A 108,309-nucleotide genomic window follows, 5' to 3' on the forward strand; every position below is an offset into this window, starting at 1 on the left:
ATGATCTGCAGCCGGTCGCGAGTCCACGAGAAGGTGGCGTAGTCCATGATCGAGACGAAGAAGGCGAGCAGCGGCACGGCAAGCGCCAGCCGCGCCAGGCGGCCCTTGCGGCTGAGGATGGGCACCCGCCGGCGCCAGGTCCGCCAGCCGTAGACGAGCAGCGTCAGACCGCCGACGATGCCGACCGCCAGCATGACGGCCGTCCACGGGCGCTCGCGCACCAGGAGCGGCATCAGCGCCACGATCTGGCGGGCGAACAGGAAATCCGTGGGATAGAGCGGGTCGCCGAGATAGCGCGATTTCTGGTGGCCGACAAAGGCCAGCGCCAGCGTCAGCGGCGCCACGATCATCAGGCTCTGGTGGCTGCGGCCGAGTATGGCGTCCAGTCCGAGCAGCACCAGGGCGAAGACGATGATGGTGGTCCAGCCGGGCTTGAAGGGCTGCATGAAGAAATCGACTGTGCCGAAGAAATCGCCGCGTACGATCAGCTCGATCGCGAAGACGAGCAGGGCCGAGGCAAGAAGCGTCGACAGGCCGTAGCGTACGGTCGGCCAGGCTCGTCCCGGCAGATAGCCGGTGGACGGATCGTCTTCCAAAAATTGCGGCGCGGGTTTGGCCGCGCCTTTCCTGATCCTTGCCACTTTGCTTCCCCGGCCCTTGTCGCGCGTCTTCCACTCGCGTCACGCCACTGTCATCGAAATGTCACGCAAAGCTAGCGCCTGTGGCGGAAATAAGAAGAGCCAGCAAACTAAACGTGAGCGGTTTTCATCAGGTGTGATCGCCAAAAAGGTCTTTTGGAACAGGCAGTCAGCCGGTTCTTGCGGCTGAAATGCGGGCCGAAGAGACGCCTGCGGGCTTGACTTGGCTGTCCGCCTTGCGCCAGAGGCAGACAAAACCAGCCTCTGGAGAGACCTCAAATGGCCGTCGCATTCACCTTTCCGGGACAGGGCAGCCAGGCCGTCGGCATGGGCAAGGACCTTGCCGATGCATTCCCCGAAGCGCGCCGCGTCTTCGAGGAAGTGGACGCAGCGCTCGGCGAAAAACTGTCGAAACTCATCTGGGAAGGACCGGAAGAGACGCTGACGCTGACCGCCAACGCCCAGCCGGCGCTGATGGCGGTGTCGCTGGCGGCGATGCGCGCGCTCGAAGCGCGCGGCTTCTCTTTGAAGGACAAGGTGGCTTATGTCGCCGGCCATTCGCTTGGTGAATATTCCGCGCTTGCCGCGGCCGGCTTTGTTTCGGTCGGCGACGCGGCGCGGCTGCTTCGGACCCGCGGCAACGCCATGCAGGCGGCGGTGCCGACCGGCGAGGGCGCCATGGCCGCGATCATCGGGCTGGAACAGGCCGACGTCGAGGCCGCTTGCGCCGAGGCAGCTCGCGAGGTCGGCAACGGTTCCGTATGCCAGGTCGCCAACGACAATGGCGGTGGCCAGCTGGTGATCTCCGGCGCCAGGCCGGCGGTCGAGCTGGCGGCGAAGCTGTGCACCGAAAAAGGCGCCAAGCGGGCGCTGATGCTGCAGGTTTCCGCCCCCTTTCATTCGGCGCTGATGACGCCGGCCGCCGACATCATGCGCGAGGCGCTGGCCGGTGTCGCGAAATCCGCGCTGGTGGTTCCGATCGTCTCGAACGTCACCGTAACCCCGACCAGTGACCCCGATGAGATCGCCCGCCGCCTGGTCGAGCAGGTGGTCGCCCGCGTGCGCTGGCGAGAGACAGTGGAATGGTTTGGCGCCCACGGCGTCGCGAGCCTCTATGAAGTCGGCGCAGGCAAAGTGCTGTCGGGCCTGGCGCGCCGCATCAACCGCGACATCGCCACCGGCGCCGTCGGCACAGCGGCGGAGGTCGAGGCGACGCTGGCGGCATTGGGGTGAGGCCCCTTTTTCGTCATTCTAGGGCGGAGCAAGGAGCGAAGCGACGCAGCGCAGACCCTAGAATCCATGCCGTGACTTGGAAGTGCCGCCGCGATGCAGAATTCTGCTCCGTTGCATCCTTCGGCCAATGTCACGGCATGGATCCTCGGGTCTACGCGTCCGCTTCGCTCCCGCTCCGCCCGTGGATGACGAAGGGAACAACGCCCGAGTTAATCTCCGAAGTTTATGGTTGTCATTGAATGCAGGCATCCAACATATGAAATCCAACACTTCTAGCGTGACTTGGACGATTTAACGTATACGGAACGCGCATCGCCTGTGGCGCATTCGCAAAAATGAGGTTGGAAAATGTTCGAACTGACCGGCCGCAAGGCGCTCGTCACCGGCGCAACTGGGGGCATCGGCGAGGCGATCGCCAGGGTGCTGCACAGCCAGGGCGCGATCGTCGGCCTGCACGGCACCCGTGTGGAGAAGCTGGAAGCCTTGGCGGGCGAATTGGGCGACCGCGTAAAACTGTTTCCGGCGGACCTGACGAACCGCGACGCGGTCAAGGCGCTCGGCCAGAAAGCGGAGGCCGATCTCGAGGGCGTCGACATCCTGGTCAACAATGCCGGCATCACCAAGGACGGCCTGTTCGTGCGCATGTCGGACGCCGACTGGGATTCGGTGATCGAGGTCAACCTCACCGCCGTGTTCCGGCTGACCCGCGAACTGACCCATCCGATGATGCGCCGCCGCCATGGCCGCATCATCAACATCACCTCGGTGGTCGGCGTCACCGGCAATCCCGGCCAGACCAATTACTGCGCCTCCAAAGCAGGCATGATCGGCTTTTCCAAGTCGCTGGCGCAGGAGATCGCCACCCGCAACATCACCGTCAACTGCGTCGCGCCGGGCTTCATCGAATCGGCCATGACCGACAAGCTCAACGACAAGCAGAAAGAGACGATCATGGCCGCGATCCCGACCCGGCGCATGGGCACCAGCGTTGAAGTGGCATCCGCCGTCGCTTATCTCGCCTCAAACGAGGCGGCCTATGTCACCGGCCAGACCATTCACGTCAACGGCGGCATGGCAATGATCTGAGGCTGGGCGGGCGCCTGTGAAAACAGCCATTTCGGCTTGGACGCCCGTCATTTTTCGTGTAATGCGGCCCGCAACCCGGCGGTTCGGGCAAAAACCGGTCCTGTGGCGTTGCGTTGCCCGCAAGACCATATTTCAGCTTGATTAGCGGCATTCCGCCCGCTAACGAAGATAGACAACCTAAGACGAGGATTGCCCCAAATGAGTGACACCGCAGAGCGCGTCAAGAAGATCGTCATCGAGCATCTCGGCGTCGACGCCGACAAGGTGACGGAGCAGGCGAGCTTCATCGACGATCTGGGCGCGGACAGCCTCGACACGGTTGAGCTCGTCATGGCGTTCGAAGAAGAGTTCGGCGTCGAGATTCCGGACGATGCGGCCGAGACCATCCTCACCGTCGGCGACGCCGTCAAGTATATCGACAAGGCCTCGGCCTGAGTTCTTTCGCGGGCATCACCGGGGAGGACCTGCGATGAGGCGTGTCGTCGTCACGGGCCTTGGCCTGCTTTCGCCGTTCGGCATGGGCGTCGAGCATAGCTGGCGGGAATTGCTCTCCGGCCGCAGCGCCTGCCGGCGCGTCACCGAATTCGAGGTGGACGATCTTGCCTGCAAGATCGCCCACATCATTCCGCGCGGCGACGGCTCGAACGGCACCTTCAATCCGGAGGCAGTGCTCGAGCCGAAGGAACTGCGCAAGATCGGCGAGTTCATCCTCTACGGCATCGCGGCAGCCGACGAGGCGCTGGCCGATTCCGGCTGGAAGCCGCAGACACATGAGGACCAGTGCGCCACCGGCGTTCTGATCGGCTCCGGCATCGGCGGCATCGACGGCATTGCCGAGAACGCGATGATCCTGAAGGAAAGCGGCCCGCGCCGCATCAGCCCCTTCTTCATCCCCGGACAGATCATCAATCTGGTCTCGGGCCAGGTTTCCATCCGCCACGGCCTGAAAGGCCCGAACCATGCGGTGGTCACTGCCTGCTCGACCGGTGCGCACGCCATTGGCGACGCCGCCCGGCTGATCATGTGGGGCGATGCCGATGTGATGCTGGCCGGAGGCGCCGAGGCGCCGGTCACGCGGCTGTCGATTGCCGGCTTCGCCGCCTGCCGCGCGCTCTCCACCGAGCGCAACGACAGCCCCGAAACAGCTTCGCGTCCCTATGATCGCGACCGCGACGGCTTCGTCATGGGCGAGGGCGCGGGCGTCGTCGTCCTGGAAGAGCTGGAGCACGCCAAGGCGCGCGGTGCCAAGATTTATGCCGAGGTCACCGGCTATGGCCTGACCGGCGATGCCCACCATATCACCGCGCCGGCCGAAGATGGCGATGGCGCCTTCCGCTGCATGACGGCGGCGCTGAACCGGGCGAAACTCTCGCCGGCCGACGTCGACTACATCAACGCGCACGGCACCTCGACCATGGCCGACACGATCGAGCTCGGCGCGGTCGAGCGGCTGGTCGGCAATGCCGCCTCGAAGATCTCGATGTCGTCGACCAAGTCGTCGATCGGCCATCTGCTGGGCGCCGCGGGTGCCGCGGAAGCGATCTTCTCGATCCTCGCCATCCGCGACAACGTCGCGCCGGCAACCATCAATCTCGACAATCCGGAACGCGAGACCGCGATCGATCTCGTGCCGAACAAGCCGCGCCAGCGCCAGATCGATGTCGCGCTATCGAATTCCTTCGGCTTCGGCGGCACCAACGCCTCGCTCGTATTCCAGCGCTACAATGGCTGAAAGGCCAACCCGGGCAATCCCGGGAAAGGTGCTCAGCGCCTTTCCGCCCGGGATTGCTCGGAAACCCACAACCAGCCGGCAGGCCCGCCACCTGCCGTCATTTTTGCCAAATTCTCCCCTAGTTTGTAGTTAGGGGATTCGTTGCAAGATCAGACGGTAGGGCGCGCCATGAGCACAAATCCTGGGAGCACAAATCCGGGCGGCGACGGGGATTTCGCACGGCAGGGCACAAAGGTGCCGATCATGCCGAAGACCGCGGCCGAGGCGTTGCGCCCGGAAGCTGGCACGCCGCCGCCGTCGAAGCGCTCGCGCGCCTCGCGCAGCCAGTTCGTCGTGTTCCTGAATTTCTTCCTCTCCATGGTTATCCTTGCGGTGCTCGCCTCGGGTGCCGCGCTCTATTTCGGCATGCAGGCTTTCGTCGAGCCCGGCCCGTCCGCCAATGGCGACACCTTCATGATCAAGCCGAACACCGGCGTGCAGGAAATTGCCGACCAGCTGGAACGCCGCAGCCTGATCAGCGATGCCCGCATCTTCCGGCTCGGCGTGCGCGCCACGGGCAATGAATCGGCGCTCAAGGCTGGCGAATATGCCATCAAGCCGCGCGCCTCGATGCGCGACATCATGGAGCTCTTCAAGAGCGGCAAGTCGGTGATGTACTCGCTTACCATTCCCGAAGGGCTGACGGTCGAGCAGGCGCTGCAGCGCGTCGCCGATCAGGAGGCGCTCACCGGCGACATGCCGCCGACCTTGCCGCCGGAAGGCACCATCGCCACCGACACACTGCGCTTCACCCGCGGCGCCACCAGGCAGCAAATGGTCGACAAGCTGGTCGCCGACCAGAAGAAGCTGGTCGAGGATGTCTGGTCGCATCGCGCGGCCGACCTGCCGATCGCCAACGTCGACGACTTCGTCACGCTCGCCTCGATCGTCGAGAAGGAAACGGGCAGGAGCGACGAGCGCTCGCGCGTCGCCGCGGTGTTCCTCAACCGCCTGGCCAAGGGCATGCGGCTGCAGTCCGACCCGACCATCATCTACGGCCTGTTCGGCGGCAAGGGAAAGCCGGCGGACCGGCCGATCTACCAGTCCGACCTCGACAAGCAGACGCCCTACAACACCTACATGATCAAGGGCCTGCCGCCGACGCCGATCGCCAATCCGGGCCGCGCGGCGCTTGAAGCGGTCGCCAATCCGTCCAAGACCGACGACCTCTATTTCGTCGCCGACGGCAATGGCGGCCATGTCTTTGCAGCGACGCTGGAAGAGCACAACCAGAACGTCGCCCGTTACCGAGCGCTGCAGAAGAAGCAGGCTGATGCCGCCGCCAAGGCCTCCGGCCAGACGACGGCGCCGGCAGCCCCCGACGGCAACGCCGACAGCAGCGACGCCGGGGCCAATGGCGAGAATGGCGACGCCGGCGGCGACGCGCAATAGGCGCCATGCATGTCGCCCAAAAGTGCGCAGCGGTTTTGGGAAAACGACATGCAACGAAACTCAATGCATGTCGCCCAAAAGTGCGCAGCGGTTCTGGGGAAACGACATGTACCACACGGAAGCACGCGTCCTTTGACGCGAGGCCATATTCATGTTTTGAGGGGGCGCCGGCCGATCGTCCGGCGATTTTGGGCGCGCAGCGCTGGGCAACGCAGCCTTGGCTGCGACAGGGGGACGACAGGGCAATGAGCCTGCAAAGCATGACCGGTTTTGCGCGGTGCGCCGCTGAAAGCGAGGGCACCTCGATCGCCTGGGAGGTGAAATCGGTGAACGGCAAGAGCGCCGAGGTGAGGCTGAGATTGCCGCAGGGTTTCGACCGGCTGGAGACCGCCGTCCGGCAGACCGTTCAGAAGCGTTTCGCGCGCGGCAATTTCCAGGCGACGTTGACCGTCGGCCGCGCCGCCGCACGGCAAATCCAGCCGGTGGTCAACGAGGCGTTCCTCAGGGACCTGGCAGGGCTGGCCAAGCGTTTGCAGGAGCAGTTCGGCACCGAGCCCGCCACCGCCGACGGCCTGCTTTCCCTGCGCGGTGTGCTGGACATTCCCGAAGCCGTGGAGACGGAGGAGGAGCGGGCCGCTCTCGACGCCACGATCCTGTCTGCGCTGGAGATGGCGCTCGCCGGGCTGGAGCAGGCGCGCCGCAGCGAGGGCGCGGCGCTGGGCGCGCTTCTTGCCGGCCATGTCGATGTCATCGAGGCGCTGACGCTGAAGGCCGAAGCCGATCCCTCGCGCGAGCCCGCGGCAATCCGCGAGCGTATCGCCGAGCAGGTGCGCCTGTTGACGGATGCTTCGGCCAATCTCGACGCCGTCCGGTTGCACCAGGAAGCGGCCTTCCTCGCCACCAAGGCCGACATCCGCGAGGAGATCGACCGGCTGAAGACGCACGTCGCTTCGGCGCGCGTGCTGCTCAAAAGCGGCGCCGCCGTTGGCCGCAAGCTCGATTTTCTGGCGCAGGAATTCAATCGCGAATCAAATACCTTATGCTCCAAGTCGAATGCCGCCGCGGTTACCGCGATCGGGCTGGAGCTCAAGGCGGTGGTCGACCAGTTTCGCGAGCAGGTCCAGAATCTGGAGTGACGGGATGGTTGCCAAGGAGCCGACGGCCGCCAGGGATCTGGGGTCCCGCATCCGCCGCCGCGGATTGATGCTGGTGCTGTCGTCGCCGTCGGGCGCCGGCAAGTCGACGATCGCGCGCAATCTTCTCGAAAGCGATGGAAGTCTCGAGCTTTCGGTCTCCGTCACGACAAGGCCGCGCCGCGGCTCGGAGATCGAAGGTGTCCACTATCACTTCCGCACCGTGCGCGAGTTCGAGCGGCTGCGCGATTCCGATGCGCTGCTCGAATGGGCCGAAGTGCACGGCAATTGCTATGCGACGCCGCGCGAACCGGCGGAAATCGCGCTGGCCGAAGGCCGCGACATGCTGTTCGATATCGACTGGCAGGGCGCCCAGCAGCTCAAGGAGAAGATGCGGGCAGACATCGTCTCGATCTTCATCCTGCCGCCGTCGATGAAGGAATTGAAGGCGCGCCTGAAGCGCCGCGCCGAGGACCAGGAATCGGTCATCGAGACCAGGTTGAAGAACGCCCGCCTCGAGATCGAGCATTGGAAGGAATACGACTTCGTCATCGTCAACGACGATCTCGACCGCGCCTTCGCCGAGGTCCGCGCCATCGTCACGGCCGAGCGGCTTCGCCGCGACCGACGGCCGGGCCTGTTCGACTTCATTTCGGGGCTGTTGGACGAGAAGACGGGGTAGGTCTGCCCTTATTTAGGCATAGCGATATCTAAGATGAGGCTCGCCAGCGGCGCTTCGTCCCCGGCAAAGCTCTCGATCATTGCGTCCAGAACACGTTCACGCTCGAGCACATCGGCATTGAACCAGAATCCCGCGTTCTCCATCAACATCGCCAGGAAAGTGAGCTGCGTGCGGCCGTTGCCTTCTCGGAAAGGGTGCACTGCGTTGATTTCGGCCAAAACATGCGCCGCCCGAACCGCGAACTCTTCGATCGGTGAACCGCGAAGATAATCGGCGTCGGCCAGTTCCCCGAAGATTCTCTGCATTTCCGGGTCGATATATTCAGGATAGCAGAACCAATTGCCGCCTTTGCCAATGCGAATGGTTCGAATTCTGCCTGCCCATTCATAGACATCCTGAAACAGGTGACGATGAATGGCTTTGTAATGTGCGTAATCCAGATGGCCGGCAGGTATCTGCTCGTCTGCCCTGGTCAGGAAAAGCGCCAACTCGAACTCGTCGAGTTCAGCTTGATCAATAATGCTCAGCTTGTTGCGAAGAACGGTGGTGCCTGGATAGCACAGCGGATCGTCTCCAGCGGCGTAAACCACCTGCTGATCCTATTTTTTGCTGGACGCCTGTTTCCTGATCAACGCTCTACGTTCATCCCCCGTGAGGCCGCGCGCACGGCTTTCCGATAGAATCGTCGCCATGCGTCGCGACAATCTGAGACCCTCGACGGCGCTGATCTTTTCGCCCCTGTCACTGGTCAGGACGAACTGATCATTTCGGTCGGAACGAACGATGGGATGGTCCTTCTTCATAACGGTGACACTACCATGTCCCGTGATTTCTCGGCAATCGCGAAGCGGCGTTCCGGCAGGGAGGCGCCAGCGGGGCTACAGCATATTCGTCAGCCTGACAAACTCTTCCACACTGAGCGTCTCCGCCCGCCGCGTCGGGTCGATGCCGGCCCGTAGCAGCAGCGCCTCGCCGCCAAGGCTCTTCACGCTTTGCCTTAGCATCTTGCGGCGCTGGCCGAAGGCGGCCTCGGTGACCCGGCCCAATTTTCTGGCATCCACCGGCAGCGGAGATAAGCGCGGCACCAGATGCACCACCGATGAAGTGACCTTCGGCGGCGGCGTGAATGCCTGCGGCGGCACGTCGAAGGCGATCTTCGCCTCGGTGCGCCAGCCGGCCAGGACGCCGAGCCGGCCATAGCCGTCGCTGTCCGGGACCGCCGTGATGCGCTCCGCCACCTCGCGCTGGAACATCAGCGTCATCGATTGGTAGAAGGGCGGCCAATCGGCCACCGTCAACCAGCGGATCAGAAGCTCGGTGCCGATATTGTAGGGCAGGTTGGCAACGATCTTCACCGGCCCGCCATTCGCCGCGCCGGCAAGCGCGGCAAAATCCGTCTTCAACGCATCGCCGGGAATGACCTCCAGGCGACCGGGATAATGGCTGGAGACCTCGGCCAGCGCTTCGAGGCAGCGCTCGTCGCGCTCGATGGCGATCACGCGCCGCGCGCCGTTGAAGAGAAGCGCCCGCGTCAGTCCGCCCGGACCCGGGCCGACCTCGATCACCGTCGCCTCGCCGAGATCGCCGGCGGCGCGCGCGATCTTGCCTGTCAGGTTGAGGTCGAGCAGAAAATTCTGCCCGAGCGCCTTCTTGGCCTGCAGGCCATGCCGCTCGATCACCTCGCGCAACGGCGGCAACCCGTCGATTGTGGTGCGCCCGCTCAATGGATCCTCACGCGGCGGTGGCCTGCCGTCCGCTGTCGGCCAGCCGGCGCGCCAGCCTTAGCGCGGCGATCAGGCTGTCGGCGCGCGCAATACCCTTGCCGGCAATGTTGAAAGCGGTGCCGTGATCGGGCGAGGTTCGGATGAACGGCAGGCCCAGCGTCACGTTCACCGCCTCGTCGAAGGCTAAGGTCTTGGCCGGGATCAGCGCCTGGTCGTGATACATGCAGAGCGCCGCGTCATAGGAAGCGCGCGCGCGCGGATGAAACATCGTGTCGGCCGGCAGCGGTCCGATTGCGTCGATCCCCTCCGCTTTGAGCATCTCGACGGCCGGGGTCACGATCGCAGCATCCTCCAGGCCCATGGCGCCGCCTTCGCCGGCATGCGGGTTGAGCCCGGCGATCGCAAGCTTCGGCCGCGCAATGCCGAAGCGGGTCTCGAGATCGGCGGCGGTGATGCGCGCGGTCGCGACGATCAGCTCCGTCGTGAGCAGCTTCGGCACTTCGGCCAAAGCGATGTGGATCGTCACCGGAACGGTGCGCAGATCCGGTCCTGCCAGCAACATCACCGGCGTCACATCCCTGCCGGTGTGGCGCGAAGCCAGATGCGCCAGATATTCGGTGTGGCCGGGAAAGCCAAATCCGGCATCATAAAGCGGCTTCTTGGCGATCGGGCAGGTGACGATCGCCGCTGCGTGGCCGGCGAGACAGTCGGCGACGGCGCGGTCGATGGCTTCGATGGTGCCGGCGGCGTTGGCCGGGTTCGGCTCTCCCGGGCTGTCGAAATGACGCGCATCGAGCGGAACGACAGGCAGAGCCCGGGCAAAGTGGTGCGCCGCCTGTCCGGGCAAGGTCTCGACGACCGTCACATTCGCGCCGACCAGGCGGGCGCGGGCTTCGATCAAAGCGGGGTCGGCAAGCAGGTAGAAGGGCGGCACACCGGCGCTGTCGCCAGCTTGCCAGGCGGCGATGGCGATCTCGGGCCCGATGCCCGAGGGATCGCCGACACTGAGCGCCAGCGGCGCGTGGGTCTTCTGCGTGCTCATGCGGTCGGCTGGCTGCTGCGGTATCGCACGCTTGTCGCTCAGAGCATGATGCCGAAAAGTGTGGAGCGGTTTTCGGGCGACATCATGCTTCGTTTCTTCGGTTTAGAGACGGATTCGGATTTCGGATCGGACCGACGTGAAATCATCCGGCTCTAGAGCATGATGCCGAAAAGTGTGGAGCGGTTTTCGGACGACATCATGCTCTATCTCTTGGATTTAGAGCCGGATTCAGATTTCGGGTCGGACTCGACCTGAAATCATCCGGCTCTAGCGCTCGACGATCTTGGCCTTCTGGCGCAGCTCGGCGACATATTTCTTGCTGAGCTCGTCGGCGTCCTTGTCGTTGCTGCCTTCGGCCTGGAACACCATCTGCGCGGCCTTATCGTCGGAAACCTCGCGCGAGGAGCAGATGCCGATGAACTCGACGCCGCGCTCGGTCTCGCGGGTTGGCGTCGCGGCGCCGACCTTGGTCGCCTTGATCTGCTCGGCCCAGTCGGACGGCAATTGCGGCGCCAGCACGCGGCCGAGGTCGCGCACGGTGACGTCGATCAGGCCCTTGGCGAATTCCCGCGTGGTGCTGCAGCCGCTGAAGCGGGCGCGCATGGCGTCGGCCTCGCGCTTGCGCTTGGCGAGCGTGCCGGCGCGCTCCGATGCCGGCACCACGAAGATCACCTGCTGCAGCATGTATTCCGTCGCGGTCGGCTTGGCGCCGCCCTTGTCGAGCATGCGCCGCACGGCGTCCTGCTCGGTCACCGAGCCGCCTTCGCCGGAGCGGTAGCGCGCGCTGAGCGCTTGGTTCCAGGCCATCTGGGCACGGATGAATTCCTTGAAGTGTTCCTTGGTGACGCCCGACTGCGTCATGATCGCGTCGAGTTTCGCCAGCGGCATCTTGTTGCCCGAGGCGAAGCGCTGGTAGGCGGCTTCGACCTGCTGATCGCTGATGCGGATGCCCAGCCGCTTGGCCTCGGCCAGGCGCAGCGTCTGGTCGATCATCTCCTGCGCGGCATCGCCCTTCTTGTGCTGCAACTTGAAGAAGGCGGCGCGGTGCGCGATGTCGCCGGTGGTGATCGCGATGTTGTTGACGACATACTTGATCTCAGCGGCGAAAGCAGGCCGCACGACAGCCGTGACCGAAATCGAGGCCGCCACCAGAAGCGCGAATCCCGCTGAAAACAGGTATTTCCTCATCTTACCTTCCTAATTTTCCCCATCCCGATTTTCCGCCATCGCGGCGCCGCGCGTCCTCCGAACGCCTGCGCGATGCAGTCGACCCCATGCCCATCTTATGCGGCGAAACGATGTCGCCGGCGCATGGCCCCGGGAAACGCGGCCCATTCTCGAAGGAACACGCTCCAAATCAAGACCAAAGCCCATCAGCGCCCCAGCCGGCGCACGGCTCGGAGACCGCGCGCCCGCCGCTTGATCACTGGATGGTATCGACCGCGCTTGTTGACGAACCGAAATCGCCGAGCGTGCGGAACGACAGGTTGAAACCGATGTTCTGCGACACTTCCTTGGTGACGGTGTCACGCGTCTGCGAATACGTCATGATGTAAGTGAAGCAGGTATCGTTGTAGGCGAAGCCGACGCCGTCCTTGACCAGCACATTTGTCTCGATGTCGTAAGTGCCGGTGCCGAACAGCCGCCAGTTCTGCGCCAGATGGGTCGAAGCGCCGAGCGTGAGCTCGTGCCGGTCGGTGGTGAACCCATAGAGCGGCTGCGCCTCGATGAAGGCATATTTGGCGCTGAGCGATATCGGCAGGCTGGAATAGGCAGCCTTCACTTCGGCGCGCCTGACCTCGAATGTCTGCTCGTCGAAACGCCCGCTCAGCGAGCCGGAGAAACCGCTCGGGCTGTTGAGGCCGACAAGACCGACATAATCCGAGGTCTGCTTGTCCAGGCCGGACTCGGCCCCGACATTGACGAGGTCGGGCGCGGCAAAGGAGTTTTCGCCCGCGAGCTGGTACGACTGGCCGAAAATTGCATTCGTGGCCCAGCCATTGTCATAGGCGCCTGAATACCGGAAGCCGATATTGGCGCGCGTGCCGCCCTCTATGCGGTCATAGCCCGAGAATTTGTCGCGTTCGAACAGCGTGGTGGCGTCGAAGACGAAGCTCTGCGCGTCTTCGTTCGGGACGGCCAGCCCGCCGACATATTGCTCGTTCGGGCGCACGAAGACCTGCGCCGTCGGCTCCAGGACATGGCTGGAGTTGGGCATTGAGAACAACAGCGGCCAACGCGCCTCGAGGCCGAGGGTCGCCATGTAGCGGGCAAGCGAGGAACGCATGTCGACGTCCTCGCTGAGATTCGTCCCCATCTGGTTGACGGCGGCGAGCGAAGCCGAATTGGCGTTGACGTAACCGGCATCGCCGCGGAAGGCGAGCAGCGGTGTCAGTTGCAGGCCGCCATCTGTGGTGAAGGTGCGCTTCCATTCGGCTTCCGCCGTCAACCGGCTCGACTCGCCTTCGATGCCACGCACATTGTTGATGGAAGTGTTGTCGATCGGATTGGCCAGCACGGCATCCAGCCGGTTGCGGCTGATCACGCGTGTATTGACGTTGAACGACAATTGGCCGCCGGCCACCGACGTGTCGGGGATATAGGCGTAGTCGAGAGACGGCAGCACCCAGGGCTGCTTGGCGGAACGCGCCGTCGGATCGCTGGAGAGCGTGTCTTCCTGCACCTCGAAGCGCATGGCGCGAACGTCGAAATAATTGCGGTCGCTCAAGCCCGTCAGATAGATCGACGACTGGTGGACGAGGTCGTTGTAGCCTTCGATGTTGTAGGTGCGCGAGAAATTCTTGTCGGTCTGGAGCAGCACGTCCCAGCCGAAGTCCCAGCGCTCGTTGATGGCGAACTGGCCCTTGGTGCCCATCATGCCGCGGAACTTGTTCGGATCGTTGACAGGCCCCGAATTCACATTATGGCCGGCGGCATCGACAAATGCGCCGGGATCCTGCTGATTGATGCCGGCGATCTTCAGCGTGTACTGGCCGTTGTTGAAGCGCTGGCGCCACTCGGCCTCGCCGAGGAAACCCTGCTTGGTATAGCCGCTGCCGGTGACGGTCAGGTCATAGGTCGGAGACAGGGCGAAGTAATACGGGACTTTGACGCCGACGCCGAGATGGTTGTTGTAGACGATGCCGGGGATCAGGAAGCCGCTCTTGTGCTTCACCGTCGGGTCGGCGATCTCGAAGGCCGGCAGATAGGCGAGCGGGTAGCCGAAGAATTCGAAATTCGAGTTCTCGAAGCGGACCGTCTTCTTCTCGCCGTTCCAGATGATCTTTCGCGCCTTGATGCGCCAGGTCGGCGCTTTGTCCGGCTTGTCCTCGCAAGGTTCGCAGGCGGTGTAGACGCCGTTGTGGAAGGTGGTGAGCACGCCGCCCATGCGCTCCGCGCTCTCGGCGGCGAAATAGGCTTTGTCTATCGTCTCGACGCGCAGCGCGTTGAGAAAGCCGTCGGCGAAGTCGTCGGTGATGTCGATATGGTCAGAATTGACCTTGGTGCCGTCGCTGTTGATCAACTCGACGGCGCCGCTGGCGACGAGGCGCTTGGTGTCGCGGTTGTACACCACGCGCTGGGCGACCAGCTTGTTGCCGCCATAGTCGATCTGCACGCCGCCGACGGCCGTGACCGTGTGCTTGTCGTTGTCATAGACAAGCGTATCGGCGGCCAGCAGCATCTGCGTGCCGGAAGGGACGGACTTGGCAGTGATCTGCTGCGCCAGCGCAGATGCCGTCGGCACCGCGCAAGCGAACAGACACGCCAAGGCAGTCGCCCCATAGAGGCGTGCCAAACCGGCCTGCCTATGGCTGCGCAAAACCGCCTCCCTCACTAGCCGTCTTCCTTGTATAGCAGAAACGTCACCCCAAAGAACATAGCCACGACAACCGGAACCCATGCAGCCACCACAGTAGGCACGAATCCGGCTACACCGAATGCCTTGACCAGTACCGAAACGACATAAAGCAGAAAGCCGGCCACGACGCCACCCAGAATCATCGTTGCCGACTGTCCCATTCGTGCAAATCGCATTGAAACCGTTGCAGCAATTAGCGTCATGGCGACGAGGAGGAACGGCAAGGCCACCAGCGAATCAAACTGCATGGCGAAGGCGTTTGCCTTGAGCCCGAAGGAACGGGCAACCTCGATCTTGCGCGGCAGCTCGTAGAAGGGGATGGTTTCCGGGCGCGCCAGGCGCTCCTGCACGAATTCCGGCTTGAGATTGGTCGGCACCCTGTCGGACGCCAGCGCCTGGATATTGCCGCCCTTGAAGACCTTTACGTCCTGCAATTCCCAATAGCCGTCGCGCAGGAAGGCTTTGGCTGCATCCTTGCGTTCGGCGATGTTGCCTTGCGGGTCGAGGATGAAAAACACCGCGTCCGCCATCTCCAGCCCCTGATTGAGGATGGCGCGGGCGCCGATGATGGTGTCGCCCGATTCGGTCTTCTGCCTGAGCCAGGGCGTGACGTTGGTCGTGACGGCATTCGACTTGCCGGCCCTGAGGTCGTTCTCCATCTGCTCGGACCAGGAAAAGCCGTGCGCGGCGATCGGATTGATCACGGCAACCGACAGCACGCCGAACATCAGCGCGCCGACGCAGCACGGAAACAGGAACTGCCAGGCCGAGACGCCGGCCGAGCGGGCGATCACCAGCTCGTAACGGCGGTTGAGCGACACCAGCGTTGCCATTGCCGAGAACAGTCCGACGAACGGCACCGTCTGCAGCATGATCATCGGCATCCTGAGCGCCGAAATGGCGAAGGCTGTGCCGTAAGTGAAGCCGGGCAGCCCGGTCGTGCGGCCGGAAAGCTCGGTAAAGTCGATCAGGAACACCAGCGCCAGCAGGCCGAGGAAGAACCAGAAGGTGATCGAGACGTAACGGAAAAAGAAATAACGGCCCAGCGTCCAGCCCATGGTCAGGCTCCCTGGCCGGAAGTGCGCCGGACGAGCCAGAGCTTGAATGTTGTCCAGTTGTCGCCGGCACGCTTGGCAATGCCTGTCAGCCAGTCTGCCCAGGCGACCGGCAACTCCATGGTGCGCGACGATACGATGAACCAGATCGAAACCGCGGAGGCGATGAGCGGTATGGCGTAAAGCAGGTAGACATAGTACCAGACCCTGTCGGCCTTGCCTGCGGCGAAGAAGCCCAGCCATCGCACGAAAAGCGCTATCGCGATTGCCGTGATCAGCGGATTGATGCGCGCCTCCCGGTGCGAGCGCGCGTCGCCCGCAACGGCAAGAGCGATCAGCGCGAACACCAGCGAATAGGACCATTCGGCGAGGCGCTGGTTGAGCTCTGCCCGGTAGCTGCCCGGGTCGCGCTGGAACATCTTGTCGTTGGGGTCCGGGTTGAGCAGATATTGCGTCGTGCGGTCCTTGGGCAAAAGCGTGATGTCGTTCGCCGCCGACATGAAAGCCGACATGTCGAAGGCGTAGGAGGTGAAGCGGATGACGGAGAGGTCGCCGGTCACCGATTTGCGGTTGATGACGCCGTCATTCATCATCAGCACCTTCTCGTCGCCCTTTTCGACGATGCTGCCGGTCTTGGCATAGTAGGTCAGGCTGGCGCCTTCCTCGCGTGAATCGGCCACGAAGATGCCGCCGAGCCGGTTGCCGGGAAGCCGCTCGCCAACCTGCAGGAACAGGCCTTCGTCAATCTTGCGGAACGTGCCTTCCTGGATGATCAGCGACAGAAGGTCGGCGCGCGATGCTGCCACCAGCTGGCGGTTCTTCTGCCTGGCATAGGGATCGATGGCGTTGTCGACGATGAAGGAAAACGCGCAAGCCGCTATCGCGAGCAGCAGGATCGGCCGCGCGATCGTCCAGCGTGAGGCGCCGGCGGCGCCGAGCACGGCGAGCTCCGAATCGGTGTTCATGGCGCTCAGCGTCTGCGCCACCGCCACCACCAAGGCGAACGGCACCACGATCGGGATGATCGAGGGGATGATGAGTGCTGCGACTTCGAAGAAAGTCAGCGCCGACTGGCCATTGTCGGTGACGAGGTCGATCTTGGCCAGAACCTGCGTGGTCCACACGATCGCCAGCGTCCAGACCAGCGCCGCGAGGAACATCGTCAGCGCGCGGCGCATGATGTAGCGTTCAACGACCTTCATGAAGGCTTTTCTCGATTTTGCCGAACGGCATCATGCCCGCCGACAAGGTAGTGATCCGGCGGCGCCCGCACAACTGCGTCATGGGCGGCTCGCTCCGGTTTGTCGCCCCACGCCACGTGCCCCGGCGTGGCGGAGTCTCCGCGCCAATGAATAAGAAATGCAAAACATCGATGGTTAACAGCAGGTTGCGGCAGCAAGCTAAGGTCGTGCCGGGGCGAATCCTTTGTCTATGGTGGCGCCGATATAGACCGCGATTTCGGCCAAAGTCTTGCCAAATGGCGGAAAACGACCAAATGTCGCGCACGCTTGCCAAACCTCTCGCCCGTTGAAAATTACCTTTGCCGGCACCTTACGGCCATCCCCGAAAGCAGGACCTGATGACGTCGAGACCATCCATTTCCTTCGCCAAATTCGCCGCGCCTAAAAAGGGCAGCGTCTTCGTCTTCGCGGCCGATGACGGCGGGCTCGGCGAGGCGGCGAAAGCCTGCGATCCGGCTGGTGCATTGGCTCGCGCCTTTCCGGTCGCCGACTTCTCCGGCAAATTCGCAAGCTCGGCCGAGGTGCTGGCGCCGGAAGGAACGCCGGTCGACCGGCTGGTGGCGGTCGGCGCCGGCAAGGTCTCGAGCCTCGACGACAATGCCTGGCTGAAGCTCGGCGGCGCCGTTGCCGCTTCGCTGCGCAAGGCGACCGAGGTGGCCGTCATCCTCGACCTGCCGGAGCTGCAGCCCGACGGTCGCCAGGCGGCGAGCCTTGCCGCGGGCATCCTGCTGCGCAGCTATTCCTTCGACAAATACAAGACCAGGAAAGACAAGGAAGAAGGCCAATCCGACACGAAGGCGGGCAAGCCCGCCAGGGTAACCATTCACTGCGCCGATCCCGCTGCCGCGAAGAAAGCTTTCGCCGGCGAGGAAGCGGTGGTCGACGGCGTGCTGCTTGCGCGGGATCTGGTCAACGAGCCGGCCAATGCGCTTGGGCCCGTCGATTTCGCCGAGCGCGTCAAGGCGCTGGAGCAGCTCGGCGTCGAGGTCGAGATCCTCGCCGAAAAGGAGATGAAGAAGCTCGGCATGGGCTCGCTGCTGGGCGTCGCGCAAGGCTCGCCGCGCGGCGCGCGCCTGGCTGTGATGCGCTGGAACGGCGGCAAGGCCAAGGGCGCGCCGCTCGCCTTCATCGGCAAGGGCGTCACCTTCGACACCGGCGGCAATTCGATGAAGCCGGCCTCCGGCATGGAGGACATGAAGGGCGACATGGGTGGTGCCGCCGCCGTCACCGGGCTGATGCACGCGCTCGCGGCGCGCAAGGCGAAGGCCAATGTGGTCGGCGTTATCGGCCTGGTCGAGAACGCCGTCGACGGCCATGCCCAGCGTCCCGGCGACATCGTCACCTCGATGTCGGGCCAGACCATCGAGGTGCTCAACACCGATGCGGAAGGCCGCCTCGTTCTGGCCGACGCGCTCTGGTACGCCAACGACCGTTTCAAGCCGAAATTCATGATCAACCTGGCGACCTTGACCGGCGCCGTCATGGTGGCGCTCGGCCAGCATTACGCCGGCCTTTTCTCCAACAATGACGAGCTTGCCGGCCGGCTTTTCGGCGCCGGCCAGGCATCGCAGGAGCGGCTATGGCGCATGCCGCTCGGGCCCGAATACGACAAGCTGATCGATTCCAAGAACGCCGACATGAAGAACATCGGCGGCCGCTATGGCGGCGCCATCATCGCCGCGCAGTTCCTGCAGCGCTTCGTCAAGGACACGCCCTGGGCGCATCTCGACATCGCCGGCACCGCGATGGGCGCGCCGTCGAGTGAGATCAACCAGTCCTGGGGCTCGGGTTTCGGCGTGAGGCTGCTCGATAGGCTGGTCCGCGACCACTATGAGGGTTAGGTTTCCGGGATGACCGACATCCTATTCTACCATTTGACCGAATCGACGCTCGAGGAGGCGCTGCCCGGCCTGCTCGAGCGCAGCATCGAGCGCGGCTGGCGCGCGGTAGTGCAGACCGGCACGGAAGATCGCCGTGACGCGCTCGACCAGCATCTGTGGATTTTTCGCGACGATTCCTTCCTGGCGCATGCCACCGACCGCGAAGCCTATCCGACCGAGCAGCCGATCCTGCTCACCACCGGCGAGGGCAACCAGAACGCCGCGCAGATCCGTTTCCTGGTCGACGGCGCGACGCCTCCCGACTTGTCTGGCTACGAGCGCGCCGTCTTCCTGTTCGACGGCCATGACGCGGCACAAGTCGAAGCCGCACGCGGCCATTGGAAGACGATGAAGGAGGCCGGCCACGCCGTCACCTACTGGCAGCAGACCCAGGACCGACGCTGGGAACGCAAGGCTTAGATCGTGAACTCGTAAATTAGCGTCCGATTCTGACCTAGTGCGGACGTTGGCAGCACCTCACGGAGGCATGTCCTGACTTCATGACAGAGTTGAAGTTCAGTTTAGACACACTTGAGACAGGAAGTGATGAGTTCCTGACGGAAACTCACACGGCTCAGCTTGCGGCCAATCCTCACTACGATGAGGTCTACATTCGATGGAACAAGCTGTTCGCGAAAGCTGACGCTCGTAAACTGAAGGTGATCCGGTCTGTATACAGCGTCCAGATATGGTGCGACATCACACGCGCGGCGGTCAATTCTATCGTGCAACTTCCTAACCTTAGGGCACTTCATTTGCTGGGTATTTCTCGGGCCGGTCGCTTGGACGGTTTTAGAACGGCCGAAGCTCTTGAGGAGTTTAGCTGTCTGTGGGGTGTAAGCAGCAGTGATCTGTTGCAACTTGCACAGCTTCCAGCTGTCAGAAAACTCACCGCGCAAAGGGCGCGCATTACGGAAGAATCCCTTGCAGCGCTCCTGGACAATCCGTCGCTGGCCGAACTGGACTTTGAGGACTCAAGGTTCTCCGACGATTTTGCGCGGATGGTCTCGCATTCGAAGGCAATCACAGCTTTGGAACTTGGCGCCACAGACATCACGGCAGTTGGCCTCCAGGCGATCTGCAAGATGTCGCAGCTGCGTTGGCTCGACATATGGTCAACGGGTATCGTTGAACACGATCTCAAAATGCTGTCACAGCTCCCGAACCTTGAATATTTGTCCATTGGCGGCCACGAAGGCCAAACAACCTTGACCGCTGCAGGAACTCTGGCAACGCTATACGAAATCCCGTCTTTGAAAACAGTTTGGTTGGACGGATTGCATGTCACTAAGCAGGATTGGGTAAAACTCACCGAGCGGTTCGAAAAGGTTTGGGTGTCATCGGTTATCGACGGCTAGGCCGAGGTCCCAAAGAGCCAGGTCCGCTCTCCACCCCCTTACGAACGCTGGCCCTAAAGAGTCTGTGTTCTCTGCGCTTTACGAGCGACATCGCGTCCGCCACGCATCCGATCTCGGATTAGCCGGAGGACGCCATGCTGCTCGCCGACAAGGGCTACGATGCGAACATACTTCGCACTGCCATCACCGACCGGAAGGCATGGGCGAATATTCCACCCAAGGCCAGTCGCAAAGACCCGATCTGCGTCGCAATCCGCATCTGGCTACGCGATAATGTGTCTACATGCTAGCTCGCAAGTCCGGCACTATCCTGAAGATGCCGCCACAGCGCCTCGGCCACAGGTCCGTGCGGCATGTCGCGTCGCCGCACCGCGGCCACAGTTTCGGCGCGGCCGGGAATATGCCGGCCGGCAATCGAGATCAGCCGTCCGTCGCGCAAGTCGTCCTCGATCAACCAGTCGGGCAAATGACCCCAGGCGAGCCCGTGCAGGCGACGATCCTCGGCGCGGAACTCCTGCTTTTGCCGGGCGTCCACCTGCTCAATGTCGAGCGTCCGGCGGAGTTCATGGAAGCGGTGACGGGTTTCCTTCGGAAGCGATGATCTGGCAGTGCGGCATGAGCTTGGAAACGTCGCTATCGATCGCTTTTTGCGCTAGAAAGGGCCAAGCTGATGCGGCGGGGGGAGAATGCGGATCAGGATCGTCGGAACCGGCAGGGCGGTGCCGGCTGAGCGCGTCACGACGCGGACGCTGGAGGAGCGGCTCGGCCTTGGCCATGGGGCGCTGGAAACCGCGACCGGCGTCGTCGAGCGCTATGTCTGCGAGGGCGAATCGCAAATCGATCTAGCTTGCGCCGCCGCGACGCTGGCGCTTGAGGATGCCGGGCTCGATCCCGGCACGGTCGACCTGATCATCGGCGGCTGCGGCGTGCCTTACCAGCCGCTGCCGGCGACCGCGCCCTTGGTCATGCAGCGCCTTGGGCTGGCCGACGGCTCGGCCGCCGCCTTCGACGTCAACAGCACTTGCCTGGGCTTCCTCACCGCCTTCGAGACCGCCGGCCGCATGATCGAGGCCGGGCAATGCGAGACGGCGCTGGTGTTTTCGTCCGAGGTCGCCTCGCGCGCCTTGCCGTGGCAGGATGCGCCAGAGATCGCCGCGCTCTTCGGCGACGGCGCCGCGGCCGCCGTGCTGCGCAAAGGCGGTCAAGGCGAGGGCACGGTGGCGGCCAGCCTGATGCGCACTTATCCATCTGCGTGGGAAGCCTGCGGCATCGGTTCGGGCGGCACGCGCTTCGATTTCCGCAAGGAGCAGGAAGCGTTCGCGGCGCACAGCCTGTTCCACATGGACGGCAAGGAACTGTTCCGGCTCACTTCACGCCATTTCAACGGCTTCGTCGCCGCTCTGCTCGAGTGCGCCGGCTGGCGGCATGGCGATGTCGATCTCGTCGTGCCGCACCAGGCGAGCCCCTTCGCGCTTGCCCATATGGCGCGCCAGACCGGCTTTGCGCCTGAAAAGCTCGTCGACATCTCCGGCCGCTTCGGCAACCAGATCGCGGCGTCCATTCCCTTCGCGCTGGACGTCGCGCGCCGCGAGGGCCGCGTCGCGCCAGGCATGAAGCTGCTCTTCCTCGGCACGTCGGCCGGCGTCTCCTTCGGCGGCATGGCGCTGGAGGTCTGAGGATGGCCGTGCTCGTCACCGGCGCCAGCGGTTTCTTGGGCTCGCATGTGCTCGAGCGGCTGGCTGCGTCCGGCACGCTGGCGCTCGGGCTCGGCCGCGATGAAGCGTGCTGCGCCGCGCTGGAGGCCGCCGGCCATCGTATCGTCCGCCACGATCTCGCGCAGCCGCTCGACCCCGCGTTCGATCCGAGGCTTGGCAGGGTCGAACGGATCATCCATTGCGCGGCGCTCTCCTCGCCTTTCGGACGCCTCGCTGATTTCGAGGCGGCCAATGTCACGGCCACGCGCAACCTTGTCGATTTCGCACAGCGGCAGGGTGTCAGCCGCTTCGTCCACATCTCCAGCCCGTCAGTCTGCTTCGCCTTCCGCGACCAGCTTGGCCTCAGCGAGGACGCGGCCTTGCCGGAGCCCGTCAATCACTATGCCCGCACCAAGCGCGAGGCCGAAAAGATCGTGCTCGGCCAGCCCGCCATCCATCCGGTGGCGCTGCGGCCGCGCGGCATCTACGGCAAAGGCGACCACACGCTGCTGCCGCGCCTGCTCAAGGCGGCAAAGAGCCGGCCGCTGCCGCTGTTTCGCGATGGCCGGGCCGCCATCGACCTCACTCATGTCGACGACGTCGTTGACGCGGTGATGGCGGCGCTTGCCTCGCCCGGGGAGGCGGAGTGCCAAATCTTCAACATCTCCGGCGGCGAGGTGCTGCCGGTCCGCCGCATCGCCGACGAGGCCTGCGCCCGCGCCGGTCTCCAGGCGCGCTGGCGGCCGACGCCGCTCATGCCGGCGATGCTGGCGGCGGGCCTGATGGAAGCGGTGGCGCTCCGGTTGCCTGGTCGGCCTGAGCCGCCGGTCACCCGCTATGGGCTCGGTCTCTTCGCCTATGCGCAAAGCCTCGATCTTTCCAAGGCCAAGCGAGTTCTCGGCTGGACGCCGAAAATCTCGTTCGAACAGGGGCTCGACCGCACGTTTTCCGGTGGGGCGCAGGCATGAAGCTCGTCTTCGCCAGCAGCGCCTGGGTGAGCGCCGCCGAACGGCTGATCCTGCGCGGCGGCAGCTGGCAGAGCGTCAGGCTGCGCGTCCGCTACGGACTGATCTTTCACCCGGCTGCCGGGCCTGTGCTCATCGACACCGGCTACACCCAAGAAGCTTTGAGCGGGGCGCGGCGCAGCCGCATGCTTCGGCTCTACGGTGCGCTGCTGAAACCCGAGCTCAACGCTGCCGAACAGGTCCTGCCGGTGCTTCGGCGTTTCGGCCTGTCGCCCGACGACATCCGCACGATCATCGTCACCCATTTCCACGCCGACCACATTTCGGGCCTGTCGCTGTTCCGCAACGCTCGCTTCATCGCCAGCGATGCCGCCTGGGCACGGGTCAAGGCGCGCAGCCCAAGGCAGAATCTGCGGCACGGCATCTTCACCGAACTCTTCCCGCCGGATTTCGAGACAAGGCTGGAGGCGTTGTCCGCGAAGCGGCGGGTCGAGGCGCGCGAAGGCGTGCCAGGCGGCGCCGATCTCTTCGGCGACGGCAGCGTCATCGCGGTCGACCTTCCAGGACATGCCGACGGCCAGTTCGGCCTGCTGTTTACCGGACCGGCCCGGCCGCTGCTCTACGCCGTCGATGCGCAATGGCTGCTCGCTGCATTGACCGAGAGCCGCACGCCGGGTTTCCCGGCCACCCTGGTCGCCGAGGATGCCGAGGCGATCGAGCCGACCAGCGCCATGTTGCGCCGCTTCCTCGCTTCCGGCGGCGAGGTGATGCTCTGCCATGATCCCACGCCGACGTCTTACGACCTTGCGCCGGAGGCTGCATGAACGGGCTGGCGGAAGCGGCAGGCTCCTTCGCCTTAACGCGCTGGGTCTCGCGGAAGAGCCGCGCGGATTTCGAGCGCTGGCAGGCGGCCGCTTTGCGGCGCTTCCTTGAGCGCGACCTGCCGCGCGCGCCCTTTTACGGCAAGGCGCCGGCGCGCCTCATCGATCTGCCGGTCACCGACAAGGCGCTGCTGATGGCGCGCTTCGACGAATTCAACATCCACCGTCTCACCGCCGCGCAAGCCTGGGCGGCCCTGGCGGGCGATGGCCGCGCCGGGCCACTCACTATCGGCGCCAGCACCGGAACATCGGGCAATCGCGGCCTGTTCGTGATTTCCGAGGCCGAAAAATACCGCTGGCTGGGCGCGATCCTGGCCAAGGCGGCGCCCGATCTTCTGTGGCGCGGCATGCGCGTCGCCGTCTTCCTGCCGCAGAATACCGGGCTTTACGACGGCGCCCGCAAATCGCGCCTGATAAAGCTCGCCTTCTTCGATCTGACGCTGGGGCCGGAAAGCTGGCGCGGCGCGCTCGAAGCCTTCGACCCGACGGTGATTATCGCGCCGCCGAAAATCCTGCGGCATTTCGCGAGCGAGGGTTTCCGTCTGCGTCCGAAGCGTGTCTTCTCGGCGGCTGAAACGCTGGATCCGGTTGACCGTCCGGTTATAGAGGATTTCTTCCGGCTGCCGCTCGATCAGATCTACATGGCGACCGAAGGCCTGTTCGCGGTCACCTGCCGCCACGGCGGACTGCATCTTGCCGAAGACTCCGTCTTCTTCGAATTCGAGCCTGCGGGCGAGGGGCTGGTGACCCCGCTGGTGACGGCCTTTCGCCGCCGAACACAGATCATGGCGCGCTACCGGATGAATGACCTGTTGCGCTTGTCCGAGGACCCTTGCCGCTGCGGTTCGCCGCTGCGCTGCGTCGACGAGATCGTCGGCCGCATGGACGATGTGTTCCGGCTCATGTCGCCGGATGGACCGGTCCTCGTCACGCCGGATGTGCTGCGCAACGCCGTGCTCAAGGCCGATCGCCGCATCGACGATTTTCGTCTTGTCCAGACCGGGCCGGACAGGATCGAGCTCAGCCTTCCGCCGACGCTTCCGGATGATGCGGCGGCGGCCGCGCATCAAGCGGTGCAAGCGTTGCTGGATGCGCGAAAGGCGGTCGCCACCGTCACGCTCGTCCGCGCGCCGCTCCCGCTGGAAACAGGCCGCAAGCTGCGTCGCGTCGAAGCCCGCCTGGAGCGCGCGCGATGAGCGGCGCGGCGATGGCGCAAAGGCCTGTGCAGCAGCAGGCCGACCGGGTCGAGAACAAGCCGGCAAAGGTCGAGACTTTTGTAAGGCTTTTCAATGAGATGCCGGTGCGCCACCTCATCGCCAATCTGGACACGAAAGTCGAGACGTTCGAAATCGCCGGAGGCATTTTTCCGCTGACGTTGAACGACGAGGGCAAGGCGCACAACTGCTATATCTGCTGCCCGACCAGCGCCTATATCGACTACGCGATGGATGAGACGCGCAATTTCGCCGCCCATCCGCTGCTGCGGCGCGCTCTGAGTACCCTGATCGGGGCCTGCGCGCCGCTGGTCAGGGCAAGCGGCCTCGACCGTCAGGCGCAGGTCAACAACTGGCTCTATTCGACCAACCCGGTGCCGCTGCTCGATCGGCCGGCGATCGCGTCGCTGCGCGCGGCCTTGACCGCGCGTTTCCCCGATCGCGCCATCGTCATCCGCTCGTTGAACGATATCGCCGACCCGGCGACCATTGCTGCCTTAAAGGCCGAGGGGTTTCGCATGCTGGCGGCCCGCCAGATCTACATCTTCGCCGATCGCAGCGCCGCGCCCGCAATGACGCGCGACATGAAGCGCGACCGCGCCCGCTTGCGCGCAACACCGTTCGAGCGGGTCGGCAATGGCGATTTCACCGAGGCCGATTATGGGCGCGCCGAGCAGCTCTACACCATGCTCTATCTCGACAAATACACGCCGCTTAATCCGCACTACACCGCCCGCTACATCGCCGAAATGCACCGGCGCGGCATCATCAGCCTGGCGGGATTGCGCCGGCCGCGCGGCGAGCTGGTCGCCGTCACCGGCCTGTTCGAAAACGGCGGCACGCTGACCCAGCCCATCATCGGCTATGACACCAGCCTGCCGGTCGCCGGCGGGCTTTATCGCATGATGATGGCGGTGGCGCAGGACCATGCCACGGCGCGCGGCCTTTTCTTCAACATGAGCGCGGGTGCCGCAGATTTCAAACGCCGGCGCGGCGCTGTCGCCGCGATCGAATACAACGCCGTCTATGCCGGGCATCTTGCGCTTCGCCGACGCATGGCGATCCGCGTCATGGAGACGGTGCTGGCATGGGTCGGCATCCCTCTGCTCAGAAGGTTCGAATTGTGAGCGAGCGCGGCGGGGAAGCCCATTGGCAGGCGGTGGCGTTGTCGACCGACATCGACAGGCGGCCGAAGCGCATCCTGTTCGACGGCGCGCCTGTGGTGCTGTTCCGCTCGGCGCAAGGCATTGCGGCACTTTTTGATCGTTGCCCGCACCGGCTGGTCGAGCTGTCGACCGGCAGGATCATCGGCGGCGAGATCGAATGCCCCTATCATGGCTGGCGGTATGACGGCGAGGGACGCTGCACCGCGATCCCCGGCCATGTCGGCGCCATGCCGCATTACCGGGTCCGTCGCTTTGCCGCGATCGAGCGCGACGGCGTCGTCTTCATTTCTTCCGGCTCGACGACGAGCGAGCCTTACCTGCACTGCATGCAGGGCAAGGATGTCATCGTTCGGCGGGTGCGCTCATCGACACAGTCGACAGTTATCGATGCGGCAGAAAACATCCTCGATGCCACTCATACCCATTTCACCCATAAAGGCCTGCTGCGCGGCCTGACCTCGAAGCGCCATCTGGTGCGGGTCGAGGTGACCGGCGGCGAGGGCTGGGTCGAGGCCTGCTACACCGGCGAGGACCGTCAGCAGGGCCTGATCAGCCGGCTCTTGGAAGGCGAGCGTGCGAAGACCATTGGCCGCTTCCGCCATCCCGGCATCGCCGAGCTCGAATATTGGGGCAGGGACGGGCTGGTCTTAGCCACCACCTTCCATCTGCGCCAGGCGGATAAGCACACCGTCGAAGGTATCGGCTGGCTGATCGGCCGGCGCCAAGGCCTGCTCGGCGAGCTGAAGGCGCTGGCCTTCAAGCCGCTTTTCAACATCGCGCTGCACCAAGATCGCCGGGTGCTGAAATCGGCCAGCGACAACGCCCGGCTACCGCCGCAAGCCCTACCGGTGATCGGCCCGCTCGATTTCCTGCGCCGCGACATCGCCGCGATCATGGATGGGAAGATGCCAGCGGCTGCGAGCGAGGCAAGGGTGCAAGAGATTGAACTGTGAATTATAGTTCACATATCTTGATTTGCTTGTATCTGTGAATTATAGTTCACATATGATCGATGTTCGGCAGACCGAGGAATTCAGGAAGTGGCTGCGGGACCTCAAGGATATCCGGGCTGCCAGGAAGATCGCTCAGAGGCTTATCCGTGTTGGGGCCGGTCTGTTGGGGGACGCCAAATTCTTCGAAGGCATAGGCGAGCTTCGGATCGACTACGGGCCGGGTTACCGCGTCTATTTCGTCCGGCGCGGCAGCACCATCATCATCCTGCTTTGCGGAGGTGACAAATCCTCCCAAGACAGAGACACCCAGAAAAGCCAAGCAGATGGCAGACGAGGTTTAATATGGCTCTCAAAACCACACCGTTCGATGCTGCTGAATATTTCGACGACGCGGAGTCCCAGGCCGAACTCCTTGCCGACGCCTTCGAAACCGGCGACGCAACCTATATCGCGCACGCGCTTGGGGTTGTCGCCCGTGCGCGCGGTATGACAGCTGTAGCCAAGGATGCTGGCGTTACGCGCGAAGCGCTTTACAAAGCGCTGAGTGAAAAAGGCGATCCACGCCTCAGCACGCTGCTCGGTGTAACCAAGGCGCTGGGCTTGCAGCTCGAAGTCAGGCCGATCGGCCCTGGCTCGCTCGGAGCTTGAATCGCGTCAACAAGGCCCATTCCACTCGATGTCGCGCGTCGACGCCGCCTGCAGGCTGATGCGTTCGCGTAATGCCACTCGCGCGATCTCCGCCAGCGCTGGCCATTGAGCCCGGACAGGCGCGGGGTCGCCCGGCCAATCGAGCAATTCCTGGCCCCCGCGCATCGCCTTTCGGAATTCGCCAAACCCGCCCGAACGCAGCGCCACCGGCAATCCGTAAATCCACATCGCGAGCCGCACCGTTTGCGGGGCGATGACGTCGGGCGTGACTTCCTGACCGTCGCCGAGCACGGCATCCACAAAGCGCCCCGGATCGCGAAAGAAATGCAGGCCGCTCACCGCGCGCGGATTGCATTCGAGCGGCAGCACACGGCCGCCCGGCTCGCGCATCAGGTCGAAGGAAATCTGCCCGGTCCACGTGGTGCCGGCCACGATCCGCTCGACCAGCTCGCGTGCGGCGTCGTCCTCGACCCGCTCGAAGAAGATGCCTGCGCCCTTTCCGGCACGATAGAGCGAGCGGTAGAGTGCGAGCGCCTTGAGCCTGCCCTGGCGCGCTACCGCATAGGCGCTGATCTCCTCGCCCTCGACAAAACGCTGCGCCACCCAGGGCATGGGGGCCGAGGGCGCGATCGCATCGAGCGCTTCAGGCGGCGGACGCAGCAGCACATGGCTGGCAAAGCGCGACCAGACCGGCTTGAACGCCAGCTCGCGAGAGCGGCCGCGCACGACCTCCATATCGCTACGCGAGCTGAGCAGCGTCGTTTCCGGCACCTCCAGCCCGAGTCGTTCGGCGAGCCGGATGAAGCCGTGCTTGTTGTGGACCTCCGCCAGCAGCTCGATATCGGGCGCGAACATTTTTGCCGGCATGCTCCTGCCGCGCCAGGCAAGCGCAAGGTGAAAGACCTCCTCGCAGGTCGGGACGACGAGGCCGATGCCCTCGGCCCGGATCAGCTCCTCAACCGCATCGGCATAAGTCCGCGGCTCGAAGCGCGGCGGCGGCAATCGATGATAACGTGCGCAGGCTTTGCTCGCCGCCGCGATCGGCCGCGCCGGCGTGTCGGCCAGGATCACCCTGTGGCCCGCGCTATGGAAAAGGCGCGCCAGATGCAGCGCAACCGGCGCCCGCGCCCCGGTAATCAGGATGGATCCGTCAGCCCCCGGCATCGCTCATTCGCGTCGTTCCCGTCACGAAAAATCGTTGCGCGAAATCGGCGTGGTTGGCAACGCGGGCAGCGATCGGTGCCGGAGCGGCAAGATCATTTCTTACGCGGCTTCGCCTTCTCGGCCGCCGGCTTGCTTCGGCCAATGCCAGCCTTCGCCCTCGCCATGCGTGGCCTGCGGCCGCGCCACATAGGCGAGCGCGCCATTGGCCTCGAGATAGACGCGCGACAGCATCTCGGCGAGCACGCCCGATGTCACCGCCTGCAGCGCGGCGATCACCAGGAAGAAGCCGGTGATGAGCATCGGTCGCGTGCCGATGTCCTGCCCCCAGAAAACCTTGATCGCTAACAGATAGGCAAGGATCAGCGAGCCGAGCACGCCGAGCACGATGCCGATGCCGCCGAAGAAATGGCCGGGCCGCGTGCGGTAGCGCAGGAAGAAGAACATGAAGACGAGGTCCAGCACCACGCGGAAGGTGCGCGAGATGCCGTATTTCGACTGGCCGTGGATGCGGGCGTGATGCGTCACCACCTCCTCGGCGATGCGGCGCGGCGTCGTCACCGTCGCGAGCCAGGCCGGGATGAAGCGGTGCATCTCGCCATAGAGCCGCACGCTGCGGATGACGCTGCCGCGGAACACTTTCAGGCTGCAGCCATAGTCCTTGAGCTGCACCCCGGTGACGCGCGCGATCAGCCTGTTGGCGATGCGCGAGGGCAGGCGGCGCATCCAGAAACCTTCCTTGCGGTCCTTGCGCCAGCCGGCGACGAGGTCGAGATCCTCGGTCAGCAGGCGGTACACCATGCGCGGAATGTCGAACGGGTCGTTCTGCAGATCGCCGTCGAGCGTCGCGATGACATCGCCGCGCGCGGCGTCGAGGCCGGCCTGCATGGCTGCGGTCTGCTTGTAGTTGCGCACCAGTTCCACGCCATGCACATGCGGCCCGTATTGGGCCGCCAGCCGGCGGATCTCGGCGGGCGTGGCGTCGGTGCTGCCGTCGTCGACCAGCACCACTTCCCAGGGCTGGCTGTAATTTTCCATCGCCTGATGGATGCGGACCAGCAGCGGCTCGACATTGTCGGCTTCGTTGTACATCGGGACGACGATGGAGAGCTTGTGCTCGGGCATGACGGCGCCCTCGGGCAATCCGGAGGCCGGAACGGGAAGCACGTTCATGGCGGTCATTTCCTTGCCGGCCCCGCCGCCGGGGTTTCCGGCAGCGTCGATTTCGAGGGGAACAGCCAGGCGATCGCACCGGTTGCGACCGCCGAGCACAGGATGAAGAGATGCAGCGCGAGCGCGGCCTGCAGGCCGTCCTTCATGGCAATGCCGGAATAAAGCAGTGCGGCGGCCGCGCCCGCTTCATAGGTGCCGAAACCGGCGACACCCTGTACCGGCAGGATGGCGGCCGCCTCTGCCCCGACCGCGCCGGGAAAGGCGGTCTGGAACGAGGTGTCAAGCAGCATGGCGAGCAGCCAGCCCTGCACGCCGAGCTTCAGCGCCCAGTTGGCCATCGTCCACCACCAGCCGTAGCGCGAGCGTCCCGTCGCTTCGGTGAAGATGTCGCGCAATTTGCCGAGCGTCGAGACGATCCTGCCGCCCGCCGTCCAGTTGTGCGGCGCGCGCGCCCAGCGCGGCAGGTACCATGCGGCGGCGATCAGCGCCGCGATGCCGGCGGCCCGCAGCGCCGGATGCATGCCCGGCCAAACCAGGCAGGCCAGCACCCCGACGACGAAAGCGTCCTGCAGCCTGAACCACAACAGCGAAGCGCTGGCGCGCACGATCGGCACGCCGAACACCTGGCGCAAAAGGATCGGAAAGGCCGTCTCGCCGCCGCGGAACGGCACGATGTTGATCATCGCATTGTGGACCAGGATGACGCGAAGCACGGCGCCGAAGCGGCCGTTCACGTCGTCGCGGAACTCGTCGCAGACACGCAGCGCCCTGAGCACATAGGTGACGAACAGCGCCGCCGCGACTGCCGCGAAGGCGCCTGGCGTAATGGAGGCGAAGGCATCGCCGACCATCTTCCAGCGCTGGTCGCTGGCAAGCCATGCCAGCAGAGCCAGAGTGACGATTATCGATATCGCTCGCTTCAAACAGGTCTCCAACGGGGCCGCCCGGTCGGGGCGGAAGCGCCATTCGAGGGCCTGCAAAGGGGGCGCTCTCGAATGTCGGCCCGGTCGACGCCGGTCCGATATCGGATCCGTGCCGGCTTTTTCAAGGCGCTGTTCCTATAGAGCAATTCCAGGAAAAGTGTGAGCGGTTTTCCGTCCGGAATTGCGTCGAAACAAAGAGATAGAGCGGTTCGCCGTTTCCGTGAAACGGTGAAACGCTCTGGCGCAGCGGCGGCGGCGAATCCACAAGCCTGGTTGGAGCCTCGATCGGGATGGCGAAAAAGCGGGCGGGTTTCGCGCCCGCCCGCTTTGCCGTGATAAGCTCTACTCTCCGCCCATCTCTTTCTTGAACTGATCGAAATCGACCTGCATGCCATTGAAGATGGTGCTCCAATGGCGCGTCAGTGCCGCCATGGTGACGGCCTCCTGGATCTCCTCGTCGGTGGCACCGGCGTGCTTGGCGTTCTGGGTGTCCGACCAGATGCAGTAGCTGCAAGGGATCTGCGCCGCGACCGCCAGCGAGATCAGGGACTTCTCCTTCGGCGTCAGCGCCGTCTTGTCGCTGAGCTCGATGGCCTTGACCTCGGCCCAGGCGCCGGGCAGACCGGCCTTGGGGAACTGTTTGATGAAGCTCGGCACACCGCCCATCGTCGACTGGATGTCCTTAAGCGCGGCGTCATAATCATCGGCGCGGGCAGGCGCGGAGGCGAGCACTGCGGCAGACACGCCCGCCGCGGCGATCAGCGAGGCGAAGCGAAGGCAGGAATGCGCGGTTGAGACGATGCGAATGACTGACATGATATTCTCCTCTGGTTTTTGTTAGCCTTACGATGTAAGGTGTGCGGAGGATGAACCTTACAGTGTAAGTTGTCAAGCGCCATGGATGCACCGAGCAAAAAAAAGCGACCTCGCGGGAAACTCTCCCGCGAGATGATCGAGGACGCCGCCTTCGAGGTGATCGAGCGGGAAGGGCTTTCCGGCTTTTCGATGCGCAAGCTCGCCGCCAGGCTCGGCTGCGAAGCGATGAGCATCTATCACCACTTCCCCTCGCAGGCGCATCTCTACGAGGCGCTGGTTGACCACCAGATGAGTGGGCTTGTGATCCCCGACGGCAGCCTGCCCTGGCGCGAGCGGGCCCGCATCGGCATGCAGGAATTCCGGCGTGTCGCCACCGAGCATCCGGCCTTTGCGCCGTTCATCGTCGTCTATCGAATGAACTCGCCGCCCTGCCTCGCCAAGCTCAACGCCATCATCGGCCTGTTCGAGGATGGCGGCTTCGGCCCCGAGCTCAGCGCCCGCCTGTTCCGCGCTGCAAGCTACTATCTGATGGGCGCGATCCTCGACGAGACGGCCGGCTACGCCAAGGGGCCTTCGGCGGTCACCACCGTCAGTAACGAGGAACTGGCGCGCGACTATCCGAGCGTCATGAAAGCCGGCGCCTATTTCGGCGCCGCCAGCTTCGACAAGACTTTCGAGCTTGGCCTGGAAATGTTTCTGGACGAGATGGAGCGGGTCCGCGAAGCTGCGCGAAACGAACCTGTCAAAAAATAGCAGCGATCTCGCTCAGAAGACCATGGCTTGAATGCGTTTCCTCTGTGCCCTTCTCCTCATCGCCGGTGCCGCCATCGGCATCCTCTATCCCTGGGCGATGAGCAATTTTTCCGGCCACGCGATCGGCACGTATCGCGTCTATGAGGGCGGCCGCTTCCGGCCTGTCACCGTGCAACTTGCCGCAAGCGACGCTCCGGTAAGGGTGCTGGTCGACCTGACCGCGCGGGCCGAACGGGTCGCAGGCCAGCAGCGCACGGTGCTGACGCTGACCGCGGCGCATGGCGGCCGCACGGTGCTGGCCTCTGCGCTCTCCTTCAACCACACGGACAATCCGCGCCAGGCCAGCCCGCAACTGCCCGACAAGATCTTTCGCGACGAGGCCGGCGTCATCGATAGGGTCACGCCCGGTCCTTACCTCTTCACCGTCGGACCCGGCGATGCCGACGGCATCGACATGCGCGCGGTCGATCTCATCTTGCGCGCCGGCACCGGCTCGATCGACGAACGCGCGCGGCCGGCCGGCTATACGCTGATGGGCGTCGGCCTTGCCGGACTGGCGCTGTCGCTGGTCTTCGGGCGCCGCGGCGGTGGCCCGAAAAATCCCAATTCGCAGCCGCCACCGCCGCGCTGGGGCCGCAACGGTTCGCCACGAGTATGATGCCGAAAAGGATGAAGCGGTTCGCTCGACATCATGCTCTCTAAAGGTAAGCACGCATGAATTATCGCCACGCCTACCACGCCGGCAATTTCGCCGATGTCGTCAAGCATGCCGTGCTCGCGCGCCTCGTCGAATATCTCAAGCAGAAGGACAAGGCTTTTCGCGTCATCGACACCCATGCCGGCGTCGGCCGCTACAATCTTGCCTCGGTCGAGGCCGGCAAGACCGGCGAATGGCAGACCGGCATCGGCCGGCTGGTCGAGTCTGCGCTCGAGCCGCAAGCGGCGGCGCTGCTTCAGCCCTATCTGGAAGCGGTACGCGCGCGAAATCCCGACGGCGGACTCAAGCACTATCCCGGCTCGCCGCTGATCGTGCGCCATCTCCTGCGCAGCCAGGATCGGCTGACGGCGATCGAACTGCACCCCCAGGATGCCGCGCGGCTGAAATCCGTCTTCGCCGGAGATTTCCAGACAAGGGTGATCGAACTCGACGGCTGGCTGGCGCTTGGCGCGCAACTGCCGCCGAAGGAAAAGCGCGGCCTCGTCCTCATCGATCCGCCCTTCGAGGAGGAGGGCGAGTTTTCCAGGCTCGTCGAAGGCCTGCAGAAGGCGCATCGGCGCTGGCCGGGCGGCATCTACGCGCTCTGGTACCCGATCAAGGACCGCAAGGCGGTCACCGTTTTCCGCACGGCGTTGAAGGAGACCGGCATTCCGAAGCTGCTCGACATCGCCTTCGAGATCCGGCCCGCCTCGAACGAGCCCAGCCTCGACGGCAGCGGGCTGGTGGTGGTCAATCCGCCCTACACGCTGGAAGGCGAATTGAAGGTGCTGTTGGCGGCCCTCCACAAGGTTCTCGCCCTCCGGCAGCCGTCGCGCTGGACCATTGATTGGCTGGCGGGCGAGTAGGGGCGCCGCCTTACGCCAGCGCCGAGGGCGTCAAGCCGGTCAGCCGCCGGCTTTCGCGGATCAGATGCGCCTGGTCGGCATAGCCGGCCTCGATGGCGAGCAGCGCGGTCGAGGCGTCGCCTTGCTGTCGTTGCAAGCGCCGGTACCGATGGAAGCGCAGGATACGGTCGAGCGTCTTCGGGCCATAACCGAAGGCGTCCTCGAAGCGACGGCGCAGCGTCCGTTCGCTCATATGCAGCTGGCGCTGCAGGAAGGAAACCAGCGGCGTTTCCGGCGGCAAACCTTTGTGGATGACGTCGAAGGCCCGGCCCATCTGCGGGTCGAGCGCATCGCGGCCTTCGGTGTGCACGCCGACCGCCCCTTCCAACTGCCGCAGCATGGCCGTTAGATCGGTCACAGGCTTGATGCGATCCGACAGTTCGCGGGCACGCGTACCCCATAGCTCCTGGAGATCGAGCCGTCCGCCGACGATTTCGCTGGCCGGCACGCCGAGCCAACCGGCGGCTGCGCCGGGCCGGAAGCGGAAGCCGACGATCACCGCCCCGGCCGGCGGCGTCTCGATCTGCGGCTCCTTGTCGGGTCCGGCCACCCGGAAGCGGCCGTCGATCCATTGCAGGTCGATCGTTGCGTCCGGCGTGATGACGATGGGCGGAACGGCGCGGTCGTCCATGCGGTGGACCCAGACCGCGCAGAAGGCATCTGCCAGGCCGCCCGCGACGGGCCGCTCGCGAAAGACGCCGGTGGTCTGCGCCAGGACCGGTTCCATTCTCTCTCCGATCTGCTCCAGCAGGATTGCCGGATCGGTGTGACGGTCATTTTGGCCGAAATCTTCAAGGCCCGCCACGTCATCCATGGCAAAACGGACGCAACTTCACCGCGCTTCACGCGCTCGCATCAGACCGCATCCGTTTGCGGCTGCGGTCACGAATATAGAAAGGAGTGAGAGAAATGAAAGCTCGCATCACCGTATTGACGCTCGGCGTCGACGACCTGGAAGCGTCGCTCAAATTCTATCGCGACGGCCTCGGGCTGCCGACGGAAGGCATCATCGGCCGGGAATTCGAGCATGGCGCCGTCGCCTTCTTCGAACTCGCCGGCGGCTTGAAGTTCGCCATCTTCGAACGGTCCAGCATCGCCCATGACGCGACGGTGCCGCAGAGCGGCCGCAGCCCGACCGAGCTCACCATCGGCCACAATGTCGGCAGCGAGGCCGAGGTCGATGCCGTGATGGCTGAGGCCGTCAAGGCCGGCGCGCGCGTGGTCAAGCCGGCGCAAAAGACTTTCTGGGGCGGCTATGCCGGCTATTTCCAGGATCCCGACGATCATCTGTGGGAGGTCGTCTACAACCCGGCCTTCATTCCGCTGGATTGAGCAAAGCAAAGCTCGTCGTCGAGAGAGGGGGCCGCCATGCCCGTTCAATCCATTCAAGCGCTTGGCGCTCTCTTCATCGGCGGCGTGTTCGTCTTCGCCGGCATCGAACATTTCCTGAAATTCGGAGCGATGCGCGACTATCTGGCCGCGCAGAAATTTCCGGCACCGGCCTTGATGCTGGCCGTCGGTTCGATGGTCGAGGCCGTCGCGGGTTTCTGCTTGCCATTGGCATGGCCCGGCCCTTCGCCGCCGGCGCGTTGGTCGTCTTCACGCTGGCGACGAACGTCATGCTGCTACGTTTCTGGGCCGTGGAGGAGCCGGAGAGGCAGGTCCTGCGCAACGCATTCCTGATCAACATTGCCGTCATCGGCGGGCTGCTGCTTGCCGGCACGTTTTAGGTTGCATGGGGATTCAGGCCAGGCCGGATGACCTGAATCCCCATGCAACCCAATTAGCCGGTGAAGTCTGAAACGAAGTTTTGCGGAAACCATTGCTTTCACAACCGCTTGACCGCCGCCAAGTGCTCCCGCACAGTGCGCGGAACCGACCTTGAGAGGCTGTCATGACTCGCTTCGCCCATTCCGCCCTTACCGCGCTGGTTGCCCTGTCCACCCCCTTCGCCGCTCCGCTGGGCTTTACCCAGGCGGCGCAGGCCGCCGATCTTTCCGTCTACAGCGGCGACGACGGCAGCGTCTGCGGCGAGGCCTGGGTGCTGAGCAAGATCACCGACCGCTTCTCCTATCAGGTGCATCACGTGCCGCATCTGCCCGACGTCGCGATCACCGATTTCCGCAACATCCGCCAGCATCGCTATGAGCCGGCGAGCGACGAATGGCCGATCGGCCGCCACTATTGCCGCGCCACCGTCAACCTGACGGACGGCCGCGACCGTTCGATCTTCTACCTGATCGAGGAAGGTCAGGGCTTTGCCTCGATCGGCGACAATGTCGAATTCTGCGTCTTGGGCTTCGACCGCTGGCTGGTCTATAACGGCCGCTGCCGGGTGCTGCGATAAAGTTTCGTCGGCCGATAATTGGTGAGGTAGGCGCTCTACGGCGCCCCGGCTTCGGCGTTCAGCTGCATTCTGTAGAGTTGGTGATTGGCGAAAGCCGGCGCGCCAACTGATCTCCCCCCTTAGGGGGGAGATGTCCGGCAGGACAGAGGGGGGCGCTGTCCCGCCGACCTGTCGGAAGTTGGCTTCTGGCTTTCAGAGGTCCGCCGCCGGCAGTCCTGCAAGCAGCTCCCGCTCATAGCTGTTCCGCTGCCGCTCGCTCAGGCTGCCTTGCGGCCCGATACGTAAGCCTCGATCAGCTCGACCAGCTGCTTCTGCAATTCCGGCGCGTCGAGCATGTTGCGCCGTGCCGCATTGTGGATCACGCCCTCGATCGCCGAGGAGAGCACGCGCGCCATCGTCTCGGTATCCTTGCGGCGCTTGCGATACTGCGCGACGGCCGCCGCATAGTGTTCGAGATAGCGCGCCTGGAACGAGGCATGCGCGGCGCGCGAGCCGCGGTCGCCGGGCGCTTCGTCGAGCAGCACCTGGTGCAGCGTCGGATGGATCGAGTGCGCGCCGATCATGCCGCGCACCAGCTCGCGCGCGAACTGCCTGAGCGGCTTCTCGTCGGCCGCCGCTTCGCGAATCACCGACAGCACATGATCGAAGTGGCGGCGCCGGATCGCTTCGACCAGGGCGAGCTTGTCGGGGAAATATTGATAGAGCGAGCCGATGCTGACGCCTGCGGCCTCTGCCACCTTGTTGGTGGAAAAGCCTGCCCAGCCGAGCTCGCTCAAAACGTGAGCACCGGCTTCGATGATCGCCTCGACGGTGGCGATCGAACGCGCCTGGCGCGGCTGCTTGCGCATGCGTGCGGCCGGCTTTGCAACGCGAGTAGACATGCTGGGCCCGTCTCCCGAGAATATAGACAGGATACTCACATTCATTTCACCAACGCAAATGGGGCGGCAAAGATGAGCGCCAAGACCTTGCTGAAGGGCATGCTCTCCTACCAGGCCCGGGCGAACGATGAATTGGTTGAGAAGCTCGCCGAGATCGACCCTTCTCGCGACGCGGGGGAGTGCCACGCCGCGATCCGTCTGATGAACCATATCCATGTCGTGGCGCGGATTTTTGCCGCTCATCTGAAGGGCGTCGCCCATGGCTATGCGAGCGATAATACGCCGGACACGCCCGAGCCGCGCGCATTGCGCGCCGCCTTGGCCGAGATCGACGGCTGGTATCTCGACTATCTCGAAACCGTTTCGGAGCAAGAGCTTGGTGGTCCTGTCGCTTTCACCTTCACTGACGGCAACAGGGGCTGCATGACGAGGCAGGAGATGCTGATCCATATCGTCTTGCACGGCAGCTACCATCGCGGCGAAATCGGCCGCATGCTAGCCGCCATGGCGCTCTCGCCGCCCTGGGACACCTACGCCGTCCATCTGCACCAGGCCGAGCCGGCGCGCCGCCTGCGGCGCGGACGCCACCCGGCGGGCGTTTGAATGCGGCGCCTGAATATGAGCTTTACGCTCACTTTAAGGCACTCAAGCTTTGGTCGTCGCATCCAGGCGGTTCGTCTGTAGATGTTTCTGCTGGACAAGATGAACTCGACGTTCGGCGGCCTGTTGTCTATTATGAGCACTCTGCTCACATTGCGATGCAAGGTTATGCCGCCGGCCGATGGAGGATCGGGCGATAGAAGCCGCGCGAAAATCTGTGCGCCGGGCCATCACTTCGAAAGTGACAGATTCGCTCACAATTTTTCAATGAGATGCATCTTAAAGCGTTTCGTGTAACCAAAATTCAATAACTGAAAATCATTGTGTTGCTTCGCTGGCTAGACAGTCGCGAGTCAGATATGCATAGACACGCCGGGTCACTCACGACCATTGGCAAAACGCAAGGGGCATCGCATGGCAAAGACGACAACCAAGGCGCCGGCGGCGAAAGCGCCGGCAAAGAAGCCGGCAGCTAAAGCTGCCGCGAAACCTGCAGCAGTGAAGAAAGCAGCCGCACCGAAGGCCGCCGCCAAGGCCCCGGCCAAGGCAGCAGCGAAGCCGGCAGCGAAGGCTGCGGCCAAGCCCGCCGCCAAGAAGCCGGTAGCGAAGGCCGCGGCCAAGCCCGCCGTCAAGGCAGCGGCAAAGCCGGCGGCCAAGCCCGCCGCCAAGAAGCCGGCAGCGAAGGCCGCGGCCAAGCCCGCCGCCAAGGCTCCGATGAAGGCCGCCGCCGCCAAGGCACCGGCAGCCGTGAAGAAGGCAGCTCCGGCCAAGAAGCCGGCCGCCAAGAAGTAATCGCGTAGCTTCGCTCGCGAACCGCAACAGGTGAGGGCGGGTGCCACTCAGACACTTCGCCAATTCGGTGTCACGGCGAGCGGAGCCGGAGCACACACTCCTCCTAAAGCTCTCGGAAATTTTGCCGCCAGGCAAAACTTCCGGGAGCTTTTTTTGTAGCCGCGCCCGCGCTGCCAAAATGCATTGGCCAAGCTGGATTGGCCTTGCTGGGCCGTTGCCCCGGAGATCCATTCGGTCGACAGTGCCGCAGACAAACTGGAAAGCCGATCATGCCGAAGCTGCTTTACGCGCCCACGTCTCCTTACAGTTCGAAGGTCCGCATGGCGGCGGTCCATGCCGGCATCGCCATCGATCTCGCACCGGTCAAGACGGAGGACAAGCCGGCCGAGCTGATCTCGGCCAATCCGCTCGGCAAGATCCCGGTGCTGGTGCTGGAGGACGGCCGTTCGATCCATGACAGCCGCGCCATCATCCAGCATCTCAACCGGCTGTCGAAGAACGCGCTGTTCCCCCGCAATCCCGACAAGCGGCTCGAAGCGGAAGTTCTCGAGGCGCTGGCCGACGGCATCTGCGACTGCGCGCTGTCGATGGTCTATGAACGACGCACGCGTCCGGAAGCAATGGTCCACCAGCCCTGGCTCGATCGCCAGTGGGCGAAGATCACCGCCGCGCTGGATCTTATCAACGCCAACCCGCCGAAGCTGCCGAAGAAGATCACCGCCGGCCACATGGCGCTGCGCGCCTGCCTCGGCTATCTGGCGCTGCGCTTTTCCGGCCAATGGGAGAAGGGCCGCAGCCGCCTCGTCCGCTGGGCCGCGAGGTTTGATGAGAAGTTTCCGGAGCTGAAGGGCTGCGTGCCGGGGTGACGGCGGCGCCCCCTTCTCCCCTTGTGGGCCCCCTTGTGGGAGAAGGTGGATCGGCGCGATAGCGCCGAGACGGATGAGGGGTGCTCCAGCGGAATGGGACTCTGGCGAACCCGGTGCCGTCCATCGCTGACGAATGCGTCAGGCTGGAGCACCCCTCATCCGTCCGAGCTTCGCTCGGCCACCTTCTCCCACAAGGGGAGAAGGGGAAGACCACCTTGAACCCCGCCCGTTTCCATGCTTGCCTGATACCGCCCAAGTCGGAGTGGTGACATGGCAAAGCCCTCAACGAGCCTCGCGCCCGACCCTATGGTCGAGCGTCTGCGCGCGGCGCTCGGCCGGCGCGCCTTCACCGAACAGAAGATGTTCGGCGGCACCTGCTTCATGATCGACGGCAACATGCTGATCGGCACGTCGAAGCGCGGTTTGCTGGTGCGTGTCGGCAAGGCCGCGCATGCGGCCGCAGCCGCACGGCCCCATGCAAGCCCGATGGAGATGGGCGGACGCTCGATGGAAGGTTATGTCCATGTCGCGCCGGAAGGCACAGCCACCGAGGCGGATCTCCGTGGCTGGCTCGGCCTTGCGCTGGCATTCGTCGAAACTTTGCCGCCGAAGATCAAACCCGCCAAGGTCGCAAAGAAACGCGCGTAAGCCGCTCGTCGCACCGGCATTGCGGGCCGCGACGTGTCAGTTTTGTTGAGTTGGCTTCGAGGAACGCTCGGCCACGGGAGGAAGCAATGGCACTCAATGGACATTGCATGTGCGGTGCTGTGGCCTGGGCCTATTCAGGCGAGATCACGCGCAACCTGGTCTGTCACTGTACCGATTGTCAGCGGGCGACATCCGCCCCCTTCACGGCATTTCTGGGAATGAGGCCGGACAAGCTGAGCTGGAGCGGCGACATCAGGCACTATGAAAGCAGCCCGAATACTTTTCGCGGTTTCTGCCCATCCTGCGGCGCGAGGCTCTACTTCCGCTCCGACCGATGGCCTGCCGAGATCCATGTCCACGCCGCCACGCTGGACGACCCGGACGAGTACCGCGCGGACGCGCAAGTCATGATGCGCTCAAGAGCAAAATGGCTCGACCGGCTGCAATCGATTCCAGTCCATGAGGATTTCCAGCAGGCGCCGTCGACGGCGACTCCCTGAAGTCTGGCCGATACGGCTCGCGTGAAGTTTGTTGCCTGCTCGCCCAAACTTCTCGAAACCGGCAAGCTCTCGATAAGGGCGGAGGACAGGCTTGCAAACACAAAAAAAGCCGGGCGCAAGGCCCGGCTTTTCCGTGTCGTGGCTTCTACGACTTAGAACTTCATACCGACGCCGAAGGTGACGCGGTTGTCCGAAGACTTGACCTTGCCAGTGGCACCGAAGTTCTTGCTGCCGTAGTCGGTGTAGCGGTATTCGACGCGGCCGAACACGTTGTCCGTGATCTTGATGTCGGTGCCGGCGCCGGCGGTCCAGCCGAGCATGGCCTTGCTGTCGTTTACGCCGGTGACACTGTCATCGATCTTCTGGTTCTTGGCAGCGAGACCGCCCGTGCCGTAGAGCAGGATTTCCGGGGTCACGGCATAGCCGAGGCGAGCGCGCAGCGAACCCTCGATGCCGGACTTAGCGGAAAGGCCGTTATCCGAGCCCTTGGTGCCGTTATAGCCGAGGTCGGCTTCAGCACCGTACACGAAGTTCTCCTGCTGCCAGTTGTAGCCGCCGAAAACGCCACCGATGAAACCCTTGGTCTTGGCGTCAACGCCCGGGGCCTTCACATGGCCGCCGAAGCCGTAGCCGAGATTGATACCGGCATAGGGGCCGGCCCAGGAAGCGACCGGAAGCTCGGCAACCGGAGCGGGAGCCGGCGGCTCTTCGGAAACGACGTCGGCCGCAAAGGCAGTGCCACCAAAGGCGAACAGCCCGAGCGCAGCGGCAAGCGGCGCGAATTTGAAATTGGTCTTCATTGTTATACTCTCCTTAAGCCACAAGACACGTAGGCTTTTTTGTTCATGAAACGCCCCGGCCCGTCCGGGGGGATAAACGGGCTTGGCGCTCAACGGTTCCAAATGTCGTGCTGAAATGCGGCTGAAGCGAACCTGAACTTGGGTCATTCCCCGGCGCGAATAAGGCCGAAAGTTGACGTTGCATCTTCGCAACAGCGAATGTCAGCAGGCTAATCATGTTGCGCTGCACACCGCTTGGTTCAAGGGGTCCGCCGACATATATTGCCGGGAACGGCGCCCCGAATCCGATGAGGCGGAAGTGCGTCCGGGCCGCTTCGCCACATTCCTGCCCCAGGTGGAAATGGCATTTAACGCTTGGCCCGTCACATTGTGCCGGCTTCCCGGAATCGTGAAGCCGATTGAGGATTGACACCATGAGACAAGCCACGACCGTCGCGCTGGTGACGGGTGGAGCAAGGCGGATCGGCAAGGCGATCGTCGAGGATCTGGCCGCCAACGGCTTCGCCGTCGCCATCCACGCCAATCGCTCCGGCAACGAGGCCGAGGCGCTGGCGAAGAAGATCGTGGCCGAGGGCGGCCGCGCCGCCGTGGTCGCCGCCGACCTCACCGACATGGATGCCGTGGGTGACCTTGTCGGTCGCGCGCAGGCGGCGCTCGGACCCGTCATGCTGCTGGTCAACAACGCTTCGTTGTTTGTCGACGATCGCGTCGAGGATTTCGACTGGCAGGCCTGGGACCGCCACTTCGCCATCCATGTGAAGGCGCCGGCGCTTTTGGCGCAGAACTTTGCCCGCTCGCTGCCGCAAGACGGGGAGGGGCTGATCGTCAACATCGTCGACCAGCGCGTCTGGCGGCCGACGCCGCGCTATTTCTCCTATGCGCTGTCGAAATCGGCTCTGTGGACGCAAACGCAAATGCTTGCACAGGCGCTCGGACCGCGCATCCGCGTCAACGCCATAGGTCCTGGCCCGACACTGAAGAACAAGCGCCAGGATGACGATGATTTCGAAAGCCAGATCGAGGGCCTGATCCTGAAGCGCGGCCCGCAATTGCCCGAATTCGGCGCCACGATCCGCTATCTGTGGCAGGCACGCTCGGTGACCGGCCAGATGATCGCGCTCGATGGCGGCCAGCATCTTGCGTGGCAGACGCCCGATGTGACAGGCATGGTGGAATGAGTCCCGCAGCCCAAAGAGACAAACGAAACGGCGCCGCCGACGATCTGCCGCCCGATATCGATCCCGAAATCGACGTTGAGGACGAGGCGGCGGAGGAGATCGTCGAGGCCGAGCCTTTGCCGTCCGGCCCCGAGGTCGCCTTCACGGCCATCGACTGGACGCCGCACGCCGGCGACGCCGACGGCATGGTCGGCGCAGAGGTGATCCAGACCCTGGTCAAGCGGCTGCCCAACCAGCCCGGCGTCTATCGCATGATGAACGCCGCCGGCGACGTGCTCTATGTCGGCAAGGCGCGCAGCCTGAAGAAGCGCGTCACCAATTACGCGCAGGGGCGCTTCCACACCGCCCGCATCGGACGCATGGTGCGCGAGACGGCGACGATGGAATTCGTCGTCACCCGTACCGAGATCGAGGCCCTGCTGCTCGAGGCCAACCTCATCAAGCGGCTGCGGCCCCGTTTCAACGTGCTGATGCGGGACGACAAGTCCTTCCCCTATATCCTCTTGACCGGTGATCATGTCTCGCCAGGCATCTACAAGCATCGCGGCGCGCGCTCGCGAAAGGGCGACTATTTCGGCCCCTTCGCTTCCGCCGGCGCCGTCGGGCGCACCATCAATTCGCTGCAGCGCGCCTTCCTGCTTCGAAGCTGCACCAATTCCTTCTACGAGAACCGCACAAGGCCGTGCCTGCTCTACCAGATCAAGCGCTGCGCCGGGCCCTGCACCGGCGAGATCTCGCATCAGGGCTATGCCGAACTGGTCGCCGAGGCCAAGGACTTCCTCTCCGGCCGCAGCCAGAAGGTGAAGACCGAAATCTCGGCCGCCATGCAGCAGGCCTCCGAAGAGCTCGATTTCGAGCGCGCCGCCATCTACCGCGACCGGCTTGCGGCGCTCTCGCATGTCCAGGCACATCAGGGCATCAACCCGCAGACGGTCGAGGAGGCCGACGTCTTCGCCATCCACCAGGAGGGCGGCCAGACCTGCATCCAGGTGTTCTTCTTCCGCACCGGTCAGAACTGGGGCAACCGCGCCTATTTCCCCAAGGCCGATCCGGCGCTGGAGCCGGCGGAGGTGCTGGGCTCGTTCCTGGCGCAATTCTATGACGACAAATTGCCGGCGCGCATGCTGCTTCTGTCGCAGGCCGCGCAGGAACAGGAACTGCTCGCGGAGGCGCTCGCGACCCATGCCGGCCGCAAGATATCCATCTCTGTGCCGCAGCGCGGCGAGAAGAAGGAGCTGACTGACCACGCGCTGCAGAACGCGCGGGAGGCGCTTGGCCGCAGGTTGGCCGAGACCTCGACGCAGGCGCGGCTGCTCGCCGGCTTCGCCGAGACCTTCGGCCTGGCAAAGCCGCCGGTGCGCATCGAGGTCTACGACAACTCGCACATCATGGGTACCAACGCGGTCGGCGCCATGGTCGTCGCCGGACCGGAAGGTTTCGTGAAGAACCAGTACCGGAAATTCAACATCCGCTCCACCGAGATCACGCCGGGCGACGATTTCGGCATGATGCGCGAGGTGATGCAGCGGCGCTTTTCGCGGCTGCTCAAGGAGCATGGCGACGTCCAGCCCGGCTCGGCCGTCGAGGACGAAGCCGGCGAGGAGGATCTGGTCGCCGGCAATGGGGGATTCCCGGCCTGGCCCGACGTCATCCTGATCGACGGCGGCCAGGGCCAGATGACGGCCGTGCGCCAGATTCTTGCCGATCTCGGCGTCGAGGACAGGGTGGTGGCCATCGGTATCGCCAAGGGCCCGGACCGCGACGCCGGCCGCGAGCGCTTCTTCGTCAAGGGCAGGGACTCTTTCATGCTGCCGGTGCGCGATCCGGTGCTCTATTTCGTCCAACGCCTGCGCGACGAGGTGCACCGTTTCGCCATCGGCTCGCACCGCGCCCGCCGCAAGAAGGAGATGGTCAAAAGCCCGCTCGACGAGATCGCCGGCATCGGTCCCGGCCGCAAGCGCGCGCTGCTCCACGCCTTCGGCACTGCCAAGGCGGTCAGCCGCGCCGCAGTCGAGGACCTTGTCAAGGTCGACGGCATTTCAGAGCACGTGGCGAAGCTGGTCTACAATCACTTCCACGAGAGCTGAGGGCTGGTCGCGAGCACGGAAGGTTGACCAAGGCGTCCGTGTGGTGAGGGATGTTGCACCTTGGCGATTAGCTCAAACGCCCACCACGTCGTCATTCCAGGGCGGAGCAAGGAGCGCAGCGACGCGGCGCAGACCCTGGAATCCATTCCGTTACCTCTACGCGTTGCAGCGGTTCAGAAAACCTCCGTTCTGCTCCGTTGCGCCCTTCGCGCGAGGTCACGGAATGGATCCTCGGGTCTGCGCGTCCGCTTCGCTGCCGCTCGGCCCGTGGATGACGAAGTTGCCTGGGCTTCGCCAGTCCCCAACGTTGCAAGAAAAGCTTACATCCGTGCAAGAAGAGTATACATCGAAGTTGCCAATCTCTGCGTCTGACGTGGGATGCCCAGGCCAGAGCGAGGTGCTTCACGCCGACCTTCACGCCATTTTTCCCTGGTCAATCGAATCTCGGCTGTTGACCCCCTACATTGGCTTCTGATTTGAGTACGTCTGGCGGTGGAGATTTCCCGAGACGACATGGCACAGCGCGCGTTCAACCTGCCGAACATCCTTACCTATGCCCGCATCGTCGCGGTGCCGCTGGTCGTGCTGTGCTTTTTCCTTGAAGGCCACCTGAAGTCGTCCGACTTCGCCCGCTGGTCGGCGCTGGTCATTTTCCTGCTTGCCTCGATCACCGATTACTTTGACGGCTATTTCGCGCGCGCCTGGCAGCAGACTTCCAACATCGGCAAGATGCTCGACCCGATAGCCGACAAATTGCTGGTCGCCACCTGCCTGCTGCTGCTTGCCGCCGACACCGACCGCCATGGCGGCATCGCCGGCTGGTCGCTATGGGCGGCAATCATCATCCTGTGCCGCGAGATCCTGGTCTCGGGCCTGCGCGAATATCTGGCCGCCTTGAAGGTGTCGGTGCCGGTGACCCAGCTCGCCAAGTGGAAGACCACCATACAGATGGTCGCCATCGCCTTCCTGCTGGTCGGCCCCGCCGGCGACAAGATCTTTCCGCTGACCACGCAGATCGGCCTCGTGCTGCTGTGGGTCGCGGCACTTGTCACGCTCTACACCGGCTACGACTATTTCCGCGCCGGCCTCAAGCACATCATGGACGAGTAGGAAGCGCGGATGTCGACGAAACTCATCTATTTCGCCTGGGTGCGCGAGCGGATCGGCAAGCCGGAAGAGGACGTCGACTTGCCTGCCGGTATCGAGACGGTAGCCGATCTGCTGCGCTGGCTGAAGTCGCGCGGCGAGGAGTATGAAAACGCGCTGCAATACCCAGACGTCATCCGCGTCGCCATCAACCAGGAACATGTCGGCCATCGCGAGAAGATCGAAGGCGCGCGCGAGATCGCCCTGTTTCCGCCGATGACCGGGGGCTGACATGGCCGGCGCGATCGTGCCCGCCATCCGCATCCAGCGCGAGGATTTCGACGTCGCCGCCGAGATCGCCGGCCTGACCGGGGGACGCACGGATATCGGCGCCGTGGTCACTTTTTCCGGCCTTTGCCGTGACGAGCAGGGCGCGCTCTCGGCGCTCGAGCTCGAGCACTATCCCGGCATGGCGGAGGCCGAGATCGGCCGCATCGCCACCGAGGCCGCCGGGCGCTGGCCGCTGCAGGGGCTCACCGTCATCCACCGCCACGGCAAGATAGCGCCGGGCGAGAATATCGTGCTGGTGGTCGCGGCCTCGTCGCACCGCCAGGCCGCCTTCGAGGCGGCGAATTTCCTGATGGATTACCTGAAGTCGCGTGCGCCCTTCTGGAAGAAGGAACACCGCGCCGACGGCTCCGAGGGCGGCTGGGTCGAGGCCAAGGAGGCTGACGATCACGCGGCGGAGCGCTGGAAGAGACAGGGCGAATGATGCATGTCGCCCAGAAGTGTGCAGCGGTTCTGGGGCAACGACATGCACCAGAAAAAACTCCCGTTCGGCCACCGAACGACCGCAATCCTTCCCAAGCCTGTCGATTGGTTTGATTTGCTTGGCGGAGCAATCTCATGCTGGACCGGATCGCGGAATTCTTCATCTTCGGGCTGGTGCCATTGGTCGTCGGCGCGCTCGCCGTGCCGGAAGCGACCCATGCCGGCGAAAGGACGATCGCGGGCGAGGTGACCTATCGTGAGCGCATCGCGCTGCCGCCCGACGCCGTGCTCGTGGTCGAGCTCGCCGATGTTTCGCTGGCCGATGCGCCGGCAATCGTGATCGCCAAGCGCAGGATAGCGCCCACCGGCCAGGTGCCGATCAGGTTCGACATCGGTTTCGATCCCAAGGCGATCCAGAAGGGCCGGACCTATACGCTGCAGGCGCGTATCACCGTTGGCGAACGGCTGATGTTCGTTACCGGTACAAGTCATCCGGTCGATCCGCTGGCGGGCAAGCCTCAGACGGTTCTGCTAAAAATGGCGCGCTGACGTCGTGCGCCGAGCCCGACCGCGCAACTTTTGTGCCTGGACACCGTTTTCTCCGGAATAAACCGGCAACGCCGGGCGTTGACTTATGCAGATGGCGGGCAGGCAAAGGGACAATGTCCCTTCACTTAAGCCGCCAGACCGAATGCGCGGGCTCGATCTGGCCACTCAAAGGAGACCAGACATGAAAAAGCGCATGCTCATCCTCGCAGCCGCGAGTGTATCGCTGATTGCCTTTGCCGGCATTGCCCGGGCGGACGACCATCTGTTCAATGCCGAGCAGCATGGCCTCAGCCCAGACAGCCAGCCGTTCCAGACCAACAAGGCCGGCCACAGCGGCGACCTTGCGCCTGGACAGGGCAGTCCGTTCACCGGTGAGGAGACGAAGACGCCGTCTACCGATACAGAGGCAGCGAACGCCCATGCGAATGTGAAAGACCGTCAAGCCAAATGACGTCTGCCCGCCGGGGGCCGGCGGGTTTTATGAGCATTCCGGGAAAAACGGGGCGCGGTTTTCCGTCCGGAATTGCGTCGAAAACAACAGAGCATGATGTCGTCCGAAAACCGCTCCATGCTTTCGGCATCATGCTCTGGCTGGCCTGACCGTCTCAACGGTTCTGTCCGTCATTCAAGCACGTCGCAATTGACCGCGCTGTTGCAACCGCCTAGGTTCCCTCGAAAATGGGGATGGGGTTCCCCCGAAACCGCCCTTATGGGCTGATGACTCCTGCCAGGCGTGCTCTTGCGCGGCAGGATTTGTTTTTCCGCTCCGCTTCGTGCCTGTTCTTGTGAGGTGATTCCGGTTTGGGATCGCGTTTGGAAAGGCATTGAAGCTATGACCCTTGCGGCTTGCGCCCTGGTCCTGATCGGCGGTTTCTTCGGCGGCATTTCCCGCTTTTTCCTCTCCGGCGTGGTCGGCCGTTCCATCGGCGAGACCTTTCCCTGGGGCACGTTGTTGGTCAATGTTTCCGGCGCCCTGGCCATCGGCGCCTTCGCCGGCGCGGCACGCTCGGTCGGCGGCGTCTTCGCCAGCGATCTCGTGCGCGACCTGATCGTCGTCGGCCTGTTCGGCGGCTACACCACGGTGTCGTCCTTCTGCCTGCAGACGGTCAACCTCGCGGTCGACGGCGAGGGGCGGCTCGCCGCCTTCAACGTCGTCGCGTCGTCGGTGCTGTGCGTGCTGTTCGTCGCGCTCGGCTTTTGGGCGGTGGTCTGGGTGGCTGAGTCAACCACCGGGGTGGTTGGTTCAACCACCTGGGTGGTTGGTTCAACCACCGCAGCTATGGGCTGAGCGATGGTGGACAGACAGATGGCAATGCGGCTTTATCTGGCGGTCGGCTGCGGCGCGGCGATCGGCTCGCTGGCCCGCTTCCTGTCGGGCTATGTCATCGTCTCGCTGCTCGGCCTGAACGCGCTGTGGTCGACCGCTCTCGTCAATGTCGTCGGCTCGTGGATCATCGTGGTTTTCGCCACGCTCACCGGGCCGGACGGCCGCATGATGGTCGGTCCCGCCAGTCGCAATTTCGTCATGGCGGGCTTCTGCGGCGGCCTCACCACGTTTTCAGCGATGAGCCTCGACACCTTCACTCTGCTGTTCGAGCGCGACTTGCCGCTGGCCGCGACCTATCTCATCAGTGTGGTCGGCCTGTCGCTCGCCGCCGCGTGGCTGGGCTATCTCATGGCGTCCAGGCTCAACCGCTTGCCAATCGACAGGTGATCGAGCCAACACAGGTGATCAGGGAGAAGAGAACATGGAACTTCCCGCGCAATGCGCGCTGCTCAGGATATTCTTCGGCGAGGATGACAGGGCGGCCGACGGCAAGCCGCTGCATGAAGCGATCGTCATCAAGGCGCGCGAGACCGGCATGGCCGGCGCCACGGTTTTGAGAGGCCCGCTCGGCTTCGGCCGCTCCAGCGTGCTCCACACCGCCAAGATCCTGCGCCTGTCGCAGGATTTGCCCATCGTCGTCGAGATCGTCGACGCGCCGGAGAAGATCGATGTGCTGATCCCCGAGATCAAGGCGCTGACCAAGACCAAGAGCTGCCTGATCACCCGGGAGAAGGTGGAAGTCATCCGCTACGGCGACGGCGACTGAACTCCCCGGTCTCCCCGTCACCGCCTCGGAGACGGCGGCCGATCGTCACTTCATCGAAGACACCGGCGGAAAACAGTCTCATTGCCTCTATCGCCAGTTCCGACGCCTCGGAACTGCCTAAGACGATGCCGCGCTCCTCGCAGACCTCGTCATAGATGCGCTTCAACAGGGCGAGGTCGTCCGGATAGGCAAGGCCACTTTCAGAAACATGAGGCTTGATCATGCCTCCCTCCCACGGTTCGGCGGAAGCGCGGCTCACAGCCGCCGAGCGCTACTTTGTTGCCAATTTCGCTGAACCTAGGGCAGGCGGCGAATGTGACCACCCGTTTCAAAAACAAAAAACGGCCCGCTGGAGCGGGCCGTTCCGTGAAACTCGAGCTTGCGCCTCAGCCGACGATCTCGGTGTCCGAGAACCAGTACTTGATCTCCTGCGCGGCGGTTTCGGGCGCGTCCGAGCCATGCACCGAATTCTCGCCGATCGACAGCGCGTGCACCTTGCGGATGGTGCCCTCGGCGGCGTTGGCCGGATTGGTGGCGCCCATCACTTCGCGGTTCTTGGCGATGGCGTTCTCGCCCTCCAGCACCTGCACGATGGTCGGCGCCGACGACATGAATTCCACCAGCTCGCCGAAGAACGGGCGATCCTTGTGGACGGCGTAGAACCCTTCCGCCTCGCGGCGGCTCATCCACACGCGGCGCGATGCGATGACGCGCAGGCCGGCGTCTTCCAGCATTTTGGTGATGGCGCCCGTCAGGTTGCGCCTGGTCGCGTCCGGCTTGATCATGGAGAAGGTGCGTTCGATCGCCATAGGGTCGTCCTTGTTGTGGGAATGGAAATTGGAGTGGCGGGCTCTATACAAGCCGCCCGGCGGCTTGCCAAGGGGAGGCGGCTTCTGGTCAAGGCGAGCGCATTGCGGGATAATTGGACGGCTGCGAACGCGCTGGACGCAGCTTGGAGCTGAGGCGAATGAACTGGCCCTACCTCAGGCGCGGCGACATGGCGGGCATTGTCTTCATGGCCGTGGTTCTTGCCGTGGCTGCCTTCGCGCTGCTGTTCTTCCCGCAGCGCGCAGAGCAGAATTTCGGCTTCGGCCCGGAATGGCAATGCGTGCGCATGGAACAGGGCGATCCGATCTGCGTGAGGCTGGCCGACGGCAATGCGCCGAACGGAGACGCGCGCGACAAGGACAGGTCAAAGTAGACTGGCACTGCACAGGGATTTTGACCGGTCGGCTTCAGTCGGCTCTGATCTAAAGCTCGACCTCAATGGTCAGCGTCGGCGAATCCCCTGCCTTGAGACCTTCGCGCTGGCGCACCGAGGCCTTGACCGGCAACAGAAGGCTGCCGGACGCCTTGTCGGGAAAGAGCGATGTTTGCCACCTGGTCTTGCCGATCGCCGCCGTGATGCCGAGCGAGCCCCAAGGGCGCGCCAGCCCCGCCATCGCCGCCTTGATCCGTGCTGCGAACTCCACCGGTAGTGTCACGAAATGCCAGCCGCCCTTGCCGGGGTAGACCCAAATCTCGGCTCGCATCTCATAGCGCAACATGCCAGCCCCCAACACTTCACGCCGCCGCCGCGACCTGCCGGCCGATCCCGCCATGCAGGTCGAGACAGCGCTCGAACCAGCGGACGATGCTGTCGCCGTCGTCGAGCAGCCGGAAAGGCGAGGCGATGCGGCCCCATTGCAGCGCCCCGAACACGATGTAATCGGCAAACAGCGGCGCCTCGCCACCGATGAAAGGCTGGTAGGCGAGCGTCGAGCGCAGCGGCTCCAGCGCGGCGAGGAAGGCCGGGAGCCCGGCATCGCGGTTGGCCACGACATCTTCCAGGCGCTTGCCATAGCGCTGCTCGCGATTGTCGCGGAAATAGGCCGCATTCGGTTCGTCCTGCATCGCATGCAGATCGGTCAGCGCCACCGTCGCGATGTAGGGGTGTATGGTGAGCTGCGACCAGCGCTCGATGAAGCGCGCCATCGCCTTGCCGCCTTCGCCGGAAAACAGCGTCGGCCGTTCCGGATAGGCTTCGTCGAGATAGAGCGCGATGGCGAAGGAATCGGCGACAACCCGCTCGCCGTCGCGGATCACCGGCACCGTCTTCGACACGCCGCCTTCGACTTTCGGCACCTCCAGGAAGCGCGTCGGCACGTTGGTGGCGGCAAGTCCCTTATGCGCCAGTGCCATCTTGGTCTTCCAGCAATGCGGGCTGAACGGGCGGGCGACGTCATGGCCGACGAGGTCATAGAGTAGAATGGTCATTGGCGGGTCCGTTGCTGCGGGTTACGAAGGGCCCGGATTCGCGTAACCCGGGTGGGAAGAATGAAGCAGCATTTCATGATGTTTGCGGCCTACAATCAATGGGCCAATGGCCGTCTCTATGATGCCGCCGCCGATCTTGGCGAAGACGAGCTCGGTCGCGACGTCGGCGCCGTCTTCGGCTCGATGCTCGGCACGCTCAACCATCTGCTCGCCGTCGACCGCGTCTGGATGAAGCGCTTCACCGGCGAGGGCGACGCGCCTTCGAACACCGCCGCCATGCTCTACCACGCCTTGCCGGCCTTGAGGTTGGCGCGCGAGGCCGAGGACAGGAGGATCGTCGATTGGGTAGGCGGGATGGGCGACAAGACGCTCGCCGGCCGTTTCTCCTACATGACCGTCGACATGCGCACCGTCTCGCAGCGCCTTTCGCCGGCGCTCGGCCATTTCTTCAACCACCAGACCCACCACCGCGGCCAGGCGCATATGGTGCTCACGGTGCTCGGCCGGCCCTCGGTGTCGCTCGACCTGGCGCTGTTCCAGCGCTCCGAGGAAGGTCGCGCCTACGCCTGAGCGCTGCACCGTCCAGCTTTCCGCGGGCCGATTGTCGATCAAACCCAACCATCAAGGAAGACGCGCATATCAGCGAATTTTTCCTTGAAAAAATGGAACCCTGATCGAGCCCGTTCGTATTCCCTTCATTCCCTCTCGCACAGGCATGCGCACGGACCCGGCAGTCCGGAGATGCAGTGCGAAAAAAAGTGGCAACGAAGGAGAATGCCATGAATGGTATCGTAGAAAAAATCGCCGGCACATTGGTCGGCGGCATCGCCATTCTCGCCGTGCCGGCGCATGCCGCCGGTCTCGACATCGGCTTTGGTATTGGCAACACTGGCGTCGCGGCGGGTAGCCCGGGCGGCGCGAGCACCGGCACGGGCTCCTCGATGGGCGGCTCAACCGGTTTCGGCACGGGCTTTGGCAGCAGCATCGGCGGCGTCGGCGTGGGCGGCACCGGCGGCTTCGACGCCGGCACTACTGGCTCGATCGGGGGCGTCGCGGGCACGACCACCGGCATCGGCACCTCGTTCGGTGCGACCGGCGTTGCCGGCGGCACCGGCACGGTGGGCGGCGGCTTGAACGCCGGCACTAGCGGCTCGATTGGCGGTGCCACGGGTACAACTACCGGCACCTCGCTCGGTGCGACCGGTGGCGTCGTCGGTACCGGCTCCGTTGGTGGCGGCGTTGGCGGCTTGAATGCCGGCACCAGCGGCTCGATTGGTGGTGCCACAGGCACAATCATCACCAATACTGGTACTTCGTTTGGTGCGACGGGCGGCGCCGGCGGCACTGGCACGGTGGGCGGCTCCGGCGGCTTCAACGCCGGCATCGGTGGCTCGGCCGCCGGCTCCACCATGGGTACCGGCAATACGTCGGCCGGTGGCACCGGTGGCACCGTGGGTGGTTTGGGCAGCTCGACCGCCCGTTAAAGGAAATGACAGAGCCCGCCGTGAGGCGGGCCTGCCGGTTGCTTCGCGTCGTCGGTGCGGGTGCCGGGCTTGCATTGAAAGCCGATATCGTTCTCCCGCTCGACAACCGACCGGTTGCAGCCGGGCAATACTATGCGGCCATCGCTTTGCCCCACGAGGAGCGCCACGCCCATTTTTGCTGACGAGAACTTCCGGCCAGTCGGGAAGCCCGCCGCATCCGTGGTGGGCTTTATGATGCCTGGAGATCGAGCCGGACCGCATGCCGTTCCACGTTCGACGCTGAGCGAGAAAATTAACCAAACTTCGGGGACGAGGCTTATATTAGCGGTTCGTTTGCCTTCCTCGCGGCATGATGGCCTGACATAACGGGAGCAGAGGCATGCGCATCGATTTGTCCCCGACAAGCTGGGGCAGGGTCGTGCTGGTCACCGCCGCCGGCACCGCCTTTTTCATTGCCGCCGCGTTCTTCGTCGATTCCTTCAATTTCCCCTCGCTGTCGCCACAGGCGCTGCTTTGGGCGCAACTCACGGACCTTTTCCTGCCGCTGATCCTTGGCGGCTCGTTCCTTTTCTTTCTGATGTGGAAGATGCGCCAGCTGGCCATCACGCAGAAGGAACTCGGCGTCATTGCCGCGACCGACAGCCTGACGGCGGTCTTCAATCGCGGTGCCTTCTCGATGCTGGTCGAGGCCTATCTCGAGCGGGCGCGCGGCCAAACGGTCGCCGACGCCGGCGCCTTTCTGATTGTCGATGCCGATCACTTCAAGTCGATCAACGACCGCCTCGGTCACGATTGCGGCGACCAGGCGCTGAGGTTGATCGCCGCGACGATCAAGGGGCAACTGCACGGCGCCGACATTGTCGGACGCATCGGCGGCGAGGAATTCGCGGTCTTCCTGCCCGGCGCCGACGCCGCACGCTCCTTTCTGGTCGCCGAATCCATCAGGCGCCGCATCCGCGAGGCCGAGTTTGCGCCCGGCGGGCGGCCCTGGCCGCTTTCCGTGAGCATCGGCGGTACCGCCTTCAGCGGTCCGACCACCTATCATGACATGTTCCAGGTCGCCGACCGCCATCTCTACAAGGCCAAGTCCAATGGCCGCGACCAGGTGAGCTTCGAGATTCCGCGCGGCGGGCCGGCGGGCGATGCCGCCGGCACCGTCCACTAGAGCATTTCACCGTTTCACGGAAACGGCGAAATGCCCTATCTCCTTGTGTCGACGCAATTCCGGGCGGAAAACCGCTCACACTTTTCCTGGAATTGCTCTAAATCAATTCCAACGGAAGCCGAGGTCAACGGTGGCTGCGGTTGAGCAACGGCCTGTGCTGGCGGATCAACTGGCGCTCGACATCGAGATAGGGCCTGATCAGGCCCGCCGCGGTCGGGGTCGGCTCCGGCTGATGCACCACCGCCATCAGCATGCCGTGTTCGGCGAGCAGGTTCAGCCACTTCAGCGCTTCCCATTTGGGCGTCGCGCCGCCGCGGCCCGTGAGGCTGCGATTGATGTAGCCGGGATAGGAAAGCAGGCGCTTGCCCGCCGAGGCGCCGCAGGTGCCGATCCTGACCGCCCGGCCGTCGGCGGTGACCCAGGCATAGACGGCTTCGCCGAGTTCGCAGGCCTTCGGATCGGTTATCATCACTCGGATCGACGACTTGTCCCGGCCGAGCCGCATTTCGGCCGCCGGCTTGAAACGCTCGCGATCGAGAAACATCCGCCCTCCCGATGCATGTCGCCCGGAAGTGTGCAACGGTTCCGGGACAACGACATGCATCAAAACAAAGACCTAAAGCGCGTCCGCAACTGGCATGGTGAACGGCAACCGTCCGTGTGGTGTTTCACGCAGCCGCCGAAAAGTTTTCACGCGATTTCGCAGCGCCGCGCATGCCAGCAACGGTCCGTTCATTCTTTGGCGGCTAGTGTCGGAGACTGGCCTCAGCCGATCCGCGAGCGACCGTGTTCGATCTCATCGACTACAAGGCGGTGCTGGTCATCGCCCTTATCTTCATTCCGCTCGAGCAGCTCCTGCCGCTGCATGCCGAGCAATCGGCCGCGCGCCGGCATTGGCTGAACGACGTCTTCTATCTGCTCTTCAACGGCATCGTCATCAAGTTCGGCCTGTTGCTGGTGATCGGCGCTGCGATGCTGGTGGTCCCGCGCGTCGTTCCAGAGGCGCTTTCGGCCGCCGTCCAGTCGCAGCCTTTATGGCTGCAGACGATCGAGGCCCTGCTCATCGCCGATATAGGCTTCTACCTTGCCCATCGCGCCTTTCACGCGGTGCCGTTCCTGTGGCGTTTTCACGCCATCCATCACTCGATCGAGGAGATGGACTGGCTGGCCGGCCACCGCGTGCACCCGGTGGACCAGATCCTGACCAAGTCGGCTTCGTTCCTGCCGCTCTTCGCCCTGGGTTTTTCCGGCGAAGCGGTTCTCATCTACGTGCTGATCTATCATTGGCAGTCGGTATTCATCCACTCCAACACCCGCATCAAGTTCGGGCCGCTGAGATGGCTGATTGCCTCGCCGCAGTTTCATCACTGGCATCATGCCAACGAACGCCAGGCCTATGACAAGAACTTCGCCGGACAGTTGCCCGTCCTCGATCTGATCGGCGGCACCTTGTTCATGCCGCAGCATATGCCGGAAAAATACGGCACCGACGAGCCGGTGCCGCAGCTCTATCACCAGCAGCTCGTCTATCCCTTCGTCGCGGCGGCCGAGCCGGTCGCGCCGATCGCAGAAGCCTCGCCGGCGGCCGCCAAGCCGGAATGACGGCACGGAAAAACCCGCCACCGAGGGCGGGCTTTCCGGGAGGGCGGTCTTCTGTCGTAAAATTCAGGCGGCGAAGCCGCCATAGCCGCGCGCCACCGGCTTGACCGAGACGACCGGCTGCTCCGAAGGCCACAAGATGCCTGCCGTCACCGCGAAGGTGATCAGCGCATCGCGCGCGGCCTCGACCGGGATTTCTCCACTCCGCGCGGCCTCGCAGGCCTTCACCGCGGCGCCATAGCTGAGGCGGCGGCGCGACGGCGGGAACTCGGTCAGGAAGTCATGCATCTCGAACAGCGAGGCGATCATGCGCTTGTGGCCGGCGCCGACGCTGAGGGCGACCGGAGTGAAGAACGTCCTGTCGTGCATTTGGACCTCGTCAGTTGGCTGCGGAGGCGGCGAGCCTCCTGTCTGGGGAGGGACGCCACACAACGCGGCTCGCGGCGGGAGGTTCCACGCATGCCGCTGTTTTCTCAAGGATGGCGTGCCCCCCGCTGACGCGGAGACAAATCCGATTCTTCGTCTTGCAGTCGCTGGAACGGCCAGGCAGCCTATTTCCACATGCCGCGCATGCGGGCGCCGAGATCGACCTTGACGCCCGGCCGCTGGCGCGGGTCGTCCTTGAGCGCGGCGCTCGCCCAGGACGACTGCTCGAAGGCCGAAAGCATCGAGGCCGGGATGAAGCGCGTGCGCGAGGCATAGACGTGGCGGTCGCCGCGCGCCGCCTGGTTGTGCGGATAAAAGCGCTGCGGCACCACGAGATGCAGGCTGTCCTTGGCCCGGGTCATCGCCACATAGAGCAGGCGTCGCTCCTCCTCGATGTCCTCCTTGGTACCGACGCCGAGATCGGCCGGGATGCAGCCGTCAACGCTGTTGAGCACGAAGACGTTCTTCCATTCCTGGCCCTTGGCCGAATGGATGGTCGACAGGATGAGATAATCCTCGTCGCGATGCGGCGGCCCGGCCTGGTCGCTTGTGGCGTCGGGCGGATCGAGGGTTAGCTCGGTCAGGAAGCGCTCGCGCGACGGATACGTCGATGCGATCTGCTCAAGCTGGAGGAGATCGGCCCGGCGCGTGATCGCGTCCTCATGGATGCGCTCCAGATGCGGCTCGTACCACAGCCTGATCCGCTCGAGATCGGCCGGCCATTTGGCGCCGGCGCGTAAGCCGCCATAGATGTCGAGGAAGACCGGCCAGTCCTGCGCGGCGCGCTGCGGCGGCCGGAACCGGGCGAGGCCCAGCGTCTCGTCCAGCGACGACGCCATGGCGTCGACGATCTGCGAGGCGGCGGAAGGGCCGATGCCCGGCATAAGCTGCAGCACGCGAAAACCGGCGACGCGGTCGCGCGGGTTCTCGGCAAAGCGCAGCATCGCCAGCATGTCCTTGACATGCGCGGCATCGAGGAATTTCAGCCCGCCGAACTTGACGAAGGGGATGTTGCGGCGCGTCAGCTCCACCTCCAGCGGTCCGCTATGGCTCGAAGTGCGGAACAGCACCGCCTGCGCCTTCAGCGCCGTGCCGGCCTCGCGCTCGGCCAGGATCGTCTGGCACACATAGTTGGCCTGCTCGGCCTCGTCGCGCACGCTGACCAGTTGCGGCTTGTGCGACGACCGGCGCTCGGTCCACAGGTTCTTGGTGAAGCGCTCGCTGGCCTCGCCGATCACCGTGTTGGCGGCGGCCAGGATCGTCTCGGTCGAGCGGTAGTTGCGCTCCAGCATGATGACCGCAGCTGCTTGCGCGAACTGCTTTGGGAAATCGAGGATGTTGCGCACTTCGGCCGCGCGGAAGGAATAGATCGACTGCGCGTCGTCGCCCACCACGGTCAGCCCCGCGCCGTCCGGCTTCAGCGCCAGAAGGATCGAGGCCTGCAGCCGGTTGGTGTCCTGGTATTCGTCGACCAGCACATGATCGAAGCGGCCGCCGAGATGCGCCGCGATCTCCGGCTCGGCCGCCATCTGCGCCCAGTAGAGCAGCAGGTCGTCGTAATCGAGAACGTTCTGCGCCTGCTTGGCCTCCACGTAGGCCGCGAACAGCTCTTTCAGCTGTTCGGCCCATGCCGCGCACCATGAGAAGGCGGAGCCCAGCACCTCGCCGAGCGGCACCTGCGCATTCACCGCCCGCGAATAGATCTGCAGGCAGGTGCCTTTGGTGGGAAAGCGGCTTTCGGTCTTCGAGAATCCCAGCTCGTGCCGGGCAAGGTTCATCAGGTCGGCCGAATCCTCGCGGTCATGGATGGTGAAGGCCGGGTCGAGGCCGATCTGCTCGGCATAGTCGCGCAGCAGTCGCGCGCCGATGCCATGAAACGTGCCGGCCCAGGCCAGCGCGTCGGCGATGATTGCCGCGTCGCGGCCCAGCACCTCGCCGGCAATGCGCTCGACGCGCTTGGCCATCTCGGCCGCCGCGCGGCGCGAGAAGGTCATCAACAGAATGCGGCGTGGATCGGCGCCCTTGACGATGAGATGGGCGACGCGGTGCGCCAGGGTGTTGGTCTTGCCGGAACCGGCGCCGGCGATCACCAGCAGCGGCGCCGCCACCTTGCCGTCGCCATGCATCACCGCCAGCCGCTGCTTGTCGTTCAGCCGGCCAAGATAGGCGGGCGCCTCGAAGGACGAATCACGAGCGGCGATGTTCATCGCCCATCAAGCATCGTTTCTGCTTTGTTCGCAATAATTTCCTCGGCCCGCGCGAGGGGGGAAGAGGTGGCCGCGAAGCGGCCGGACAGGGCTGCGAGGCATCCACGCTTCACCGGAAGGGCTATTCCCATCCGAAAGAGCCGCTACCGCTTCGGCTCGACCCCCATCGCCGCCGACTGGCGCCGCAAATTGCGCCTCTCGTCGCCCGGCATATCCAGCGGCGCGACATCTCCAGGCACCTCGTCGATGATCCTCACGGCAACGCGATAGGCGGTGTAGGCAAAAAGCCCGGCAAGCAGAAGGCGGACCATAATCAGTTTCCTCGTTGCGTTCGATTGGCTCGGGATTCCAACCGGACTCGGATCGGTTGGTTCCCGCCGGTCAACGCAACCAAACCGCCACCGCCCCGTTTGCCCCTCAAAGGAGCGAACGAGAGGAGGTCGTCATGACGAAGCTTCCTGTGCTGCTGGCTCTTGCGGCAGGGCTCGTGCTCGCCGCCTGCGACAACAGCGTGCCGCCCACCAAGGCGCCGGGCGATGAAGTCAACCAGAACCCGCAGGTCGACAAGAACCCTGTGCCGAAATCGACCACCGGCGGCGATCAGCCGGGCACCCCGCCGAAGCAATAGCGCCAGGGCCGGCCGTCGGGCCGAAACGAAGAAGGCCGGCGCTGCTTGGGAGGAAGCTGGGTAGCGCCGGCCAAGCGGGAAAATCAGGCCCGCCGCACAATCCAACATAGCTGAGTCTCGACGTGGCGTCATGGTGCGATCACGCTAGCCGGCTATGCAGCGCCGAAGAAATCACCGGAAAATCCTGAAATTCTGCCGAGGTCCACCTTCGCGGGCATTTGGACGTCTCCTTCTCGCCGCCCTTGTCGTCGGAGCGCTGATCCTATGGACGGTCGTCTACAATTTTCAGAATCGCCTCAGCGATCGCGAACTCATCTCGATCGCGGCCGCCAACGCGGTAAAATTGAACCTTGGGACGATCGTCTACGCCTCCGCCGACGAATTGATAGGAAGCAATCCTGGCTGCTGCATCGTCAGGCATTCCGGCCATGAATGGCTGCGGTTTCCCGTACGGCTGTATGAGGACGGCGTGTCGGTGGTGCAGATCAGCTACCTCATCGAGAAAGCGCCAAAGCCGAAACACTATCTTCGCGAAGTGGCGATCGACGCCGGCGGCCGAATATTGGCGACCAGAGGAATCGAAACGGATTCGCGGGAATCCTGGTAGCTGAAAAGCCAGCCCCCTCATATACGCGCCACTCGCCGCACCGGCGATCTCGTTGTCAAGCCGGCGCTGCGCCATCATTGTCTTGGCCATGACCCACCTTCAACTATTTCGGCTCCGAGCACCTTTGCTGGCAGTCAACACGGTTGGCAAAATAAATCTAAAAATGTAAAAGCCATCGATCGAAATATTTCACCGGCCGCCGCATATGACTATTGCTATGCAAAGTAGAAAAGAGACCGTGATATAATTGTAGTCCATTCCGTAAGAAGCGTCTAATGTCAAAAAAGAAGGCGCTTGGAATTCTTACGGCTGATTTCGTATGTAAAGGTGTTGGGGCGAGTCATCCATGAAAAGATCCGCTATCTTGCTAACCATGCTTGGGTTTGTGGCGCTGCTTGGTCTTGGCGGCTGGGTGATAAGCGGGTTCATGAGATTGTCACATTCGATCCTGCCTGGTTATGCGGCATCTCCTTCGAGGAGCATGCAGCCATACGAGGTGGTCCTCAAATACGACAGACGGAATGATGATATTCCGTTGGCGCCCATGAGCGAGTGGCATCTGAAAATTCCCAGAGCCTTTATTTGGTCTGAACTCGGCGGAAACGGAAACATAGGCGGCGCAGGTCACCAGCAGTATTTTGTCGATATGGCTGCAACAATTGGAATCAATGGGGATTTCTCTCCGTCTGTTTTATCAAATCAGCGAGAAAACACCACGAATGGTTTCTATATCTCATTGAGAAATAGTATAGTCGGCTACACATTTTCGAAGACATACCAATGTATACGTGAGGACGAAATAGGCGAATTCTCTGGCATGAAGAAGTCAAAAATACAAGCATGTGACAAAAACGATGGGTTTGAAAAACGGTGCGTGGTTTATATGCACTATAAGGGGTGGAATGTTAGAATTAATATGCCAAAATCAAACTATTTTGGCGACTACGTCAAAAGTTGCGAAGCCGTGGCTGGATTTCTATCCAAATACACTGTTGACGTTGATGACGTCAGGGGATTGGGTGACTGAACACGAAGGTCTTGGCATGCATTCCGGTCGATGAGGCCGCGCGACGCTTGCTCTTCACGCCATCGCCACGCGCCGCACTGGCACGCTCTCGATCTCGACGTCCAGCTGGCGCTGCGTCAGCGCTGCTTCGGCCATGATCCACTGCTTGAAAAGCTGCACCTTGCGCGCGCCCAGCGCCTTGATCGGGCTGACGAGATACCAGCCCGCCGTGTTGGGATGGTGGACCGCGAAGGGGGCCACCAGCCGTTCGGCGTGGATGTCGCTTGCCATATAGGCGCGATTGGCGACGGCAAAGCCCATCCCGGCATTGGCCGCCTCGTAGGACATCATGCAGCTGTCGAAATAAACGCTCCTGGTCTCGCCAAGCACGAAGCTCGCGCCGGCAAAGCCCAGCCACGACTGCCAGTTTTGCGTGCAGGTTTCGGAGTGCAGCAGCGTGAAGTAGCGCAGGTCTTCCGGCGTCACCTTCGACAACGGCTTGTCGCCCAGCACCTCGTGGAAGAGCTTGCGGCTGCAGACCGGCGTCAGGTCTTCCTTGAACAGCAGCTCCGAGGCGAGGCCGGGGAAGTTGCCGTCGCCATATCGGATCTCGAGATCGTATTCCGAGGTCGAGAATTCATGCGTGGCGTAGGAGGTCGCCACCCGCATCTCGATGTCGGGATATTGGCGCTGGAAGGCCGTCAGCCTGGGAAACAGCCAGCGCGCGGCAAAGGTCGGCAGCACGCAGATCCGCAGCACATGCGCCTGCGACTGGCCGGTAGCCTCCATGCTGGCCGCCACGATCCGCTCCAGCGCCTCGCGCACGCGCGCCACATAGGTCTCGCCCTCTGGCGTCAGCGATACGGCATTGCCGCCGCGCTCGAAAATCTTGAAGCGAAGCTGATCCTCCAGGCTCTTGACGCGCTGGCTGACGGCGGAAGCGGTGATGAACTGCTCTTCGCCGGCGCGCGTGAAATTCCTGTGCCTCGCGGCGCTCTCCACGATTTTCAGCGAATTGAGATTGACCTGACTGAGCAGTCGCACGGGGTTTCGACCTTAAGCTGCGCTTACGCTACCATCAGCATTCCTAAATTTACAGGGGTAAACGTTTAAATGACTGCTAACCAAGTGTTGCCCCCTTCTTGGAGAAAGTAGAATGAACGCCCATACAATTCCCGAACTGCGCTGCGCAATGAGCCGCGAGGCGATCATTGGTCATGAGACCTCCTGGAAAGTGTCGGGCTTCGGCGTCGCCCAATATCGCCACGGGTACGACCCCGCTCTGCTTGCCGCCATCGAGGAAGCCGCCCTGAAGCTGAAGGCCAGCCATGCCGTGCACAAGCACCTCGACCTCACCTTCATCACTGGTGCTGACCGCTATATTCCGGAAATCAAGCAGCTTTTGCATGACAAGCTGCGCCTGGAAAGACTGTCCGACATGATGGGAACCAGGCTCGAGCCCTATCCGCTGTCGATCGTCGGCTCGACCGTCACCTTCATGAATCCAAGGGATGGCGCGGTGGAATGGCATTGCGACGGCGTTCCGGTGACGGAGCTCATTCCGCTGTCGATCAGCGATCCTCTCATCGGCGGTCATCTGGAAATCTACTGCGACGATTCCGAGACCGGCCGCTCGATTCTCGAATCCGGCCGCGAGCTGCCGCGCAACAAGATCATGCGCATCGACCACAAGATGAACTACGCCACGCTCGGCCAGTTCCTCGGCGTGCTCCACCGCACCGCGCCGATCCAGCTCGGCGAGCGCGTCACGCTGGTGCTCAACCAGCGCTCGGCCGCCAAACCCTATGTCGACGACAACCGCATGTTCTACCTCGCCGCCGACAACGACCATGACCGTGCCTGGGTGAACGAGCTGGCCGAGGATGTCTGGACCAACCAACTGCCCGCCTACCGCCGCCATGCCGAGGAACATCCCGTGCCGCAGCCCGAGGCGGTTTCCGGCGGGGCGAGGGAGTCTTGGTAATGACCGACGATCCGGTCGAGTGTCAGCCGCCTTCAGTGTCGCTGAGCCTCGGGCCGGTCGGGCCGGAAAGCCAAAGCCGTTCCGGCGCCCTCGGCGCGGCGCTTGCCTTCGCCCTCGGCGCCGTGGCGCTGTGGGCGACCAACGCCCTGGTCGGCAAGACTTTGCTTGCCGTCTATCCGGTGTCGCAGGTGCAGTTCCTGCAATTTTGCGGCGCGGCGATGGTTTTCGCGCTGATCCGGCTGACGAGCCCTTCTCCTTCCCCCCTTGTGGGGGAAGGTGGCCGAGCGAAGCTCGGTCGGATGAGGGGTGCTGGACGGATCGCCGACGCCGGAGTTCCTTCCAACACCCCTCATCCGTCTCGGCGCTTCGCGCCGATCCACCTTCTCCCACAAGGGGAGAAAGGGACGTCCGCGCTCGCCTATCTCGTTGGCTTCGTCGGCCTGGTCGGCACGATGGTCCTGCAATATATCGGCTTCGCCTCGGCGCCGGTCATCGAGGCGAACCTTGTCGCCTATACTTGGCCGCTGATGACCGCCGCGGCGGTCATCCTGCTTGGCAGGCCGCGGCGTCCGCTGCTGCTCGGGCTGGCGGCGGCGCTTGGTTTCGTCGGCGTGGCGCTGGTGATCTCCGGCGGCCGCGCGCATTTTTGGTCCAACAGGGCATGGTTCGAAGGCGGCAGCCTCGTCGGCTATCTCGCCGCTTTCGGCTCCGCGCTCTGCATGGCCTTCTACTCGCTCGCTGTCGGCCGCCTCGCCGTGTCGCCCGAGCGGCTGCTCCTGCCTTCGGCGCTGATCGGTGTCGCGCTCACCTTTGCCTGGTGCCTGCATGATGGCGTCGTCCGTCCGAGCGGCGCACATCTTCTGCTCGGCCTCTATCTCGGCGCCGGCCCGATGGGGCTCGGCTATTATTTCTGGTCGCGCGCGGCAAAGCTCGACCATGGCGGCAGGATAGCGGTCGTCGCCTATCTGACGCCGATCGCTTCCACGTTTCTGCTGACGCTCTCGGGCGAAAGCCTGTCGATGACGGCGGTTGCCGGCGCCGTCCTCGTCATTGGCAGCTGCCTTGCTGTCGGCATCGAAGGTACGGAGAGCAGGCACAATGTCCAAAATGGCCGTTGACGAGGACGAACGCCGCGCCAGGCAGGAGGCGCACTGGCTGGTCAGGGAGTTTGGCGCGGAGGCGCCGCTCTATGCGGCCATGAAGGCCGAAAAGGCCATCGAGCAGAAGGACTTTGGCCGCTGCGCGCGCTGGAAGCGCGTGCTGGAGATCCTCGCGGAGAGGCCGCCTGCCGAGCTCAGGCGTGGTGTCGCCGCCGGATGAGCGATTTGCCATGGAGTGGCCGAATCGCGCATCGTCGAGCATCCGGCGGGCGGATTGCCGTTGCCGTACTGGAACTTGGCCTGAACTTCGATTTTTCAGCAACTCCTACCGTAGGTTGAAGTGCTATAGCCCTTTTTACGCATCCAGGCGGGCAGCCGGTGCTATAAAGCGTTCGCTATAGCTATTAGAATTCCTAACTTGCGCGTTTCCAGTCCGTGTAGAAACATCGCCGGGTATTGAGTCTCGTAGCTTTACTGACTCTGGACGGTCCGTTGGGGGACAGGTCCAATTCGATACACCGACGAAAGTCTTAAAAAAAGAGCTGGCGATTTGAGGGCCAGCAGAAGGTGAAAAAATTGTCCAACATCGACGACAAGACTGCAATCGAACTGACCGCCGACATTGTCTCGGCCTATGTCGGCAACAATCCGCTCCCTGCCTCCGGCCTGCCCGATCTGATCGCGAGCGTAAGCGCGTCGGTGCGTAGGCTCGCCACCGGCAGCGTTGTCAAGGAGGCGGTGGCGCAGACGCCCGCGGTCAACCCGAAGCGCTCGGTTTTCCCCGACCACATCGTGTGCCTGGAGGACGGAAAGAAGTTCAAGTCGTTGAAGCGTCACCTCGCGACCGATCATAACCTGACGCCGGACGAATACCGTGCGAAATGGGGCCTGCCCGCCGACTATCCGATGGTGGCGCCGAGCTACTCGGCCACCCGCTCGGCGTTGGCCAAATCCTCCGGCCTCGGCCGCAAGCCGGCCGGCGGCGACGCGGCCAGGAGCAAGGGCAAGCGTAAGGCCAAGGCCTGAGGCATGTTGCCCGCAACGGATGATGTCGCGCCATGGCTATGGCGCGACCGTCTGGCCGAACTTGACGCGTTGCGCCGCGAGATCGCCGCGCAGTGCTCAGTGGATGCGGCTGATGGCGTCAAGGCGCGGCGCATCCTGTTTTCGCTGGGCAGGCCGTCCGGCGACCTGCTTGCGGCGCTGGACGCGCTCGACCGGTTCGAGCGCGCCATCGTCGAATGCGACGCTCCGCCGGCAATCGAGGCGCACAGGCTGGAATGTCTCGCCGTCCTTGAGCAATTCCAGGAAAAGTGTGAGCAGTTAGGCTCGGCGACTTCGCCGTAGCCTTTCCGCCCGGAATTGCGTCAAAACAAGGAGATAGAGCGTTTTACCGTTTCCTTGAAACGGTAAAACGCTCTGGACCGCCTTACGGCAGGCGCTCAGCCGCGGACCTGAGGCGGATCCGCCGGCCGGACCCGCTTGGGCTCCTGCTCGTTGGCCAGGCTTTCCGCCTCGACCGCCGTCATCTCAAGAAGATAGACGAGCATGTTGTAGCGCGTGCGCGAGAGCATTTTCGCCAGCTTGCGCGTGATTTCCGCAATATATCGCAACGTGCGTGGATCGTTGATCGCCGCGCCCATCGTGAGCTCCTAAATGCCAGAGCCAAGTTTTCTTGGACCAAGTTATCGTTGGCGCCAACTCACGACTCACGGCGCATCGGCAAGATCGCAGGTTTGCGATAAAAACTGAAATCAATTTTTGATAAGCATCATGCTTGGGCCAGAAGATTTCGCTGCCTTTTTTGGTGGTATCGTCTCTTGCTGCATCAATACTGAGCATGAGGCAAACTTGCGGTTGTCTTCTTGCCACGGGTTGATCTTTCTCCGGGAATGTTGATCGCCATGGCAGGCAGGAGCGACGTCGGGTGCGGCTTAGTTCTTGTAGGCGGAACAGAAGGCGGGCGGGTTGTCGTTGCCGATCATGGCGCAGCCGCGCTTGATCTCGTCGATCATCATGCCGCACGCGTTCTGTCCGTCGCAGGGCGGATTGGTCGCCGGCGACACCTGGACGCATTGCGAGACATACTCGTCCGACTTCGCCTTTCCGGCGGATTGCACGCATGGCCGTGTGTCATTCCGGCTTGCCTGTGCAGGGGCGGGTTTCGCAGACGCCGTGTCAGCCGTCGCAGGCGCGGCGCCGCTTTGCGGCACGCAGGAGAGGTCGCCTTCGGGACATTGCAACTGGTGCTGCAACTGCGCCAGCCGCGCCTTGGTCAAGTCCTGCTTGCAGGTCTCGACGAGGGTCGCATAAACCGAGCCACCGGCATAGGGCTGGGTGCGGAAGGCGCATTCCTTGTCGCGGAATGCGATCCAGGCGCGCTGCGCCTCGCGCAGGCGCTTCAGGTCGGCGGGAGCCAGACGTCCCGCCAGCCCCTTATAGACTGCATTGAGCCCCGCGTCCGCCGAAGCGGCATTCGCGGCCGTGCAGGTCGCAAGGTCGGCCTGCGTCTTCGCTGCCGCGCAGTCGATGGTTGCCGCACCGGCCGCGGGGGTGGTGGGAAGCATGGTCAGCCCGGCGACGATTGCGAAAATCGCGAGCGCCAGCGAGGCCGAAAGGAGCGAGGTCTTGGCTGACATCTGATCTGTCCTCTGCTTGAACCGAACCCCGCCGCTCGCGCCAGCATAGGTTGAGACAACAGCGGCGATCAACGCCAAACCTGTGACGTGGCAAGCAAAGTGTGACCGGTGATTGGCGAAAGCGGAGGAACGAACAATCTTTCCTTGAGGGGGAGACAGCCCGGCAGGGTAGAGGCGGCGTGTCCGCCAGCCTCTTCGTCAATCATAGGCGAAGCCTAGGATGCTTGTCCGGAATCGATTTGGATCAACAGGTGTTCCGGCTCCCGCGCCTCCAGCCGGTTCGCAATCTTGGCCGCTTGGGGAGAGGTTGGTTGGCCCTGCGGCCCGCTCGCGGGCTCAGCGGCGAGAGCAATGTGAGCGGTCTCGTCTTCGAACAGAACCACCTGCGTCGCCAGCGCGGTCGTCGTGGCGACCTGGAAGAAGATGAAGGCCAGGGCGAGATAGCGGATCACGGGCGTCCAAACGCTTCGGCCGGCAACTGGTTCCAGTCCTTCGAGTTTTTTGCTGAACGGCCAAAGACAGCGAGCGGCGGATCTCATCCGGGCCCTGGCTCTTGCGAAGCGCCGATCTCCCGTGCAAAAGCCGGCCATGCTTATCATCAACGACCTTACGCTGCGCATGGCGGGGCGGCTGCTTCTCGATCATGCTTCATTGACCTTGCCGGCCGGCACCAAGGCCGGCCTTGTCGGCCGCAACGGCACCGGCAAGACGACGCTGTTCAAGGCGATCACCGGCGATTTCCCTTCGGAGACCGGTTCGATCAGCCTGCCGAAAAGCACCCGCATCGGCCAGGTGGCGCAGGAGGCGCCCGGCACCGAGGAGCCGCTGATCGACATCGTGCTCAAGGCCGATATCGAGCGCACTGCGCTGCTCGAAGAGGAAAAGACGGCGACCGACGCGCACCGCATTGCCGACATCCACATGCGGCTGGCAGACATCGACGCCCACTCGGCTGAGTCCCGTGCCGCCACCATCCTTGCCGGCCTCGGCTTCGACGACGCGGCGCAGCGCCGCCCGGCTTCCTCCTTCTCGGGCGGCTGGCGCATGCGCGTGGCGCTGGCCGCGGTGCTCTTCTCCGAGCCTGACCTTCTGCTGCTCGACGAGCCGACTAACTATCTCGACCTCGAAGGCACGCTTTGGCTGGAGAATTACGTCTCGAAATATCCGCACACGGTTCTGCTGATCTCACACGACCGTGACCTGCTCAATCGCGCCGTCAACTCCATCGTCCACCTCGACCAGAAGAAGCTGACCTTCTGGCGCGGCGGCTACGACCAGTTCGAGCGCCAGTACACCGAGCAAAAGGAACAGCAGGAAAAGGGCCGCATCAAGCAGGAAGCCGCCCGCAAGCATATGGAATCCTTCGTCGAGCGCTTTCGCGCCAAGGCCTCCAAGGCTAGGCAGGCGCAGTCGCGCATCAAGGCGCTGGAAAAGATGAAGCCGATCGCGGCGATCGTGAACGACACGGTGCGGCCATTCTCGTTTCCGGAGCCGGTCAAGACGGTGGCATCGCCGATCGTTGCGCTCAACAACGTCAGTGTCGGTTATACGCCCGGTGAGCCGATCCTGAAGAAGATGACCTTACGCATCGATGCCGATGACCGCATCGCGCTGCTCGGCGCCAACGGCAACGGCAAGTCGACCTTCGCCAAGCTTCTGTCCGGCCGGCTGAAGCAGGAGGCCGGCACGATGACGGTGGCGCCTGGGCTGAAGGTGGCGATCTTTGCCCAGCATCAACTCGACGATCTCAGGCCTGAGGAAAATGCCTACGAACACGTTCGCAGGCTGATGCCGGAGGCGCCGGAATCGAAGGTGCGCGGCCGTGTCGCCCAGTTTGGGCTTACCACCGAGAAGATGAACACCGCCGCCAAGGATCTGTCCGGCGGCGAGAAGGCGCGGCTGTTGATGGGGTTGTCGGCCTTCGAGGGGCCGAACCTGTTCATCCTCGACGAGCCCACCAATCACCTCGACATCGACAGCCGTGAATCGCTGATCCATGCGCTGAACGATTTTCCGGGCGCGGTGATCCTGATCTCGCACGATCGGCATCTTCTCGAGGCGACGGCCGACCGGCTGTGGCTGGTCAAGGACGGCGCGGTCAATCCCTATGACGGCGACCTCGAGGATTATAAGACGCTGGTCACCGGCGTTTCCGCCAACCGCCGTGAGCAGAAGGAGGCGGACAAGGCGTCCAAGGCCGATCGCCGCCGCGAGGCGGCCCAGCGCCGCGCGGCACTGGAACCTTTAGCCAAGGAAATCCGCGCCACCGAGGCGCTGATGGACCGCATTCGCAAGCGCATCGACCTGATCGAGGACGAGCTTGCCAATCCGGCGGTCTACGAAAAAGACCCCTCGACCGCGACGCAGCTGGCCAAGGAGCGCTCGCAACTGGCGCAGACGCTGGCGCAAAACGAGGACAAGTGGCTGACGATGTCGGCGGAGTATGAGGAAGGGATCGCGGAGTAGCGCGATTTCCCTTCTCCCCTTGTGGGAGAAGGTGGCCGCGAAGCGGCCGGATGAGGGGTGCTCCAGGGAAAGCCGACGCCTCACTCCGCTGGAACACCCCTTCCGTCTCGGCGCTACGCGCCGATCCACCTTCTCCCGCAAGGGGAGAAGGGGGAGCCCATCTGGCCCTACACCTCGTCCCTAAAACCCGCTACACACCCCGCATGAACCAGCACGCCAAGCTCCGGATCGGCCATTCGGCCTGCCCGCATGATTGCCCCTCCACCTGCGCCCTCGAAGTCGAGCTGCTCGATGACAACCGCATCGGCCGCGTCCACGGCGCCAAGGCGAACAGCTACACGGCGGGTGTCGTCTGCGCCAAGGTCGCTCGCTATGCCGACCGCGTCCACCATCCCGACCGGCTGCTGAAGCCGCTGGTGCGCGCCGGCGCCAAGGGCGAGGGCGCCTGGAAGGAAGCGAGCTGGGAGGCCACGCTCGATCTCGTCGCGGAAAAATTCATCGCGGCCGAAGAGAAATACGGCTCGGAAACCGTCTGGCCTTATTTCTACGCCGGCACGATGGGGCTGGTGCAGCGCGACGGCATCCAGCGGCTGCGCCACGCCAAGAAATACTCCGGCTTTTTCGGCTCGATCTGCACCAATCTCGCCTGGACCGGCTGGATGATGGGAGCGGGCGCGCTGCGCGGGCCCGATCCGCGCGAGATGGCGAAATCCGACTGCGTGGTGATCTGGGGCACCAACGCCGTGGTCACCCAGGTCAACGTGATGACCCATGCGACCAGGGCGCGCAAGGAGCGTGGGGCCAAGATCGTCGTCATCGACATCTACGACAATGCCACCATGAAGCAGGCCGATCTCGGCCTGGTGCTGAAGCCCGGCACAGACGGCGCGCTCGCCTGCGCGGTCATGCATGTGCTGTTCCGCGACGGGCTGGCCGACCGCGCCTATCTCGAAAAATACACCGACGACCCGCGCGGGCTGGAAGAGCATCTGCGCGCCCGCACGCCCGAATGGGCGGCCGCCATTACCGGGCTATCCGTCGCCGAGATCGAGGCATTCGCCCGGCTCGTCGGCACGACCAAGAAGACCTATTTCCGCCTTGGCTACGGCTTCGCACGCCAGCGCAACGGCGCCGTCAACATGCATGCCGCCTCCTGCGTCGCCGCCGTCACCGGCGCCTGGCAGTATGAGGGCGGCGGCGCCTTCCACTCCAACTCCGGCATCTTCCAGCTGAACCAGGACGTTCTGGAAGGCACCGCGATGCGCGACCCGAAGGTGCGCTATCTCGACCATTCGCGCATCGGCCCGGTGCTGACGGGGGCGCCGGATGCGCTCTATGGCGGCCCGCCGGTGACGGCGATGCTGGTCCAGAACACCAATCCGGCCAATGTCGCGCCGGACCAGCGGCTGGTGAGAAAGGGTTTTCTGCGCGAGGACCTGTTCACCTGCGTGCATGAGCAGTTCATGACCGACACGGCCAAGCTCGCCGACGTCGTGCTGCCAGCGACGATGTTCCTGGAGCATGACGACATCTACAAAGGTGGCGGCAACCAGCACATCACCCTCGGCCCTAAGCTGATCGAGCCGCCGGAAGGGCCGCGAACCAACCACTATGTCAATGAGGAACTCGCCAAGCGGCTCGGCGTCGGCGACCGTCCGGGCTTCGGCCTGACCGAGCGCGAGCATATCGACATCATCCTCGGCAAGCGCGGGCTCGGCAGCTTCGACAGCCTGAAGGCTGAGAAATGGGTCGACCTGCAGCCCGGCTTCGACGACGCGCATTTCATCAACGGCTTCGGCCATGCCGACAAGAAATTCCATTTCCGGCCCAACTGGACGGGGCAGTCGGCGCCCAACCGGCCGCCGAAAAGCATGGGCCTGTTCGGCCCGGTCGGACGGCTGCCGGAATTCCCCGATCATGTCGAGCTGATCGAGGTCGCGGACGAGGAGCATCCGTTCCGGCTGGCGACCTCGCCGGCGCGCAATTTTTTGAACTCGACTTTTGCCGAGACGCCGGTGTCGAAGGCCAGGGAAGGCCGGCCCGAATTATTGCTCCATCCCGAAGATGCCGCTGCGCTCGGCATCGAGAATGGCGGCCGCGTCGAGGTCGGCAACCGGCGCGGCGACGTGGTGCTGCACGCAAAATTCTTCGACGGCGTGAAGCGCGGCGTGGTGATCGCCGAAGGCATCTGGCCGAACAGCGCGCATGAGCGCGGCGAAGGCATCAACGTGCTGACCGGTGCCGATGCTCCGGCGCCCTATGGCGGCGCCGCCGTCCACGACAACAAGGTGTGGCTGCGGAAAGCTGATGAGTTCGGCGATAGATCAGGATGGCGTTTCGTTGAATCGCCATCCTGATCTAACTCCTTGTGGAGCATGATCTTCTCCGAAAACCGGTTCCCACTTTTCGGATCATGCTCTAGCTTCCCATCTGGCCCAAGCGCCTCTCGTCGCGCCTGCCAGCTCCGGCGTCTATAGAGGCCCCTTGTCTCGGCAACGAGGGAGGATGTCATGGCCAAGGTCTCGCTTCTGGGCATTCCGCACGACGAGAATTCGTCTTATCTGCGCGGGCCGGCCGAGGCGCCGTCGCTGATCCGGCGCGAGCTTCACAGCGATGCCTACACGTCATGGTCGGAAACAGGCTTCGAGCTGACGGACCGCTTCGTCGATCACGGCGATATCGATTTCAGGCAAGGCGGCGATGCGTGGGAGCGGATCGAGAACGAGGTCGACCGCGCGCTCGACGCCGGTCACCCGCTGATCTCGCTCGGCGGCGATCACGCGATCTCCTGGCCCATACTGCGTGGCGTTCGCCGCCGCCATCAGAGCCTGACGATCGTTCATATCGACGCGCATCCGGACATCTATCATGCCTATGACGACAATCCGCGCTCGCACACCTCGCCCTTTGCCCGCATCATGGAGGAGAAGCTGGCCGACCGGCTGATCCAGATCGGCCTGCGCACCGTCAACGATCACCATCGCGACCAGTTCAAGCGCTTCGGCGTCGAGGTGGTGGAGATGCGGCATTTCAAGGAAGGTTTGCAGCTCGACCTCAAGACGCCTGTCTACATCTCAATGGACATCGACGCTCTCGATCCGGCCTTCGCTCCCGGCATTTCCCACCGTGAGCCGGGCGGCTTCACCACCCGTCAGGTGATCGGCCTGATCCAGGCAATAGACCAAAGAATAGTCGCCGCCGACGTCGTCGAATACAATCCGCGCCAGGATGTTTCCAATGTGACGGCACTGGTCGCCGCCAAACTGGTCAAGGAGATCGCCGGCATGATGCTGAAGACCAACGCTGCGGTTTGAATCAATTTGCCAAGGCGGCGTGCTAGAGGATTGTTCCGACTCTGCTTTCGACAGGGATAGACATGCCGCAACCGCTCAAGGTAGCCATCGCCGGCGCGCTCGGCCGCATGGGCCGGCAGATGGCCGAGGCAGTCGCTGCCGATCCGCGGCTGCAGCTCGTCGCCCGCTTCCATCGACCGGGCAGCATGGGCGAGGGGCTGGTCGAGCGCGACGAAGCGCTGGCGGTTGCCGATGTGGTCGTCGACTTCACCACGCCCACAGCTTCCGCCGAACTGGCCAAGGCCTGCGCGGCGCGAGGCGGTCCGGCGCTGGTCATTGGCTCGACCGGTTTCAGCGCCTCGGAACTGGCGGCGATTGCCGACGCCGCGAAGAAGGTCGCTATCGTCCGCTCAGGCAGCTATTCGCTCGGGCTCAACATGCTGACCGGCCTCGTCGAGCAGGCGGCGCGGGCGCTTGCCGCCGACGACTGCGACATCGAAATTCTTGAAGCGCATCATCGCATGAAGGTCGATGCGCCGTCCGGTACGGCGCTGATGCTGGGCGAGGCGGCCGCGCGAGGACGTGGCGTCGTGCTGGACGATGTGGCGAAGCGCGCCCGCGATAGCCTCGTTGCTTCGCGCCCAATAAGCGAGATCGGCTTTGCCGTGCTGCGCGGCGGCAGCATCGTCGGCGAGCATAGCGTGAGCTTCCTCACTGATGGCGAGACGCTCACGCTTTCGCATGCCGCCGGCGACCGCTCGATGTTCGCCCGCGGCGCCATCGCGGCTGCGCTCTGGGTCGCCGGACGGCCGCCCGGCGAATACGACATGCGCAATGTGCTGGGCTTCACTGCCTCGTGACCGGAAACCCCGCCGGACCCCATTCCGCGGCCTCTAAAACGGCTGAAAGCCAGCTGAAAGCTTGGCCATGCCATGACAGTTTTGTGGCGGTCGCCACATGAACGGCCTGGGAGCGGCCGACAGGAGGAATGCGGCGCGGCGCGCCGCCCAGTGGAGGAAAACTAGTGACCCGTTTCATCTCTAAACGCGCCCTGCGTTCAGTGGCGCTGACGCTCGCCATGGTTGGCGCTGGCGCATCGACGGCATCGGCAGCCGATAAGATCACCATCATCGTCGGCGGCATGGAAAAGCAGATCTATCTGCCGGCCGTGCTCACCCAGCAGCTCGGCTACTTCAAGGATGAGGGGCTGGACGTGGAGTTGGTGAACTCCCGCGCCGGCGTCGAAGCCGAGAACGAATTGCTGGCCGGCGCCGTGCAAGGCGTCGTCGGCTTCTACGATCACACCGTCGACCTACAGTCGAAGGGCAAATACATCCAGTCGATCGTGCAGTTCAGCCAGGCGCCGGGCGAGGTCGAGCTGGTCTCGGCCAAGCACCCGGAAATCAAGTCGCCGGCCGATTTCAAGGGCGCGACGCTCGGCGTCACCGGCCTCGGCTCCTCGACCGACTTCCTGACGCAGTATCTCGCGGTTCGCAGCGGCCTGAAGCCGGGCGACTACACGCTGCTTCCCGTCGGCGCCGGCAATACTTTCATCGCCGCCGTCAAGCAGGACCAGATCCAGGCCGGCATGACCACCGAGCCGACCATCGCTAAGCTGCTCCAGACCGGCGAGGCGAAGGTCCTGGTCGACATGCGCACGCCCGAAAAGACCAAGGAAGCGCTGGGCGGCGACTATCCCGCGGCCTCCTTCTACGTCCAGTCTAGCTGGCTCGACGGCCACAAGGACGAGGCGCAGAAGCTCGCCAACGCTTTCGTCAAAACGATGAAGTTCATCGCCGGCCATTCGGCCGAGGAGATCGCAGACAAGATGCCGAAGGACTATTACGCCGGCAGCAAGGACCTTTACGTGCAGGGCCTTGCCGGCGGCAAGGCGATGTTCACGCCGGATGGTCGCATGCCGGCCGATGGACCGCAGACCGTGCTGAAGGTTCTGTCGACCTTCTCGAAGAGCCTGCAGGGCAAGCAGATCGACCTGTCGAAGACCTATACCACCGAGTTCGTCGACGCGGCGAAGTAAGCGCCGGCAGGCAAGGGCGGACGGACCCCGTCCGCCCTTGAAAAGCAAGAGCTTGCGTCGGCCGCCTGAATCAATTCGGCGGCCGTGTTTCCGGATGCCGGCGAGCAGGCCCGCGGGCCCGGATCGCGCCATCCCCGCACCACCACAACAGGAGTGTGCCATGCAATCGCAGACCATCGCGGCGGAGAAACTGTCTCCCGCCGCGCCGCCGGCCGACGCCGCGATAGCCATCGACGATGTGACGCTGCGCTTCGTCACGCCTGACGGCCACATGATGACGGCGATCCGCGATTTCACCATGACGGTGGCGCGCGGCGAGTTCGCCTGTGTCGTCGGCCCGACCGGCTGCGGCAAGTCGACGACGCTCAACCTCGTCACCGGCCTGTTGCGTCCGACCACCGGCAATGTCCGTGTCATGGGCAATCCGGTCACCGACATCAGCCGCGACATCGGCTTCGTCTTCCAGGCCGACGCGCTGTTTCCGTGGCGCAGCGTCATCGACAATGTCGCCGCCGGTCCGCTCTTCCGCGGCACGCCGAAGAAAGAAGCCTATGAGAAGGCGCGCGACTGGATCGGCCGGGTCGGCCTTTCGCGGTTCGAGAAGCACTATCCGCACCAGCTTTCGGGCGGCATGCGCAAGCGTGCGGCGCTTGCCCAGACCTTCATCAACCAGCCCAAGATCCTGCTGATGGACGAGCCCTTCAGCGCGCTCGACATGCAGACCCGCACGGCAATGCAGGACGAATTGCTGGACCTCTGGTCTGGGCTGAAATCATCCGTCGTCTTCGTCACGCACGATCTGGAGGAAGCGGTTGCGCTGGCCGACAAGGTCTATGTGCTCACCGCCGGTCCGGGCACGGTGAAGAGCGTCTACCGCATCGACCTGCCGCGCCCGCGCGTCATGTCCGACATTCGCTACGACCCGAAATTCATCGAGATTGCCAAGGTGATCTGGAACGATCTGCGTGAGGAAGTGCAGCTCGGCCAAAGCCGTGGCTTGCAAGCGAGCCATTGAAAGGAGACTTGCCATGACCGCCATCTCTCCAACCGATCACGCCGCAGCCCGCGCCACCTCGATCGTCGCCGCGGAAGCGCAGGCGAGGGCACGGCTGCGCAAGCGCCATGCTCTGGTCATCGGCCTGCGCCTCGCGATCCTCGTCGTCTTCCTCGGCCTTTGGGAACTCTGCGCCGACTACAACATCATCGACCCGTTCTTCTTCTCCAGCCCGTCGGGCATCTGGGAACAGATCTGGTCCTGGATCACCGAGGGCACCTCGCAGGGACCGCTCTGGCTCCAGATCTATGTGACGCTGGAGGAAACCTTCCTCGGCTTCGCCATCGGCGCGGTCGGCGGCATCGTGGCGGGCATCATCCTTGGCCGCAACAAGCTGCTGGCCGATGTGTTCTCGATCTACATCAAGATCGCGAACTCCGTGCCGCGCGTGGTGCTCGGCTCGGTGTTCATCATCGCGCTCGGGTTGGGCATGGCTTCCAAAGTGGCGCTGGCCGTTGTCATGGTGTTCTTCGTCGTCTTCGCCAACGCATTCCAGGGCGTGCGCGAGGCCGACAGGGCGATGATTGCCAACGCCCAGATCCTCGGCGCCTCGCCGTTCCAGATCACCCGCTCGGTCATCATCCCTTCGGCGATGAGCTGGATCCTCGCCAGCCTGCATGTCTCGTTCGGTTTCGCGCTGGTCGGCGCGGTCGTCGGCGAGTTTCTCGGCGCCAAGCAGGGCATGGGCCTTTTGATCTCCACCGCGCAGGGCGCCTTCAACGCCAATGGCGTCTTCGCCGCCATGATCATCCTGGCGGTGATGGCGCTGGTGGTGGAGTTCATCATCACCCGCTTCGAAAACTATGTGGTAAAGTGGCGCCCGGCGCCGTTCAACGAACAGGGGGCGTGAGCGATCACCGCACATCATGTGTCGACGCTTGGTGTGCGGCTTTCCCCCAAGGTGTGTGACAAAGTCATGCGCTGGTGCTATATTAAGGGCCATTGAGGAGACGGTCATGCGAAACTCCCAACCCCTGACGATCACTCTGCCGCTCGAGATGGCGCAGATGGTGAAAGACAAGGTTGCCTCGGGCGAATACGCCACCGAGAGCGAGGTCATCCGTGATGGCCTGCGTACGTTGGCTGCCCGTGACGCGGCGATTGAACGCTGGCTGCGCGAGGAAGTCGTGCCGACGATGCAGGATGCACGCGCCCACCCTGAGAGGCTGTTGACGGCCGAACAGCTGCGCCGCAATCTCTCCGAGCACATCAACGCGATCGTCGCCAAGCCGCGCTCCGGTGCATGAAATATCAGGTCAGGTTCCATGCTGCCGCCGAGCGAGACATTGCCGAGTTGCTGAGCGAGCTCGCGCCAAAGGCTGGCGTGGCAACCGCTTTGCGTTTTGTAGGGCGCATTGTCGACTATTGCCTCGACTTTGAGACTTTTCCGGAGCGGGACGCGCGCCATGACGAAATCGCACCTGGTTCACGCACCGTAGGATGGCGCCGACGCGCGACGATCGCGTTCGAAATCGTGGATGACAAAGTGGTCATCCTCCGGATTTTTTATGCGGGTCGTACGCTCGAATTGCCGGACGAAGAGTCCGAACTTTGACGTAAGCCTTTAAGCCAGGGGCAGCCGGACCTCGACTTTGAGCCCGCCCGCGGCGGCGTCGCCCAGCGTGACGCTGCCGCCGGCATTCTCGACCACCTCGCGCACGATCGCCAGGCCGAGCCCGCTGCCTTCCTCTGCCGAGCCGGTGAGGCGGTAGAAGCGTTCGAAGACGTGCTCCCGCTCCTCGGCCGGAATGCCGGGGCCGGTATCGGCCACCGTCAGCACGCCCTCGCGATCGACCATCGCCAGCCTGACAGTCACCGCGCCGCCAGCCGGCGTGTAGCGCAGCGCGTTGTCGACCAGGTTGACGATCATCTCGCGCAGCATCGTGCCGTCGCCGATCACCGCCACCGGTCCGTTCTCCTCGAGGCCGAGGTCGATGTCGCGCTTGATCGCAGCCGGCGCCTGCGCTTCCAGCACATGGCGGGCGGCTTCGGTGAGGTCGATGCGGTCGGCACGCGGCCGCCGGCTGCCGGGTTCGGCGCGCGAGAGTGTGAGCAATTGTTCAGCGAGCCGCGCCAGCCTGCCGGAACTCGCTTGCAACGCGACCAGCGCCTCCTGGCGCCGGTCGGACGCGGTTTCGCGCAAGGCATAGCTTGCCTGCGTCGACAACAGCGCCAGCGGCGTGCGCAACTGGTGCGCGGCATTGGCGATGAAGCGTCGCTGCGCCGCCATTTGCGCCCGCACGCGCTCCATATAGGCGTTGAGCGCCTCGATCAGCGGCCGGATCTCGCTCTGCGCGCCCGGGACCTCGACCGGATCGAGATCGCTGCGGCTTCGCGAGCGCACGGCGTCGCGCAGCCGGATCAGCGGCGCCAGGCCGCGGCGCAGGCCAAGCAGCACGAACACGCCGGCAATGGCCACCAAGGCAAGCTGCTGGGCGAAGGCGCTGAGCCACAGGCGCTTGACCATGGCGTCATGTCCGGCGAGCGTGACGCCGACCGTGACCTTGATCGGCGAATCGGTGCCGGCGCCGATCACGGCATGGCTGAGCGTTGCCAGGCGCAGCCGGTGATCGCGGTAGGCGGCCTCGACGCTGCCGCGCTCCGGCGCCTCGGGCAGGTCCGGATAGCCGCTCAGCAGCCGCCCGCCGGCGGTCTCGACGCGATAATAGACGCTGTCGCGGTCGCCGGTGTCGAACATCTCGATCGCCGCCGGCGGCACGGTGGCGTCGAGCGCGCCGTCGGCCATCGCCACCTGCTCGGCGATGGCGCGTGCCGAGCCGACCAGCATGCGATCGGTGACGAGGTCCGCCGTCGCCAGCGCGTTGCGCTGGCTGGTCCACAGATTGATGGCGGCGAGCCCAGCCAGCGGCAGCACCACCCAGGCCAGCAACTGCAGGCGAAGGCTGCCGAACCGGAGCCTGTCGATTTTCATGGCGCCGGATCGTCGTGGCGCAACAGGTAGCCCAGGCCGCGCAAGGTGGCGATCTGGACGCGCGATCCCTCAAGCTTCTTGCGCAGCCTGTGCACATAGATCTCGATGGCGCTGGGGTCGGCGTCGGTGTCGAAGTCGTAGATCGCAGTCGAGAGGGCCGCCTTGCTCACCGTGCGACCGGCCTTGACGACGAGCTGCTCCAACACCGCGTGCTCACGCGGCGTCAGCGACAGCGTCGCGCCGGCAAGCGAGAACAGCCTGGTGTTGGTGTCAAAGGTGAGATCGCCGCAGGCAACGACCGGCGCGGTGCGGTCGTTGGCGCGGCGCAGCTGCACGCGGATGCGCGCTTCCAGCTCCTCGATCTGAAATGGTTTCGCCAGATAGTCGTCGGCGCCTTCGTTGAGGCCCTTGACCCGGCCGTCAAGGCTGGCATTGGCGGTAAGCACGATAACCGGAACCGGGTTGCCGCGTGCCCGCAGTCTTTTCAGCACCTCCATGCCGCCCATGCGCGGCAGGGCAAGGTCGAGGATGATCAAAGCGTGATCCCCGGCGGCTAAAGCATGCTCGACATCCTCGCCGTCATGCACGACGTCGACGACATAGCTCGCCTGGCGCAGCGTCTTGCTCAGCCAATCGGCCAGTTCGCGATTGTCCTCGACAAGCAGCAGCCGCATCGTTGTCGCTGTTCCTCCCAACGGCGTCGACCTTCGCCAAGGGGCGGCAGGCGGCGTCCAAATTGGTTCCCGAGGCAACCGATAGTATCGATCCGCGCGCAAGGCAAATGTGGTTTCTCGGCGGCCGCCACCCCGGTCATGGTGCCTGCCCAGCCACCTGTTCGGTCGTGCAAGTGATAAAACCGAACCGTTCGGTTCAATTAATGTTGACGGTTCGTATTGGCAGGGTGAACACCGGCACCTGCTATCCAGGTGCCGCATCGCGCGACGATCCCCGTAACCAATTGATATCAAATGACAAGAATGTGGCCGCCGCGTCGTTCAGTCGATTTCAAGATCGAACCGAACGGTTCGGTTCACAACTTTTCGTGATTGGAAATGGCAACAGGGCCGACCCATTTCGGGGTGGTCCGAGCGACGCGAATTTCCATTACGGCACGCCACTAGACGGACACGACTTTTGAAATCTGGAGTATCTGAAATGAACAAGATTGCTTTTGCCGCCGCTGCTTTCCTCATTGCCACGGGCAGCGCTTTCGCCGGCAGCGACCATTACGGTTCCGACAATGTCAACCAGCCGGCCGTAACGGCCCCCGCGGGCAACGTCGACAACACTGTCACCGGCTCGATCCGCAAGCTCGACAAGTTCGAGCAGCGCGAGTTCCACATCACACCTGATCAGAACCAGCCGCAGTCGGGCCAGGGCATCTGGGGCCGCTAACCGACCCCTCCTAACCCGCTTCAACCAACAAACTTCAAATCTGGAGTAACTCAAATGACCAAGATCGCTCTTACCGCCGCCGCCCTGCTTGTCGCCACTGGCGCCGCTTTCGCTGGGTCCGACCACTACAACCCCAACGAAGCCAACCAGTCGGCCGCTTCGGTCGACACCTCGATCACCGCTTCCACGAACAACTCGGACGCGGACGCACAGAAGCCGGTCGTCACGGGCGCTGACCACAATTTGTTCGGCAACCGCTAATCGGTTCGCCTGGCGAACCTTCGAACCAACAACCTTGAATGTGGAGTAACCCAAATGACCAAGATCGCTCTTACCGCCGCTGCCCTGCTTGTCGCCACTGGCGCCGCTTTCGCTGGGTCCGACCATTACAACCCCAATGAAGCCAACCGGCCGTCCGCCTCGGTCGACACCTCGCTCACCGCTTCGATCAAGAAGTCGGACGCGAACGTTCAGAAGCCCGCGGCTCAGGCTCCGGCCCAGGATCTGTTCGGCAATCGCTGAACGGCCTGGTCTTCCCAGACTTCAAAGCGGCGGGCTTGTCCCGCCGCTCTGTTTTTCTGCAGCCGGCTACCGCCGGTTTGAATCGCATCACAAGTATTTGTCATCACAACCATTTGTAATCGTTTGTCTTTTTCTGAGCGAAGTCCGATCCGATACTGCCATGGCCGCTGAAAAGCGAACGCGCCGGGAATAAACCCAGGCCGCCGCGGGTCTTTTCGGCAGCGGGGCCATCCTCCCAAGGCCATCGCCCGACGAAACCAAACGGACAAGGAAAACCGAAATGACCAGGATCGCTCTCACCACTGTCGCAATGCTTCTCGCGATGGGCTCCGCATTCGCCGGCAGCGACCACTACGGCGCCGATGGCGTCAACCAGGCAGCCGCCGTTGGCTCCGACACCAGCGTCACGGCTTCGATCCCGAAGCACAACACAGTCAAGCCGGCCCCGAAGGTCGACACCGAGATGAAGACTGGCGCGACCGGCGCTGCGGATTGGCCGGGTCCGCCATCGGACAACTGGGGCAATTGAGCTCGTCTTTGAAAATATTGAAGGCGGCGGGCTTGCCCGCCGCCTTGCTTATGGGCCGCCATGCTTCGGGCTACGTCAAATCCTTCGGCCGAACAAAATGCGTCAGTCGGGCGCCACGGAAGTCGAGATCGGCCCAATCCTCGTCCAGCGTGAACCGGGCAAGAGCTGCCGTCGGAAACTTCGCTTCGATCTTCTTGAAAACGCTCTCATCCGTTCCGGGGCCGGCCAGCCGCAACACAAAATGCTGCAGCCCGGGATTGTGGCCGATCACTATCAGGCTCGCTGCCTTGGCCTGCCGCACGCGCGCCAGGATCGCACCGGCAGCCGCCTCGTAGAGTTCGTCGGCGAATTGCGCCGGCACGTTCTTCGGCAGTTCGGCCGCGACCAGCCGCCAGGTGTCGCGCGTGCGCAGCGCCGGCGAGACCAGCGCCAGATCCGGCAACCAACCGCGTCGCGCAAGCTCTCGCCCCATCAACGGAGCCGTCTTCAAGCCGCGCGGGCCTAGCGGCCGGTCGAAATCCTCAAGCTTGGGATCGTCCCGGCTCGACTTGGCGTGGCGGAGGATAAGAAGTTGTCTCAGGGGCATCGATCAGGACCAGGGAATCTCGACGTTGAAATCCTGCCCATGCCTACCACCGTATCTCGCTCCCGTCTCGGTATCGAAAGCAGCCGTCAGCACGCCACAAAGACGAAGAGGCCCACGTGCCGCTCATCCTTGTCCCATTTGACGGCAATGTCGGCCTCGGTGATCCAGACTCCGGATCGAACGTGGATCGCGCTGATAATTGAGCCATCAGGTTCATACAGGTAGAAATAGGCCGTGTCGCTTTGCGGTCCGTCCTTTCTTCGTACTCGAAGACGCCTGCAAGATCGCCTTTGGTGCGGACCGCGCTGTCGAAAACGTCCAAAGCCCAGTTCCTAGAGCAGCGTTGAGATATCCCGCGCGCCATGCACGACACGCACGACATCGATCCGTTCCGCTGCGAGCCTGTTGAGAATGAGATAGTTGCCGATGGTTAGCGCACGCGTGTCGGCCCCGATATCGGATCTTCGCGGTCCGGATTCGGGGAAGGCAGCGAGCTGTAGAATGCGTTCTGCGATTGCATCGAGAAAATGATCGGCGGCGCGCGGGCTATCCTTGGCAATGGAAAGCCAGATATCGGTCAAGTCATTTTCAACCGCCGGGCTGCGGACGATCGGCAGACCTGCCATGGATTACTTCTTGGCGGCATCGATAAGACGATCCCGAGCCTTCCGCTTGATATCGTCTATATCGAAAGGAACGAATGGACCGCTTTCCAGCCCCTCGGTCCAGGCTTTGCGCAGTCGCTCCACCTCGGCTTCCCGGAGAGGTTGCCGCAAGCGCCACTCACGCAGCGCCTCGCGGATCACCTCGCTCGCCGAGCCGTACCGCCCGCTCTCGACGGCATCTTTGACCATCTCAAGCAATTCTGGTGAAAGCGCCACGCTGACTTTTTCGACCGCTGCCATGGAAACTATCTCCTCATAGGATGGTAGTAATTATTGCTACCATCCACAAGGTTATGGCGTGATCCGCGCCAGCTGCTCGAGGTCGGTCTCCTCGCGCAGCGGATCGGGCGCCATCACCACCGAGGTAGCGTTGTCGGCGTCGTCGGCGAAATGGGCAAGCACGGTGTGGCCCTTTTCCATGCGCGCCTTGCCTTCGGCAACCAGACCCAGCGCCAGCGGGTAGAGCCGGTGCTCCACCTTGAGCACCCGCGCGGCAAGCGTGTCCTCATTGTCGCCGACCATCACCGGCACGGCGGCCTGCGCGATGATCGGGCCGTCATCCATCTCGGGCGTGACGAAATGCACCGAGCAGCCATGGATGCGAACACCGGCGCGGATGGCCCGCGCATGCGTGTCCAGACCCTTGAAGGCCGGCAACAGGGCAGGGTGGATGTTGACCATGCGCCCCTGCCATTTCTCGACCAGACCGCGGCCGAGGATCCGCATATAGCCGGCCAAGGCTACGATGTCGGCGCCGAAGCCGACAAGCGCGGCGTCGAGCGCGGCGTCATAGGCATCCTTGCTCGGATGGTCGGCGCGCTGGATGACCTTGGTGGCGATGCCGCGCGACTGGGCGATGCCGAGGCCGGCCGCGTTCGCGCGGTCGGAAATGACGCCGACGATTTCCGCCGGATAGGTTGGATCGCTGGCCGCCGCGATCAGCGCCGTCATGTTGGACCCGCGTCCCGAGATCAGGACGACCGTGCGTTTCCTGCTCATAGGCCGATCGACCCCCGATAGATGACGCCGGCGTCGCGGCGCGGGACGATGCGGCCAATCGGCGTCACCGTCTCGCCGGCTTCCTGCAGCACCGCCGCGACCTGCGCCGCCTGGCCTGAAGCGACGGCGAGGATCATGCCGATGCCGCAATTGAAGGTGCGCATCATTTCTTCCGGCGCGACGCCGCCGGTCCTGGCCAGCCACGAGAATACCGGCGGCACGTCAATCGCCTCGAGGTCGAGCTCGGCGGAAAAATCCTTGGGCAAAACGCGCGGAATGTTTTCGGGAAAACCGCCGCCGGTGATGTGGGCCAGCGCCTTGATGCCATGCGTGTTGCGGATCGCTTTCAGGATCGACTTCACATAGATGCGCGTCGGCTCGAGCAGCGCCTCGGCGAGGCTGAGCTCCTCGTTGAATGGCGCCGGATCGCTCCAGCCGAGGCCGCTCGCGGCGACGATCCGGCGTACCAGCGAAAAGCCGTTGGAGTGCAGGCCGGACGAGGCAAGGCCGAGCAGCACGTCGCCTTCGACGATGTCGTCGGTCGGCAGCAGCTGGCCGCGCTCGGCAGCGCCCACGGCGAAGCCCGCAAGGTCGTAGTCCTTGTCGTGATACATGCCGGGCATCTCGGCCGTCTCGCCGCCGATCAGCGCGCAGCCGGCCTGCCGGCACCCTTGCGCGATGCCGCCGACGATTGAAGCGCCCTGGTCTGGGTCGAGCTTGCCGGTCGCGAAATAGTCGAGGAAGAACAGCGGCTCCGCGCCCTGCACGACGATATCGTTGACGCACATGGCGACGAGATCGATGCCGATCGTGTCGTGCTTGCCGGCATCGATGGCGATCTTGAGCTTGGTGCCGACGCCGTCATTGGCGGCGACCAGCACCGGATCGGTGAAGCCGGCGGCCTTCAGGTCGAACAGTCCGCCGAAGCCGCCGATCTCGCCATCGGCGCCCGGCCGGCGCGTGGCGCGCACCAGCGGCTTGATCTTCTCGACCATCAAATTGCCGGCATCGATGTCGACGCCAGCCTCGGCGTAGGTGAGCCCGTTTTTGCGCTTGGCCTTGTCGCCCTTGCTCATCGTCGGCTCGTCCTTGTTTCCATTGCCGGCTCTTCGCATGAATGGTTTCGGGGAGCAAGGCGCGAGCGCCAATCTCCCCCCTTGAGGGGGAGATGTCCGGCAGGACAGAGGGGGGCGCTGTCCCGCTGGCATATCAGGGAAATCTCTATTCAACTTTCAGATTGCCTGCTGACTGCTGTCCTCGCCAAAACCCAATGTCGGCATTCCTTTGCCCCCTCTGGCCTGCCGGTCATCTTCCCACACGGCGAGATCAGCAGGTCCTCCCTTGCGCCCACCCGCTATCTCACTCATCTTTTTCTCTACAAGAACACGACAGGACATCACGTGACCCTTCCCAACATGATCACGATCATGCGGCTGCTGCTCGTGCCTGCGGTGGTGCTCGCCATGCTGCAGGCGCGTTGGGACTGGGCCTTCGCCGGATTCCTCGTTGCCGGCATCTCCGACGGCGTCGATGGCTTCATCGCGCGTCGCTGGAACCAGTCGTCCAGCCTCGGCGCCTATCTCGATCCGATCGCCGACAAGCTTCTGCTTGTCTCGGTCTTCGTCGTCATGGGTTTTGCCGGCGAACTGCCGCTGTGGCTGGTGGTGACCATGGTCTCGCGCGACGGGCTCATCGTCTGCGCCGTGCTCTTGTCCAGCGTGATGAGCCATCCGGTCGAGGTGAAGCCGCTCTTCGTGTCGAAGGCCAACACCGCCGCGCAGATCGTGCTGGCGGCGCTTGTGCTGGGCGAACTTGCCTTTTCCGTGCACCTGGACCCGTTGCGGACCGCGCTCATATTGCTGACCGGGGTCTTGACCGTGGCTTCGGCCGCGGCCTATCTCGTGGCCTGGCTAAGGCATATGAGCGGCTATGGCGAAGGCTCCCGGACGAGCAACTCCCAGACCGGCGACATCAAGCCGGGCATCGGCAAGCCGGGCGGCTCCAACACGGGCGCCTGACGGTGAAGCCGCGGCGATCGCGGCCGACGACAGCTCGGGCGGGCTTCGCCGCCAGGTCTTCTTCTGGCTGGCAACGGCGGTCCTGCTGGCGCTGTTCCTCTACATCTTCTCGGGCATCCTCCTGCCTTTCGTCGCCGGCATGGTGCTCGCCTATTTCCTCGACCCGGTCGCCGACCGGCTGCAGCGGCTCGGCCTCTCGCGCCTGATGGCGACCGTGGTGATCCTGATTGCGTTCATCGTCGTGGTGGTGCTGGCCTTGGTCATCCTGGTGCCGGTGCTGGCCACCCAGATGGCCGATTTCGCCCGCAAGCTGCCGGAATATCTCACCCGCCTGCAATCGCTGATCACCAGCTTCGACCCGAAATGGCTGGAGCAGCGTTTCGGCGTCAACGCCGCCGGTCTGCGCGACGGGCTGAATTCGCTGCTCACCTCCGGCTTCAGCCTGCTCACCACCGTCTTCACCTCTATCTGGAGCTCCGGCGTAGCGCTGGTCTCGGTGGTGAGCCTGTTCGTCGTCACCCCGGTCGTCGCCTTCTACATGCTGCTCGACTGGGACCGCATGGTGGCCGAGGTCGACGGCTGGGTGCCGCGCGATCATGTCGAGACGGTGCGCGCGCTTGCCCGCGACATCAACACCGCCACCGCCGGCTTCGTGCGCGGGCAGGGCACGCTCTGCCTGGTGCTGGGCGCCATGTATGCCACGGGCCTGACGCTGACCGGCTTGAACTTCGCCATCCTCATCGGCTTCTTCGCCGGGCTGATCTCCTTCATTCCCTATGTCGGCTCTTTGACCGGGCTGGTGCTCGCCGTCGGCGTCGCCTTCGTCCAGTTCTGGCCGGACTGGACCATGGTGGTCGCCGTGGCCTGCGTGTTCTTCGTCGGCCAGTTCATCGAGGGCAACATCCTGCAGCCGCGGCTGGTCGGAAAGAGCGTCGGCCTGCATCCGGTGTGGCTGATGTTCGCGCTGTTTGCCTTCGGCGCGCTGTTCGGCTTCGTCGGCCTTTTGATTGCCGTGCCGGCCTCGGCGGCGATTGCCGTGCTGGTACGCTTCGCCATCGCCCGTTATCTCGAATCGCCGCTTTACAAAGGCAACGGCACTCAGCCCGCGCTGCCCTTGCCGGCCGACCGCGGCGGCGGCCATCGCTCGACGCGGGGCTGAAATGGCTGCTCAGCCAGCCGACCCGCCGCGCCAGCTGCCGCTCGATCTCGGCCACGGCACCGGCTATTCGCGCGACGAGCTCGTCGTCTCGGGCACCAACGCGCAAGCGGCATCGCTGATCGACCGCTGGCCGGACTGGCCGTCGCCGGTCGTGGTGCTGGCCGGGCCGCCCGGCTCGGGCAAGACGCACCTCGCCCGCATCTGGCACGATAGGGCGCACGCCGTCGCCATCGATCCCGGCCGGATCGGCGAGCACATTGCCGGGCTCGGCAGCAGGCCGGCGCTCATCGACGACATCGACAAGGCGGCGGTCGACGAGCCGGGCCTGTTCCACCTGATCAACGCCGTGCGCGGCGCGGGCTCGACGCTGCTTTTGACGGCGCGGCGTTTCCCCTCCGCCTGGCGCGTCGCGCTGCCCGATCTCATCTCGCGGCTGAAGGCGGCGGCGACGGTCGAGATCCACGAGCCGGACGACCTTTTGCTTGCCGGCGTCATCACCAAGCTCTTCGCCGACCGCCAGGTCGAGGTCGAGCCGCATGTGGTGCAATATCTGGTGCGCCGCATCGAGCGCTCCCTCGCCACCGCCATGCGCATCGTCGAACGCCTCGACCGCGCAGCCCTCGAACGCAAGACGCCGATCACCCGCGCCTTGGCCGCCGAGACCGTGAGCGCCATGGACGAAGGGCAGGGCGAGTTCGATATTTAGCCATCGACAGCGCCCGGCGGTTACGCCCATAGCCCGGCCAGATGCTGGGCCAGAAGATACACGCCTGTGTGCGCCGCGATGTAACAGGTGGCGACAAGGACGAAAAACATCAGGCTGGCGGACCGCGACCGCGCGACGTCACCCGGTCTCTTGCTCGGCCGGTTGTTCCAAACCCAGAGCGCAGCGCACAGAATTGCCCAGACCACCATGACCGGAACGGCAAAGCCGTAATAGCCTAAATAGGCCGGGCCGATCAGCGACAGCACCGCCTCGACAACAGGCATGGGAAATCCCCCTTTTTTCAAAGCTTAGACCGGCGACAAAGTTGGAAGCGAGGGACTATTCAAGCCACAGCCGGTGTGTCCGTGATCAACCTGTGGGAGCCCGCGGCCTAGCCGTCCCATTTCGGAACAGTCTTTCCGGCATCGCTCTTGCAAGGCAGACAATGCCGGTTGATCCCGGTCCCGGTCGCGTTCCTGATCGGGTTGTAGGCTCGCCGGGCTCGAGGTGTTGGGGTTCTCGCCCGGCGGGTTTACCGTTCCTCCGAACTGCGGCCTTGAGCTAGACTATCAAATGGTCTATTTGGATGGACCAACACGTGGTCCATTAGAGGTTGTCATGCAGATATCCGTGACAGACGCCAAGGGGCAACTGACCGAACTGGTGAGGCGCGCCGAGGCTGGAGATGAGATTATCCTGACCCGCCACGGTCACGCGGCCGTGCGTCTCGTCCCGGTACGGTCCGCGCCGGACCGGAAGCACCGCCGGAGCCTGCTGCAGGCCGTCCGGGCCTCCGGCGCCGCGAAAGTCAGTGCCGGCCCGCCTGCTACGCGCAGCCAGGATTTCCTCTACGGCGATGACGGCCTGCCGGAATGATCGCGGTCGATACTTCGGCCTTGATCGCCATCGTCCTCGACGAGCCGGCGGCGGACGCCTGTATCGCTGCGCTTGAAACGGAAGACGAACTTCTGATATCGGCCGGAACCGTAGCCGAGCTCCTGACTGTTGCCGCACGACGCGGCGTGGCCGAGGAAGTGCAATCCCTGCTCCACGGGCTCGGCTTCGAGATTGCGCCAGTCACGGAAGGCGCGGCTCGGCGTGTTGCCGAGGCTTACGCGCGATGGGGCAAAGGCATCCACGCCGCGGCGCTCAACTTCGGCGACTGCTTTGCTTATGAAGTGGCGAAGGACCGGGCCTGCGGGCTGCTCTATGTCGGCGACGGGTTCTCCAAGACCGACATCGAAGGCGCGATTTGAGCGATCCGGAAGTGGCCGCCCAGGGTTGTCCTGGGGAAGAGGCAATGGTCGGAGTGGCGTGATTCGAACACGCGACCCCCTGATCCCAAATTTGAGGAGATTGCTCGCCTCCCGTTTCATTCTGTTTCCGGTGGTATGTCAACCTGTTGATTTTAAACGACTCACCATTGTACCCTCTATCATATGGTTTCCGGGTGTTTTCGTCATCCGTGACGACCCGGTGACGACCCAGAGGAAAATTGCTTTGACCACGAAGATCAAATTGACCAAGCGCGTTGTCGATGCCGCCATGCCGCGCTCGGGGAGGTTTGTCTTATTCGATAGCGAGATCAAAGGATTTGGCCTCCGGGTCTTTCCGTCTGGTTTGAAGTCGTGGGTATTCGAGTACAAAGCCGATGGCGGTGGACGACGAGCTACGACCAAACGGGTCACCATTGGCAAAACGGACGAGTTCACCCCAGACGAAGCGCGCAAGATCGCTGACAAACTTCGATCGAAAGCCAAGATCGGTCAAGATCCTCAAGCCGAAAAGGCCGAAAAGCGCGAGGCAGCGACCGTCTCGAAGGTCGCGACGGAGTTTCTTGCCACGCATGTCAACGCAAAGCGCAAGGCAAGCACCAGGGCAAATTATGAGGACATCCTGAACCGGATAGTCACGCCAGCGCTCGGGAGTAAGAAGGCGAGAGATGTGACGCGAGCCGACATCGCAAAGCTGCATCTCGGTCGCAGCAAGACTCCCTTTCAAGCGAACCGGATATTGGCGGTGCTTAGCTCGATGTACGCCTTTGCCGGCAAGCATGGACTTGTGCCGGAAGGCTACAATCCTGCCAGGGGCATCGAAAAATTTCCTGAAACCTCGCGGGAGCGCTGGCTTTCCCCCGACGAGTTGGGACGGCTCGGCGCGTCAATCCGATTGGCTGAGACCGAAGGAATTCCGTGGAGTATCGACCCCACAAAAAAGTCAAAGCACGTACCGAAAACGAAGCGCGAAACAGCTATAGGTGAACATGCGGCGGCAGCACTTCGTCTTCTTATCTTCACCGGGGCGCGTCTCCGCGAAATCCTTCATCTGAAGTGGTCGGAGGTGGATCTAGAGCGCGGTCTGCTGCTCTTGTCCGACTCAAAAACCGGCAAGAAGACAATAGTGCTTAACGCCCCTTCCATCGAGGTCCTTTCCAAGCTTCAGCGAGTTGGCCTTTATGTAATCGCGGGCGAGTCGGCTGGGAGTGATGAGGAGAAGCCGCGGTCGGACCTCAAACGACCTTGGGCAGTGGTTACACGTCACGCCGATCTAGAGGACCTTCGCATACATGATCTACGCCATAACTTCGCCAGTTTCGGCGCGGGGGGCGGCTTGGGACTTCCAATTATCGGGAAGTTGCTCGGCCACGCCCAAGCTTCCACAACGCAACGGTATGCCCATCTCGACGCCGACCCGCTTCGTCGCGCGACCAACACCATCGGCAACACGATCGCCACCGCAATGGGCGAAGGCAAGACGTCAAGCGACGCGAATCTGTTGAAGCTAGGGAAGCTATAGCCGAAATTGAGAAACAGCTGCTATCGGACAGATATTCAATTATCCAAACATATCCAAGCTGCTGGCTGCGCCGGTTGAGGTCGACTGCGTTGATTTGGGCAGAAGGAGGCTCCAGTGAAAGAGATTATCCGAGGACATAGCACGGATCCTAAGGAGCAACTTTGTAATGCTGTCCTGACGGGAAAAATGACGCCGGAGGAGGCGGAGCGACAGGCAATCGAGCTCGGCGTAGAGCTTCAGTCGACTCCCGGTGATGACCCGATGGAAGAGCCATGGTGGTCTATGGAAATGGCCATTGCTTGGATCGTCTGGAGGCAAACGGAGGGTGTCCAAAGCGCTTGGACTGCATTCCGGTCTAAGTGCCGGCGATGGAGCAGGTTCGAAGGTGAAGTATTGGATATCGACTTTCTAGATGCGGGAGCGGACGACGTCGGAGCCAGTCGAAATCAACATGACGAGATAATCGTCCTCGACGGCCATCCCTGGATTCCCCCGTCGTTATCCGCCAACCAACGGGTTCGGGGCTGGAAACTGACCGAACTGAAGTCAGCATCCCTAGACGATCTCGATGTGGAGTGGCGCAAAGAGAAGTGGAAGAACCTTCGGGGGCCACTTATGGACAGCGCTGCCGGCAAAAATGAACTTTGGATCAAACTCGCGGCCTCGGATCTCGTCGCCTCGGCGTTCGATCTTAATATCAGCGAGATTGTCGACATTCCGTCGAAAAGCTGGCCGCATCTGGAATACGGGGGCTCGGGAGTCTTAGGCTTTCACGACCAACCTGGACGTTACCAGGATGTTCGGCTCACTAGAATCGATGTGTTGCGGTTATGGACACGTTTAGCGGGCGAAGAAGGTTGTCGCCAAGAGTCAAAAATAAATAAAAGTTCAGAAACCAACGCGGGAGACGGGTTTGAGTCAATAAGAACGAATATGTCAGGAGAAGAAATTAGGGCATTCGACGCCATTAAATGTATGATTGACGATGGCAAGGTTTTTTATTATGAAAGAAAAAAACAGATTACATCCGAGGTGAATAAATATATAGAGAATAATAAGGATAAATTTGGCAGTGAATTTCATCCTGTTTCAGAAAAGTCAATACGCGCCGCGAGAAGGGCGATGAGTAAATTATACCCGGATATCGTAAGATAGGTTTATATCTGTCTGTTATGTATTGTCATGAGTGAAATGCTCGGACCGTTCCTCCGTGTGGCACGCAGTTGATGAGATTTAGGTCTGGTCCTGTTCCCGTCGCTCGGGTCGCGAAGCAGAACCCGCTACGTCGTAGGTTGGCCGTTGGGATTAAGCCGCTCATCGTTCGAATGCGTTAGTGATCCGCAGATTGCCGCAATTTGCCGCTCTTTGTCTCGATACTGTGCCGAACATTGCCGCTTTATCTCGGTGACTATGAGGTTTCATCGCGTATCATTCTGACTGTCACAGTGTCGTGACGGATCAGGATGGTGTAAAAATGAATAAAGAGCGGAAAATAAAACCAGGAATGCTAAGAACGGAGGCAGCTGCGCGATATACGGGACTTTCGGTATCTACCCTTGAGAAGCTTAGGATCGCCGGTGGTGGTCCTATTTACTGCCAGCCGACGCGAGCCGTACTTTACGATCCTGACGACCTCGATCGATGGCTCGCTTCCCATCGCCGGTCCTCGACCTCTGTGAGAATCGGAGCCAGCCATGATCGAGTCGGCGAGAACAAGGAGGGCGATGATGCATGATTCGCTGCAACTCTTTGACAACTGCCCAATCAAACGCGAACTCCGGATGGTCAGCCAAGTACAATGTCTGGTCCTAGTGTCGATGGGCCTGTTTACCAAAAATCGCACGATGCGATGTCGGTTGGCGACGTCGTGTGGGCGTTGTCGGCAGGAGAAGACGCGGCGGCCATATTGTTGCAACTCCAGGAAACTTTCAGCACGATTGAGACCGGCTACAGGGTAAGAAAACAGCAGGCCGTGCTGCGGACCTATGCCATCGCAAGCTACCTACGCGGCAACCACGCTGCCTGGTTAGAATTCTGTGGTCGCCCCGAATGGGACGGTCGCTCCAAACGACCAACCCCCGAAAAGTCCAGCTTTGCGCTCCGGTACGCGCTTCGTTTCGCTATCGGCCCATCTGATGCAGCAACGAAGGACGTCAGCCGCTATTTTCGCATTCTTCGACCGCACTTCGATCGACAAGTGCCCGTGGAGAAGGTGGAGGAGATGATGAACGAAGCCGGTGGGCTTGTTGCCCTCGGTAAGCCTCCCAAAGTTGGAACGGCGACGCCCTCGTCCGACGATCCAAAATGGACCGAGGACGACTACAGGTCAGATCTCACTCGGCTGCTGAGTGAGAACCAGCTTGCGGACCGGGGGACGAAAAAAGCCAACGTTGACGACGTGTTGGACGCCGCTGCGGCTTTTCACGACCGCAATGTAGTCGTACCTCGTCGCCTAGCGTGCGAGGCTGAGGGAATAAGCTGCCTTCGGCTATTGCTGATTTCGGCCTGGCTAGTGCGCGATCGCGACGCTTGGGACGAGTTTTGCCGGTCGAAGCTATGGATAGACCGCAAGCGGAAGCCGAATCTCAATCGCCCGAGAGAGGCTTTTCACTTCATTCTGCTCGTTCTGGCCGCCCAAACCGGCGTGAACTTCAGTGCAAACCGCATCTTCGTCGCGGCAGAGGCTGCGTGGCTGGCTCTATTTGACGAGTTCTGCGCATGACGCGTCGGCAGAGGTAACGCGCAAGCTTTGGAGATGCACGCAAGGGAGGGGCCAAACTGTTGATATACACTGTTTCCCCCTCCCATCGTCTTCCTGTTCACCCATCCCTCAATCGATGATTCCAATGAAAAAGAAGCCGAAACCCAGACCCAATTTTATCCATGGCATATCGGACTTCGCGCGGCTCCATCTAGGGATCGAGGACAAGCTGCGTCGTCTCTCCGTTACGCCTCGCAACCGCAAAAAGCTTAGTGATGATGCGGTACAAAACCTTCACCTTAGAGCGCGGGCTTATCTCCCCGCAGGAAACCTTCGCGCTCGTACCTGCTTAGCCGAATGGATCCTCTCCGGTTTCATGGCTGAAGGGCTGCCTCGTGACGACGACTACTTCCATTTGACATTGGTGCCGTCTGGTTTCGCGTACCGGGCTAACAGCCACGGCCGACTCGATATCGCGGGGCTGATCGCAAGTGGCTCAATCGCGATGGAAGGACTCGACTACTTAGCGGCGATCGATGTTGGAGCTTACGTCAGTTTGCGAGGTGAGGCCGCCGGTAGGCGAGAGACGTGGCACTCCCCGCACGTGCATGCCATCGTGTGGAGCGCATCAGAGGACTATATGGAAGGCCTGGAGCACGGCCTGAACATCGCGACAGAGCCTTTTCTACCTGGGCTTCTTCCTGTGCATTTTAGGAGACTCTCATATGAGGTCTGCCAGAAGCGGCTGCTTTACGCGTTCAAATTCCCGCTTCACGAATATCAGGCGTGGCCCATGCTGTCGCCCAAAGATGCCGATCAAAAACAGCCCCCGCTGCTGTGGAAGCAGAAGCCCAAGCCTATAAGGCCAGGAACGGCGGCCGGGATTGCAAATCACCTGGCGGAATTCTCGCTGGATCAAATCACATTTGCTGGGGGGCAAGGCCGACACATTCTAGATGCCGCCTTGCGTGATGCCCGAGATGAGATGTCGTCGGCCGAGCGGCATAGAATGAAGGCGATCTACGGGCCACAGCGCAACAAGGAAAGGCAGTGACCGGTCCGGGGTTGCCTAGGCATCAACATCATCAGATGGCCCGTCTAGGACTTGAAGGCCCTCGATCTCCTGCATCACCTTCCCAGCGATACCCTGAAGATCACCATACATACCGACTGTGGACTCGATGACACCCTGGATCTGGGCTTCACGTTTGGCCCATAGCCGTGTCGCGGCCTTGCGCTCTCGGGCAAGGTCATCTTGCATGTCGGAGAACTTTTCCACGATGGCTTCGATGCGCTGCCTGAAGCGTGGACCGGTCAGATACCCGTAGACCAACTCTATCTTGGAAGCCTGACCAACCTGGGCAAGGCGAGAGTTCGCGAGCGCGATTAGGGATTGTCGCAGCATCACCGCGATGGGTAGCGCGCATCTCGGATTTGCAACGTAGACGCCGTCGATCAGATCGAAGGTTTCCACCCCAGGGGGCAGCGCCTCGGAGATCATCAAGGCTATGTCCGCCTTGGCTGCACGCTGATCGCCTCTCAGCTTAGACAGCCACCCTTGGCTCCAATTCTTGGTCCGCTTCGATTCCCACAGGATCGAGCCGCACTGTTGACCAGCCGGCCCAACGACGCGTTGCAAGACATCGCCGCCGAATTCCCCCTTGGCGACCGCCTCTATCAAATCGACGGGGAACCTGGCGGCGATAAGGGACTCAAGCTCAAGCTCAAGCACTTCTCCTTGAAGCTGCTGGGACCCTTGCTCCGCGCGGCGCTTCAATTCCTCAATCTGCCGCTGCATGCCGGCGATCTGTTCCTCCTTCTCCGCGACCTTCATTCGCAGCCCTTCTTCGGCTTCGGTCTTGGCCTTTGCGCGCACCAGAGCCAAGCCCTCCTGCACGCGCTTTTCGATGGTCAGTGCGATCTCACGCCGCTCGTCATCCAATGCGCGCTGCTGCTTCAGGAACTTCACTTGCTGCTGTTGGGCCTCGGCCAGCTTTTCATCCCGGGCCTGCAACGTGGCCTCAAGTTCGGCTAGCCTCTTGTCGCGCTCTTTCAGGTCGATCGAGACCAGCAGTTTGGCTTTGCGGGCTTCGTCGGCCTCTATCCTGCCACGTTCAATATTGAGCTTCTCAGCAACTTCAATGTCGATCGCTTGCTTGGCCGTCTCAATCTCGGCTCGCTGACGCTTCAGCTCATCTTCCTTGGCAGCCATAGCCGCATTGCTTTGAGCAAGGCGGCGCTCGTAGTCCTCTCGTGTCGCCGCAATCAACGGAGCTGCAAGGGATTCGTTGAGCTTGATATTCGTCTTGCAGCTTGGGCAGCTGATCGTCGGTTCGCTGAAAGTCCTGGGCTGTTCCGTCATCGCGATCGGTCTCCCAAAGAATCTGATTTTGGTCCGCCAGATCATACATCAGGTCTTGGCTTTGGGAAAGAACAAAAGGGGAACATTTTCGGTAATCCAGAGCGGATTTTCAGAACCAAATTGGAGCCATTCGGCTTGAAAATAGGATTAAATACCTATAATCTGGGGTTGTCCAATCCATGGAGCGCAACCAAATGTCTGGTCGTCAAGCCAAGGTCGTTACCGATTCAATGTTGCGCAAAATGCTCGCGCATACGCGCAAATCATCACAGCCTATGCGGGACCGAGTGATGATCCTTCTCTCCTGTAAGGCCGGGTTGAGGGCCTGCGAAATTGCCGGGTTGGAATGGTCCATGCTCCTCGATCCCAAGGGGAGGATTGGGAACCTGGTCGTGATCGAGGATCGTATCGCGAAACGTCAATCCGGACGACGAATCCCTCTGCATCCCAGTCTCAAGGGCGCCCTGTCCCTGCTGAGAGAAGAGGAGGGAGGCGACGGGCCTGTGATCCGTTCAAGCCGCGGTGGCGCGATGCGGGCCAATAGCGTCGTCAATTGGTTTGTCGAGCTCTATCGCGAGCTGAACTTCGAAGGGTGTTCGTCCCACTCCGGACGCCGGACCTTCATCACCACGGCCGCGCGATCGGCGCATCGCGCGGGAGGCTGTCTGCGCGACGTTCAACTCCTTGCCGGCCATCGATCTCTGTCGATGACGCAGGCCTACATCGACGGCGACACCGACGCCCAGCGCCGTATCGTTTCCATGATCTGAGATGTCGCTATGTCTGACCGAGACTACGATGTCCGTAGACCGATTTCGCGCGCGCGCATTTTGAGGATGCCTGTCGCCGAAAAGATCCTGGCGCCTTTCAATCAAGGGGATCTGGATAGCCTATGTGGCGTGTACTGCGTGATGAACGCTGTCCGATTTTTGTTCCCGGAGCTTGGACGCGAGAAATCGATTGGCCTTTTCCAAGTCCTTTCAGAAAGCCTGACCACAAACAGCGTGACGGCCCATGAGATGGTCGGGTTGGGAATCGAAATCCCCACGGTCTACGCCCTTGTTGAGGCCGCGTGCGACTACCTTCAAGAGGTACTCGAGGCACCTATCAGCATGGCCATGTTGACGTCGAAAATCCGTCGGTTCGACGATCTGTGGGCCGCGCTGAGTGAGGGCCTGGGTAACAACCAAGTCGCCATCATCGGTCTCTCTGGTCGTCACGACCATTGGACGGTTGCGTACCGTATGACCGCGAGAACAATCCGATTGTTCGACTCCGACTCGATGAAGGTTTTGCAGCGGGCGCGGTGTTCGCTTCGAGACCCGAGAGTTCCTTACCAGATCGATCCGGACGAGATCATTCTCATTCGAAGGGGAAGGTAGTTGATAGTAGATTCTAGTAGAAATCGCAGAGGTCCTTTCAACGGTGCGAAATGTCACTTTTACACTGAGGGAATCATCACCAATGATCGGTGTGCGCCGACAAAGAGCGGAACCCCATAGGTGACCCTCGAGGAATATCTCGGCTACCGTCAAAGGGTCGTTGGACTCGATCCTGACGCGATGAAAAAGATGGAGACGAAATCCCCTCCGATCGACGCTACCGATTTTGCCCTCAGGGTCGCGTACGTGATCCTCAACAGTGGAATGAGGTGGACCGTTGCCCAAGATATCTGGACCCGGATGAAACCAAGCCTGGTCGAAATAGGGGAGGTGGGGGACACGTTTGGTCACTCGGGAAAGAAAAAATCTATCAACCAGGTGATGTTCAACCGATCGGAATATTTTGAAGGATTTCGTGCGGCGTGGCAGCGGGGATCAGAGGAAGTGATCGAGTTTTGTCGGACCCTTCCTCATGTCGGTGACATAACGAAATATCACTTGGCAAAGAACCTGGGTGTTGACGTGGCGAAACCCGATGTCTGGTTGGAGCGGGTCGCTGCAACGGCGGGTGAGACCGTCCACGAATTGTGCGGACGATTGTCAAGACAGTCCGGAAACAGCGTCTCGACGGTCGACTATGTAATCTGGAAAGCCTGTCAGCAAGGATGGTGGCGGCGGGAGGGTCCTGCGGAGAGGCAGGACCAGGAAAAGGGATAGGTGCGCGGAGGAGTACTGAGGCAGCTCTGCACAACACCAAGGCACGCGGGGCGCTTCCGCGCTCTCTACCCTTTCTTCGGCTTTCTACCCGATGACAGAGGCATAGGCTGCCGGGCGCCCTTGGCGGGCTCAATCAGAAGAGACGCAGCAGGGACCCCAAGGACGGTTGCCAGAGCATCCAACGTGTCAATGGTGACGTTCTCTGAACCACGCTCAATGCGGCCGACATAGGATCGATCGATCTCTGCCGCCAATGCCAGCCTCTCTTGCGACAAACCCTGCGATGCTCGGAGTTTGCGGAGATTCCAACCAATGATCTTGCGCACGTTCATTGTGGGCAAGAAGGCAACACAAACGGCCTGACAATCGACGGACTGACAGTCTCCTATTTACTCGAGACATTGCTTACCTGGCTGGCGATCGTTGGTCCTGAATTTCGCGTGATCCGGACGCGGATGGGTGAGGGAAGGTCAGTGTGATCCCAGCTTCGCTCTGGATGTCCGCGCTGAATGAACGAGCCAGTCGATGAGTTCGACTGACATCCTGCGATGGTCGAAACCCTCCGCCCGAGCAATACCTGGAATGTCGATAGGCGGGATCAAGCAACATCCCTGAACCACTGGATTTCCACCCTGGTCCGACGATTGGCGATTTTGTTCTGTTTCGGTCCGTTGCTGGCTTGAAAATAGGAATATTTTCCTGTATCCTGATCCTGACCGGAGGGGGAACACCCGGGGAAGCTCGCGCGTAATGACGTTCCCAATTTCCCCCGCGGGCAAGCCCGCGGCTGAGTGACTGCGTCTGACATCGGCCAACGACTTCCAACAGGAAACTTGAACGCGGAACTGACCGGCAATCGGCCGGCCAGATCGGACCACTCGTGTCCAAGAAAAGGAGAAAGACCAATGACGAACCACAAACCGGACATGCTCTTTGGGGAAGCCAATGACATCAGTCGGGCGCTCGACGAGGCCGTCCTCAAGACCAGGCAGCTGAATGACGACCTCAGGATCCGGCGTCTTGGTGGGACCATTGTTATCACCGCAGGCATAGCGGCGCTCGGTCCGTCGACTATCAGGGACATCATCTCGGCCATCACCGTGTTCGATGGTTTCACTCCCGAGAACGATCCCTATGGAGAGCACGACTGCGCGGTCATGGCAGTCAGCGGGATCAAGATCGTCTGGAAGATAGACTATTACGACCTAGGCCGCCGTTACCATTCCTCCGACCCATCCGACCGAAACGTCACCTCACGGGTGATGACGATTATGCGAGCCGGCGAGTACTGACGCGCCGATATCAGCTTCCAACGAAAAGACAACGACGACTGAGGTATCGAAGCGACCGACGAGAAACTGGAGGAGAACGATCTTGTTCACGATCAATGTGCGCAGAAGGCAGTACAAACGGCTTGACAATAGACGGACTGACAGTCCCATATTTAGCTGAGGGTTGGGCGATGGCGATTTCATACTGTTGGCAGGGCGACGGGCGGCTGAGGCTCCTCCCCGAGACGATCCATGCGGCGGCTCTTGGCATCCGCCGCAGGGTTGACTCGGATCGAAGCGTTCGGAGCGACTGTAGGCTCGCCTGGCGAGCGCAGCTTGCCTCAGCGGCTCCGTCCGGGGCGAGAGCCTGCGGTCTAGGACAACGTTGATCGGGTGGTTATGTTTACTTTTGGCGGTGGGGAATACATCAATGAAAAATTGGGTTGATAAACTGTGGAATAAGCCTTGGTGGCCTTTCGCTCTCGTGTTGATCGGGGCATTTGTCCTGTGGATACTTGGATATCGTGATGATGATCCTCGTATGATTCAGCCCCCGTTGTTTCCGTTCTTGTGGATGGCCATGGCCGTGGTCGTGGTGGCGGCTTTTGCGCCGCACATATTGCGCTACCTATCGACGCGCCGAAAAGGGAAATAGTCCGTGTGCGCTTGGTCGCTGCGGCGTTGAGGCCACCGATATCGGCTGGTGTCCTGCCGAAATACAACATGCGAAGTCAGCGTGAGCGAAAGCTCGCGCGGATGATGAATCGGGAGGCATATCTTAGCCTCGCTGTCCACGCCACCAACCGCCCGGCGCCAGTTGGTGGTTTTGGTTAGTCGTCGCAACGAGGGGTGAACCAGTGGCAGAAATAATGTTTCACAATAAAATTAAAGATATCGAAGAGATTGTCTTTCACTATAAGAACGCGGTTCGAAACTATGCCACGTACTCGGGTCGCCTTAGCAGAAAGGGATTCTGGTATTTCTACGGCACTGTGAACATAATTCTCATAGTCTCCCTCGCAGTCGATTCCGCGCTAAAAACGGATATTTTTCTCGATCTAGCGGTTCTCTTTCACATAATCCCTTACTTTTCCGCACTTGTGCGACGTTTGCACGATGCGGGATACAGCACGTGGGCAGTCATACCGTGCATGGTACCGCTGATCGCATTGATCTTCGCATCGATGGCTTCTGAGAAAGGGCCGAACGAATATGGATCTCCCCCTGTACCATATTCGCCAGGGGCGCGCCAAAATCCAAACGCTATGCCGCAGCCTAGGCCGCTCCAGGCTCATGCGAGGCCTGGAGATTTCAAGACTGGCGAACCGCCGATCGAAAAGTTGGAGCGGTTAGCCGAGCTGCGAAACAAGGGTGCGATAACCGACGCCGAATTCGAAGAAATGAAGCGTCGCCTGCTGGGCGCCAACCCAGTTTAGGGCTTGGCCGCAAAGGGCTTGGCCGCAAGCCGAACGTGAACGGACAGGAAGTGCCCAGGACGTGGCGGGTGATGACTTCCTCGTTGCTAATCTTGCCGCGGCCTTCCCCTCTATCGCTTTCGCTCACCCGGCGGGCTTTTCACTGTTCGGTCTGCGGTAGTCGAGCCCTTTTTGGCGGCTCATCGCTGGATTGGACATCAAGCGAATAGCGCTCTGTCCTCGATCATCGCCCACGTGATTTCCACGAGCTTCAGAGCTGACGCCGACCGCGCCGTCGGCGAGCCGCCACACTCATTTGCTAAACTCTTCGGAACCCATTGCTCCGGCCCGGTTTGAATCCAGGTTGAGGAGTTAGAGTGCATGCGCAAATCGACGGGAAAACTCGTCTTCATCGAATTCCAATCGCCGACGCTGGTCGAAAGAGCTCCTGCCGACAAGGACTGGCTGCATGAGATAAAATACGATGGTTATCGGACTGAGCTTATCATTGAGGGCGGCGCAGCACGTGCCTTTACTCGTCGCGGCTATGACTGGTCGAATCGGTACAAAAATATCGTTCAGACGGCGGCGAACCTGCCGGTCAAATCCGCGATCATTGACGGAGAAGCCACCGTTCTCGGCAATACCGGCCTGCCAGACTTTCAAGCCCTCGAGCGAGAGCTGGGAAACCCGAACTCGCTGAAGCTCATGTTCTTCGCGTTCGATCTTTTGCACCTCAACGGCCGCGACCTTCGACAACAGCCGCTGATTGCGCGCAAAGCCGCCCTGCGAAACCTGCTGGAGGAGACGGCTCCGACGTTGACCTATGCCGAGCATCTGGAGGTGGAGGGTAAGGAGGTATTCGACCATGCCTGCCGAATGGGCTTGGAGGGCATTGTATCGAAGCGAGCCGACTCTCCGTACCGTTCCGGCGTTCAAACAAGCTGGCTCAAGGTGAAGTGCATCAAGAGCGACACGTTCCCGATTGTCGCTTTCGTTGAAAAGCTCGGGGCTCAGCCGCGCCGCATCGCCTCGCTTTACATTGGCAGGCGAGACGGCGACAGGTTGCTTTATGCCGGGAAGGCACAAAGCGGCTACACGCTGGAAGCAGCGCGACGGGTTCGGGAGCGGCTGGACCCGCTGATCATCGACAAGTCGCCCTTGTCGGAACCCATCAAGAAACCGAAGGCGACTTGGGTTAAGCCCGAAGTCCTGGCCGAGGTGCAATTCAGCGGCGTGACAGACCGCGGCATCTTGCGCGAGGCGGTGTTCAAGGGGTTGCGCGAGGACCTTCAGCCAATTCCAGCCAAGCCTGCGGCTCCTTCTAAGCGCCGGGCGGAAGGCAAGCATGGCGTCCCGCGAGAGAACATTCTTCAGCTGCTGCCTGATGCGGTCGCGCCATCCAAGGAAGAACTGATAGGATACTGGCGGCGGGTGGCCGACCGGGCGCTCGTTCATTTAAGCCGACGACCACTGAAGCTCGTCCGCCACGCCTACGGGGCCACGTTCTACCACAAAGGGCCGCTGCCCCCGATCCCGCCGACGGTGCACCAGCTGAAAGTCCAAAAGCGCGAAGGCGGCGAAGGCGTCCGGGTTTGGGTAGATGACCTCGACGGCTTACTTGGATTGGTCGAAATGGACGCCGTCGAGCTTCATCCATGGAACGCTACCATTGACGACATCGAACACCCCGATCAACTCGTACTTGACCTTGATCCGGGGGAAGGTGTGGCATGGGAGACTGTGATCGAGGCCGCGCTGTCGCTGCGCGACATTTTTGAAGCCGCTGGCTTGGAAAGCTGGCCCAAGGTCACCGGCGGCAAGGGCATCCATCTCACCGCCCCGCTACCGCCGAATATGACTCATGACAACTCCCGAAAAATGGCTAGATCAATCGCTCAGTGTCTCGTGGATGCCGACCCCGAGCGGTACCTTCTTTCAGCTGACCCGGCAGCGCGCGCAGGCCGGATCTTCCTTGATTACCTGCGTAACGGCCGAGGAAACACTGCCGTTGGTGCATTCTCTCCCCGGGCCCGCCTTGGCTTTCCAATCGCCCATCCAGTGACGTGGAAGCAAGTTGAAGCAGGTGTGCGGCCGCAGGCTTTTACGCTTGCTCGCCCGTTCAGACCCAATTTTAGGAAGGCTGCATAGAAGAAGATCGCGCCACCCTCGTCACGAGGCTAGATGCGCGTCATTTTTCCATTCCGAGCCTCTCACCTTCTGCTTTCCGACATGACTCGGTTTCTGCGCCCGCTTTGCCACTTTACCTCACTGCATCACGCCGCTGATCCAACTGATTCCGCTTGGCCCAATTTCTAGCTGTCCCCCAGTGATCGCATGCCCGCTGGCGGAGAGCTGCCGTCCTCGTCAGCAGGCGCAGGTGTTGAGAATAGGAGTCATGGCCTTGATGTGCGCGTCGATGCGGTTGAGGATTTCTGCGGGCACCACTTTGCGCTCTGGCAGTTGCCACCATCGTTCGTTGACAAGGGAAACGGTCTCTACCACTGCATTCATGACCGCCTGCTCGGGCAGCCGCGCCCGGCGGGCAAACGATTTCCACCGCGAGGCCGTCATCGCTCTGAACGAGCGCTCTCCTGCGAATGATAGAGCAATTGAATCTGTAGGGATGTAAGGCACGGTGGACAACAAGTCATAAGTGGGAGCGAGCGTTGGGCTGGTGCCATCTCCCTTATAAACTAACGACCAATTCTTCAGGTGCATATCGCCGTTGCCGGTGACTGCAGCTAGGGTCAGACGCCGGACAAATTCGAGAGCGGCGGAAGGTCCAACAGCTTCGTGGAGAATGGCCGCAATAGCATGGTAGACGCCCTCATATTTGCGCGAAGGCTGGACGCCGAAAACTTGGGCGAAATCCTCGATGTGAATCCGCTTACCGTCAGTGCTCCGGTCGAAGCGCCTGACAAGAAGAACCTTGCCCTCTGAGGGCGCTGCGAATTCCTTGGGAATCCACTCGAAATCCAACCTATCGACCAACTCCCGCTCAGGAACCTCCATTCCTATCGCTGCCGCGAGAGCAAGATTTGCGAATTCATTCTCGGAAACACTGGGAAACGCTGCAGGGGGAAACTTTGCGATGTAATCCCCTTGCTGCTCCTCCATCGGCAGGGTGAACGCGCCTTTGTTGCTCTTTGTGATCGATAGCTTCATCTGGACACCAGCCAACGAAAAGCGAACCTTTGGCCTTTCGTTTAAGCTCGGTCGATCACTCGGAAAAACCTGCACGGCACCCGACAGATCAGCGCCAAGAGCTGCTAGAAGATCAAAATCGTTGCCTCGTCGGACGCTATCTCGGTGGTGTCTTTCCATAGCCTCGCGAAGGTTGCCCTCTGGCAAGAGATTCGCGAAGAACGCCGGCAGGATGCCCGCAAGCGGTTTGGGTGCCTTCCGCAATTCGCCAGCCGGTGAGTGAAAGGAAAGACTCAAAGTCGGAGAGCCACCTCTGTCATGATAATCCTGTTCGAACGAAAAGGCGTAGACGGGACTACGAAGGATGGTGCCGATCTTGCGATCATCCAGAAGAACGTCGAGAGATCGTATCGACTTCGGCGATAGCGAACCGTGGATCATTGTCGAACCGTACGGAGTTAGCTTGGTTTTGCGGCTCCTCCGCCCCGAGGCTTCGACGGATCATACCGCAACGCATCTTGCAACCGGCCCCGCACCCTCTTCTTCTCTCGAAGCGTTGCTTCCGGTTCGCCAACGGAAACGCCTGCCAGCGCATACGCTTTGGTTAGGGAGCCGAATCGTTGCCTGTAAGCGATGGACTTGGGGAGTTCTGGGTCCGTGTCTACTAAAGCGCCCGTGATATATCCGAAGGTAGCGTACAGCCTTCGAATGCCTTCGAGGAGCGCACCGTCAGAAAATCGTTCACTCCGCTTTTGCCTACCCCGTCGCGCCGCCGCCTGAACCGTTGCCTCCTTGGTTGTCGGAAGACCCGCCAACCTATATGTCTCGATGAACGATCCAAACCGCTCGACAAAAACCCCCGCTCCGGGTAACTCGCGGTCTGCCTTTATTAGGTCGATGGTGATATATCCGAACTTTGCATGTAGTTTGCGAACACCAGCGAGTAGCTCTTCATCGGTGTATTGTCGCCATCGGTTGGGTGTGGGCCGACCCTTGTACCCAAGTGCTGCATATGCGGTGGTTAGGCTTCCGAAGCGAGCTCGATACGCTCCGACAGAGGGCGTATACGGACAACTGTTGATGATCCTCTGACTGAGCTTGCCCATTTCCCGCAAAAGTAGCATCAGCCGCCTTAACATGTCCTCTTTTGGATAAAAGTGTTGTCGGTGATATCCCATTTCACGCTGCGCTTTCGCAAATCGCTTAAGGTCTACAATCGGCTCCATTACTCGCGTTTTAATCAACTGACTTGAACTATTTAGCTTGCGAGGCCCCCTGAGTTTCTGACTTGTTCTGTTGTATGCGTAAAACCCTATCATCAACTCGCTTCGCAGGACGGTTCTGACCCGCCTCTCACTCCATCGGAACGGATCAGATGAAGCCACTATCTGGCCGTTTAAAATCCGCGCGATGCCCATCATGCTCCGCTTTTGATCGACAAACATTTGAAAGATCCGGCGCACCGTTCTCAACTCCTCAGGTGGACCCGGCGCAAAAACTACCCGGTCGGTGTTCAGGCCCTTCGCTTCTCCTGGCCCGAGCAAAAATCGCGGCTGCCCCTCAGCGCTAACCAGCACTCGCCTCACTCCATAGGGTATTGACCCACCCTGATGGAATCCAAGTTGGGCCTGTTGTATTTTCGCTCTGGAAACTTTTGCCGAAAGCTCACGACTGTATTCGCTTGCCATCACGCGTTTGAGATTTTTGACGATGGTTGAGATCATGCTGCCATCGTTCTCAAATGGCTCGCCGCAGTACACCACCTGCACACCCGAGGACCGACAGAGAAACTCATAGTGAGCGGATTGATCGGCGTCCTGAAAGCGTCCCCACCTGCTGACGTCCAATACGAGGATCGCAGAATAGCTCCGCTCGCCGGTCACGACATCGGCCAGCAGCTTCTGAAGCCCGTCTCTGCCTGTTAGACTAAGGCCACTCTTACCGGCGTCGGCATAGGTCTGGACGATTGCGAAGCCTCTGGCCTCCGCATATTCCTCAATTGCAGCGGTCTGGTTTTCCAGAGAATACCGCTGGTGTTCGGTTGACATGCGAAGGTACTGCGCTGCCGGGGCGCGGAGAACGGTTGAGGGTGCAGTCATTACAGGGCCTCCTTGATAGCACCCTGTCTGGTGGTCCGAACGGACCACAATACGCTTTTGACGCTTCGAATCTAGTACAAGATGTCAAACATGCTCGAATGTACACTGTAGTGAACATTTAGAAATACGTCTGTGTATTCTCAATAGGGTCGGTGTTTAACAGGAACAGGCGGCGGAAAGCCGCCGCAACACATCACGTGGCCCGGCACTGCCACTTAGCGGGGACTTAGAATCTGATCAGCCCATTGTGCTGAAGGACATATAGAGGGATCAGGACCGCCCCGATTCCACATACATCGCAACATTCGATCACATGCCAAATCGAGTACTGCCGATCCGTCAGCCATAGTGAAGCCTCGGCTTGGTTTCGGTGCCGGTAAATTGAACTCCTATCCTGTCGTTCTTCCGCCAGCGCATAACGCACCGGTAAGCGATCCCATCGACGGGCACGTAGAGTAAAAATTCTGGCGGGACCCTAGTTTCAACCGGCACCTTCAATTCTGCCCCAGCCGCGTGTTGATTGCGGATCGTGCACGTGGTCTCCGAGTTCGTTATGCTGGTGATTATCGTCGCGCCCTTGAGAACGCGCTTCCGATGTTCGCTGCGGAATTCCTTCGTCGACAAGGTATATTCCTCCGGGCGCAGTCAGCGCCGATCAACCCCGCAGCCTCTCGTTTCTTATCACGAAATCATCACAGGAACGAACCGCGCACGTCGCAGCGTTGCCGCAGCGGACTTTCCAACCGGGTGGAGGCCGGAGAGTGTCACAACGGGCCTCCTGCCTGTTCACACTTCCGCCCTGGAGGCCAGACTATCGCCGCGAAATCATCAGGCATAGTTGGCGCAGGTCCCGATCGTAGCTGTCCTGACTGCCCAGCACGTCGGCGCAACGCTTCTTCATCCGAGCCAGCTGAGTGGCTGACAACCCAGAGACAGCGCTGACCAACTTGGGGCTCGTCGGGTTGGTTGGGGTCGTCGGGCTTGTCAGGCTGCTCGGATTGGTTCCGATCCCGGCCCCGGCAGCAGCGGCGTTGCCGACCCCAACACCTGCTCCGACACCAATCCCACTGGTGCCGCCTGCCGTAGCGCCTAAGCCCGCTGTGACGCCGCTGGCGCCGCCCACTGTCGCCCCAGCGCCTGCGTTCACCCCATTGGAGCCGCCTAAGGAAGCACCAGCTCCAGCATTGACGCCATTTAATTCGCCAATGGACGCCCCGAGCCCGGCGTTCACGCCACTCGAGCCACCGACCGAAGCACCAGCCCCAGCATTAACACCTCCGCTTCCACCGACTGACGCACCGACGCCGACGCCAATCCCGGCTGCATTTGCCGACATGCCCACAACCGCGATGACTGCACCACCTGCCAATGCTTTAGCAAATTTTCCGAGGATGCTTGCCATGACGCTCTCCCGTCGTTGCATCACTAACGTGCAACAAGCCATTCGCCTGTTGCTCAAATTAGTACGCTCTAAGGTAAGGCCGGGTTTCCCAGCAGGAGGAGAAACCGGGCGATATGGTATCTTCGCCGCTACGAATATACTTCGCATTCTAATGATTCTTTTCCGATCAGTTGTCGGACCATCCCAAGCGCTCTGCGATTGCTTTTTGCGCAGCCAACCGCACGCTGCATGTCACAAAGCGGCGCGTTCGCTACCGTGGGCTCACTCGATGCATCACCGCGTCGAGCGAATATGTTTGCGCCCCGCTGCGTCGGGTTGGTGGAGCAACACCCGGTTCCGGCCGGTTTGCTTGGCCAGATAGAGCGCGGCGTCGGCTTTACCCTGTAACTGCTCCGGCGAAGTGGCCTCGTCAGCAGTCTGAACTGCAACGCCAATGCTGAGGGTGACACTACGCGAGACACGGGATCCGGGGTTGGGCAAAGCGGCGGCCTCAATGCTCTTACGAATTCGCCCAGCCACAGAGATAGCCTCTTCCTCTGTCACTCCGGGCAGGAGCACGAGGAACTCTTCGCCACCGTAGCGCGCCAAGTGATCGCGATCGCGCCTGATGTTTTCCTGGATAATTCTGGCGACCTTCACCAGACAGCGATCGCCCTGGGCGTGGCCCAAATGATCGTTTAGCTTCTTGAAGTGATCAATGTCGCACATCAGCATTGCGGCACCGTCGAGGCAACGCTTGTCATTTCCCCACAAGTGCTCGAGTGTTTCAGTCATCCAGCGCCGGTTGGCGATGCCCGTGAGCGGATCGGTCTTCGCCAGCAGTTCCAGTCGATCGTTCGCTTTAGCCAATTCGGCGACCCTGCGCCGGTCGCGCAACTCAAACAGGAAAGTCTTCTGAGCGAGAATTGTCATGATGCGCCGTGCTGCGACCGTCGCGAAGATACCGCTGGCGAAGAACAGCGTTCCAGCGACGGCGCTTCCATGCTCAATGGCCGGGTTCTGCACCTGAAACACGAGATACAGTCCGAGCGCCAGCGCGGCAATCGCGACCGTCCAGGCCAGCGGGATACCAAAGATAATGATGGCGGTAATGGCCACGAACAGCATGACGTTCAATTGCCGTTCATAAAACTCGCCGCCAGCGGCTACGCCGACCAAGGCCACCGACAGCAAAATCAGGAACATCCCTGTAATCAGCGAACCCCCTTCGAGCCAGGAAGGGCGCGGCTTCCGCCACACGAGCACCACTGCGATGGCCGCGGGGGGGATGATGGCTCCAGGCAGGAGCATGGATTGCGCCACTGCGGTTGGGAGCACCAGCATGTTGAGCGCCAGCGTTAGCACATCCAACATGGCCACCCAGATCATCCAGGCGCGGACGATCTTCGCCGTTTGCGACCAGACCCGTGCTCGAAACAGACGCTTGACCTCACCTTTGAGGCGAATGTCGCGCGTACGACACGCCAGAAGCCGGTCAACTTCGGGACTTAAGGCAGGATCATCCTGCACATCGAGGCGCTTGAGGTCTGACACAGTCGATAGGCCTTGCGCTTTCTCCTGACCATCCACTCGGTCCCCTTACGGGGTTCCGCAAGGCGCGAGCCTGTCAAACTATCCTGAAGATTTGGTGCATTCTAAAAAACAAAGGATAAGGGCATCCTACTGGAATTTCGCGAATTGCCGATTTGGAACTCGGGACGTCTTCGATAGTTCGCAAGGTTGGCGACGCGACAAGCGTCAGATCACCGGCACATTTAATCCCTTGCCACGAGATATGGACAGACCCGGCACTAAGCGTTCTTGGCAACACGGAGCCTTGAAAGCGATCTCCACAATTCTGTTTCGTCGGCGACTCCACTATCGAAAGCTGCGATGACCTCGCAGGCAAGGTAATCCCTCTGCTCCTCATCTTTGAGGGCCAGACGTCGCTCGCTGCACAATCGGTCGAACACCCTCTGAAGAAGGTCGATATCCGAAGGCGTGTATATCCCCCTGTATTTTTTGAAGGCCATTGCGCTTCTGTCCCCCCGCACCTGAGCAAAACCGAACCGTAGATGATGGCGCTCAGTGCCAACCCTGAATTGGGCGATAGTAATCGCATAACGAGCAATGGGATCGCACGACGGCAATATGTGGCCCTTCTGCCGCCTATCGGAACCGCTCCAAATCTGGACCCGAGTGCACTTGGCTTGTTGCGCCCCGCGGCTCTAGCGACCGCGGCATCGATCTCGTGGCGTACTGAGCCTTTCAGCGTTGCGCTAAGACCCAGCGGGTTGAATGACCCACCTCGATTTCACGCGGCCTCCCTCGTCC

General features: G+C 62.5%; 123 protein-coding genes, 3 pseudogenes and 1 riboswitch. Of the genes and pseudogenes, 82 read left to right on the plus strand and 44 right to left on the minus strand.

Translation table 11 applies throughout. The features are described 5' to 3' along the window. Positions 1 to 641, minus strand: a pseudogene (locus FJ980_RS00005) (hypothetical protein); the annotation flags it as partial. 276 nt (positions 642 to 917) lie between these two features. Here FJ980_RS00005 and fabD point away from each other — a divergent pair. The 7 genes from fabD (at position 918) to gmk (ending at position 7,935) form a co-directional block, all read left to right on the plus strand. Next, complete coding sequence (fabD, locus tag FJ980_RS00010) at positions 918 to 1,871, plus strand: ACP S-malonyltransferase (protein ID WP_140540842.1); 954 nt, start codon at positions 918 to 920, stop codon at positions 1,869 to 1,871. Between the two features lie 348 nt (positions 1,872 to 2,219). After that, a complete protein-coding gene (fabG, locus tag FJ980_RS00020; protein WP_140540844.1) occupies positions 2,220 to 2,957 on the plus strand; it encodes a 3-oxoacyl-[acyl-carrier-protein] reductase in 738 nt (245 codons plus the stop codon). Positions 2,958 to 3,155: 198 nt separating this feature from the next. Further along, a complete protein-coding gene (locus FJ980_RS00025) occupies positions 3,156 to 3,392 on the plus strand; it encodes an acyl carrier protein (protein ID WP_006203723.1) in 237 nt (78 codons plus the stop codon). 34 nt (positions 3,393 to 3,426) lie between these two features. Then, on the plus strand, positions 3,427 to 4,689 hold the full coding sequence (fabF, locus tag FJ980_RS00030) for a beta-ketoacyl-ACP synthase II (RefSeq protein WP_140540846.1): 1,263 nt from the start codon (positions 3,427 to 3,429) through the stop codon (positions 4,687 to 4,689). Between the two features lie 243 nt (positions 4,690 to 4,932). Next, on the plus strand, positions 4,933 to 6,120 hold the full coding sequence (gene mltG, locus FJ980_RS00035) for an endolytic transglycosylase MltG (RefSeq protein ID WP_246676249.1): 1,188 nt from the start codon (positions 4,933 to 4,935) through the stop codon (positions 6,118 to 6,120). Between the two features lie 245 nt (positions 6,121 to 6,365). Further along, entirely contained in the window at positions 6,366 to 7,256 is an 891-nt protein-coding gene (locus FJ980_RS00040) for a YicC/YloC family endoribonuclease (protein ID WP_140540849.1), read from the plus strand. A 4-nt stretch (positions 7,257 to 7,260) separates the two neighbouring features. Beyond that, positions 7,261 to 7,935 (plus strand): guanylate kinase, encoded by a 675-nt coding sequence (gene gmk / locus FJ980_RS00045; RefSeq protein ID WP_140540850.1) that lies wholly within the window; start codon positions 7,261 to 7,263, stop codon positions 7,933 to 7,935. Positions 7,936 to 7,943: 8 nt separating this feature from the next. On the opposite strand, the gene FJ980_RS00050 is transcribed toward gmk, so the two are convergent. The 7 genes from FJ980_RS00050 to lptF form a co-directional block, all read right to left on the minus strand. Beyond that, positions 7,944 to 8,525 carry a Fic family protein gene (locus FJ980_RS00050; RefSeq protein ID WP_140540851.1) on the minus strand — a complete coding sequence of 194 codons (582 nt, stop codon included), beginning with the start codon at positions 8,523 to 8,525 and terminating at the stop codon, positions 7,944 to 7,946. 288 nt (positions 8,526 to 8,813) lie between these two features. After that, positions 8,814 to 9,659, minus strand: coding sequence for a 16S rRNA (adenine(1518)-N(6)/adenine(1519)-N(6))-dimethyltransferase RsmA (gene rsmA / locus FJ980_RS00055; RefSeq protein WP_140540853.1), 846 nt, complete (start codon positions 9,657 to 9,659; stop codon positions 8,814 to 8,816). A 7-nt stretch (positions 9,660 to 9,666) separates the two neighbouring features. Continuing rightward, entirely contained in the window at positions 9,667 to 10,701 is a 1,035-nt protein-coding gene (gene pdxA, locus FJ980_RS00060; RefSeq protein ID WP_140540855.1) for a 4-hydroxythreonine-4-phosphate dehydrogenase PdxA, read from the minus strand. A 267-nt stretch (positions 10,702 to 10,968) separates the two neighbouring features. Continuing rightward, the gene (locus tag FJ980_RS00065; protein ID WP_140540857.1) at positions 10,969 to 11,889 is read right to left on the minus strand and encodes a peptidylprolyl isomerase; all 921 of its coding nucleotides are present in this window, start codon (positions 11,887 to 11,889) and stop codon (positions 10,969 to 10,971) included. A gap of 235 nt (positions 11,890 to 12,124) precedes the next feature. Next, positions 12,125 to 14,536 (minus strand): LPS-assembly protein LptD, encoded by a 2,412-nt coding sequence (locus tag FJ980_RS00070; protein ID WP_181181056.1) that lies wholly within the window; start codon positions 14,534 to 14,536, stop codon positions 12,125 to 12,127. Then, positions 14,536 to 15,618: an LPS export ABC transporter permease LptG gene (lptG, locus tag FJ980_RS00075; RefSeq protein ID WP_140540859.1), complete on the minus strand. Its 1,083-nt coding sequence runs from the start codon at positions 15,616 to 15,618 to the stop codon at positions 14,536 to 14,538. Before lptG ends, FJ980_RS00070 begins: the two co-directional genes overlap by 1 nt. A 2-nt stretch (positions 15,619 to 15,620) precedes the next feature. Beyond that, a complete protein-coding gene (lptF, locus tag FJ980_RS00080; protein ID WP_140540860.1) occupies positions 15,621 to 16,817 on the minus strand; it encodes an LPS export ABC transporter permease LptF in 1,197 nt (398 codons plus the stop codon). Between the two features lie 377 nt (positions 16,818 to 17,194). Here lptF and FJ980_RS00085 point away from each other — a divergent pair, with 377 nt between their 5' ends. From FJ980_RS00085 to FJ980_RS35175, 4 genes and pseudogenes are all read left to right on the plus strand, one after another. After that, the gene (locus FJ980_RS00085; protein ID WP_140540862.1) at positions 17,195 to 18,697 is read left to right on the plus strand and encodes a leucyl aminopeptidase; all 1,503 of its coding nucleotides are present in this window, start codon (positions 17,195 to 17,197) and stop codon (positions 18,695 to 18,697) included. 9 nt (positions 18,698 to 18,706) lie between these two features. Continuing rightward, positions 18,707 to 19,156, plus strand: a complete 450-nt coding sequence (locus FJ980_RS00090; protein ID WP_140540863.1) for a DNA polymerase III subunit chi — start codon at positions 18,707 to 18,709, stop codon at positions 19,154 to 19,156. 80 nt (positions 19,157 to 19,236) lie between these two features. Continuing rightward, the gene (locus tag FJ980_RS00095) at positions 19,237 to 20,094 is read left to right on the plus strand and encodes a hypothetical protein (RefSeq protein WP_140540865.1); all 858 of its coding nucleotides are present in this window, start codon (positions 19,237 to 19,239) and stop codon (positions 20,092 to 20,094) included. A 134-nt stretch (positions 20,095 to 20,228) separates the two neighbouring features. Next, positions 20,229 to 20,327 (plus strand): annotated as a pseudogene (locus FJ980_RS35175) (IS5/IS1182 family transposase); the annotation flags it as partial. Between the two features lie 53 nt (positions 20,328 to 20,380). Here FJ980_RS35175 and FJ980_RS35180 read toward each other — a convergent pair. Then, a complete protein-coding gene (locus tag FJ980_RS35180; RefSeq protein WP_348640637.1) occupies positions 20,381 to 20,629 on the minus strand; it encodes a LysR substrate-binding domain-containing protein in 249 nt (82 codons plus the stop codon). A gap of 151 nt (positions 20,630 to 20,780) precedes the next feature. Here FJ980_RS35180 and FJ980_RS00105 point away from each other — a divergent pair, with 151 nt between their 5' ends. The 8 genes and pseudogenes from FJ980_RS00105 (at position 20,781) to FJ980_RS00140 (ending at position 27,615) form a co-directional block, all read left to right on the plus strand. After that, positions 20,781 to 21,770, plus strand: coding sequence for a 3-oxoacyl-[acyl-carrier-protein] synthase III C-terminal domain-containing protein (locus FJ980_RS00105; RefSeq protein WP_140540869.1), 990 nt, complete (start codon positions 20,781 to 20,783; stop codon positions 21,768 to 21,770). Between the two features lie 2 nt (positions 21,771 to 21,772). After that, positions 21,773 to 22,756 carry an NAD(P)-dependent oxidoreductase gene (locus FJ980_RS00110; protein WP_140540871.1) on the plus strand — a complete coding sequence of 328 codons (984 nt, stop codon included), beginning with the start codon at positions 21,773 to 21,775 and terminating at the stop codon, positions 22,754 to 22,756. Beyond that, positions 22,753 to 23,577 (plus strand): MBL fold metallo-hydrolase, encoded by an 825-nt coding sequence (locus FJ980_RS00115; RefSeq protein ID WP_140540873.1) that lies wholly within the window; start codon positions 22,753 to 22,755, stop codon positions 23,575 to 23,577. Before FJ980_RS00110 ends, FJ980_RS00115 begins: the two co-directional genes overlap by 4 nt. Continuing rightward, on the plus strand, positions 23,574 to 24,830 hold the full coding sequence (locus FJ980_RS00120) for a F390 synthetase-related protein (RefSeq protein WP_140540875.1): 1,257 nt from the start codon (positions 23,574 to 23,576) through the stop codon (positions 24,828 to 24,830). Before FJ980_RS00115 ends, FJ980_RS00120 begins: the two co-directional genes overlap by 4 nt. Continuing rightward, positions 24,827 to 25,975, plus strand: coding sequence for a GNAT family N-acetyltransferase (locus FJ980_RS00125; RefSeq protein WP_140540877.1), 1,149 nt, complete (start codon positions 24,827 to 24,829; stop codon positions 25,973 to 25,975). Before FJ980_RS00120 ends, FJ980_RS00125 begins: the two co-directional genes overlap by 4 nt. Beyond that, on the plus strand, positions 25,972 to 26,967 hold the full coding sequence (locus FJ980_RS00130) for a Rieske 2Fe-2S domain-containing protein (protein WP_140540879.1): 996 nt from the start codon (positions 25,972 to 25,974) through the stop codon (positions 26,965 to 26,967). Before FJ980_RS00125 ends, FJ980_RS00130 begins: the two co-directional genes overlap by 4 nt. 52 nt (positions 26,968 to 27,019) lie before the next feature. Further along, a pseudogene (locus FJ980_RS00135) lies at positions 27,020 to 27,283 on the plus strand (type II toxin-antitoxin system RelE/ParE family toxin); the annotation flags it as partial. Between the two features lie 26 nt (positions 27,284 to 27,309). Then, positions 27,310 to 27,615: an addiction module antidote protein gene (locus FJ980_RS00140; protein WP_140540881.1), complete on the plus strand. Its 306-nt coding sequence runs from the start codon at positions 27,310 to 27,312 to the stop codon at positions 27,613 to 27,615. 6 nt (positions 27,616 to 27,621) lie between these two features. Here the strand turns inward: FJ980_RS00140 and FJ980_RS00145 are convergent, their stop codons facing one another. The 4 genes from FJ980_RS00145 to FJ980_RS00160 form a co-directional block, all read right to left on the minus strand. Then, positions 27,622 to 28,686, minus strand: a complete 1,065-nt coding sequence (locus tag FJ980_RS00145) for a hypothetical protein (protein ID WP_246676250.1) — start codon at positions 28,684 to 28,686, stop codon at positions 27,622 to 27,624. 192 nt (positions 28,687 to 28,878) lie between these two features. Further along, the gene (locus tag FJ980_RS00150; protein WP_140540884.1) at positions 28,879 to 29,949 is read right to left on the minus strand and encodes a glycosyltransferase family 2 protein; all 1,071 of its coding nucleotides are present in this window, start codon (positions 29,947 to 29,949) and stop codon (positions 28,879 to 28,881) included. Between the two features lie 5 nt (positions 29,950 to 29,954). After that, positions 29,955 to 30,872: a lysylphosphatidylglycerol synthase domain-containing protein gene (locus tag FJ980_RS00155; RefSeq protein ID WP_140540886.1), complete on the minus strand. Its 918-nt coding sequence runs from the start codon at positions 30,870 to 30,872 to the stop codon at positions 29,955 to 29,957. A 342-nt stretch (positions 30,873 to 31,214) separates the two neighbouring features. Next, entirely contained in the window at positions 31,215 to 31,688 is a 474-nt protein-coding gene (locus FJ980_RS00160; protein WP_140540887.1) for a carboxymuconolactone decarboxylase family protein, read from the minus strand. A 132-nt stretch (positions 31,689 to 31,820) separates the two neighbouring features. On the opposite strand from FJ980_RS00160, the gene FJ980_RS00165 reads away from it, so the two are divergent. The 3 genes from FJ980_RS00165 to FJ980_RS00175 are packed head-to-tail and all read left to right on the plus strand — an operon-like array spanning position 31,821 to position 34,004. Then, a complete protein-coding gene (locus FJ980_RS00165) occupies positions 31,821 to 32,441 on the plus strand; it encodes a TetR/AcrR family transcriptional regulator (RefSeq protein ID WP_246676251.1) in 621 nt (206 codons plus the stop codon). A 31-nt stretch (positions 32,442 to 32,472) separates the two neighbouring features. Beyond that, positions 32,473 to 33,099, plus strand: a complete 627-nt coding sequence (locus FJ980_RS00170) for a hypothetical protein (RefSeq protein WP_140540890.1) — start codon at positions 32,473 to 32,475, stop codon at positions 33,097 to 33,099. A gap of 56 nt (positions 33,100 to 33,155) precedes the next feature. Continuing rightward, entirely contained in the window at positions 33,156 to 34,004 is an 849-nt protein-coding gene (locus tag FJ980_RS00175; protein ID WP_140540892.1) for a 23S rRNA (adenine(2030)-N(6))-methyltransferase RlmJ, read from the plus strand. A gap of 10 nt (positions 34,005 to 34,014) precedes the next feature. Here the strand turns inward: FJ980_RS00175 and FJ980_RS00180 are convergent, their stop codons facing one another. Beyond that, positions 34,015 to 34,770: a helix-turn-helix domain-containing protein gene (locus tag FJ980_RS00180; RefSeq protein ID WP_140540893.1), complete on the minus strand. Its 756-nt coding sequence runs from the start codon at positions 34,768 to 34,770 to the stop codon at positions 34,015 to 34,017. 182 nt (positions 34,771 to 34,952) lie between these two features. On the opposite strand from FJ980_RS00180, the gene FJ980_RS00185 reads away from it, so the two are divergent. The 3 genes from FJ980_RS00185 to FJ980_RS00195 all read left to right on the plus strand — a co-directional run bounded on the left by FJ980_RS00185 (position 34,953) and on the right by FJ980_RS00195 (position 36,390). Beyond that, on the plus strand, positions 34,953 to 35,375 hold the full coding sequence (locus FJ980_RS00185; RefSeq protein ID WP_095767036.1) for a VOC family protein: 423 nt from the start codon (positions 34,953 to 34,955) through the stop codon (positions 35,373 to 35,375). 230 nt (positions 35,376 to 35,605) lie between these two features. Beyond that, positions 35,606 to 35,773 carry a hypothetical protein gene (locus tag FJ980_RS35185; RefSeq protein ID WP_246676252.1) on the plus strand — a complete coding sequence of 56 codons (168 nt, stop codon included), beginning with the start codon at positions 35,606 to 35,608 and terminating at the stop codon, positions 35,771 to 35,773. Positions 35,774 to 35,937: 164 nt separating this feature from the next. Continuing rightward, complete coding sequence (locus FJ980_RS00195) at positions 35,938 to 36,390, plus strand: hypothetical protein (RefSeq protein ID WP_140540895.1); 453 nt, start codon at positions 35,938 to 35,940, stop codon at positions 36,388 to 36,390. Positions 36,391 to 36,647: 257 nt separating this feature from the next. Here the strand turns inward: FJ980_RS00195 and FJ980_RS00200 are convergent, their stop codons facing one another. After that, positions 36,648 to 37,238 (minus strand): TetR/AcrR family transcriptional regulator, encoded by a 591-nt coding sequence (locus FJ980_RS00200; protein WP_140541114.1) that lies wholly within the window; start codon positions 37,236 to 37,238, stop codon positions 36,648 to 36,650. A 105-nt stretch (positions 37,239 to 37,343) separates the two neighbouring features. On the opposite strand from FJ980_RS00200, the gene FJ980_RS00205 reads away from it, so the two are divergent. The 5 genes from FJ980_RS00205 (at position 37,344) to FJ980_RS00225 (ending at position 40,677) form a co-directional block, all read left to right on the plus strand. After that, positions 37,344 to 37,874, plus strand: coding sequence for a DinB family protein (locus FJ980_RS00205; RefSeq protein WP_140540896.1), 531 nt, complete (start codon positions 37,344 to 37,346; stop codon positions 37,872 to 37,874). A gap of 411 nt (positions 37,875 to 38,285) precedes the next feature. Beyond that, positions 38,286 to 38,663, plus strand: a complete 378-nt coding sequence (locus FJ980_RS00210) for a hypothetical protein (RefSeq protein ID WP_181165047.1) — start codon at positions 38,286 to 38,288, stop codon at positions 38,661 to 38,663. Positions 38,664 to 38,932: 269 nt separating this feature from the next. Beyond that, a complete protein-coding gene (locus FJ980_RS00215; protein WP_140540898.1) occupies positions 38,933 to 39,529 on the plus strand; it encodes a glutathione S-transferase family protein in 597 nt (198 codons plus the stop codon). Between the two features lie 270 nt (positions 39,530 to 39,799). Further along, positions 39,800 to 40,177, plus strand: coding sequence for a TfoX/Sxy family protein (locus FJ980_RS00220; RefSeq protein ID WP_140540900.1), 378 nt, complete (start codon positions 39,800 to 39,802; stop codon positions 40,175 to 40,177). A gap of 86 nt (positions 40,178 to 40,263) precedes the next feature. Next, positions 40,264 to 40,677: a GFA family protein gene (locus tag FJ980_RS00225; protein ID WP_140540901.1), complete on the plus strand. Its 414-nt coding sequence runs from the start codon at positions 40,264 to 40,266 to the stop codon at positions 40,675 to 40,677. 152 nt (positions 40,678 to 40,829) lie between these two features. On the opposite strand, the gene FJ980_RS00230 is transcribed toward FJ980_RS00225, so the two are convergent. Continuing rightward, the gene (locus FJ980_RS00230) at positions 40,830 to 41,477 is read right to left on the minus strand and encodes an outer membrane protein (protein WP_140540903.1); all 648 of its coding nucleotides are present in this window, start codon (positions 41,475 to 41,477) and stop codon (positions 40,830 to 40,832) included. A 413-nt stretch (positions 41,478 to 41,890) separates the two neighbouring features. Between FJ980_RS00230 and FJ980_RS00235 the strand changes: the two genes are divergently transcribed. The 10 genes from FJ980_RS00235 (at position 41,891) to FJ980_RS00285 (ending at position 49,241) form a co-directional block, all read left to right on the plus strand. Continuing rightward, a complete protein-coding gene (locus tag FJ980_RS00235) occupies positions 41,891 to 42,655 on the plus strand; it encodes an SDR family oxidoreductase (protein WP_140540905.1) in 765 nt (254 codons plus the stop codon). Further along, on the plus strand, positions 42,652 to 44,742 hold the full coding sequence (gene uvrC / locus FJ980_RS00240) for an excinuclease ABC subunit UvrC (RefSeq protein ID WP_140540907.1): 2,091 nt from the start codon (positions 42,652 to 42,654) through the stop codon (positions 44,740 to 44,742). The genes FJ980_RS00235 and uvrC overlap by 4 nt, the downstream gene beginning before the upstream one ends. Before the next feature lie 513 nt (positions 44,743 to 45,255). Then, entirely contained in the window at positions 45,256 to 45,852 is a 597-nt protein-coding gene (pgsA, locus tag FJ980_RS00250) for a CDP-diacylglycerol--glycerol-3-phosphate 3-phosphatidyltransferase (protein WP_040984724.1), read from the plus strand. 9 nt (positions 45,853 to 45,861) lie between these two features. After that, positions 45,862 to 46,119: a molybdopterin converting factor subunit 1 gene (gene moaD, locus FJ980_RS00255; RefSeq protein WP_095767047.1), complete on the plus strand. Its 258-nt coding sequence runs from the start codon at positions 45,862 to 45,864 to the stop codon at positions 46,117 to 46,119. A gap of 1 nt (position 46,120) precedes the next feature. Continuing rightward, complete coding sequence (locus tag FJ980_RS00260; RefSeq protein ID WP_140540911.1) at positions 46,121 to 46,600, plus strand: molybdenum cofactor biosynthesis protein MoaE; 480 nt, start codon at positions 46,121 to 46,123, stop codon at positions 46,598 to 46,600. A 134-nt stretch (positions 46,601 to 46,734) separates the two neighbouring features. After that, on the plus strand, positions 46,735 to 47,148 hold the full coding sequence (locus tag FJ980_RS00265) for a YbaY family lipoprotein (RefSeq protein ID WP_140540913.1): 414 nt from the start codon (positions 46,735 to 46,737) through the stop codon (positions 47,146 to 47,148). A gap of 181 nt (positions 47,149 to 47,329) precedes the next feature. Then, positions 47,330 to 47,599, plus strand: a complete 270-nt coding sequence (locus FJ980_RS00270; protein ID WP_246676253.1) for a hypothetical protein — start codon at positions 47,330 to 47,332, stop codon at positions 47,597 to 47,599. A gap of 220 nt (positions 47,600 to 47,819) precedes the next feature. Beyond that, positions 47,820 to 47,882, plus strand: a riboswitch (Fluoride riboswitch). Positions 47,883 to 47,980: 98 nt separating this feature from the next. Beyond that, entirely contained in the window at positions 47,981 to 48,436 is a 456-nt protein-coding gene (gene crcB / locus FJ980_RS00275; protein ID WP_140540915.1) for a fluoride efflux transporter CrcB, read from the plus strand. A 3-nt stretch (positions 48,437 to 48,439) separates the two neighbouring features. After that, a complete protein-coding gene (gene crcB / locus FJ980_RS00280; RefSeq protein ID WP_140540917.1) occupies positions 48,440 to 48,862 on the plus strand; it encodes a fluoride efflux transporter CrcB in 423 nt (140 codons plus the stop codon). A 34-nt stretch (positions 48,863 to 48,896) separates the two neighbouring features. Beyond that, positions 48,897 to 49,241, plus strand: coding sequence for a DUF190 domain-containing protein (locus FJ980_RS00285; protein WP_140540919.1), 345 nt, complete (start codon positions 48,897 to 48,899; stop codon positions 49,239 to 49,241). Here the strand turns inward: FJ980_RS00285 and FJ980_RS00290 are convergent. Together FJ980_RS00290 and ndk are read right to left on the minus strand one after the other, a co-directional pair. Further along, complete coding sequence (locus tag FJ980_RS00290) at positions 49,216 to 49,464, minus strand: hypothetical protein (protein WP_140540920.1); 249 nt, start codon at positions 49,462 to 49,464, stop codon at positions 49,216 to 49,218. The two genes, FJ980_RS00285 and FJ980_RS00290, sit on opposite strands and share 26 nt — an antisense overlap. 163 nt (positions 49,465 to 49,627) lie before the next feature. Continuing rightward, positions 49,628 to 50,050 carry a nucleoside-diphosphate kinase gene (gene ndk / locus FJ980_RS00295; protein WP_027165590.1) on the minus strand — a complete coding sequence of 141 codons (423 nt, stop codon included), beginning with the start codon at positions 50,048 to 50,050 and terminating at the stop codon, positions 49,628 to 49,630. Between the two features lie 158 nt (positions 50,051 to 50,208). Between ndk and FJ980_RS00300 the strand changes: the two genes are divergently transcribed. Further along, positions 50,209 to 50,442: a hypothetical protein gene (locus tag FJ980_RS00300; RefSeq protein WP_140540922.1), complete on the plus strand. Its 234-nt coding sequence runs from the start codon at positions 50,209 to 50,211 to the stop codon at positions 50,440 to 50,442. 49 nt (positions 50,443 to 50,491) lie between these two features. Here FJ980_RS00300 and FJ980_RS00305 read toward each other — a convergent pair whose 3' ends face one another. Together FJ980_RS00305 and FJ980_RS00310 are read right to left on the minus strand one after the other, a co-directional pair. Next, positions 50,492 to 50,788, minus strand: coding sequence for a DUF1905 domain-containing protein (locus tag FJ980_RS00305; protein WP_140540923.1), 297 nt, complete (start codon positions 50,786 to 50,788; stop codon positions 50,492 to 50,494). Between the two features lie 16 nt (positions 50,789 to 50,804). After that, positions 50,805 to 51,497, minus strand: coding sequence for a glutathione S-transferase family protein (locus FJ980_RS00310; RefSeq protein WP_140540925.1), 693 nt, complete (start codon positions 51,495 to 51,497; stop codon positions 50,805 to 50,807). Positions 51,498 to 51,557: 60 nt separating this feature from the next. Here FJ980_RS00310 and FJ980_RS00315 point away from each other — a divergent pair, with 60 nt between their 5' ends. The 3 genes from FJ980_RS00315 to FJ980_RS00325 all read left to right on the plus strand — a co-directional run bounded on the left by FJ980_RS00315 (position 51,558) and on the right by FJ980_RS00325 (position 54,146). Further along, complete coding sequence (locus FJ980_RS00315; protein ID WP_140540927.1) at positions 51,558 to 52,067, plus strand: DinB family protein; 510 nt, start codon at positions 51,558 to 51,560, stop codon at positions 52,065 to 52,067. A 209-nt stretch (positions 52,068 to 52,276) separates the two neighbouring features. Next, complete coding sequence (locus FJ980_RS00320; RefSeq protein WP_140540929.1) at positions 52,277 to 52,981, plus strand: hypothetical protein; 705 nt, start codon at positions 52,277 to 52,279, stop codon at positions 52,979 to 52,981. 379 nt (positions 52,982 to 53,360) lie between these two features. After that, positions 53,361 to 54,146: a GGDEF domain-containing protein gene (locus FJ980_RS00325; RefSeq protein ID WP_140540931.1), complete on the plus strand. Its 786-nt coding sequence runs from the start codon at positions 53,361 to 53,363 to the stop codon at positions 54,144 to 54,146. Between the two features lie 124 nt (positions 54,147 to 54,270). Here the strand turns inward: FJ980_RS00325 and FJ980_RS00330 are convergent, their stop codons facing one another. Further along, entirely contained in the window at positions 54,271 to 54,690 is a 420-nt protein-coding gene (locus tag FJ980_RS00330; protein ID WP_140540932.1) for a hypothetical protein, read from the minus strand. A gap of 242 nt (positions 54,691 to 54,932) precedes the next feature. Here FJ980_RS00330 and FJ980_RS00335 point away from each other — a divergent pair, with 242 nt between their 5' ends. Next, positions 54,933 to 55,748, plus strand: a complete 816-nt coding sequence (locus FJ980_RS00335) for a sterol desaturase family protein (RefSeq protein ID WP_140540934.1) — start codon at positions 54,933 to 54,935, stop codon at positions 55,746 to 55,748. A gap of 63 nt (positions 55,749 to 55,811) precedes the next feature. On the opposite strand, the gene FJ980_RS00340 is transcribed toward FJ980_RS00335, so the two are convergent. The 3 genes from FJ980_RS00340 to FJ980_RS34530 all read right to left on the minus strand — a co-directional run bounded on the left by FJ980_RS00340 (position 55,812) and on the right by FJ980_RS34530 (position 58,689). Further along, positions 55,812 to 56,114 carry a DUF982 domain-containing protein gene (locus tag FJ980_RS00340; RefSeq protein ID WP_140540935.1) on the minus strand — a complete coding sequence of 101 codons (303 nt, stop codon included), beginning with the start codon at positions 56,112 to 56,114 and terminating at the stop codon, positions 55,812 to 55,814. 182 nt (positions 56,115 to 56,296) lie between these two features. Beyond that, on the minus strand, positions 56,297 to 58,378 hold the full coding sequence (locus FJ980_RS00345; protein WP_140540937.1) for an ATP-dependent helicase: 2,082 nt from the start codon (positions 58,376 to 58,378) through the stop codon (positions 56,297 to 56,299). 143 nt (positions 58,379 to 58,521) lie between these two features. Continuing rightward, positions 58,522 to 58,689 carry a hypothetical protein gene (locus tag FJ980_RS34530; protein WP_181165039.1) on the minus strand — a complete coding sequence of 56 codons (168 nt, stop codon included), beginning with the start codon at positions 58,687 to 58,689 and terminating at the stop codon, positions 58,522 to 58,524. A 134-nt stretch (positions 58,690 to 58,823) separates the two neighbouring features. Between FJ980_RS34530 and FJ980_RS00350 the strand changes: the two genes are divergently transcribed. After that, on the plus strand, positions 58,824 to 59,006 hold the full coding sequence (locus FJ980_RS00350; protein ID WP_140540938.1) for a hypothetical protein: 183 nt from the start codon (positions 58,824 to 58,826) through the stop codon (positions 59,004 to 59,006). A gap of 262 nt (positions 59,007 to 59,268) precedes the next feature. Here the strand turns inward: FJ980_RS00350 and FJ980_RS00355 are convergent, their stop codons facing one another. Then, positions 59,269 to 59,703, minus strand: coding sequence for a hypothetical protein (locus FJ980_RS00355; RefSeq protein WP_140540939.1), 435 nt, complete (start codon positions 59,701 to 59,703; stop codon positions 59,269 to 59,271). Between the two features lie 256 nt (positions 59,704 to 59,959). Between FJ980_RS00355 and FJ980_RS00360 the strand changes: the two genes are divergently transcribed. After that, complete coding sequence (locus tag FJ980_RS00360; RefSeq protein WP_140540941.1) at positions 59,960 to 60,640, plus strand: hypothetical protein; 681 nt, start codon at positions 59,960 to 59,962, stop codon at positions 60,638 to 60,640. Between the two features lie 54 nt (positions 60,641 to 60,694). Here the strand turns inward: FJ980_RS00360 and FJ980_RS00365 are convergent, their stop codons facing one another. After that, positions 60,695 to 61,663: a LysR substrate-binding domain-containing protein gene (locus FJ980_RS00365; RefSeq protein ID WP_140540942.1), complete on the minus strand. Its 969-nt coding sequence runs from the start codon at positions 61,661 to 61,663 to the stop codon at positions 60,695 to 60,697. A gap of 112 nt (positions 61,664 to 61,775) precedes the next feature. Here FJ980_RS00365 and FJ980_RS00370 point away from each other — a divergent pair, with 112 nt between their 5' ends. From FJ980_RS00370 to FJ980_RS00395, 5 genes are all read left to right on the plus strand, one after another. Further along, entirely contained in the window at positions 61,776 to 62,603 is an 828-nt protein-coding gene (locus FJ980_RS00370; RefSeq protein WP_181181059.1) for a hypothetical protein, read from the plus strand. Next, on the plus strand, positions 62,603 to 63,721 hold the full coding sequence (locus tag FJ980_RS00380) for a DMT family transporter (protein WP_140540943.1): 1,119 nt from the start codon (positions 62,603 to 62,605) through the stop codon (positions 63,719 to 63,721). Before FJ980_RS00370 ends, FJ980_RS00380 begins: the two co-directional genes overlap by 1 nt. Beyond that, positions 63,702 to 63,923 carry a hypothetical protein gene (locus FJ980_RS00385; protein ID WP_246673600.1) on the plus strand — a complete coding sequence of 74 codons (222 nt, stop codon included), beginning with the start codon at positions 63,702 to 63,704 and terminating at the stop codon, positions 63,921 to 63,923. Before FJ980_RS00380 ends, FJ980_RS00385 begins: the two co-directional genes overlap by 20 nt. A gap of 356 nt (positions 63,924 to 64,279) precedes the next feature. Beyond that, positions 64,280 to 64,729: a MucR family transcriptional regulator gene (locus FJ980_RS00390; RefSeq protein ID WP_095767194.1), complete on the plus strand. Its 450-nt coding sequence runs from the start codon at positions 64,280 to 64,282 to the stop codon at positions 64,727 to 64,729. A gap of 3 nt (positions 64,730 to 64,732) precedes the next feature. Continuing rightward, positions 64,733 to 65,050: a hypothetical protein gene (locus tag FJ980_RS00395; RefSeq protein WP_140540945.1), complete on the plus strand. Its 318-nt coding sequence runs from the start codon at positions 64,733 to 64,735 to the stop codon at positions 65,048 to 65,050. Between the two features lie 95 nt (positions 65,051 to 65,145). Here the strand turns inward: FJ980_RS00395 and FJ980_RS00400 are convergent, their stop codons facing one another. The 3 genes from FJ980_RS00400 to FJ980_RS00410 all read right to left on the minus strand — a co-directional run bounded on the left by FJ980_RS00400 (position 65,146) and on the right by FJ980_RS00410 (position 66,794). Continuing rightward, the gene (locus FJ980_RS00400; protein WP_140540946.1) at positions 65,146 to 65,346 is read right to left on the minus strand and encodes a hypothetical protein; all 201 of its coding nucleotides are present in this window, start codon (positions 65,344 to 65,346) and stop codon (positions 65,146 to 65,148) included. Positions 65,347 to 65,637: 291 nt separating this feature from the next. After that, positions 65,638 to 66,342 carry a lysozyme inhibitor LprI family protein gene (locus FJ980_RS00405; RefSeq protein ID WP_140540948.1) on the minus strand — a complete coding sequence of 235 codons (705 nt, stop codon included), beginning with the start codon at positions 66,340 to 66,342 and terminating at the stop codon, positions 65,638 to 65,640. A gap of 215 nt (positions 66,343 to 66,557) precedes the next feature. Further along, complete coding sequence (locus FJ980_RS00410) at positions 66,558 to 66,794, minus strand: hypothetical protein (RefSeq protein ID WP_140540950.1); 237 nt, start codon at positions 66,792 to 66,794, stop codon at positions 66,558 to 66,560. A 136-nt stretch (positions 66,795 to 66,930) separates the two neighbouring features. Here FJ980_RS00410 and FJ980_RS00415 point away from each other — a divergent pair, with 136 nt between their 5' ends. The 9 genes from FJ980_RS00415 (at position 66,931) to FJ980_RS00455 (ending at position 76,748) form a co-directional block, all read left to right on the plus strand. Continuing rightward, positions 66,931 to 68,808, plus strand: coding sequence for an ABC-F family ATP-binding cassette domain-containing protein (locus tag FJ980_RS00415; RefSeq protein WP_140540952.1), 1,878 nt, complete (start codon positions 66,931 to 66,933; stop codon positions 68,806 to 68,808). A gap of 203 nt (positions 68,809 to 69,011) precedes the next feature. Beyond that, a complete protein-coding gene (locus FJ980_RS00420) occupies positions 69,012 to 71,165 on the plus strand; it encodes a molybdopterin oxidoreductase family protein (RefSeq protein WP_140540954.1) in 2,154 nt (717 codons plus the stop codon). A 153-nt stretch (positions 71,166 to 71,318) separates the two neighbouring features. Further along, positions 71,319 to 72,122 carry an agmatinase gene (gene speB / locus FJ980_RS00425; protein ID WP_140540956.1) on the plus strand — a complete coding sequence of 268 codons (804 nt, stop codon included), beginning with the start codon at positions 71,319 to 71,321 and terminating at the stop codon, positions 72,120 to 72,122. 62 nt (positions 72,123 to 72,184) lie between these two features. Beyond that, complete coding sequence (gene dapB / locus FJ980_RS00430) at positions 72,185 to 72,961, plus strand: 4-hydroxy-tetrahydrodipicolinate reductase (RefSeq protein ID WP_140540958.1); 777 nt, start codon at positions 72,185 to 72,187, stop codon at positions 72,959 to 72,961. Positions 72,962 to 73,179: 218 nt separating this feature from the next. Further along, positions 73,180 to 74,139, plus strand: a complete 960-nt coding sequence (locus FJ980_RS00435; protein WP_246676260.1) for an ABC transporter substrate-binding protein — start codon at positions 73,180 to 73,182, stop codon at positions 74,137 to 74,139. A gap of 160 nt (positions 74,140 to 74,299) precedes the next feature. After that, positions 74,300 to 75,154, plus strand: a complete 855-nt coding sequence (locus tag FJ980_RS00440; RefSeq protein WP_140540962.1) for an ABC transporter ATP-binding protein — start codon at positions 74,300 to 74,302, stop codon at positions 75,152 to 75,154. Positions 75,155 to 75,167: 13 nt separating this feature from the next. Then, positions 75,168 to 76,043, plus strand: coding sequence for an ABC transporter permease (locus FJ980_RS00445; protein ID WP_140540964.1), 876 nt, complete (start codon positions 75,168 to 75,170; stop codon positions 76,041 to 76,043). Between the two features lie 106 nt (positions 76,044 to 76,149). Then, positions 76,150 to 76,440: a type II toxin-antitoxin system ParD family antitoxin gene (locus tag FJ980_RS00450; protein WP_140540966.1), complete on the plus strand. Its 291-nt coding sequence runs from the start codon at positions 76,150 to 76,152 to the stop codon at positions 76,438 to 76,440. Beyond that, positions 76,437 to 76,748, plus strand: a complete 312-nt coding sequence (locus tag FJ980_RS00455; RefSeq protein ID WP_140540968.1) for a type II toxin-antitoxin system RelE/ParE family toxin — start codon at positions 76,437 to 76,439, stop codon at positions 76,746 to 76,748. The genes FJ980_RS00450 and FJ980_RS00455 overlap by 4 nt, the downstream gene beginning before the upstream one ends. A gap of 9 nt (positions 76,749 to 76,757) precedes the next feature. Here the strand turns inward: FJ980_RS00455 and FJ980_RS00460 are convergent, their stop codons facing one another. Continuing rightward, entirely contained in the window at positions 76,758 to 78,125 is a 1,368-nt protein-coding gene (locus FJ980_RS00460) for a sensor histidine kinase (RefSeq protein ID WP_140540970.1), read from the minus strand. After that, the gene (locus tag FJ980_RS00465; protein ID WP_140540972.1) at positions 78,122 to 78,799 is read right to left on the minus strand and encodes a response regulator; all 678 of its coding nucleotides are present in this window, start codon (positions 78,797 to 78,799) and stop codon (positions 78,122 to 78,124) included. Before FJ980_RS00465 ends, FJ980_RS00460 begins: the two co-directional genes overlap by 4 nt. A gap of 2 nt (positions 78,800 to 78,801) precedes the next feature. Here FJ980_RS00465 and FJ980_RS00470 point away from each other — a divergent pair, with 2 nt between their 5' ends. From FJ980_RS00470 to FJ980_RS00490, 5 genes are all read left to right on the plus strand, one after another. Further along, positions 78,802 to 79,263, plus strand: a complete 462-nt coding sequence (locus tag FJ980_RS00470; RefSeq protein WP_140540974.1) for a hypothetical protein — start codon at positions 78,802 to 78,804, stop codon at positions 79,261 to 79,263. Between the two features lie 17 nt (positions 79,264 to 79,280). Further along, positions 79,281 to 79,520 (plus strand): DUF680 domain-containing protein, encoded by a 240-nt coding sequence (locus tag FJ980_RS00475; protein ID WP_095767085.1) that lies wholly within the window; start codon positions 79,281 to 79,283, stop codon positions 79,518 to 79,520. Positions 79,521 to 79,574: 54 nt separating this feature from the next. Then, on the plus strand, positions 79,575 to 79,781 hold the full coding sequence (locus tag FJ980_RS00480; RefSeq protein WP_140540976.1) for a DUF680 domain-containing protein: 207 nt from the start codon (positions 79,575 to 79,577) through the stop codon (positions 79,779 to 79,781). Between the two features lie 54 nt (positions 79,782 to 79,835). After that, the gene (locus tag FJ980_RS00485; protein ID WP_140540978.1) at positions 79,836 to 80,042 is read left to right on the plus strand and encodes a DUF680 domain-containing protein; all 207 of its coding nucleotides are present in this window, start codon (positions 79,836 to 79,838) and stop codon (positions 80,040 to 80,042) included. Positions 80,043 to 80,322: 280 nt separating this feature from the next. Next, entirely contained in the window at positions 80,323 to 80,571 is a 249-nt protein-coding gene (locus FJ980_RS00490; protein ID WP_140540980.1) for a DUF680 domain-containing protein, read from the plus strand. 70 nt (positions 80,572 to 80,641) lie between these two features. Here FJ980_RS00490 and FJ980_RS00495 read toward each other — a convergent pair whose 3' ends face one another. From FJ980_RS00495 to purM, 5 genes are all read right to left on the minus strand, one after another. After that, positions 80,642 to 81,157 (minus strand): histidine phosphatase family protein, encoded by a 516-nt coding sequence (locus FJ980_RS00495; RefSeq protein WP_140540982.1) that lies wholly within the window; start codon positions 81,155 to 81,157, stop codon positions 80,642 to 80,644. Between the two features lie 332 nt (positions 81,158 to 81,489). Continuing rightward, positions 81,490 to 81,783: a type II toxin-antitoxin system RelE/ParE family toxin gene (locus FJ980_RS00505; RefSeq protein WP_140540984.1), complete on the minus strand. Its 294-nt coding sequence runs from the start codon at positions 81,781 to 81,783 to the stop codon at positions 81,490 to 81,492. 3 nt (positions 81,784 to 81,786) lie between these two features. Continuing rightward, a complete protein-coding gene (locus FJ980_RS00510; RefSeq protein ID WP_140540986.1) occupies positions 81,787 to 82,062 on the minus strand; it encodes a type II toxin-antitoxin system ParD family antitoxin in 276 nt (91 codons plus the stop codon). Positions 82,063 to 82,113: 51 nt separating this feature from the next. Then, the gene (gene purN, locus FJ980_RS00515; RefSeq protein WP_140540988.1) at positions 82,114 to 82,821 is read right to left on the minus strand and encodes a phosphoribosylglycinamide formyltransferase; all 708 of its coding nucleotides are present in this window, start codon (positions 82,819 to 82,821) and stop codon (positions 82,114 to 82,116) included. Further along, entirely contained in the window at positions 82,818 to 83,897 is a 1,080-nt protein-coding gene (gene purM, locus FJ980_RS00520; RefSeq protein WP_140540990.1) for a phosphoribosylformylglycinamidine cyclo-ligase, read from the minus strand. Before purM ends, purN begins: the two co-directional genes overlap by 4 nt. A gap of 324 nt (positions 83,898 to 84,221) precedes the next feature. On the opposite strand from purM, the gene FJ980_RS00525 reads away from it, so the two are divergent. From FJ980_RS00525 to hdaA, 3 genes are read left to right on the plus strand one after another with little or no spacing between them, the layout of a single operon-like run. After that, on the plus strand, positions 84,222 to 84,839 hold the full coding sequence (locus FJ980_RS00525; protein WP_140540992.1) for a CDP-alcohol phosphatidyltransferase family protein: 618 nt from the start codon (positions 84,222 to 84,224) through the stop codon (positions 84,837 to 84,839). After that, complete coding sequence (locus FJ980_RS00530; protein WP_246676254.1) at positions 84,751 to 85,998, plus strand: AI-2E family transporter; 1,248 nt, start codon at positions 84,751 to 84,753, stop codon at positions 85,996 to 85,998. The genes FJ980_RS00525 and FJ980_RS00530 overlap by 89 nt, the downstream gene beginning before the upstream one ends. 1 nt (position 85,999) lies before the next feature. Continuing rightward, on the plus strand, positions 86,000 to 86,704 hold the full coding sequence (gene hdaA, locus FJ980_RS00535) for a DnaA regulatory inactivator HdaA (protein ID WP_140540994.1): 705 nt from the start codon (positions 86,000 to 86,002) through the stop codon (positions 86,702 to 86,704). Positions 86,705 to 86,724: 20 nt separating this feature from the next. On the opposite strand, the gene FJ980_RS00540 is transcribed toward hdaA, so the two are convergent. Beyond that, positions 86,725 to 86,988, minus strand: a complete 264-nt coding sequence (locus FJ980_RS00540) for a hypothetical protein (protein WP_140540996.1) — start codon at positions 86,986 to 86,988, stop codon at positions 86,725 to 86,727. Between the two features lie 334 nt (positions 86,989 to 87,322). On the opposite strand from FJ980_RS00540, the gene FJ980_RS00545 reads away from it, so the two are divergent. The 7 genes from FJ980_RS00545 to FJ980_RS00575 all read left to right on the plus strand — a co-directional run bounded on the left by FJ980_RS00545 (position 87,323) and on the right by FJ980_RS00575 (position 93,255). Then, positions 87,323 to 87,580, plus strand: a complete 258-nt coding sequence (locus FJ980_RS00545; protein WP_140540998.1) for a type II toxin-antitoxin system prevent-host-death family antitoxin — start codon at positions 87,323 to 87,325, stop codon at positions 87,578 to 87,580. Next, the gene (locus FJ980_RS00550) at positions 87,577 to 87,960 is read left to right on the plus strand and encodes a type II toxin-antitoxin system VapC family toxin (protein WP_140541000.1); all 384 of its coding nucleotides are present in this window, start codon (positions 87,577 to 87,579) and stop codon (positions 87,958 to 87,960) included. The genes FJ980_RS00545 and FJ980_RS00550 overlap by 4 nt, the downstream gene beginning before the upstream one ends. A gap of 244 nt (positions 87,961 to 88,204) precedes the next feature. Further along, entirely contained in the window at positions 88,205 to 89,500 is a 1,296-nt protein-coding gene (locus FJ980_RS00555) for a tyrosine-type recombinase/integrase (RefSeq protein ID WP_246676255.1), read from the plus strand. A gap of 114 nt (positions 89,501 to 89,614) precedes the next feature. Then, positions 89,615 to 90,655, plus strand: coding sequence for a hypothetical protein (locus tag FJ980_RS00560; RefSeq protein ID WP_140541004.1), 1,041 nt, complete (start codon positions 89,615 to 89,617; stop codon positions 90,653 to 90,655). A gap of 349 nt (positions 90,656 to 91,004) precedes the next feature. Continuing rightward, the gene (locus tag FJ980_RS00565) at positions 91,005 to 91,235 is read left to right on the plus strand and encodes a helix-turn-helix domain-containing protein (RefSeq protein ID WP_181181066.1); all 231 of its coding nucleotides are present in this window, start codon (positions 91,005 to 91,007) and stop codon (positions 91,233 to 91,235) included. A gap of 114 nt (positions 91,236 to 91,349) precedes the next feature. Continuing rightward, positions 91,350 to 92,222, plus strand: coding sequence for a hypothetical protein (locus FJ980_RS00570; RefSeq protein WP_140541008.1), 873 nt, complete (start codon positions 91,350 to 91,352; stop codon positions 92,220 to 92,222). Between the two features lie 124 nt (positions 92,223 to 92,346). Beyond that, positions 92,347 to 93,255, plus strand: a complete 909-nt coding sequence (locus FJ980_RS00575) for a hypothetical protein (protein ID WP_140541010.1) — start codon at positions 92,347 to 92,349, stop codon at positions 93,253 to 93,255. Positions 93,256 to 93,270: 15 nt separating this feature from the next. Here the strand turns inward: FJ980_RS00575 and FJ980_RS00580 are convergent, their stop codons facing one another. Further along, positions 93,271 to 94,563: a DUF2130 domain-containing protein gene (locus FJ980_RS00580; protein ID WP_140541012.1), complete on the minus strand. Its 1,293-nt coding sequence runs from the start codon at positions 94,561 to 94,563 to the stop codon at positions 93,271 to 93,273. Between the two features lie 194 nt (positions 94,564 to 94,757). Here FJ980_RS00580 and FJ980_RS00585 point away from each other — a divergent pair, with 194 nt between their 5' ends. The 3 genes from FJ980_RS00585 (at position 94,758) to FJ980_RS00595 (ending at position 96,662) form a co-directional block, all read left to right on the plus strand. After that, positions 94,758 to 95,333: a site-specific integrase gene (locus tag FJ980_RS00585; RefSeq protein ID WP_140541014.1), complete on the plus strand. Its 576-nt coding sequence runs from the start codon at positions 94,758 to 94,760 to the stop codon at positions 95,331 to 95,333. 66 nt (positions 95,334 to 95,399) lie between these two features. After that, positions 95,400 to 95,945: a hypothetical protein gene (locus FJ980_RS00590; protein ID WP_140541016.1), complete on the plus strand. Its 546-nt coding sequence runs from the start codon at positions 95,400 to 95,402 to the stop codon at positions 95,943 to 95,945. A 120-nt stretch (positions 95,946 to 96,065) separates the two neighbouring features. Continuing rightward, positions 96,066 to 96,662 carry a hypothetical protein gene (locus FJ980_RS00595; RefSeq protein WP_140541018.1) on the plus strand — a complete coding sequence of 199 codons (597 nt, stop codon included), beginning with the start codon at positions 96,066 to 96,068 and terminating at the stop codon, positions 96,660 to 96,662. 65 nt (positions 96,663 to 96,727) lie between these two features. On the opposite strand, the gene FJ980_RS00600 is transcribed toward FJ980_RS00595, so the two are convergent. Beyond that, positions 96,728 to 96,994, minus strand: coding sequence for a helix-turn-helix transcriptional regulator (locus FJ980_RS00600; protein ID WP_140541020.1), 267 nt, complete (start codon positions 96,992 to 96,994; stop codon positions 96,728 to 96,730). 573 nt (positions 96,995 to 97,567) lie between these two features. Between FJ980_RS00600 and FJ980_RS00605 the strand changes: the two genes are divergently transcribed. From FJ980_RS00605 to ligD, 3 genes are all read left to right on the plus strand, one after another. Next, positions 97,568 to 97,954 (plus strand): DUF3768 domain-containing protein, encoded by a 387-nt coding sequence (locus tag FJ980_RS00605; protein WP_246676256.1) that lies wholly within the window; start codon positions 97,568 to 97,570, stop codon positions 97,952 to 97,954. An 836-nt stretch (positions 97,955 to 98,790) separates the two neighbouring features. Further along, complete coding sequence (locus FJ980_RS00610) at positions 98,791 to 99,369, plus strand: DUF805 domain-containing protein (protein WP_140541022.1); 579 nt, start codon at positions 98,791 to 98,793, stop codon at positions 99,367 to 99,369. Positions 99,370 to 99,729: 360 nt separating this feature from the next. Then, entirely contained in the window at positions 99,730 to 101,499 is a 1,770-nt protein-coding gene (ligD, locus tag FJ980_RS00615) for a DNA ligase D (protein ID WP_140541024.1), read from the plus strand. Between the two features lie 216 nt (positions 101,500 to 101,715). Here ligD and FJ980_RS00620 read toward each other — a convergent pair whose 3' ends face one another. The 5 genes from FJ980_RS00620 to FJ980_RS34535 form a co-directional block, all read right to left on the minus strand. Then, positions 101,716 to 102,936: a HipA domain-containing protein gene (locus FJ980_RS00620; protein ID WP_140541026.1), complete on the minus strand. Its 1,221-nt coding sequence runs from the start codon at positions 102,934 to 102,936 to the stop codon at positions 101,716 to 101,718. Positions 102,937 to 102,953: 17 nt separating this feature from the next. Beyond that, positions 102,954 to 104,594 (minus strand): recombinase family protein, encoded by a 1,641-nt coding sequence (locus FJ980_RS00625; protein WP_140541028.1) that lies wholly within the window; start codon positions 104,592 to 104,594, stop codon positions 102,954 to 102,956. A gap of 339 nt (positions 104,595 to 104,933) precedes the next feature. After that, the gene (locus FJ980_RS35190; RefSeq protein WP_246676257.1) at positions 104,934 to 105,218 is read right to left on the minus strand and encodes a PilZ domain-containing protein; all 285 of its coding nucleotides are present in this window, start codon (positions 105,216 to 105,218) and stop codon (positions 104,934 to 104,936) included. Between the two features lie 1,051 nt (positions 105,219 to 106,269). After that, complete coding sequence (locus tag FJ980_RS00640) at positions 106,270 to 107,529, minus strand: diguanylate cyclase (RefSeq protein WP_140541121.1); 1,260 nt, start codon at positions 107,527 to 107,529, stop codon at positions 106,270 to 106,272. A 257-nt stretch (positions 107,530 to 107,786) separates the two neighbouring features. Next, positions 107,787 to 108,008 carry an RNA-binding protein gene (locus FJ980_RS34535; protein WP_181170724.1) on the minus strand — a complete coding sequence of 74 codons (222 nt, stop codon included), beginning with the start codon at positions 108,006 to 108,008 and terminating at the stop codon, positions 107,787 to 107,789. Between the last annotated feature and the right edge of the window lie 301 nt (positions 108,009 to 108,309).

Origin of the sequence: Mesorhizobium sp. B1-1-5, assembly GCF_006443065.1 — a bacterium.
In the GTDB taxonomy this organism is placed as follows: domain Bacteria; phylum Pseudomonadota; class Alphaproteobacteria; order Rhizobiales; family Rhizobiaceae; genus Mesorhizobium.

Bases quoted from the DNA above. Each gene is read 5' to 3' on its own strand.
- FJ980_RS00300 (WP_140540922.1), top strand. From the start codon at position 50,209: ATGAACTGGCCCTACCTCAGGCGCGGCGACATGGCGGGCATTGTCTTC.
- FJ980_RS00435 (WP_246676260.1), top strand. From the start codon at position 73,180: ATGGTTGGCGCTGGCGCATCGACGGCATCGGCAGCCGATAAGATCACC.
- FJ980_RS00320 (WP_140540929.1), top strand. From the start codon at position 52,277: ATGAATGGTATCGTAGAAAAAATCGCCGGCACATTGGTCGGCGGCATC.
- FJ980_RS00570 (WP_140541008.1), top strand. From the start codon at position 91,350: ATGTCGGTTGGCGACGTCGTGTGGGCGTTGTCGGCAGGAGAAGACGCG.
- FJ980_RS00270 (WP_246676253.1), top strand. From the start codon at position 47,330: ATGAAAAAGCGCATGCTCATCCTCGCAGCCGCGAGTGTATCGCTGATT.
- speB (WP_140540956.1), top strand. From the start codon at position 71,319: ATGGCCAAGGTCTCGCTTCTGGGCATTCCGCACGACGAGAATTCGTCT.
- FJ980_RS00310 (WP_140540925.1), bottom strand. From the start codon at position 51,497: ATGACCATTCTACTCTATGACCTCGTCGGCCATGACGTCGCCCGCCCG.
- FJ980_RS00565 (WP_181181066.1), top strand. From the start codon at position 91,005: ATGCTAAGAACGGAGGCAGCTGCGCGATATACGGGACTTTCGGTATCT.
- FJ980_RS00290 (WP_140540920.1), bottom strand. From the start codon at position 49,464: ATGATCAAGCCTCATGTTTCTGAAAGTGGCCTTGCCTATCCGGACGAC.
- FJ980_RS00575 (WP_140541010.1), top strand. From the start codon at position 92,347: ATGAAAAAGAAGCCGAAACCCAGACCCAATTTTATCCATGGCATATCG.
- FJ980_RS00040 (WP_140540849.1), top strand. From the start codon at position 6,366: ATGAGCCTGCAAAGCATGACCGGTTTTGCGCGGTGCGCCGCTGAAAGC.
- FJ980_RS00115 (WP_140540873.1), top strand. From the start codon at position 22,753: ATGAAGCTCGTCTTCGCCAGCAGCGCCTGGGTGAGCGCCGCCGAACGG.
- FJ980_RS00490 (WP_140540980.1), top strand. From the start codon at position 80,323: ATGACCAGGATCGCTCTCACCACTGTCGCAATGCTTCTCGCGATGGGC.
- crcB (WP_140540915.1), top strand. From the start codon at position 47,981: ATGACCCTTGCGGCTTGCGCCCTGGTCCTGATCGGCGGTTTCTTCGGC.
- FJ980_RS00480 (WP_140540976.1), top strand. From the start codon at position 79,575: ATGACCAAGATCGCTCTTACCGCCGCCGCCCTGCTTGTCGCCACTGGC.
- dapB (WP_140540958.1), top strand. From the start codon at position 72,185: ATGCCGCAACCGCTCAAGGTAGCCATCGCCGGCGCGCTCGGCCGCATG.
- FJ980_RS00195 (WP_140540895.1), top strand. From the start codon at position 35,938: ATGACTCGCTTCGCCCATTCCGCCCTTACCGCGCTGGTTGCCCTGTCC.
- FJ980_RS00580 (WP_140541012.1), bottom strand. From the start codon at position 94,563: ATGACGGAACAGCCCAGGACTTTCAGCGAACCGACGATCAGCTGCCCA.
- FJ980_RS00585 (WP_140541014.1), top strand. From the start codon at position 94,758: ATGTCTGGTCGTCAAGCCAAGGTCGTTACCGATTCAATGTTGCGCAAA.
- FJ980_RS00405 (WP_140540948.1), bottom strand. From the start codon at position 66,342: ATGTCAGCCAAGACCTCGCTCCTTTCGGCCTCGCTGGCGCTCGCGATT.
- FJ980_RS00445 (WP_140540964.1), top strand. From the start codon at position 75,168: ATGACCGCCATCTCTCCAACCGATCACGCCGCAGCCCGCGCCACCTCG.
- pdxA (WP_140540855.1), bottom strand. From the start codon at position 10,701: ATGAGCACGCAGAAGACCCACGCGCCGCTGGCGCTCAGTGTCGGCGAT.
- fabD (WP_140540842.1), top strand. From the start codon at position 918: ATGGCCGTCGCATTCACCTTTCCGGGACAGGGCAGCCAGGCCGTCGGC.
- FJ980_RS00415 (WP_140540952.1), top strand. From the start codon at position 66,931: ATGCTTATCATCAACGACCTTACGCTGCGCATGGCGGGGCGGCTGCTT.
- ndk (WP_027165590.1), bottom strand. From the start codon at position 50,050: ATGGCGATCGAACGCACCTTCTCCATGATCAAGCCGGACGCGACCAGG.
- FJ980_RS00200 (WP_140541114.1), bottom strand. From the start codon at position 37,238: ATGCGCAAGCAGCCGCGCCAGGCGCGTTCGATCGCCACCGTCGAGGCG.
- FJ980_RS00380 (WP_140540943.1), top strand. From the start codon at position 62,603: ATGACCGACGATCCGGTCGAGTGTCAGCCGCCTTCAGTGTCGCTGAGC.
- fabG (WP_140540844.1), top strand. From the start codon at position 2,220: ATGTTCGAACTGACCGGCCGCAAGGCGCTCGTCACCGGCGCAACTGGG.
- FJ980_RS00370 (WP_181181059.1), top strand. From the start codon at position 61,776: ATGAACGCCCATACAATTCCCGAACTGCGCTGCGCAATGAGCCGCGAG.
- FJ980_RS00350 (WP_140540938.1), top strand. From the start codon at position 58,824: ATGACGAAGCTTCCTGTGCTGCTGGCTCTTGCGGCAGGGCTCGTGCTC.
- FJ980_RS00545 (WP_140540998.1), top strand. From the start codon at position 87,323: ATGCAGATATCCGTGACAGACGCCAAGGGGCAACTGACCGAACTGGTG.
- FJ980_RS00420 (WP_140540954.1), top strand. From the start codon at position 69,012: ATGAACCAGCACGCCAAGCTCCGGATCGGCCATTCGGCCTGCCCGCAT.
- fabF (WP_140540846.1), top strand. From the start codon at position 3,427: ATGAGGCGTGTCGTCGTCACGGGCCTTGGCCTGCTTTCGCCGTTCGGC.
- FJ980_RS00065 (WP_140540857.1), bottom strand. From the start codon at position 11,889: ATGAGGAAATACCTGTTTTCAGCGGGATTCGCGCTTCTGGTGGCGGCC.
- FJ980_RS00530 (WP_246676254.1), top strand. From the start codon at position 84,751: ATGGCGAAGGCTCCCGGACGAGCAACTCCCAGACCGGCGACATCAAGC.
- FJ980_RS00510 (WP_140540986.1), bottom strand. From the start codon at position 82,062: ATGGCAGCGGTCGAAAAAGTCAGCGTGGCGCTTTCACCAGAATTGCTT.
- ligD (WP_140541024.1), top strand. From the start codon at position 99,730: ATGCGCAAATCGACGGGAAAACTCGTCTTCATCGAATTCCAATCGCCG.
- FJ980_RS00475 (WP_095767085.1), top strand. From the start codon at position 79,281: ATGAACAAGATTGCTTTTGCCGCCGCTGCTTTCCTCATTGCCACGGGC.
- FJ980_RS34530 (WP_181165039.1), bottom strand. From the start codon at position 58,689: ATGGTCCGCCTTCTGCTTGCCGGGCTTTTTGCCTACACCGCCTATCGC.
- FJ980_RS00120 (WP_140540875.1), top strand. From the start codon at position 23,574: ATGAACGGGCTGGCGGAAGCGGCAGGCTCCTTCGCCTTAACGCGCTGG.
- FJ980_RS00170 (WP_140540890.1), top strand. From the start codon at position 32,473: ATGCGTTTCCTCTGTGCCCTTCTCCTCATCGCCGGTGCCGCCATCGGC.
- FJ980_RS00505 (WP_140540984.1), bottom strand. From the start codon at position 81,783: ATGGCAGGTCTGCCGATCGTCCGCAGCCCGGCGGTTGAAAATGACTTG.
- FJ980_RS00140 (WP_140540881.1), top strand. From the start codon at position 27,310: ATGGCTCTCAAAACCACACCGTTCGATGCTGCTGAATATTTCGACGAC.
- FJ980_RS35185 (WP_246676252.1), top strand. From the start codon at position 35,606: ATGGCCCGGCCCTTCGCCGCCGGCGCGTTGGTCGTCTTCACGCTGGCG.
- hdaA (WP_140540994.1), top strand. From the start codon at position 86,000: ATGGCTGCTCAGCCAGCCGACCCGCCGCGCCAGCTGCCGCTCGATCTC.
- crcB (WP_140540917.1), top strand. From the start codon at position 48,440: ATGGTGGACAGACAGATGGCAATGCGGCTTTATCTGGCGGTCGGCTGC.
- FJ980_RS00110 (WP_140540871.1), top strand. From the start codon at position 21,773: ATGGCCGTGCTCGTCACCGGCGCCAGCGGTTTCTTGGGCTCGCATGTG.
- FJ980_RS00260 (WP_140540911.1), top strand. From the start codon at position 46,121: ATGGCCGGCGCGATCGTGCCCGCCATCCGCATCCAGCGCGAGGATTTC.
- FJ980_RS00455 (WP_140540968.1), top strand. From the start codon at position 76,437: ATGAAATATCAGGTCAGGTTCCATGCTGCCGCCGAGCGAGACATTGCC.
- pgsA (WP_040984724.1), top strand. From the start codon at position 45,256: ATGGCACAGCGCGCGTTCAACCTGCCGAACATCCTTACCTATGCCCGC.
- lptG (WP_140540859.1), bottom strand. From the start codon at position 15,618: ATGGGCTGGACGCTGGGCCGTTATTTCTTTTTCCGTTACGTCTCGATC.
- FJ980_RS00125 (WP_140540877.1), top strand. From the start codon at position 24,827: ATGAGCGGCGCGGCGATGGCGCAAAGGCCTGTGCAGCAGCAGGCCGAC.
- FJ980_RS00550 (WP_140541000.1), top strand. From the start codon at position 87,577: ATGATCGCGGTCGATACTTCGGCCTTGATCGCCATCGTCCTCGACGAG.
- FJ980_RS00540 (WP_140540996.1), bottom strand. From the start codon at position 86,988: ATGCCTGTTGTCGAGGCGGTGCTGTCGCTGATCGGCCCGGCCTATTTA.
- lptF (WP_140540860.1), bottom strand. From the start codon at position 16,817: ATGAAGGTCGTTGAACGCTACATCATGCGCCGCGCGCTGACGATGTTC.
- FJ980_RS00105 (WP_140540869.1), top strand. From the start codon at position 20,781: ATGCGGATCAGGATCGTCGGAACCGGCAGGGCGGTGCCGGCTGAGCGC.
- FJ980_RS00495 (WP_140540982.1), bottom strand. From the start codon at position 81,157: ATGCCCCTGAGACAACTTCTTATCCTCCGCCACGCCAAGTCGAGCCGG.
- FJ980_RS00600 (WP_140541020.1), bottom strand. From the start codon at position 96,994: ATGAACGTGCGCAAGATCATTGGTTGGAATCTCCGCAAACTCCGAGCA.
- FJ980_RS00225 (WP_140540901.1), top strand. From the start codon at position 40,264: ATGGCACTCAATGGACATTGCATGTGCGGTGCTGTGGCCTGGGCCTAT.
- FJ980_RS00385 (WP_246673600.1), top strand. From the start codon at position 63,702: ATGTCCAAAATGGCCGTTGACGAGGACGAACGCCGCGCCAGGCAGGAG.
- FJ980_RS00315 (WP_140540927.1), top strand. From the start codon at position 51,558: ATGAAGCAGCATTTCATGATGTTTGCGGCCTACAATCAATGGGCCAAT.
- uvrC (WP_140540907.1), top strand. From the start codon at position 42,652: ATGAGTCCCGCAGCCCAAAGAGACAAACGAAACGGCGCCGCCGACGAT.
- FJ980_RS00165 (WP_246676251.1), top strand. From the start codon at position 31,821: ATGATCGAGGACGCCGCCTTCGAGGTGATCGAGCGGGAAGGGCTTTCC.
- FJ980_RS00265 (WP_140540913.1), top strand. From the start codon at position 46,735: ATGCTGGACCGGATCGCGGAATTCTTCATCTTCGGGCTGGTGCCATTG.
- FJ980_RS00360 (WP_140540941.1), top strand. From the start codon at position 59,960: ATGAAAAGATCCGCTATCTTGCTAACCATGCTTGGGTTTGTGGCGCTG.
- FJ980_RS00355 (WP_140540939.1), bottom strand. From the start codon at position 59,703: ATGGCCAAGACAATGATGGCGCAGCGCCGGCTTGACAACGAGATCGCC.
- FJ980_RS00220 (WP_140540900.1), top strand. From the start codon at position 39,800: ATGGCAAAGCCCTCAACGAGCCTCGCGCCCGACCCTATGGTCGAGCGT.
- purM (WP_140540990.1), bottom strand. From the start codon at position 83,897: ATGAGCAAGGGCGACAAGGCCAAGCGCAAAAACGGGCTCACCTACGCC.
- purN (WP_140540988.1), bottom strand. From the start codon at position 82,821: ATGAGCAGGAAACGCACGGTCGTCCTGATCTCGGGACGCGGGTCCAAC.
- FJ980_RS00150 (WP_140540884.1), bottom strand. From the start codon at position 29,949: ATGAACGTGCTTCCCGTTCCGGCCTCCGGATTGCCCGAGGGCGCCGTC.
- mltG (WP_246676249.1), top strand. From the start codon at position 4,933: ATGCCGAAGACCGCGGCCGAGGCGTTGCGCCCGGAAGCTGGCACGCCG.
- FJ980_RS00440 (WP_140540962.1), top strand. From the start codon at position 74,300: ATGCAATCGCAGACCATCGCGGCGGAGAAACTGTCTCCCGCCGCGCCG.
- FJ980_RS00450 (WP_140540966.1), top strand. From the start codon at position 76,150: ATGCGAAACTCCCAACCCCTGACGATCACTCTGCCGCTCGAGATGGCG.
- FJ980_RS00230 (WP_140540903.1), bottom strand. From the start codon at position 41,477: ATGAAGACCAATTTCAAATTCGCGCCGCTTGCCGCTGCGCTCGGGCTG.
- gmk (WP_140540850.1), top strand. From the start codon at position 7,261: ATGGTTGCCAAGGAGCCGACGGCCGCCAGGGATCTGGGGTCCCGCATC.
- FJ980_RS00395 (WP_140540945.1), top strand. From the start codon at position 64,733: ATGTTGCCCGCAACGGATGATGTCGCGCCATGGCTATGGCGCGACCGT.
- FJ980_RS00085 (WP_140540862.1), top strand. From the start codon at position 17,195: ATGACGTCGAGACCATCCATTTCCTTCGCCAAATTCGCCGCGCCTAAA.
- FJ980_RS00180 (WP_140540893.1), bottom strand. From the start codon at position 34,770: ATGGAACCGGTCCTGGCGCAGACCACCGGCGTCTTTCGCGAGCGGCCC.
- FJ980_RS00325 (WP_140540931.1), top strand. From the start codon at position 53,361: ATGCGCATCGATTTGTCCCCGACAAGCTGGGGCAGGGTCGTGCTGGTC.
- FJ980_RS00620 (WP_140541026.1), bottom strand. From the start codon at position 102,936: ATGATCCACGGTTCGCTATCGCCGAAGTCGATACGATCTCTCGACGTT.
- FJ980_RS00625 (WP_140541028.1), bottom strand. From the start codon at position 104,594: ATGACTGCACCCTCAACCGTTCTCCGCGCCCCGGCAGCGCAGTACCTT.
- FJ980_RS00025 (WP_006203723.1), top strand. From the start codon at position 3,156: ATGAGTGACACCGCAGAGCGCGTCAAGAAGATCGTCATCGAGCATCTC.
- FJ980_RS00175 (WP_140540892.1), top strand. From the start codon at position 33,156: ATGAATTATCGCCACGCCTACCACGCCGGCAATTTCGCCGATGTCGTC.
- FJ980_RS00215 (WP_140540898.1), top strand. From the start codon at position 38,933: ATGCCGAAGCTGCTTTACGCGCCCACGTCTCCTTACAGTTCGAAGGTC.
- FJ980_RS00485 (WP_140540978.1), top strand. From the start codon at position 79,836: ATGACCAAGATCGCTCTTACCGCCGCTGCCCTGCTTGTCGCCACTGGC.
- FJ980_RS00465 (WP_140540972.1), bottom strand. From the start codon at position 78,799: ATGCGGCTGCTGCTTGTCGAGGACAATCGCGAACTGGCCGATTGGCTG.
- FJ980_RS00210 (WP_181165047.1), top strand. From the start codon at position 38,286: ATGGCAAAGACGACAACCAAGGCGCCGGCGGCGAAAGCGCCGGCAAAG.
- FJ980_RS00330 (WP_140540932.1), bottom strand. From the start codon at position 54,690: ATGTTTCTCGATCGCGAGCGTTTCAAGCCGGCGGCCGAAATGCGGCTC.
- FJ980_RS00205 (WP_140540896.1), top strand. From the start codon at position 37,344: ATGAGCGCCAAGACCTTGCTGAAGGGCATGCTCTCCTACCAGGCCCGG.
- FJ980_RS00340 (WP_140540935.1), bottom strand. From the start codon at position 56,114: ATGCACGACAGGACGTTCTTCACTCCGGTCGCCCTCAGCGTCGGCGCC.
- FJ980_RS00185 (WP_095767036.1), top strand. From the start codon at position 34,953: ATGAAAGCTCGCATCACCGTATTGACGCTCGGCGTCGACGACCTGGAA.
- FJ980_RS00095 (WP_140540865.1), top strand. From the start codon at position 19,237: ATGACAGAGTTGAAGTTCAGTTTAGACACACTTGAGACAGGAAGTGAT.
- FJ980_RS00400 (WP_140540946.1), bottom strand. From the start codon at position 65,346: ATGGGCGCGGCGATCAACGATCCACGCACGTTGCGATATATTGCGGAA.
- FJ980_RS00160 (WP_140540887.1), bottom strand. From the start codon at position 31,688: ATGTCAGTCATTCGCATCGTCTCAACCGCGCATTCCTGCCTTCGCTTC.
- FJ980_RS00285 (WP_140540919.1), top strand. From the start codon at position 48,897: ATGGAACTTCCCGCGCAATGCGCGCTGCTCAGGATATTCTTCGGCGAG.
- FJ980_RS00605 (WP_246676256.1), top strand. From the start codon at position 97,568: ATGACGAACCACAAACCGGACATGCTCTTTGGGGAAGCCAATGACATC.
- FJ980_RS34535 (WP_181170724.1), bottom strand. From the start codon at position 108,008: ATGGCCTTCAAAAAATACAGGGGGATATACACGCCTTCGGATATCGAC.
- FJ980_RS00305 (WP_140540923.1), bottom strand. From the start codon at position 50,788: ATGTTGCGCTATGAGATGCGAGCCGAGATTTGGGTCTACCCCGGCAAG.
- FJ980_RS00460 (WP_140540970.1), bottom strand. From the start codon at position 78,125: ATGAAAATCGACAGGCTCCGGTTCGGCAGCCTTCGCCTGCAGTTGCTG.
- FJ980_RS00235 (WP_140540905.1), top strand. From the start codon at position 41,891: ATGAGACAAGCCACGACCGTCGCGCTGGTGACGGGTGGAGCAAGGCGG.
- FJ980_RS00590 (WP_140541016.1), top strand. From the start codon at position 95,400: ATGCCTGTCGCCGAAAAGATCCTGGCGCCTTTCAATCAAGGGGATCTG.
- FJ980_RS00090 (WP_140540863.1), top strand. From the start codon at position 18,707: ATGACCGACATCCTATTCTACCATTTGACCGAATCGACGCTCGAGGAG.
- moaD (WP_095767047.1), top strand. From the start codon at position 45,862: ATGTCGACGAAACTCATCTATTTCGCCTGGGTGCGCGAGCGGATCGGC.
- FJ980_RS00345 (WP_140540937.1), bottom strand. From the start codon at position 58,378: ATGAACATCGCCGCTCGTGATTCGTCCTTCGAGGCGCCCGCCTATCTT.